The organism is Neptunomonas phycophila (assembly GCF_001922575.1).
Classification (GTDB): domain Bacteria; phylum Pseudomonadota; class Gammaproteobacteria; order Pseudomonadales; family Balneatricaceae; genus Neptunomonas; species Neptunomonas phycophila.
Genome location: NZ_MRCI01000001.1, coordinates 2,768,235 through 2,883,577, shown reverse-complemented (window position 1 = coordinate 2,883,577; position 115,343 = coordinate 2,768,235). Strand labels below are relative to the sequence as shown.

Annotated in this window: 107 protein-coding genes and 2 tRNA genes (2 of these 109 cut by a window edge); 62 read left to right on the top strand and 47 right to left on the bottom strand. The window is 46.6% G+C overall.

Features of this window, described 5'->3' with window-relative positions; translation table 11 throughout:
* From glnT (BS617_RS13170) to BS617_RS13150, 5 genes are all read right to left on the bottom strand, one after another.
* On the bottom strand, positions 1-897 hold the 5' portion of the coding sequence (gene glnT, locus BS617_RS13170; RefSeq protein WP_075173236.1) for a type III glutamate--ammonia ligase. Its footprint begins 474 nt before the window's first position; 897 of the gene's 1,371 nt are visible here — the first part of the coding sequence; its start codon is at positions 895-897; the stop codon falls past the left edge of the window.
* A 180-nt stretch (positions 898-1,077) separates the two neighbouring features.
* The gene (locus BS617_RS13165; RefSeq protein ID WP_170870355.1) at positions 1,078-1,851 is read right to left on the bottom strand and encodes a creatininase family protein; all 774 of its coding nucleotides are present in this window, start codon (positions 1,849-1,851) and stop codon (positions 1,078-1,080) included.
* The gene (locus BS617_RS13160) at positions 1,851-2,759 is read right to left on the bottom strand and encodes an ATP-binding cassette domain-containing protein (RefSeq protein WP_075173234.1); all 909 of its coding nucleotides are present in this window, start codon (positions 2,757-2,759) and stop codon (positions 1,851-1,853) included. The genes BS617_RS13165 and BS617_RS13160 overlap by 1 nt, the downstream gene beginning before the upstream one ends.
* A gap of 12 nt (positions 2,760-2,771) precedes the next feature.
* Complete coding sequence (locus BS617_RS13155; protein ID WP_075173233.1) at positions 2,772-3,719, bottom strand: ABC transporter permease; 948 nt, start codon at positions 3,717-3,719, stop codon at positions 2,772-2,774.
* Between the two features lie 126 nt (positions 3,720-3,845).
* Positions 3,846-4,814: an ABC transporter substrate-binding protein gene (locus tag BS617_RS13150; protein ID WP_075173232.1), complete on the bottom strand. Its 969-nt coding sequence runs from the start codon at positions 4,812-4,814 to the stop codon at positions 3,846-3,848.
* A gap of 556 nt (positions 4,815-5,370) precedes the next feature.
* Between BS617_RS13150 and BS617_RS13145 the strand changes: the two genes are divergently transcribed.
* From BS617_RS13145 to BS617_RS13110, 8 genes are all read left to right on the top strand, one after another.
* The gene (locus tag BS617_RS13145; RefSeq protein ID WP_075173231.1) at positions 5,371-5,682 is read left to right on the top strand and encodes a cupin domain-containing protein; all 312 of its coding nucleotides are present in this window, start codon (positions 5,371-5,373) and stop codon (positions 5,680-5,682) included.
* 58 nt (positions 5,683-5,740) lie between these two features.
* A complete protein-coding gene (locus BS617_RS13140; RefSeq protein ID WP_075173230.1) occupies positions 5,741-6,610 on the top strand; it encodes a carboxylate/amino acid/amine transporter in 870 nt (289 codons plus the stop codon).
* 35 nt (positions 6,611-6,645) lie between these two features.
* On the top strand, positions 6,646-7,731 hold the full coding sequence (locus BS617_RS13135) for an endonuclease/exonuclease/phosphatase family protein (RefSeq protein WP_212667431.1): 1,086 nt from the start codon (positions 6,646-6,648) through the stop codon (positions 7,729-7,731).
* Positions 7,732-7,895: 164 nt separating this feature from the next.
* Positions 7,896-9,434 carry an ABC transporter substrate-binding protein gene (locus BS617_RS13130; RefSeq protein WP_075173229.1) on the top strand — a complete coding sequence of 513 codons (1,539 nt, stop codon included), beginning with the start codon at positions 7,896-7,898 and terminating at the stop codon, positions 9,432-9,434.
* Positions 9,431-10,369: an ABC transporter permease gene (locus tag BS617_RS13125; protein ID WP_249263608.1), complete on the top strand. Its 939-nt coding sequence runs from the start codon at positions 9,431-9,433 to the stop codon at positions 10,367-10,369. Before BS617_RS13130 ends, BS617_RS13125 begins: the two co-directional genes overlap by 4 nt.
* Positions 10,366-11,244, top strand: coding sequence for an ABC transporter permease (locus BS617_RS13120; RefSeq protein ID WP_075173227.1), 879 nt, complete (start codon positions 10,366-10,368; stop codon positions 11,242-11,244). The genes BS617_RS13125 and BS617_RS13120 overlap by 4 nt, the downstream gene beginning before the upstream one ends.
* Positions 11,241-12,653, top strand: a complete 1,413-nt coding sequence (locus BS617_RS13115; RefSeq protein ID WP_075173226.1) for an ABC transporter ATP-binding protein — start codon at positions 11,241-11,243, stop codon at positions 12,651-12,653. The genes BS617_RS13120 and BS617_RS13115 overlap by 4 nt, the downstream gene beginning before the upstream one ends.
* 238 nt (positions 12,654-12,891) lie before the next feature.
* On the top strand, positions 12,892-13,098 hold the full coding sequence (locus BS617_RS13110) for a cold-shock protein (RefSeq protein WP_075173225.1): 207 nt from the start codon (positions 12,892-12,894) through the stop codon (positions 13,096-13,098).
* Between the two features lie 89 nt (positions 13,099-13,187).
* On the opposite strand, the gene BS617_RS13105 is transcribed toward BS617_RS13110, so the two are convergent.
* A complete protein-coding gene (locus BS617_RS13105; protein ID WP_075173224.1) occupies positions 13,188-13,427 on the bottom strand; it encodes an RNA recognition motif domain-containing protein in 240 nt (79 codons plus the stop codon).
* A 231-nt stretch (positions 13,428-13,658) separates the two neighbouring features.
* On the opposite strand from BS617_RS13105, the gene BS617_RS13100 reads away from it, so the two are divergent.
* Positions 13,659-13,904, top strand: coding sequence for a hypothetical protein (locus tag BS617_RS13100; RefSeq protein ID WP_075173223.1), 246 nt, complete (start codon positions 13,659-13,661; stop codon positions 13,902-13,904).
* Here the strand turns inward: BS617_RS13100 and BS617_RS13095 are convergent.
* Positions 13,901-15,313, bottom strand: a complete 1,413-nt coding sequence (locus BS617_RS13095) for an MFS transporter (protein ID WP_075173222.1) — start codon at positions 15,311-15,313, stop codon at positions 13,901-13,903. The genes BS617_RS13100 and BS617_RS13095 overlap by 4 nt on opposite strands.
* Positions 15,314-15,419: 106 nt before the next feature.
* Positions 15,420-16,268 carry a bifunctional transcriptional activator/DNA repair enzyme AdaA gene (locus BS617_RS13090; protein WP_075173221.1) on the bottom strand — a complete coding sequence of 283 codons (849 nt, stop codon included), beginning with the start codon at positions 16,266-16,268 and terminating at the stop codon, positions 15,420-15,422.
* Positions 16,269-16,486: 218 nt separating this feature from the next.
* On the opposite strand from BS617_RS13090, the gene BS617_RS13085 reads away from it, so the two are divergent.
* Positions 16,487-16,840 (top strand): hypothetical protein, encoded by a 354-nt coding sequence (locus BS617_RS13085; RefSeq protein WP_075173220.1) that lies wholly within the window; start codon positions 16,487-16,489, stop codon positions 16,838-16,840.
* Positions 16,841-16,968: 128 nt separating this feature from the next.
* On the opposite strand, the gene BS617_RS13080 is transcribed toward BS617_RS13085, so the two are convergent.
* From BS617_RS13080 to gbdR, 4 genes are all read right to left on the bottom strand, one after another.
* Positions 16,969-17,589: a response regulator transcription factor gene (locus tag BS617_RS13080; RefSeq protein WP_075173219.1), complete on the bottom strand. Its 621-nt coding sequence runs from the start codon at positions 17,587-17,589 to the stop codon at positions 16,969-16,971.
* A 113-nt stretch (positions 17,590-17,702) separates the two neighbouring features.
* On the bottom strand, positions 17,703-18,761 hold the full coding sequence (locus tag BS617_RS13075; RefSeq protein WP_075173218.1) for a beta/gamma crystallin-related protein: 1,059 nt from the start codon (positions 18,759-18,761) through the stop codon (positions 17,703-17,705).
* A gap of 141 nt (positions 18,762-18,902) precedes the next feature.
* A complete protein-coding gene (locus tag BS617_RS13070; protein WP_170870354.1) occupies positions 18,903-21,158 on the bottom strand; it encodes a sensor histidine kinase in 2,256 nt (751 codons plus the stop codon).
* A gap of 674 nt (positions 21,159-21,832) precedes the next feature.
* Positions 21,833-22,984 carry a choline metabolism transcriptional regulator GbdR gene (gene gbdR, locus BS617_RS13065; protein ID WP_075173582.1) on the bottom strand — a complete coding sequence of 384 codons (1,152 nt, stop codon included), beginning with the start codon at positions 22,982-22,984 and terminating at the stop codon, positions 21,833-21,835.
* 311 nt (positions 22,985-23,295) lie between these two features.
* Here gbdR and BS617_RS13060 point away from each other — a divergent pair, with 311 nt between their 5' ends.
* A complete protein-coding gene (locus BS617_RS13060) occupies positions 23,296-24,258 on the top strand; it encodes a cupin-like domain-containing protein (RefSeq protein WP_075173216.1) in 963 nt (320 codons plus the stop codon).
* Positions 24,259-24,369: 111 nt separating this feature from the next.
* Positions 24,370-25,155 carry a helix-turn-helix domain-containing protein gene (locus BS617_RS13055; protein WP_075173215.1) on the top strand — a complete coding sequence of 262 codons (786 nt, stop codon included), beginning with the start codon at positions 24,370-24,372 and terminating at the stop codon, positions 25,153-25,155.
* 4 nt (positions 25,156-25,159) lie between these two features.
* Here BS617_RS13055 and BS617_RS13050 read toward each other — a convergent pair whose 3' ends face one another.
* Positions 25,160-26,536 (bottom strand): L-serine ammonia-lyase, encoded by a 1,377-nt coding sequence (locus BS617_RS13050; RefSeq protein WP_075173214.1) that lies wholly within the window; start codon positions 26,534-26,536, stop codon positions 25,160-25,162.
* 264 nt (positions 26,537-26,800) lie between these two features.
* On the opposite strand from BS617_RS13050, the gene BS617_RS13045 reads away from it, so the two are divergent.
* The gene (locus tag BS617_RS13045; RefSeq protein WP_075173213.1) at positions 26,801-27,784 is read left to right on the top strand and encodes an ADP-ribosylglycohydrolase family protein; all 984 of its coding nucleotides are present in this window, start codon (positions 26,801-26,803) and stop codon (positions 27,782-27,784) included.
* 58 nt (positions 27,785-27,842) lie between these two features.
* Here the strand turns inward: BS617_RS13045 and BS617_RS13040 are convergent, their stop codons facing one another.
* The 11 genes from BS617_RS13040 to BS617_RS12990 all read right to left on the bottom strand — a co-directional run bounded on the left by BS617_RS13040 (position 27,843) and on the right by BS617_RS12990 (position 39,965).
* Positions 27,843-28,031 carry a hypothetical protein gene (locus BS617_RS13040; RefSeq protein WP_075173212.1) on the bottom strand — a complete coding sequence of 63 codons (189 nt, stop codon included), beginning with the start codon at positions 28,029-28,031 and terminating at the stop codon, positions 27,843-27,845.
* A gap of 19 nt (positions 28,032-28,050) precedes the next feature.
* A complete protein-coding gene (locus BS617_RS13035) occupies positions 28,051-29,406 on the bottom strand; it encodes an ammonium transporter (RefSeq protein ID WP_075173211.1) in 1,356 nt (451 codons plus the stop codon).
* Entirely contained in the window at positions 29,403-30,158 is a 756-nt protein-coding gene (locus tag BS617_RS13030) for a type 1 glutamine amidotransferase (RefSeq protein WP_075173210.1), read from the bottom strand. Before BS617_RS13030 ends, BS617_RS13035 begins: the two co-directional genes overlap by 4 nt.
* Positions 30,158-31,021: a phytanoyl-CoA dioxygenase family protein gene (locus BS617_RS13025; protein WP_075173209.1), complete on the bottom strand. Its 864-nt coding sequence runs from the start codon at positions 31,019-31,021 to the stop codon at positions 30,158-30,160. The genes BS617_RS13030 and BS617_RS13025 overlap by 1 nt, the downstream gene beginning before the upstream one ends.
* A 15-nt stretch (positions 31,022-31,036) precedes the next feature.
* Entirely contained in the window at positions 31,037-32,470 is a 1,434-nt protein-coding gene (gene glnT, locus BS617_RS13020) for a type III glutamate--ammonia ligase (RefSeq protein WP_083610034.1), read from the bottom strand.
* A 59-nt stretch (positions 32,471-32,529) separates the two neighbouring features.
* Complete coding sequence (qhpR, locus tag BS617_RS13015) at positions 32,530-33,597, bottom strand: AraC-like transcriptional regulator QhpR (RefSeq protein WP_075173208.1); 1,068 nt, start codon at positions 33,595-33,597, stop codon at positions 32,530-32,532.
* Between the two features lie 217 nt (positions 33,598-33,814).
* On the bottom strand, positions 33,815-34,681 hold the full coding sequence (purU, locus tag BS617_RS13010; protein ID WP_075173207.1) for a formyltetrahydrofolate deformylase: 867 nt from the start codon (positions 34,679-34,681) through the stop codon (positions 33,815-33,817).
* Positions 34,682-34,705: 24 nt separating this feature from the next.
* Positions 34,706-35,374 (bottom strand): sarcosine oxidase subunit gamma, encoded by a 669-nt coding sequence (locus tag BS617_RS13005; RefSeq protein ID WP_075173206.1) that lies wholly within the window; start codon positions 35,372-35,374, stop codon positions 34,706-34,708.
* Complete coding sequence (locus BS617_RS13000) at positions 35,367-38,387, bottom strand: sarcosine oxidase subunit alpha (protein ID WP_075173205.1); 3,021 nt, start codon at positions 38,385-38,387, stop codon at positions 35,367-35,369. The genes BS617_RS13005 and BS617_RS13000 overlap by 8 nt, the downstream gene beginning before the upstream one ends.
* 12 nt (positions 38,388-38,399) lie before the next feature.
* Entirely contained in the window at positions 38,400-38,690 is a 291-nt protein-coding gene (locus tag BS617_RS12995) for a sarcosine oxidase subunit delta (protein ID WP_075173204.1), read from the bottom strand.
* Between the two features lie 21 nt (positions 38,691-38,711).
* A complete protein-coding gene (locus BS617_RS12990) occupies positions 38,712-39,965 on the bottom strand; it encodes a sarcosine oxidase subunit beta family protein (RefSeq protein WP_075173203.1) in 1,254 nt (417 codons plus the stop codon).
* A 373-nt stretch (positions 39,966-40,338) separates the two neighbouring features.
* Between BS617_RS12990 and BS617_RS12985 the strand changes: the two genes are divergently transcribed.
* The 6 genes from BS617_RS12985 to BS617_RS12960 all read left to right on the top strand — a co-directional run bounded on the left by BS617_RS12985 (position 40,339) and on the right by BS617_RS12960 (position 47,412).
* Positions 40,339-41,265: an ABC transporter substrate-binding protein gene (locus BS617_RS12985; protein ID WP_075173202.1), complete on the top strand. Its 927-nt coding sequence runs from the start codon at positions 40,339-40,341 to the stop codon at positions 41,263-41,265.
* A gap of 156 nt (positions 41,266-41,421) precedes the next feature.
* Complete coding sequence (locus BS617_RS12980; RefSeq protein ID WP_075173201.1) at positions 41,422-42,420, top strand: FecCD family ABC transporter permease; 999 nt, start codon at positions 41,422-41,424, stop codon at positions 42,418-42,420.
* A complete protein-coding gene (locus tag BS617_RS12975; protein ID WP_083610033.1) occupies positions 42,417-43,484 on the top strand; it encodes a FecCD family ABC transporter permease in 1,068 nt (355 codons plus the stop codon). The genes BS617_RS12980 and BS617_RS12975 overlap by 4 nt, the downstream gene beginning before the upstream one ends.
* Positions 43,485-43,551: 67 nt before the next feature.
* On the top strand, positions 43,552-44,388 hold the full coding sequence (locus tag BS617_RS12970) for an ABC transporter ATP-binding protein (RefSeq protein ID WP_075173200.1): 837 nt from the start codon (positions 43,552-43,554) through the stop codon (positions 44,386-44,388).
* Between the two features lie 214 nt (positions 44,389-44,602).
* Positions 44,603-45,463, top strand: coding sequence for a hypothetical protein (locus BS617_RS12965; protein ID WP_139303167.1), 861 nt, complete (start codon positions 44,603-44,605; stop codon positions 45,461-45,463).
* Positions 45,460-47,412 carry a methyl-accepting chemotaxis protein gene (locus tag BS617_RS12960; RefSeq protein WP_075173198.1) on the top strand — a complete coding sequence of 651 codons (1,953 nt, stop codon included), beginning with the start codon at positions 45,460-45,462 and terminating at the stop codon, positions 47,410-47,412. Before BS617_RS12965 ends, BS617_RS12960 begins: the two co-directional genes overlap by 4 nt.
* A gap of 72 nt (positions 47,413-47,484) precedes the next feature.
* On the opposite strand, the gene BS617_RS12955 is transcribed toward BS617_RS12960, so the two are convergent.
* A complete protein-coding gene (locus BS617_RS12955) occupies positions 47,485-49,725 on the bottom strand; it encodes a TonB-dependent siderophore receptor (RefSeq protein WP_249263607.1) in 2,241 nt (746 codons plus the stop codon).
* Between the two features lie 181 nt (positions 49,726-49,906).
* On the opposite strand from BS617_RS12955, the gene BS617_RS12950 reads away from it, so the two are divergent.
* On the top strand, positions 49,907-50,887 hold the full coding sequence (locus BS617_RS12950) for a helix-turn-helix domain-containing protein (RefSeq protein ID WP_075173197.1): 981 nt from the start codon (positions 49,907-49,909) through the stop codon (positions 50,885-50,887).
* 25 nt (positions 50,888-50,912) lie between these two features.
* Positions 50,913-51,860, top strand: a complete 948-nt coding sequence (locus BS617_RS12945; RefSeq protein WP_075173196.1) for an alpha/beta hydrolase — start codon at positions 50,913-50,915, stop codon at positions 51,858-51,860.
* A gap of 67 nt (positions 51,861-51,927) precedes the next feature.
* On the opposite strand, the gene BS617_RS12940 is transcribed toward BS617_RS12945, so the two are convergent.
* Complete coding sequence (locus tag BS617_RS12940; RefSeq protein WP_075173195.1) at positions 51,928-52,872, bottom strand: choline ABC transporter substrate-binding protein; 945 nt, start codon at positions 52,870-52,872, stop codon at positions 51,928-51,930.
* Positions 52,873-53,181: 309 nt separating this feature from the next.
* Here BS617_RS12940 and BS617_RS12935 point away from each other — a divergent pair, with 309 nt between their 5' ends.
* Positions 53,182-54,372: a sigma-70 family RNA polymerase sigma factor gene (locus tag BS617_RS12935; RefSeq protein ID WP_075173194.1), complete on the top strand. Its 1,191-nt coding sequence runs from the start codon at positions 53,182-53,184 to the stop codon at positions 54,370-54,372.
* Positions 54,373-54,386: 14 nt separating this feature from the next.
* Here the strand turns inward: BS617_RS12935 and BS617_RS12930 are convergent, their stop codons facing one another.
* Positions 54,387-54,929, bottom strand: coding sequence for a gamma carbonic anhydrase family protein (locus tag BS617_RS12930; RefSeq protein ID WP_075173193.1), 543 nt, complete (start codon positions 54,927-54,929; stop codon positions 54,387-54,389).
* Positions 54,930-55,079: 150 nt separating this feature from the next.
* Between BS617_RS12930 and prlC the strand changes: the two genes are divergently transcribed.
* The 5 genes from prlC to BS617_RS12905 all read left to right on the top strand — a co-directional run bounded on the left by prlC (position 55,080) and on the right by BS617_RS12905 (position 60,760).
* Positions 55,080-57,107 (top strand): oligopeptidase A, encoded by a 2,028-nt coding sequence (prlC, locus tag BS617_RS12925; protein ID WP_075173192.1) that lies wholly within the window; start codon positions 55,080-55,082, stop codon positions 57,105-57,107.
* A gap of 83 nt (positions 57,108-57,190) precedes the next feature.
* Positions 57,191-57,466, top strand: coding sequence for a YheV family putative zinc ribbon protein (locus BS617_RS12920; RefSeq protein ID WP_075173191.1), 276 nt, complete (start codon positions 57,191-57,193; stop codon positions 57,464-57,466).
* Between the two features lie 45 nt (positions 57,467-57,511).
* Positions 57,512-58,105, top strand: a complete 594-nt coding sequence (locus BS617_RS12915; protein ID WP_075173190.1) for a DNA-3-methyladenine glycosylase I — start codon at positions 57,512-57,514, stop codon at positions 58,103-58,105.
* A 63-nt stretch (positions 58,106-58,168) separates the two neighbouring features.
* Positions 58,169-58,759, top strand: a complete 591-nt coding sequence (locus tag BS617_RS12910) for a HupE/UreJ family protein (RefSeq protein ID WP_075173189.1) — start codon at positions 58,169-58,171, stop codon at positions 58,757-58,759.
* 105 nt (positions 58,760-58,864) lie between these two features.
* The gene (locus BS617_RS12905) at positions 58,865-60,760 is read left to right on the top strand and encodes a methyl-accepting chemotaxis protein (protein WP_075173188.1); all 1,896 of its coding nucleotides are present in this window, start codon (positions 58,865-58,867) and stop codon (positions 60,758-60,760) included.
* Between the two features lie 56 nt (positions 60,761-60,816).
* Here the strand turns inward: BS617_RS12905 and BS617_RS12900 are convergent, their stop codons facing one another.
* The 4 genes from BS617_RS12900 to BS617_RS12885 form a co-directional block, all read right to left on the bottom strand.
* The gene (locus tag BS617_RS12900) at positions 60,817-62,100 is read right to left on the bottom strand and encodes an MATE family efflux transporter (protein WP_249263606.1); all 1,284 of its coding nucleotides are present in this window, start codon (positions 62,098-62,100) and stop codon (positions 60,817-60,819) included.
* Between the two features lie 68 nt (positions 62,101-62,168).
* A complete protein-coding gene (gene znuB / locus BS617_RS12895) occupies positions 62,169-62,960 on the bottom strand; it encodes a zinc ABC transporter permease subunit ZnuB (RefSeq protein ID WP_075173186.1) in 792 nt (263 codons plus the stop codon).
* Positions 62,961-62,995: 35 nt separating this feature from the next.
* Positions 62,996-63,769, bottom strand: coding sequence for a zinc ABC transporter ATP-binding protein ZnuC (gene znuC, locus BS617_RS12890; RefSeq protein ID WP_075173185.1), 774 nt, complete (start codon positions 63,767-63,769; stop codon positions 62,996-62,998).
* Positions 63,766-64,260, bottom strand: coding sequence for a Fur family transcriptional regulator (locus BS617_RS12885; protein ID WP_075173184.1), 495 nt, complete (start codon positions 64,258-64,260; stop codon positions 63,766-63,768). Before BS617_RS12885 ends, znuC begins: the two co-directional genes overlap by 4 nt.
* Before the next feature lie 202 nt (positions 64,261-64,462).
* Between BS617_RS12885 and znuA the strand changes: the two genes are divergently transcribed.
* The 9 genes from znuA (at position 64,463) to BS617_RS12840 (ending at position 71,327) form a co-directional block, all read left to right on the top strand.
* Entirely contained in the window at positions 64,463-65,425 is a 963-nt protein-coding gene (znuA, locus tag BS617_RS12880) for a zinc ABC transporter substrate-binding protein ZnuA (RefSeq protein ID WP_170870353.1), read from the top strand.
* 119 nt (positions 65,426-65,544) lie between these two features.
* A tRNA-Leu gene (locus BS617_RS12875) sits at positions 65,545-65,631 on the top strand.
* Between the two features lie 75 nt (positions 65,632-65,706).
* A tRNA-Leu gene (locus BS617_RS12870) sits at positions 65,707-65,793 on the top strand.
* A gap of 317 nt (positions 65,794-66,110) precedes the next feature.
* On the top strand, positions 66,111-66,182 hold the full coding sequence (gene pqqA, locus BS617_RS12865; protein ID WP_075173578.1) for a pyrroloquinoline quinone precursor peptide PqqA: 72 nt from the start codon (positions 66,111-66,113) through the stop codon (positions 66,180-66,182).
* Between the two features lie 119 nt (positions 66,183-66,301).
* Positions 66,302-67,222 (top strand): pyrroloquinoline quinone biosynthesis protein PqqB, encoded by a 921-nt coding sequence (pqqB, locus tag BS617_RS12860; protein WP_075173182.1) that lies wholly within the window; start codon positions 66,302-66,304, stop codon positions 67,220-67,222.
* 9 nt (positions 67,223-67,231) lie between these two features.
* The gene (gene pqqC, locus BS617_RS12855; RefSeq protein ID WP_075173181.1) at positions 67,232-67,993 is read left to right on the top strand and encodes a pyrroloquinoline-quinone synthase PqqC; all 762 of its coding nucleotides are present in this window, start codon (positions 67,232-67,234) and stop codon (positions 67,991-67,993) included.
* Positions 67,990-68,277 (top strand): pyrroloquinoline quinone biosynthesis peptide chaperone PqqD, encoded by a 288-nt coding sequence (pqqD, locus tag BS617_RS12850; RefSeq protein ID WP_075173180.1) that lies wholly within the window; start codon positions 67,990-67,992, stop codon positions 68,275-68,277. The genes pqqC and pqqD overlap by 4 nt, the downstream gene beginning before the upstream one ends.
* Complete coding sequence (gene pqqE / locus BS617_RS12845; protein ID WP_075173179.1) at positions 68,274-69,431, top strand: pyrroloquinoline quinone biosynthesis protein PqqE; 1,158 nt, start codon at positions 68,274-68,276, stop codon at positions 69,429-69,431. Before pqqD ends, pqqE begins: the two co-directional genes overlap by 4 nt.
* 21 nt (positions 69,432-69,452) lie before the next feature.
* Positions 69,453-71,327 carry a S9 family peptidase gene (locus tag BS617_RS12840; protein ID WP_075173178.1) on the top strand — a complete coding sequence of 625 codons (1,875 nt, stop codon included), beginning with the start codon at positions 69,453-69,455 and terminating at the stop codon, positions 71,325-71,327.
* On the opposite strand, the gene BS617_RS12835 is transcribed toward BS617_RS12840, so the two are convergent.
* Complete coding sequence (locus tag BS617_RS12835; protein WP_075173177.1) at positions 71,285-72,601, bottom strand: peptidoglycan DD-metalloendopeptidase family protein; 1,317 nt, start codon at positions 72,599-72,601, stop codon at positions 71,285-71,287. The two genes, BS617_RS12840 and BS617_RS12835, sit on opposite strands and share 43 nt — an antisense overlap.
* A 233-nt stretch (positions 72,602-72,834) precedes the next feature.
* Here BS617_RS12835 and BS617_RS12830 point away from each other — a divergent pair, with 233 nt between their 5' ends.
* From BS617_RS12830 to BS617_RS12820, 3 genes are all read left to right on the top strand, one after another.
* A complete protein-coding gene (locus BS617_RS12830) occupies positions 72,835-73,431 on the top strand; it encodes a gamma-glutamylcyclotransferase family protein (RefSeq protein ID WP_075173176.1) in 597 nt (198 codons plus the stop codon).
* 3 nt (positions 73,432-73,434) lie between these two features.
* On the top strand, positions 73,435-73,920 hold the full coding sequence (locus BS617_RS12825; protein ID WP_075173175.1) for a GNAT family N-acetyltransferase: 486 nt from the start codon (positions 73,435-73,437) through the stop codon (positions 73,918-73,920).
* 408 nt (positions 73,921-74,328) lie between these two features.
* Positions 74,329-75,285 carry a DUF808 domain-containing protein gene (locus tag BS617_RS12820; RefSeq protein WP_075173174.1) on the top strand — a complete coding sequence of 319 codons (957 nt, stop codon included), beginning with the start codon at positions 74,329-74,331 and terminating at the stop codon, positions 75,283-75,285.
* 79 nt (positions 75,286-75,364) lie between these two features.
* Here the strand turns inward: BS617_RS12820 and BS617_RS12815 are convergent, their stop codons facing one another.
* Positions 75,365-76,492, bottom strand: a complete 1,128-nt coding sequence (locus BS617_RS12815) for a porin (protein WP_083610030.1) — start codon at positions 76,490-76,492, stop codon at positions 75,365-75,367.
* A 374-nt stretch (positions 76,493-76,866) separates the two neighbouring features.
* Between BS617_RS12815 and ercA the strand changes: the two genes are divergently transcribed.
* The 4 genes from ercA to BS617_RS12795 all read left to right on the top strand — a co-directional run bounded on the left by ercA (position 76,867) and on the right by BS617_RS12795 (position 83,594).
* Complete coding sequence (gene ercA / locus BS617_RS12810; protein WP_075173172.1) at positions 76,867-78,030, top strand: alcohol dehydrogenase-like regulatory protein ErcA; 1,164 nt, start codon at positions 76,867-76,869, stop codon at positions 78,028-78,030.
* A complete protein-coding gene (locus tag BS617_RS12805) occupies positions 77,999-79,759 on the top strand; it encodes a PAS domain-containing hybrid sensor histidine kinase/response regulator (RefSeq protein WP_249263605.1) in 1,761 nt (586 codons plus the stop codon). Before ercA ends, BS617_RS12805 begins: the two co-directional genes overlap by 32 nt.
* 108 nt (positions 79,760-79,867) lie before the next feature.
* Positions 79,868-81,013, top strand: a complete 1,146-nt coding sequence (gene nosP / locus BS617_RS12800) for a nitric oxide-sensing protein NosP (protein WP_075173170.1) — start codon at positions 79,868-79,870, stop codon at positions 81,011-81,013.
* Positions 81,006-83,594, top strand: a complete 2,589-nt coding sequence (locus BS617_RS12795) for a NahK/ErcS family hybrid sensor histidine kinase/response regulator (protein ID WP_075173169.1) — start codon at positions 81,006-81,008, stop codon at positions 83,592-83,594. The genes nosP and BS617_RS12795 overlap by 8 nt, the downstream gene beginning before the upstream one ends.
* A gap of 30 nt (positions 83,595-83,624) precedes the next feature.
* On the opposite strand, the gene BS617_RS12790 is transcribed toward BS617_RS12795, so the two are convergent.
* Together BS617_RS12790 and BS617_RS12785 are read right to left on the bottom strand one after the other, a co-directional pair.
* A complete protein-coding gene (locus BS617_RS12790) occupies positions 83,625-84,293 on the bottom strand; it encodes a response regulator (RefSeq protein WP_075173168.1) in 669 nt (222 codons plus the stop codon).
* 62 nt (positions 84,294-84,355) lie between these two features.
* Entirely contained in the window at positions 84,356-84,937 is a 582-nt protein-coding gene (locus tag BS617_RS12785; protein ID WP_170870352.1) for a rhodanese-like domain-containing protein, read from the bottom strand.
* Between the two features lie 232 nt (positions 84,938-85,169).
* Here BS617_RS12785 and BS617_RS12780 point away from each other — a divergent pair, with 232 nt between their 5' ends.
* From BS617_RS12780 to BS617_RS12770, 3 genes are read left to right on the top strand one after another with little or no spacing between them, the layout of a single operon-like run.
* The gene (locus tag BS617_RS12780) at positions 85,170-85,484 is read left to right on the top strand and encodes an antibiotic biosynthesis monooxygenase family protein (RefSeq protein ID WP_075173167.1); all 315 of its coding nucleotides are present in this window, start codon (positions 85,170-85,172) and stop codon (positions 85,482-85,484) included.
* A gap of 37 nt (positions 85,485-85,521) precedes the next feature.
* On the top strand, positions 85,522-86,229 hold the full coding sequence (locus BS617_RS12775; RefSeq protein WP_075173166.1) for a helix-turn-helix transcriptional regulator: 708 nt from the start codon (positions 85,522-85,524) through the stop codon (positions 86,227-86,229).
* A gap of 42 nt (positions 86,230-86,271) precedes the next feature.
* Entirely contained in the window at positions 86,272-86,445 is a 174-nt protein-coding gene (locus tag BS617_RS12770; protein WP_083610028.1) for an oxidoreductase-like domain-containing protein, read from the top strand.
* Here the strand turns inward: BS617_RS12770 and BS617_RS12765 are convergent.
* The 4 genes from BS617_RS12765 to BS617_RS12750 are packed head-to-tail and all read right to left on the bottom strand — an operon-like array spanning position 86,442 to position 90,257.
* Complete coding sequence (locus BS617_RS12765; RefSeq protein ID WP_170870351.1) at positions 86,442-87,269, bottom strand: ABC transporter permease; 828 nt, start codon at positions 87,267-87,269, stop codon at positions 86,442-86,444. The genes BS617_RS12770 and BS617_RS12765 overlap by 4 nt on opposite strands.
* On the bottom strand, positions 87,266-88,009 hold the full coding sequence (locus BS617_RS12760; protein WP_075173164.1) for an ABC transporter ATP-binding protein: 744 nt from the start codon (positions 88,007-88,009) through the stop codon (positions 87,266-87,268). The genes BS617_RS12765 and BS617_RS12760 overlap by 4 nt, the downstream gene beginning before the upstream one ends.
* Positions 88,006-88,995 carry a YVTN family beta-propeller repeat protein gene (locus BS617_RS12755; protein WP_075173163.1) on the bottom strand — a complete coding sequence of 330 codons (990 nt, stop codon included), beginning with the start codon at positions 88,993-88,995 and terminating at the stop codon, positions 88,006-88,008. Before BS617_RS12755 ends, BS617_RS12760 begins: the two co-directional genes overlap by 4 nt.
* A 38-nt stretch (positions 88,996-89,033) precedes the next feature.
* Positions 89,034-90,257: an ABC transporter substrate-binding protein gene (locus BS617_RS12750; RefSeq protein ID WP_249263604.1), complete on the bottom strand. Its 1,224-nt coding sequence runs from the start codon at positions 90,255-90,257 to the stop codon at positions 89,034-89,036.
* Between the two features lie 181 nt (positions 90,258-90,438).
* On the opposite strand from BS617_RS12750, the gene BS617_RS12745 reads away from it, so the two are divergent.
* From BS617_RS12745 to BS617_RS12735, 3 genes are read left to right on the top strand one after another with little or no spacing between them, the layout of a single operon-like run.
* On the top strand, positions 90,439-90,876 hold the full coding sequence (locus BS617_RS12745) for a cupredoxin domain-containing protein (RefSeq protein ID WP_075173162.1): 438 nt from the start codon (positions 90,439-90,441) through the stop codon (positions 90,874-90,876).
* Between the two features lie 25 nt (positions 90,877-90,901).
* On the top strand, positions 90,902-92,224 hold the full coding sequence (locus tag BS617_RS12740) for a sensor histidine kinase (protein WP_075173161.1): 1,323 nt from the start codon (positions 90,902-90,904) through the stop codon (positions 92,222-92,224).
* Entirely contained in the window at positions 92,221-92,856 is a 636-nt protein-coding gene (locus tag BS617_RS12735) for a response regulator (protein ID WP_075173160.1), read from the top strand. Before BS617_RS12740 ends, BS617_RS12735 begins: the two co-directional genes overlap by 4 nt.
* Before the next feature lie 13 nt (positions 92,857-92,869).
* Here BS617_RS12735 and BS617_RS12730 read toward each other — a convergent pair whose 3' ends face one another.
* The 6 genes from BS617_RS12730 to BS617_RS12705 form a co-directional block, all read right to left on the bottom strand.
* Positions 92,870-93,175, bottom strand: coding sequence for a hypothetical protein (locus BS617_RS12730; RefSeq protein WP_075173159.1), 306 nt, complete (start codon positions 93,173-93,175; stop codon positions 92,870-92,872).
* A gap of 83 nt (positions 93,176-93,258) precedes the next feature.
* On the bottom strand, positions 93,259-93,690 hold the full coding sequence (locus BS617_RS12725) for an MmcQ/YjbR family DNA-binding protein (protein ID WP_075173158.1): 432 nt from the start codon (positions 93,688-93,690) through the stop codon (positions 93,259-93,261).
* Entirely contained in the window at positions 93,644-95,089 is a 1,446-nt protein-coding gene (locus BS617_RS12720; RefSeq protein ID WP_075173157.1) for an amidase, read from the bottom strand. The genes BS617_RS12725 and BS617_RS12720 overlap by 47 nt, the downstream gene beginning before the upstream one ends.
* A gap of 11 nt (positions 95,090-95,100) precedes the next feature.
* A complete protein-coding gene (locus BS617_RS12715; protein WP_075173156.1) occupies positions 95,101-96,405 on the bottom strand; it encodes a TRAP transporter large permease in 1,305 nt (434 codons plus the stop codon).
* Entirely contained in the window at positions 96,405-96,998 is a 594-nt protein-coding gene (locus tag BS617_RS12710) for a TRAP transporter small permease subunit (protein ID WP_075173155.1), read from the bottom strand. Before BS617_RS12710 ends, BS617_RS12715 begins: the two co-directional genes overlap by 1 nt.
* 24 nt (positions 96,999-97,022) lie before the next feature.
* Positions 97,023-98,072 carry a TRAP transporter substrate-binding protein gene (locus tag BS617_RS12705; protein ID WP_075173154.1) on the bottom strand — a complete coding sequence of 350 codons (1,050 nt, stop codon included), beginning with the start codon at positions 98,070-98,072 and terminating at the stop codon, positions 97,023-97,025.
* Positions 98,073-98,369: 297 nt separating this feature from the next.
* Between BS617_RS12705 and BS617_RS12700 the strand changes: the two genes are divergently transcribed.
* From BS617_RS12700 to pgm, 8 genes are all read left to right on the top strand, one after another.
* Positions 98,370-99,050: a GntR family transcriptional regulator gene (locus BS617_RS12700; RefSeq protein ID WP_075173153.1), complete on the top strand. Its 681-nt coding sequence runs from the start codon at positions 98,370-98,372 to the stop codon at positions 99,048-99,050.
* Positions 99,051-99,244: 194 nt separating this feature from the next.
* Complete coding sequence (locus tag BS617_RS12695) at positions 99,245-99,991, top strand: maleate cis-trans isomerase family protein (protein ID WP_075173152.1); 747 nt, start codon at positions 99,245-99,247, stop codon at positions 99,989-99,991.
* Positions 99,984-101,423: a dihydropyrimidinase gene (gene hydA / locus BS617_RS12690; protein ID WP_075173151.1), complete on the top strand. Its 1,440-nt coding sequence runs from the start codon at positions 99,984-99,986 to the stop codon at positions 101,421-101,423. The genes BS617_RS12695 and hydA overlap by 8 nt, the downstream gene beginning before the upstream one ends.
* Positions 101,424-101,466: 43 nt before the next feature.
* Positions 101,467-102,261 carry a fumarylacetoacetate hydrolase family protein gene (locus BS617_RS12685; protein WP_075173150.1) on the top strand — a complete coding sequence of 265 codons (795 nt, stop codon included), beginning with the start codon at positions 101,467-101,469 and terminating at the stop codon, positions 102,259-102,261.
* A 106-nt stretch (positions 102,262-102,367) separates the two neighbouring features.
* Positions 102,368-103,048 (top strand): response regulator transcription factor, encoded by a 681-nt coding sequence (locus BS617_RS12680; RefSeq protein WP_075173149.1) that lies wholly within the window; start codon positions 102,368-102,370, stop codon positions 103,046-103,048.
* Positions 103,045-104,424 (top strand): HAMP domain-containing histidine kinase, encoded by a 1,380-nt coding sequence (locus tag BS617_RS12675; protein ID WP_075173148.1) that lies wholly within the window; start codon positions 103,045-103,047, stop codon positions 104,422-104,424. Before BS617_RS12680 ends, BS617_RS12675 begins: the two co-directional genes overlap by 4 nt.
* Before the next feature lie 201 nt (positions 104,425-104,625).
* On the top strand, positions 104,626-106,530 hold the full coding sequence (locus tag BS617_RS12670) for a TonB-dependent receptor domain-containing protein (RefSeq protein WP_083610083.1): 1,905 nt from the start codon (positions 104,626-104,628) through the stop codon (positions 106,528-106,530).
* A 140-nt stretch (positions 106,531-106,670) separates the two neighbouring features.
* Positions 106,671-108,311, top strand: coding sequence for a phosphoglucomutase (alpha-D-glucose-1,6-bisphosphate-dependent) (pgm, locus tag BS617_RS12665; protein WP_075173146.1), 1,641 nt, complete (start codon positions 106,671-106,673; stop codon positions 108,309-108,311).
* Between the two features lie 90 nt (positions 108,312-108,401).
* On the opposite strand, the gene BS617_RS12660 is transcribed toward pgm, so the two are convergent.
* Positions 108,402-109,067: a pentapeptide repeat-containing protein gene (locus tag BS617_RS12660; protein WP_075173145.1), complete on the bottom strand. Its 666-nt coding sequence runs from the start codon at positions 109,065-109,067 to the stop codon at positions 108,402-108,404.
* Between the two features lie 139 nt (positions 109,068-109,206).
* Positions 109,207-111,048, bottom strand: coding sequence for a methanol/ethanol family PQQ-dependent dehydrogenase (locus BS617_RS12655; RefSeq protein WP_075173144.1), 1,842 nt, complete (start codon positions 111,046-111,048; stop codon positions 109,207-109,209).
* 428 nt (positions 111,049-111,476) lie between these two features.
* Here BS617_RS12655 and pedF point away from each other — a divergent pair, with 428 nt between their 5' ends.
* The 5 genes from pedF to BS617_RS12630 form a co-directional block, all read left to right on the top strand.
* A complete protein-coding gene (pedF, locus tag BS617_RS12650) occupies positions 111,477-111,920 on the top strand; it encodes a cytochrome c-550 PedF (RefSeq protein WP_075173143.1) in 444 nt (147 codons plus the stop codon).
* A complete protein-coding gene (locus BS617_RS12645; RefSeq protein WP_075173142.1) occupies positions 111,913-112,821 on the top strand; it encodes a substrate-binding periplasmic protein in 909 nt (302 codons plus the stop codon). Before pedF ends, BS617_RS12645 begins: the two co-directional genes overlap by 8 nt.
* Before the next feature lie 151 nt (positions 112,822-112,972).
* Positions 112,973-113,809, top strand: a complete 837-nt coding sequence (locus BS617_RS12640) for a quinoprotein dehydrogenase-associated SoxYZ-like carrier (protein ID WP_249263603.1) — start codon at positions 112,973-112,975, stop codon at positions 113,807-113,809.
* On the top strand, positions 113,809-114,750 hold the full coding sequence (locus BS617_RS12635) for a quinoprotein relay system zinc metallohydrolase 1 (RefSeq protein WP_083610027.1): 942 nt from the start codon (positions 113,809-113,811) through the stop codon (positions 114,748-114,750). Before BS617_RS12640 ends, BS617_RS12635 begins: the two co-directional genes overlap by 1 nt.
* 222 nt (positions 114,751-114,972) lie before the next feature.
* A protein-coding gene (locus BS617_RS12630; RefSeq protein ID WP_075173141.1) for a PQQ-dependent methanol/ethanol family dehydrogenase crosses the window boundary here: on the top strand, positions 114,973-115,343 show its start. Its footprint extends 1,396 nt past the window's final position; 371 of the gene's 1,767 nt are visible here — the first part of the coding sequence; the start codon lies at positions 114,973-114,975; its stop codon lies beyond the right edge, outside the window.

Here is a 115,343-nt window from a genome sequence, read left to right as displayed (position 1 = left end):
GGCGAAGACAGCACACAGCGCCGGTCCGTGCTTGAGAATACCGCCGATGAACTGGTAACCCAGTTGGGTTAAGCCTAAACCGTTTGGATCTTCCTCTTTAGTGCATTGAAACAGATTACTGCCGGTGTCTAGGTCGTAAAGCGACATGTTAAAATGCGCACCGTTGCCTGTTTTATCTGCAAATGGTTTTGGCATAAAGGTAGCCAGCAGACCTTCCTGCTTGGCGTATTCTTTGGCCATTAATTTAAGGAAAGTGAAGCGGTCGCATGTTGTGAGGGCATCCGCATAGTCAAAATCAAACTCAAACTGCCCGTTAGCGTCTTCATGGTCAAAAGAGTATAAGCCCCACCCTAAATCATTGATGCTGGTCGCCATGCGATCGACCCAGTTGAAGTTGCTGAGGAAAGCACGGGTGTCGTAACAGGGTTTTTTAAGCTTGTCGTCTGGATCAGGCGCTACAAGGCTACCGTCTTCATTTTTTTTGAGTAAGAATACTTCGGCTTCAATACCAAGGTTCATGCCAAAGCCCATTTCTTGGGCTTGTTTAAGCACTTTTTTTAATAAAACGCGTGTGTTTAATTCGTATGGCTTGCCATATAAGGTGTTGTCGGCAGGCATCCAAGCGATTTCAGGCTGCCAAGGCAGTTGGATGATATGGTCTAGGTCAGGAACCGATGCAATTTCATCGTCATTGGGTGCCTGGCCAAGGCCATCTAACGCATAACCTGTGTACAGCTCTGATCCGTGTGCCATGTGGTGAAGGTGGTTGATGGGCACAATCTTGCCTTTGGGAATGCCGTGGATATCCACATAGGTCCCCATACAATACTTAACACCTTTATCGCCAAGGTTGGATTGGATAGCTGTGATTTCTGCGTCTGTTTTGGTCTCAATCATGTTAATACCTATTTCTCAATGATAGTGACCCGGCTGAGCCGTTAGGGCGGCTAGCCGAAAAATCATCAAGCAGAGCCTGTCTGGGTTACACAGGCGCTGCCCATATTTTCGCCGGGAAGGTTGGGATAGATTATTATCTAGCCGTTATGTCGTGCTTTTTTTAAGGTAGCCCTGATGGGCTTACTCACCAGATAGCACGCTCTGGTGGTAACTTTGGTTAAGGGGCGCTTCTTCTTTTGCTGCGGTGAGCAGCAGCTCGGTTAAATCGGCCAGCATCCATTCGTATAGCTGGGCGCCTTTCGCTTTAGTGGCGGCGGATGGCTGACCTGTCACACCATTGGTGCTAGTGCGATTGACTGGATGGCTAAAGATACAACCGTCGGTGCGGTCTGGATCATCCGCTGCAGCTAGTTTGTCGTCTCTGACCATGTCAGGGTGCAGAGCCATCATGAGCGCCGTTTCTGCATCATTGGCGTGCCAATCTTCGGCATCATTAAAATGCGCCTTTTGAACGCGTTCTGACACTCTAGCGGTATGAACGATGGCCACCATAAAGCCATCATGCTTTGCGCGTAGCATTTCGAGAGCACAACGTAATGGCGCTTCATTAGTAACATGGCCATTAACAAAAATTAGGCGGCGAATACCCGCTGACTGTACCCAGTCTCCTAAATCGCATAACACATCAATTAAGGTCTTAGGGCTAAGTGCCATGGTGCCCGGCCAACGTTTCGAGTGACCAATGGAGCAACCGTACGGCAATGTTGGTAGCAAAATGATCGGCGACTGAGCGGCGGCATCACTGCACAAGGTATGAGCAATGGAGGTATCCATCCCGCAACCCATATGAGGGCCATGTTGCTCGGTTGCTCCAATGGGGAGCACGGCGGTGTCGATGCCAGACTGAACAGCATTGGCGACCTCTTCCCAAGTCATTTGGTGCAAGTTATACATCAGAATACGCTCCCGACATCAGATTTCACGTTGACCATACGCACTAGGTTCATATGGTCTTCATCATCGTTTTTCGTTGGCGGGTGGATAAGGTGCTCGATGTGTTGCTTGGTTGCTAAAAACTCGGGCGATAAAAATTGATTGGGATTTCGAGGCTGCGGTACGGGGACTTCGATTAACTCTTCAATTTCGCCCGGGTTCGCTTTGAGCACCAAAATACGGTCGGCTAGATAAACCGCTTCGTCTAAATCGTGGGTGATGAAGAACACCGTGATATCAATGTTCTTCCAGATTTCCATTAAATAGGCCTGCATTTTGGCGCGTGTTTGCGCATCCAAAGCGCCAAAAGGTTCATCCATCAGTAAAATTTTAGGTTGGTTGGCAAGTGCCCGTGCGATAGCGACGCGTTGTTTCATGCCGCCGGAAAGCTGATTCGGGTAATGGTTTTCAAACTTCGATAAACCAATTAAGTCGGCCCATTGGCGTGCATCAGCCTCAGCGCTTCCTTTATCTTGGCCGCTTTCTATTAAACCGAACATGATGTTTTCTTTAACGGTTAGCCATGGAAACAAGGTATATCCCTGAAATACCATGCCGCGTTCGGGACCGGGCTTTGTTACCTCTTTACCGTCCAGCAAAACCTGACCGGAAGTGGCTGTCTCTAAGCCTGCTAAAATCCGAATGAGTGTTGATTTTCCGCAACCGGATGGACCTATGACGCAAACAAACTCACGTTTGTGGATGCGCAGATTAATATCTTTTAGCGCCGTCACCTTACCATTGCGCGTTGAGAACTCTTTAGTCAGTCCTTTGACTTCCATGGTCACAGGGCGCTGCTTTAAGCGATCAAAACGGTCTTTAACGGTATCGCTCTGTTGTTGGTAGCTAGGCAATTGTAGATCAGACATGTTGTTCGGCTCCTATTGTGTTTTTTGCCAGCGGAACAAGCGGCGACCAATCCATGCCAAGAGCAAATCAATAGTCAGGCCGAGGATGCCAATCATAATAATGGCGGCAAATACGTTATCGAAGTTTTTATATCGGGCTTGCTGGGTGATAAACCACGTAATACCAGAGCTTGTACCAATGAGTTCGGCCACGATTAAATACGTCCATGCCCAGCCCAGAAGAATGCGGGTATCCTTGTAAAGGTCGGGTAAAATGCCGGGAATAACTATTCTAAAGAGCATAGAACGGTTGCTCGCCCCTAAGGTTTGGCCTGCCTCTAGCAGTGAGGCGTCAAGCTTTCGCGTGGTATTGGCTACAATGAGCACTTGCTGAAAAAAGGTGCCGATGAAAATAATCGCAATCTTAGGTGCTTGGTAAATACCCAAAATAGCGACCGCTAATGCTCCGAAAGCAGGGGCAGGTAAGTAGCGAAAAAATTCTATAAAAGGCTCAAATAACCGCGAGAAGAAATCGTAGGTGCCAGCTAATACTCCCAGCGGAATACCGATAATGGATGAGAGTACAAAGCCCCAGAAGATGACCTGAATACTGCTCCAAAGGCTTTCATGTAACCATTCTTCACTGCGTCGCTGAGGTTCTGTTGTGAAGGCCGTATAAAACGCTGTTGCGACTTCATGCGGTGCTGGTAAATACACAGGGTTAGCCGGTATTCCTTGAGGCAGCGCGGTGCCGGCTTGTGTCGCTTTGGCTGTTTCTGTTTCAAATACGGCATTATCAACGAGCATATCGGCTCGAAAATAAGACACTGATCCCGGCTCTGTAATTTCGGTTTGAGGATGCCAGAAAAAAGGTAAATAACTGACTGCACACCAAAGCAAGATGGGAAGCAAAAAGCTGAACAAGGCCACTGTAGAGCGTGAACGCGGCGGCAATTGTTTATTTACGGTAAAAAGCGACATGAGTCATTCCTGAGCCAAATTTCGGATTCAACTAACATCAAATGGGGTGTTACATGCATGCGTGTTTGTCGGTTAGGTAGCAAAGACTTATCGGCTACCTAACCCTAGGCAACTAATCGGCAAAGGTTAGTTAGCCGCTTTCATCAAAGACATATCAATGTACGAATCAATCGGTTGGGCGTCTTTGTACACATCATTGGCGACGTTAAAATCGTCAGCGATTTTGCTTGAGCCGTAGATTGATGTGAAACCGTCCGCTTTTTCAGCAAAGGCCATCGCTTCTTTGGTGCTCATGATCTTAGTACCATCGATAAAGCCTTTGTATTCATCGGGAGATAGTCCTACACGTGCTGCCATAATTGATATGGCTTCATCACGCGTGCTCTCATCATTTAGGTAAGCAACAGCCATATCCCACGCTTTAATGACTTTGGCCCATTCTTCTTGGTGTTGAGCCAAGCTGGAAGGCGTAACTGCTAGCACATCGTAAATTAACCCCGGCTCATCTTTAGATGAGTAGATACGGGTTGATCCTGGAACTAAGGTGAGTGCTTGTCCTGAATTTGGCTGCCAAGCAACAATCGCATCCACTTGGCTAGAAGCCAGCACTTGAGGGGTTTCGTTCGTAGGAACGTTGACCAGCTCAACATCTTTTTCTGTCATACCGTTCTTTTCTAAAGCATTCAGTAACAGTAGGTGCCCTACAAAGCCAATTTCCACTCCTACCTTTTTACCTTTTAGTTCTTTAATCGATGAGATCCCCGGCGCCGCTACAATCATGTCGTTACCGTTGGAGTAATCGTTGATCAAAATCATCACGTTTTGCGCACCGGTAGCGCCAGTGACTAATGCATCACCATTCGTCATAGTTACGGCGTCAAGCTGACCTGCCGCAAAAGCATCCATGCTGGCGACGTAGTCGAACCATTCGAATTCGACGTCGACCCCCACCTCTTCAAACATATTTTTTTCAATTGCGATTTCCCAAGTGACCCAGCCAGGCCAGTCGCTGTAGCCAATCTTGAGAGGTTCGGCCATAGCCGAGGAAGCCAGTGCGAGGCCTGCGAATACAGTAGCGATCAGTCGTTTAACCATTGGAGACTCCAGAGTTATGCTCAATTACAGGATTTTGGTATTACGATTTTCAATTTCTGTAATACTGAAAAGCATTTAATGTGCCAGTTATAGATGTAAGTGGTTAAGTTTTGTGCAGTAGACGACGCTTGCGAGAGGCGCTCTATCTAGATATGGATAAGGTGCATACCCTTGGTGATACCGGTTTTACGGGGCTGACGGTGTATTTTTGCATTCGATTTGTTGGTTGTTATTCATACAAAAAGTGATTGAGTGATTTTATTCAATCAGTGTGTAAGGGGAGGGCAACGCATCGTATATGCGATGTTTTAGATGTCGGGTTTGTTCACTAGCAGTGCACTCTTACCGTTAACGTGACTCAGTATGAGGCGCTGAGTTATCTTACAACGCAAACGAGTTTGACCTATAAAGGAGCAGAGTATTAGTCTGTCATTCTTGAATAGACCTTCTCTACAGACGCGATAATTGCCATGAAATTAAGATTGCTTATTCTTTCTATGTTTTTTTTGTTAACGGCTTGCTCTAATAATGGAGACACAGATCACGTGCTAACTCTATGCAAATAACCCGCAGTAAAACCTTCACCGCTGATCGCGCCTGGGGTGCGAAAGACATTGCCAACATGAATGGCATCACAACGCGCCTGCATTGGACGGACCAACCGTATCAGTGGCATATCAACGACGGTGAAGAGGTGTTTGTTGTATTAGATGGTACTGTCGAGATGCGTTACCGACTAGACGGGAAAGAGCACTCGGTTTTACTCGAGGTTGGCGATATTTTTTATGCCTCGGTTGGCACAGAGCATGTAGCGCACCCGCAGGGTGAGGTGCGCGTTTTAGTGATCGAAACAGAAGGTAGTGTGTAGCAGATCAGGAGCGCTGTATAATCAATGTTCACTACTGATCGCATTGAGCCAACCTTCCATGACTTATCTGTTTGTTATTACTATTCTATGGGCGTTTTCATTTAGCCTAATCGGTGTTTATTTAGCTGGCCAAGTGGATGCTTGGTTTTCCGTTTTTATGCGTGTTGCGTTAGCAATGTGTGTGTTTTTACCGTTTTTGAAATTCCGTGCGGTACCCGGTGGCTTAGCGCTTAAGTTAATGGCTATAGGTGCGATTCAGTTGGGGTTGATGTACAGCTTCTATTACCATTCATTTCTTTATTTGACGGTGCCTGAAGTTCTGTTGTTTACGGTAATGACGCCTATTTTTGTCACCTTGCTTAACGATGCCTTGGATCGGCGTTTTAATGCTCGGTTTTTTATTGTGTCGGTTATCGCGATCCTAGGTGCGGTAGCAATCCGTTATGATGGAATTAATAGTGGATTTTTGACCGGGTTCTTCATCGTGCAGGGTGCGAATGTATGTTTTGCGTCAGGGCAGGTATTGTACAAACGATTAATGGCGCACCATGCTGATATTCCACAGCATACGGTTTTTGGTTACTTTTTTATCGGTGCGTTTATGGTAGCCGCCATTTGCTTTGTAGCCTTTGGCGATATGAGCAAGCTACCGACTACGCCCATTCAGTGGGGAATCCTCACTTATTTAGGCGTCGTAGCCTCGGGTATTGGCTATTTTGCTTGGGATAAAGGAGCAACACAGGTGAACGTGGGGAGTTTAGCTGTGATGAATAACCTGCTGATCCCCGCTGGGATTATAGTTAACGTGGTCATTTGGAATCGGGATGCCGATATTTTAAGGTTGAGTATTGGTGCGGGAATTATTTTGTTGGCATTGATTATCAACGAGCGCTTTGCAGACCAATCGCGTAAAGCGATACAAAGTTAGGCCGCTTGCCGGCTTATGCATGTTATAAGGATATTATGTTCGCTATATTGACGACGCTGACGCTTGTTACCGTTTGTTTAGTCGTGGTTACCGTTTTACCAATGACACGTATCACGCATTGGTTTGTTCGTGATATGGACTTTCCACGCTTCCAAATTGCAGTTGTGGCTATTGTGCTTATGGTGGCGCAAAGCGTGGTTCTTGATGCGCACCATCCTTTACGTTGGCTATTAGCGGGTGTGACATTGATCTGTTTGGCTGTGCAGCTATGGTGGATCTTGCCTTACACCCGGTTATGGAAAAAAGAAGTTAAGACCGCGTCAGAAAGCGATCCTAGTCAGCAATTAACGATTCTGACCTCTAACGTGCTCACGCCTAATCGAAATGCAGAGGCTTTAATTGACCTCGTTCATACTCATAAGCCTGATATAGTTGTAACGCTGGAGTCGGATCAATGGTGGCAAGACCAATTAGCGGTGCTGGAAACAGAGCTTACGTACAGCGTGAAATGCCCGTTAGATAATTTGTATGGGATGCACCTTTACTCGCGGTTACCCTTTGATGAAGAAGAAGTCGCCTTTTTGGTCGAAGACGATGTCCCCTCTATTCATTTGCGCCTGCAGCTTCGCACGGGCGATAACGTTCGTATGCATTTTATCCATCCAGCGCCGCCCAGCCCTACCGAAAATACATCATCCTCAGAGCGTGATTCCGAGTTGGTTATCGTGGCTAAAAGTGTGGCAGAAACCACAGAACCCGTTGTGGTAACAGGGGATCTAAATGATGTTGCTTGGTCGGCTACCACACGCTTATTTCGTAAAATTAGTGGGTTGCTCGATCCGCGTATAGGGCGCGGTATGTTTAATACCTTCCATGCGGATTATTTCTTTCTGCGCTGGCCGCTTGATCACCTTTTTCACAGTGACCACTTTACGTTAAAGTCCATTCAGCGCTTGTCATCGATAGGCTCAGATCATTTTCCATTGCTGACGACACTTGTTTTCACCCCTATTAACGGTGCAAACCAGGTTGGCTTAGCATGCGAAGCCGACGATAAAGCGTTAGCGCAAGCTATCGCTGACGATCAGCAAGTGGAAAAACATGATGTTCCTTTGCATTAAGCATTCTTTATTTAGACAGTAAGGTCGTTTCTAGCTTTAGAGTATTAAGCAACAGCATAGTGTGTAATATTGTTATGATATAACATATTGGTGTTTGTTTTCTTATACTATCAGCCTTTAACTTAAATTAACTCGGACATTATGTCTCAAAAATAGGACGGACGATGGATCGCTTGTTATTACAAACTCTTTTCATATTTACAATGCTTTGGAGTTTCTCAGCACAGGCCGTTTCGGATACGGCTAATAAATCAAATACAGTCAGGATAACTAGTCCATTTGAGTTCACTAGTTTAGACCCCAGTCAGCAAGGTTATCTGTTTACAAGGATGCAGGTGATCGAAACGTTGCTCAATGTAAACGAGCAAGGCAGCTTGGTAGCGGGGCTGGCAACACAGTGGAGTATTAATGATCAGGGAAGGGTATGGCGTTTTGAGTTACGCCCAGATGTACGTTTTCATAACGGTACCGCATTAACAGCTGAGGGCGTTGTTAATAGTTTGCGTCGTGCTCAGGAGCGTCAAGGCCCTTTTAATAAAGTGCCTGTGAAAGATATTCGCGTTGACGAACAAAACCAAGTCATCATTGAGCTTGAGAGGCCGTATCGAACGCTGGGGGCCGTTGTGGCTCACTACAGCACAGCCATTATTGCGCCAGCAGGCTTGGATGATAAAGGTCAAGTGACACAGCTCGTAGGAACTGGACCTTATCAGATGGTTTCGTTTGAGCCGCCCCATGCTTTTCAAGTTCAGCGTTTCGACAGTTATTGGGGGCAAGTTGCCAGTATTGAATATGCCACCTATTTAACCAGCCATCGTGCCGAGAGCCGGGTATTGCAAGCGCGGACAGGGCAAGCCGATGTCGTTTTTAACCTTGATCCTGCCAGTGTAATGCAGTTAAAGCGCCTGCCTTCTGTTCAGTTAGAATCGCTGAATTTACCACGCACATTAATGGTTAAGGTAAATAGCCAGCATCCGTTTCTAAATGAGCCGAATGCGCGCCGTGCTCTTAGCTTGGCCATAAATCGAGTGGGTATTGCCCAAGCTATTTTGCGCACGCCGGGTGCTGAAACCGATCAGTTATTACCGGCTTCTATGCCTTTGTGGCACCTCGATCGCGAAATGGAGCCTAGTGATCTTACCCACGCAAAGGCGTTGCTCGGTCAGCTGGGTTGGGTCGCTGACGATGAGGGGATGCTGGTTAGGGATGGTAAACCCTTTAGCTTACGTTTAATCACTTATGCTGATCGCCCTGAGCTTACAACGGTGGCCACGGCGCTGCAGGACCAATGGAAACAGCTGGGCATTCAAGTGAGCGTTGATATCACGAATTCGAGCTCTATACCGGCGGGTCACCAAGATGGGACCCTCGAAATGGCGTTAATTGCCCGCAATTATGGCTTTATCGCCGATCCTCTAGAGGTTATCCGGTTAGATTTTGGTTCCGAGCAAGGAGGTGATTGGGGGGCCATGGGTTGGGATAGCGAAACGCAAAAAGATATTGAGCAAATGTCTGATGTGAATGACCCTCAGCGCTATAAAGCCTTAGCGCAAAAAGTAGCATCCGCGATCTATGATGAGCGCCCTGTGATCCCGGTAGCGGCTTATACTCAGCATGTGGCGGTTCAGAAGCGGGTTAAAGGGTTTAAGCTGGACCCTTACGAGCGCACTTTTTATATCAATGAATGGGAGTGGGCCAAGTGATTCGCCAGATCATAATGAGACGCTTGGTCCAGCTGGTAGCGGTGTGTTGGGGTGTCGGAACCCTAACCTACTTACTGGTAAAAGCGTTGCCCGGTGACATGGCTTATCGCATTGCCGCTAGTCGTTATGGAGCGGATGGTGTGGATGCGACAGCAGCGGAGCTAGTAAGGCAGGAGCTTGACTTAGACGCTGGTGGTTTTAGTGCCTATGCTGATTGGTTACTTGCCTTGGTGAAAGGTGATTTTGGCAACTCGCTAGTCAGTGGGCTACCTGTGATCGACTCATTGGCCTCCATGTTAGGGCATTCAGTATTACTTGCAGTGGTCGGCTTAGTCGTGTCTGCTGCTATTGCGTTTCCCGTTGGTTTGATGTGTGCCGCGTGGGGCGGTCTTTGGGATAAATGCTCTTTGGTTATTTCGACCTTGGTTCGGGCAACCCCCATTTTTGTCCTAGGTGTTATTAGCCTCATCATATTTGCTCTAGAGCTACCGTGGTTTCCGGTGGCAGGTGCTGAGTCGGCGCAATATTTAGTATTGCCTGCGTTAACGCTCGGTGTGAGTTTGGCGGCGGTTTCGAACCGTATTGTTTGTAGTAGTGCGCGAACGGTTTTTGCTTCGCCGTATTATCAATTTGCTCGGACTAAAGGCTTATCGGCATGGCGGACTTTTTTTCGCCATGGTGTTCGCAACTTGGCGGTTCCTGTGGTTGCTTTCATGGGGATTCAATTAGTCACGGTGGTTGAGGGAATGGTGATGATCGAGTCCTTATTCTCGTGGCCTGGTATTGGGCACGGGTTAGCACATGCGGTGTTTGCGCGTGATATTCCAATTATCCAAGGGGCGGCGTTATTAATGGGCGCCTTGTTTGTCGTGCTAAATCTAGTGGTCGATGTTCTTTGTTATCTGCTAGATCCTCGTGGGGAGGTGGTCGCATGATTAGCACTTCTCTAGTGGGATCGGTGTTACATCGCCTTGCTCGGTTAAGTCTTTCCCAAAAGCTAGGCATGAGTTTGTTGGTTCTGTTGGTGGTTTTTGCAATCTTTGCCCCTTGGATGACTCAGGTGAGCAGTGATCAACAAAACCTATCGGCTATTCTAATCCCCCCTAATGCGGAAGCTTGGTTAGGCACCGATCATTATGGTCGTTCTATGTGGGTGCGTTTAGCAGAAGCGTTACGTTTGTCGTTATTAATGGCCGCGTTAAGTGTTATTACAGCCGCGTCATTGGGGATTGTTCTTGGAACACTTGCCGCGGTTGGGCCTCGTTGGGTCGATCGGATCCTGGATGGGGTGATGACCATTCTGTTAGCACTACCCGGGCTAGTGTTAGTGCTGATTCTATCGGCGATGCTTCCGGGATCGTTTGGCATGCTCTATTTAGCGATAGCGCTTGTGCAATGGGTTGAGTACTTTCGCGTAGTAAGAGCGATGGCAAAACAGGTTGTACAAGGGCCAGCAATGGTCTCTTCTCGACAATTAGGCTTCGGCTTTGTGTACTGCTTTAAACGTCATATTTGGCCTGCTATAGCGCCACAAATTATGACGATAGCGGCATTCGGGGCAGCATCATCGGTATTGATGATGGCATCACTGGGCTTTGTTTATGTTGGAATCCAACCGCCAACAGCAGAATTAGGATTAATGATTGTTGAGTTGTTTCCTTACTACAGTGACGCGCCTTGGTTGCTGGCTGAGCCACTAATGGCGTTGGGGCTGTTTATTTTGAGCTGCCATTTACTGGCTCAAAAAGCCCCTGATACCCTCAATATGCAATCGCTCAAAGCGGACGTACGCAAGGAGGCTATGGTATGAAAGAGCTATTAAGGGTCGAGAATTTATGTGTCTTCGCCGGCGATACTCCTTTAGTTGAGCCTGTTTCATTTTCGCTTAAGGCCGGAGAGCGCTTAACACTCTTAGGGCAAACCGGATCGGGTAAAAGCCTCTTAATGCAGGCGATTATGGGGACCCTACCTAAGGAACTTCGTAGCCAAGGGGTAATGGAAGTAGCAGGGCAGGTTTTTAACCTTGGGGCGATGACGGCGTCTATGCATAAAGCGCGTGTCAAACTATGGGGGGTTCAAGTCAGCGCGCTACCTCAGGAGCCGTGGACTGCGTTAGATCCACTGATGCCTGCTCAGACGCAATTGAGCGAGACATTACGATGGGTAGGAGGTTACGGCGGGAAAGATGCTCACAGCGAAGCAGCAGCCCGGTTGACACGTTTAGGCTTAAAAGGAGCAGAAGGTAAGCGAGTTGATCAGCTGTCTGGTGGTATGGCTCAGCGGGTCGCTATCGCTTGCGCTATGGCGGGAGGCGCTTCTATTTTGTTAGCTGATGAGCCAACAAAAGGGTTGGATGTATCGCGCCGGGATCAGGTGATCAGCGACTTACGTGAACAAACACAAGATGGCGTGCTGATTACCATTACGCATGATGTTGATGTAGCCCGCCAGTTACCGGGGCGTATGATGGTTATTCAGCAAGGTTGCGTTTTAGAAACGGGGGATGTGGAGTCTATTATCAATGCTCCTCAGCACCCATTTACGCAAGCACTAATTGATGCCTCGCCTGCTAGTTGGATTAAGGAAGCGCGTGATACCGTGGATACCTCGCCCGTATTAAGTATGAAAGATTTAACGATTGCGCGTGCTGGTAAGCCGCTACAACGTGATCTTAATTTCGAGGTTCATGCTGGAGAGGTGCTGGGTGTTGTAGGTGATAGTGGGTGCGGGAAAAGCACCCTAGGAGATACCTTGCTGGGCATGCTCACGCCGGAATCAGGCCGTATAGAACGCCATGTAACAGCGGCCAGTCACCAATGGCTAAAGTTATATCAAGACCCGGTCGCTTCAGTGCCTTCTTCTGTTTCATTACGCACCTTACTGGATGATGTGCTTCGCCGACATGCGATAGCCCCTGATGATGTTCCACCGCTAATGCAGCAGTTGGAATTAACAGAAGAGGTGCTAACTCGAACAGCGGATGGTGTGTCGGGCGGGGAGCTACAACGGTTTTGCATGCTACGTGCGTTGCTTATGAAGCCAGTATGCTTATTTGCGGATGAGCCAACGTCACGTTTAGATCCGATTACCGCCAAAAAAGTCAGTGCAATGCTGGTGAGTGCTGCTCAAAAGCAACGATGCGCCGTGATTCTAGTGAGCCATGATCCTGACTTAATTGATCATCGGTGCGACCGAGTTATACGTTTATCAGCACTTTAGTCGAGAAATATCGCCTTTAAAGTAGTTAAATCAGACTATAAAGGCGGTTTTACTAGACAATTGCACAAAGGCATTCATAATCGATCACATATTTTGTCGTGTAGAGCATTAAAGCTTCGGCTATCAATGTTCAAATACAGACAAAGAAGTTATATGCACCATCTCATTTAAAATCTGCTTTCGTCATGGTGATACCGAGAGCAGAACCAAAAGACTCACCAAAAGGTAATGAGTACAGATGAGTAAAGGTACAGTTAAGTGGTTCAACGCCGATAAAGGTTTCGGTTTTATTACTCCAGAAGATGGCGGCAAAGACTTGTTCGTACATCACTCTGAAATTCAATCTGGCGGTGGTTTCGCTACATTGAACGATGGTCAGGCTGTTGAGTTTGAAGTTGGCCAAGGCCAAAAAGGTCCATGTGCTAACAACGTACGTGCGATCTAATTTTTAGATCTTTGATCTAAGTAAGAGGGGCTCCCGATAAGGCGGCCCCTTTTTTGTGCCTGGTCTATCGAAAAAAGACTGGCAGCCAGTTAATTCTGGGCTACTTTTACACGGATACGATTTTTTGCCACGCGCTTTTCATGTAGCTCCCCCAACGCCGCATAGGCTTCTTTAAGGTTTGGCATAACCACAAACGCAAAGCCTTTCGACTTTCCTGTTTCCTGATCTAAAACCAGTGTGCATTCTTCAACGCTACCGTAGGCAGTAAAGAGTTCACGAATTTCGTCTTCGGTGGTGGTGCGAGACAGGTTACGTACTAAAAGTTTCATAATGAGCCATCTGTTATAAGTTCTGTGTGCCAGTATCGCAATATCCGTTGAGCAGACCAAGCGATATCGTGAACTTACTTATCCACATTTGTATTGTGAGTAATGGCTATAGTATGGTGCGATTCATTTAACTGCGAAAAGGATTTTCGATATGGACTGCACTTTTGAGCTCAACGACCAAGATATGAGCGAATTAAAATGGGGTGTTCGGCGTTATAAAGCAACGGTTAAATGAAACGGATTACAGCGCCTATTATCATCCTGCTGATTGTGGTTGTCAGTTTATTCATAACTCGATGGTTTATTAAAAACCCAGATGCTTACCCATTAACGTTAGAAGGTTATTGGGTCTCGTTATCTGAATGGCTGGGTATTAGTTCACAAGAGTCGATTGCTGATTTAGAAGCGGCCGTCGTTTTTGGTAGCGTCTTCTTACCATTGCTCGTGCTATACATGCTCGTTAAGCGATTTATTTAAACGGCTCGACGTTTCAAATAGCTGCGATAGATCAGAGCCAAAATGACCACGGCGATCATGATGCCGATTTCGGTGACAAGAGCCCCAGTGATTGCCGCTAAATAGTTATCAGTGGTTTTGAGCACTTCGTACATCACTGTGCCTAGCAAGGCGGCGCCGAGTCCGAATGCAGATTGTTGCACAGTGGTTAGCATTGCGCTGCCACTGCCTGCATCTTCGGCTGGTACTTCTGACAATGAAATTCTGAAAAAGCTACTGACAATAAATGACTGGCCAAAACCAATGAGCATAGTGGCGGCTAGTAAGTGTATAGGTTGAACCGTTGGCCAAAACCAGTGGAAACTGATGATCAAACCTAACAAGCCCGGTATTTGAATGCCGCAGCCGAGTAGCAAGGTATTCATTTGTCCAAAAACAGCGGTTACCCGTGCGCTAATCAATGACCCTACAAAATAGCATAAGCCCATTCCAATAAACGTGTTACCTGATTGAAGTGGTGTAAGTCCTAGCCCGCTTTGTAAAGTGAGAGCGACCGAAAACATATAGCCGCTCCAACATGACACAAACAAAACGCATAAGACTAAACCGAATTGGATAGAGCGTAAGCGCAATAAGCGCGGCGGTATTAAGGGGGCGCTTCCTTTTAGCTCAATACGCTGCTCGGCTTTCCAGAGCAAAATGAATAACGGAATGACCATCATCAGGACAGCAATAAGTGGCCAAGACCACTCAAAGAGAGGGCCTAACGACACAGGGATGAGCAAGCATAAAATAGCGGCAGCTAATAGCGTGGTGCCCAGTTTATCAACGCTGGAGGCTTTTTCCGAAAAGGTATTTGGAATAAGTGAGCCTGATAATGACAAAATGAGTAGGCATACAGGGATGTTCACTAAGAATACATTGCGCCAGCCTAATCCAAACAGATCGGCAGATACTAACCAGCCGCCTAGTACTTGGCCGGTGACGAAGGATAAGCCGCCAATGGCACTGTAATAACCGAGTGCGCGTGAGTGCGATCGGCCGGTTAAGCAAACATGAATAGTCGACAAGATTTGCGGAACCATCATGGCGGCACCAACCCCCTGAACAGCGCGGGCAATCAGTAGGGTTAACATGTTAGGAGCGAGCCCGCAGGCTAGGGATGAAACGCCAAAGATGAGCACACCTATGCTCATTAAGGTGCGGCGACCATAGCGATCTCCTAAACGCCCACCCATGGCTAAGCAGACCGCAAAAAATACACCGTACACGGCCACCATTAATTCTAACTCTACATGGTTGGCATCTAATGAAGCGGCGATGGATTCCAGCGCAACATTAACGATAGAAAAGTCGATTACGGGTAAAATCTGACCACCTAACAACAGGGCTAGCCCAGCGGATGTTAGAGAATTTTTGGGTGTGCTCATGTATATCCTAGAACGCGAAATCAACGCGGAATGACGAGTCAAAAAGATTCAGTGTATGCGCAGGATAATCATGAGGCTACCGACAAAGCTGCAATAGTGAGTTTCGTTATTTCGCGGCTTCTGAAAGTCCCTTCTCAGCATTCAATAATGCTTGCTTGCGAGTTAGCCCCCAACGGAATCCGCCTAGGTTACCGTCACCGCGTAACACCCGATGGCAAGGAATAAGTACGCCAATCCGATTAGCCCCACACGCCGATGCGGCGGCCCTGAAGGCTTTGGGGTTACCAATGTGAGTCGCTAGTTCTGAATAACTGATAGAAACGCCAGCCGGGATACGAGTGAGATACTTCCACACTTTGATCTGAAATGCTGTGCCTCTCATGTCCAGAGGGATGGAGGGCAAGGGGGCTTGGCTTGCTAAATGTTGATTCAGAGCGTCTATCCAATCATCAAGCTCGCGAGAAGCATAGGCTGTTGATGGGATGAAGCTCGCCTGGGGAAATTCGTTAACCAGCTCATCGAATAAGGTAGACTCGCTCTCTCCAAAAGCCGTATAACAGACGCCCTTTTGCGTTGCAGCCATCAACAGCAAACCTAACGAAGAGTCGCGAAAAGCATAGCTGATTACTTCGCCTGTTCCGCCGTCTTTATACGAGCTGGGAGTCATACCCATTTGGCGAGAGGCTTCACCGTAGAGTCGGCTTACAGAGCTAAAGCCTGCTGCAAATATAGCATCCGTCACCGTTGGCTCAGTTTTCAGCAACGACTTAAACAACTCCATGCGAATGGCATCTTGATATTCTTTAGGTGAAACACCCAGGGTCGCGGTAAATAGCCGCTGGAAATGTGACGGCGATAAGTGCGCCAGTTGAGCGAGTCGTGTTAGCGGTAGTTTTTCGTTAGCGTGAGCTTCGATGTGTCGAGCTACGGTAATGATACTCTCGGTAGTGGGCATAAGTGATCACATAGCTTAGTCAGTAATAAGCTTAATGAAACGCTATGGAGGAGAAAATTGCTATCCGTTTCTTGTGAATAAGCAATATTATTATTTTAAATAATAAGGTCTATTTATTGGCGAGCTAAATCATACGGTTCTTGTAATACATATTAGATACTAATAAATTAACCCCGTTGTTTTTTACTTACTATAACTATGAATGTACAAGGCTTGATATGTTAGTAAAACAAGGACTCATGGCTTTTTTTCTCAGTTTCGTTATTACTCAGTTGAGTGCAGATGATATGAATCATGAAAACCCGATGGATGTCGCTACCGCTTTTTGGCAAGCATTAGCCCAACAGGATTACAAACTGGCTAATCAATATGTTGTCGCTAAGGATCAAGAAAATTTTCTAAAAGAAATGAGAAGTGTTTTAAAAGAATTGAAACCACTGCCAGAAAAGCCGGATGTCACTATACACATTGAAGAAGGCCAATTAGCAGGCCGCTCAGTACTGTCAAACTGGGTGCCAAACGCTCACGTTGGCATGGTTTATCAAGACGGTCGTTGGTGGATTAAAAAGTAGTAAATCGCATATTGCATTGAGATCCGTTGAATGAGCATTAGAAAGGATAGGGCACAAAACGCAGGCTTGACTGAGGCTGGAGATAGAAAGCAGACCATTCCGCTGAGTTATTTTGGATTTTTAATAGGTTACATAAGATGATCCAATAAAAAGCCTCTTTTTTGGGCAATCAAGACGGCTTCAGTACGATTTTTTGCCATGAGTCGCTCCAATATCACAGAGACATACTCTTTTACAGTTAAGGGGGAGACTCCCAGTTGTCTTGCGATCTCTTTATTAGAAAGTCCCTGAGCCATGCCTTGCAGGGTGGCCATCTGTTGGGCCGTGAAATAGACACAATCACTGCCTTGTGTGTCTGACAGAATGACGATCTCGCCCTCTAAAATATCTATAATGGCCTTTTTCATCGCTTCTTTAGATGTTGATTTGGTGATGAAACCGTTAGCCCCTAAATCAATCATCTGACGAATACTGACTTCAAAATCTAGTGTCGAAATCACAGCAATAACTAACGTAGGGTAGCGCTTGCGGATAAGATCGAGGCCATCTAGGTTTTTAATATCAGGCATACGAATATCGAGCATGAGTAGCGTCCAGTCAGAATAACCAGCTAAGGTATCCAATGCTGCCGAGAAATTACCCGCCGTGTGAATATGTGCTTGTGGATACAGTTCGTTTATTAACTGTTTTAAGCCATCACGATACATTTCGTGATCTTCGGCTATGAGAAATCGCTTATATAACTGCATACCAAGTCATCCATTAAAGCGGTATCGGGCGCTAAATAAGTTATATACTTGTTGGCGCTCTTAGGAGTATCAGTGCCAACCTGCGGTGAGCAGATCCACACTGATAACCTACATCAAAAGACTTCGCCGGTCTCGATGGGGCGAGTGGTTATTGTCGCTTCCCCTTGTTGAAAATCATCTATTAAAATGGTTGCGGCCTGCTCTACTAAGCGATCGGTACCAACAACACGAAATGTATAGGTGGCATCTATTTTTTTTCGTTGAGGCGTTAATATGATCAAACCCTCACCCACATGAAAAGGCGCTAACGATACAGTCAGAACCTGTCCAAAAGTAGATACCTCCGAATGGGTTTCTTCTTCGCCTATGGTGAATGACTGCTCTAGTTTTGTGCTGATCGTTGTGGATGCAGATGTTGTAATCAAACCAACTTCGGCTTCTACCCCAGTGGTTACACTGACTTCTAGACCAACAAGGGTTGTTTCACTCCAAGACCGTGTTATTGAAGATTCAATCTCTTTAGTTAGGTTTAACGCATAGCTTTGTTCTTGGCTGGAGTCTGAAACTACACGCCCTTCGATACCAATAGGCTCGCCTGCAGGCGTCGTAACCTCGTTGTCATATTTAATGTTTACCAGCTCTAAGTCAGACCGGATTAATTTCACGCTCGATGCAATATCATTGAATCCATACACTTTAAGACTGGGGTGATCGCCAGGACCTAATTCTAAAGATTTACCGCCAAATTTGCTGTGTTCATACAAAACCACACGTACCCCTTCAGGAATTTTTAACGAGGAAATAGCATCATGTTTTAAAAATGGGCTCGGGTAGCTTGTTTCCTGTCCTATGCCCGCTAAGCTTTGTTTGTATCCTTTGAAATGATTGTTTTCGTAAAATGTAACTAAAGGGTCAATGTTTGAATTTTGCTTAAGTACTTTAATAGAGCTGATTTTATCGTTCCAACCGGGCAAGGAAGAGTAATCACCTTCAAACAAAACCATTTTAGGCCCACGAAATCCAGAATCTTTATAGAACATAGCATAAAAGCCCTCTGGGATTTTTACCGAACTTATTTGGTCGTTTCCTATTTGACTGGTTGGATATTCATCTTCAGCTAATACTGCTTTTTTTCCTTTGAAATCTACATGTTGATAAATAGTAATACTCATTTTTAAATCTCTCTTAAGCATGCGCTCATAGATTCTGCCGAGCTATTGATATAAATAATGAGATTTCATAGTAAGAATTCAAATCCACTAAAGGTACCCGCCAGATGGGGGGGATGTTATCCATCGCTTTATCTGTAGTGATCAGCTGTGTTTGGCATATTCTTTCATAATGAACCGTGCCAACGAGCGTAGTTGTGCTGCTTGATAGTGGGCAGGCAGAAGATAGATATTGTTTTTTATGGGCCGGTTTATCAGCTCTAAACAATTTTGATTGAGAAAGCCAATAACAATATGCAAGTTGGGCTTATCCTTGTAATGCATGAGCGCTGAAAGATCGGAGAAGCAGGTAATATCAATTAAATGGACGATTACATCTGCATTGTCATCTTTTGGGCTGTGCGTCTCTACCTTATAGCCCCAGCGGCTCATCTGCTCAGTTACTTGATCACAAAGCGTATGACCTGAAAACTCAGCTATCCAACGCAGTGATTTTTCCATGTCATTATTACCAGAGTGTTCTGCAGCATGTTCCGCTTTCACGGGTAACGATATGCTGAAAACCGAACCCTTACACGGCTTAGAGCGCACGATAATCTCTGCCCCTAAAACGTCTACCAGTTGCTTGACTATAGCTAAACCTATGCCCATGCCGGATTGGTTGCTTTTCGTTTCTTGTCCACGTTGATAGAGATCAAAAATACGACTTTGATCCTCTATCCTGATTCCGCGACCGGTATCCCAAACCTGTATTAACAAGCCAGTTCGGTGAGCACGAAAGGCAATTAATACACCTCCGCGTTCGGTATATTTAATGGCATTTGAAATTAAATTACGAAGTATTCTTTCAAGGTGTTGAATATCAGTACATATCGCTTGCTTAGTAACATGAAAGCGCAGTGATAGCCCCTTAAGGCTAGCTTGATGGGAAAATTCTTGTCGTAGTTTGTCTGTAAAGAGGTGTAAATCAATCCATTCATTGTCCGATTTAACGAGCCCAGATTCTAGCTTACTAATATCCATCAGTTGATTAAAAGATTTACTCATTAAAAATTGTAAACCTGAAACTTTTGCTAAAATCACTTTACCATTTTCACTTTTTATATGTTCATCCAACAAGGATACGAACAAACTCATGCTGTGCAGAGGCTGTCTTAGATCGTGGCTAACAGTCGCTAGAAACTGAGACTTGGCTTCACTTTTCATCTCTGCCTGATATTTTTTCTTTTTCAAATCAACGATTCGCATCAGCAAAGCCATGAAATGAATAATCATATGAATAATTTGTAGAAAGGGCTCAAAAATAACACTGTAGGAGAGGGTGTTATCATATAGACCGGGCTCGGAGGTTAAGATAAAAGCAATACTTGCAAAGGAATAAAAAAGTGGAAGCCATCCAAGAATAAATAAAAGGTAATATCCTTTTAATTTGTGGCCGTTCGAAAATCCTGCATAAAAAATGACTAAAGACATGATAATTGAACATACTAAATAAAGAATAATATTATCATGTCGATCTAAGAAAAAGCTTAGACCGAAAACCATCATGTAACTAAATACTACAGTCTTAATTATAAGGTCGGCTACGTATTTATTCTCTTTTTTTATAGAAAGAAAGGACCGTACAAAAAGAAGAATGCTCATGGAGGTTAGTGAAGCCCAACCCCATATCCACGATGGTAGCTCTTCAGTGCCTTGTAAAAGATAAACACCGATGTGACTGCGTATGGTAAAAAATACTAACATCAATAAAGATGAAAAGCCGAACCAAAAAAAAGTTATATCTTTCATTACGCTCGCGCTAAGAAAAGCCATTAAAATAAAACCTAGCACAACGCCAACGGCTAGATTAAATGTTAGCCCAATGGTATAGGACCATTGGTGATATGAAGGCTCGGTCATGATTGAAAAATAGGGCGGTGAAACCAAAGAATTGCTTTTTAGTTCAAATATAAAGGTGTAATCCTCATTAGGATTAAGATCAATATAAAAAGCCCTTCCAAATACATTTAAAGCTTCGTCAGTGACTCCTTTACTAAGATTAGAGTGATATTTTTTTTCACCATTAATAGAATATATAAGAACGGAAATATCATTGATGAACAAATTGCTGAAATGCAGTACCCAATTTTTCTCGTGGGTTTTATTGACAAGCTTTGCAACAAAACAGTACCGGTTATCATGTCTGAAATCTGGGAGTGTTGTCGTTGATAATGTGTTAGTCAGGGCTCTTTGCGTGTCTTGAAAAAGCGCATAATCTAACGTCTCAGGACATACAAAAAGGCCGGAGCTGCGACGATCCGAATTTAAATCGTAATGCTGAACAAGTGAATCGAGAGGTATGGTTTTAATTGCAGCGTGGCTTTTTTCAGCAGCGGCAAAAAAAACAATAGTTAGCAATAGACACGTCACGGATCTCAAATAACACTGAGAAACCGAACAGAGCACCTGTAAGATTAAATCTTGCTTTATGTTAATTAATGCACAGTGTGCATTGTTGTTAAATAACCGATACATATATCTAAACGTCTTGGTTCGACTTTAGTTTAATTGATAGTGCTTCGATGACCCTAAAGTATCAAGGGCTTAAGGTTTTAATAAATATAAGAACTTATTTCTCTTTCGTGTATTCAAAGCAATACGTGGATCAATAAACACTGTTCGGAAAGACGGATGTACAAGACGTCTTGTGAGCCACTGATCATAACTAAAAGATTTACTGAATGCGCAAAAAACATGGAAAACTTTTTGTCTCAATCATTAAAGGAGCTATACATTAACGTGTATGGCGTTAATAAAGATGATCTGTATGGTTGAGCACGGCACATTACACTGATCAGGCGCCACAAAGGGCTCTCATGGCTTACCGCGTATACATTATCATACTACCTCAATAGTATGAGTCTTATTTACGGCCTTAAAAAACAATGGATACCAAGTTTAGAAAAGAGGGGGGGTGAGTGCTCTCAGTGGTTAAAAGCGATAATAAGTCTAAAAGTTAGGCGATAAAGAGCCCATACAACATCAACATAGTGTACTTGTCTGGGCTGAAGGGGGAGGCCTCCGAGGAGTCTTTACTGCAAGGCCACTGATCCATAAGAAGGTTCGTAACGTGCCTCGTTTAAGGCATGTAATGAATGCGAGCTCGCCTTTGGGGCTAGCTCAAATTGTCGTGCTTCGCGTGCCGCTTCAATATGAGTAATTGAGCCTGTTAAGCTCACTTCACTAGTATCGGTTTTCTTAGCTCCGGTTCTTTCTTCGCGCGGTGGTAGACCAATATGCTCGCGGTAGCATTTGCTGAAATGCGGTGTAGAAACAAAACCGCAAGCTGAAGCAATTTCAATAATTGACATTGATGTTTGCTTGAGTAATTGGCGAGCACGTAATAGGCGTAATTTTAGATAATATTTAGATGGTGAACATTGCAGATGTTTCTGGAATAAGCGTTCAAGCTGGCGACGTGATAAATCGACGTACCCTGCTAACTCATCTAACTCGATTGTTTCTTCTAAATTGGCTTCCATCAATGATACGGCTTCAACCAGCTTCGGTTGAGTGGTGCCCAGAACGTAACGAAGTGGTATGCGCTGGTAGTCTGCGTGGTTACGCACGCGGTCACAGATAAACATTTCGGAGATACCTGCCGTAAGCTGATACCCATAATCACGTTGGATCATGTTAAGCATCATATCCAGTGGGACTGTGCCGCCACTCGATGTCATACGGTTGCGGTCTAAAACAAAGAGGTGGTTTGTGCAGCGCACTTTTTGGAATTTTTCTTGTAAGGAAGCAATACATTCCCAATGAGCGCTGCAGTCATACCCATCTAGCAAACCTGCATCAGCCAAAACATAAGCCCCTGTGCAAATTGCACCCACATTGCAAGCGCGACGGCCCATTTTTTGTAACCAAGACACCTGACGTCGAGAGTAGCTACGGGTGATATTAACTCCACCCACGACAATAATAGTATCGAGGTTAAGCGGGTCGGTCATCGAGCCATCAGGGGTTATGCTAATGCCATCACTTGCCGTGACGGCCTTACCGTCTTCAGTGAGTGTATGCCATGTATACAGCTCTTTACCGCTAAGCTGATTTGCCATGCGTAATGGTTCTACTGCTGATGCCAGAGCAATCATCGTAAAATTTTCTAATAACAAAAAGCCGATTTTATTCATTTTTACGGCCTGCACTTCTGCGGGCTGGCGGTTATGGATATCAAACATGGCATCTGCTCCTAATGAACCATTTTCATAAGTTAGCATGAGCAATTAGCATGCCTAAAGTGCCATTGGGCGCAATTAACCCTGCTTTTATTGAATAAGCGTTTAATAAAAAAGGGCTTATGAGTCAGTAGGTCTATAAGTGATAACAGAATTGCTGTGTAGTGACATGTTACTTAATGACACAAAGTCGCACACAGATTAACCAAGTGTGTCGAAACTGCACTGTGTTGTGGCGTAATTAGGCCTATAGCGGGTATGGCTGAAAGGAATGACGTATAGTAAATCGCCTATATTCTTGCTGTTGTAGAATCATGAATAATAAATCTAAATCTGAAGCTGGTTATTTTGCTATAGCGCGGGAAAGCGCGGATTTTTCATTTGAAGACTTTGTAAGCCGTTATTACAACACAGAGCAACCCGTTATTATCGAGGGTGTAGGAGAAAGCTGGCCGGCTAAACAGCGCTGGACAGAAACTTATATACGTCAAGCACTCGCAAAAGAAACAAAAGCAGAGGCTGCTTCACTTTGGTATTGGATGGAAAGGGACATGTTGTCCGGTGACTATCAAACACCCGAGTTAGTCCAGCGGTTACTTGATGCTTCTAATACGTTTACACGTAGCAAAAGCATGCGTATTTGGGTTCATAACCAAGATAATGTTTCTAGTTGGCACTTTGATGGCAACATGGTGAGTGTGTTCAATACTCAAGTCACAGGGCAAAAAGAGTGGTTTCTCGTATCTCCCGACACGCCTCTGCATTGCTATCCGTTTGTGAATTTCGCCATTATGAATGGCAATGATGCCAAATCCCTTATACACAAGCGCTATACCCACTTTATGCTGAATGAAGGCGATATGTTGTATATCCCACCGCTGTGGTTTCATAAAGTGATATCTAAAGCCCCCGAAAATATAAGCCTGAATTGGATAATGACCAAAAAAGAAACGACTGTTTGCAGTAAAACGCTCAATCGGGAATTAGAAAAATACCGCCTTCAAGAGTACCTTTTCAAACATCGTTTCGCGTGGGTTAAACGAACTTCTAAGATGATTGATGCAAAACTGCCAGGTTTTCTGCGATCCAATTGGCGCTATCAGAGTATGATTATTACGCAACAGCCCCAGCGACGATTTGGGCTGGCTCGATATGTATTGGAAGAGCTATCGGCGCTGGGGCGAACGCTGTGGCATGCTAGAAAAGCGCGTTCGTATTACCAGCAATTAAAACCCGTTAAACAATTAGATAAGGCTGATATGAATCAGCCTGATTAATTTCTTCGGCTTCTCGCTATACCGATTTAATTTTTTTATTCTGTATTGCAAAGAAGTGTCTTAAAATCGATAATAATTCAATATTTATTGATTTAAGGCTAAGTGGTGAAAATGAGTTTTGAATGGATTGATCAACCACTAACAGAGCAAGATACATCACGTTCGCCGGTGCGTATTCGTTCCCAGGTGGTTGAGCCTCGGCGCCGCTGCCCTTCTATATCGTATCCGTGGCATCAATGGGTTTGCGCGACTCATGGCACGTTGACGGTTATGGTCGATAGCACCTGGTATGTGGTTCCGCCACGTCAGGCGTTGTGGATCCCCAGCGGAACGCAATACTCATTGGCAACCATGGATGGGGCAGAGTTTATGTGCGTATCCATAGAGGCGACGGTTGAAGTGAACCTGACGGATCACTGCACAATGTTTCGTGTGTCCTCTTTATTGATTGAGCTGTTGGAGGAAGCTGACCATATTCGGCAAACGAAAGAAGTCTCTTCTTATGTGGGTTTATTGCAGCGGATTATTGTTGAGCAACTACACCGGCAAAAAGAGCAGGATTTCAGATTACCGTGGCCATCGAATGAGCGTTTAATCACGATCTGTCAGCAGGTTTATCTGCACCCAGATGATACGCGTACCCTTGAGCAATGGGCGGTACTGTTAGGTATATCGAGCCGAACCTTAACACGGTTGTTTACAGAGGATATGGGGATCTCATTCCGTGCATGGCGTTATCGGTTACGGCTATGTAGGGCTTTGGAGTGGCTATGTCACGCCCGCCCAGTTACCGAAATAGCGCAAGAGTTAGGCTATGCTAACCCATCGGCGTTTGCTTACATGTTCAAAGAATCAATGGGCTGTACGCCCTCGGAATGGCGCAGCCCAGCTCGGTGAACCGTTAGCACTCAATGGTGTTAACGGCTAAACCTCCTTTAGAGGTCTCTTTGTATTTATCCTGCATATCGCGCCCTGTATCTCGCATGGTGCGTATCACTTTATCTAACGAGATGAAGTGATCGCCATCGCCGCGCAGTGCCATTTGTGCCGCATTGATCGCTTTTACTCCAGCAATGGCATTACGTTCGATGCAAGGTACTTGGACCAAGCCTCCAACAGGGTCGCAGGTTAAGCCTAAATTATGCTCCAAGCCAATTTCAGCGGCATTTTCCACTTGCTTAGGCGTACCTCCCAGCACTTCTGCTAAACCGGCTGCTGCCATAGCGCATGCACTACCAACTTCCCCTTGGCAGCCCACTTCGGCACCGGAGATTGACGCGTTCTTTTTGCACAAAGCGCCAATAGCCGCGGCGGCTAGAAGAAAGTTAACCACATCATCATCCGTTGCTTTGGGATTAAAGTGCATGTAGTACATGAGGACAGCGGGGATAATACCGGCAGCACCGTTGGTTGGGGCTGTCACCATTCGCCCGCCTGCCGCGTTCTCTTCATTAACGGCCAGCGCGAAGAGGTTAACCCAATCCATGCCAGACAGCGTAGAGCTGATAACATTTGTGTCGCAAGCTTGTAGCAATGACTGGTGTAGCGAATGCGCGCGGCGTCGCACATTTAGTCCACCGGGTAAAATCCCTTGATGGCTCAGTCCACTGTTAACACACGCTTCCATGGCGTGCCAAATAGTTAAGATGCCTTGTCGGATATCCGCTTCTTTACGCCAAACTTTTTCATTTTCCATCATTAACTCACTAATGCGCAGGTCGTGGGTTTTGCATAATGTGAGTAGTTCATTGGCTGTTTCAAACGGGTAAGGTAGCTCTACCTGTGGCACGAGGTGTGCGTCTTTTGTTGCCTCACTCTGATCTAAAAAGAAGCCACCGCCAATTGAGTAATAGGTATTCTCATAAAGAATACAGTCATCACCGTACGCGGTTAAACACATAGCATTTGGGTGGTAAGGCAAGGCCTCATCATTAAATCGCAAGTCCTGTTTGCGGATAAAAGGCACGGCATGCTTGCCTGCTAAAAAGAGCCGCTCAGTGGTGTCAACTTGCGCGATTTTGTCAGGTAGCGTGACTGGGTCAACAATATCAGGCAGCTCACCCATTAAGCCGGCAATAACAGCGTCATCGGTGCCGTGGCCTTTACCGGTAGAGCTAAGAGATCCAAAAAGTGTAATGTTGATAGCAGATACATGCTGTAGAAGATCGTTTTCGGCCAAGTAGGATGAAAATGTAGCAGCTGCCCGCATTGGCCCGACGGTGTGGGAGCTAGATGGGCCTATACCAATCTTAAAAAGATCAAAAACACTAATACTCATGAGGTTCTCCACTCGTTTTTAACGGTTCTTATTATGATGGGTATATTAACTGTTTAGATTATCGTTGATAACGAGAATTTCCGCATACCATAAAGCGACCTTACCTTCACTAACATCGACTTGATAAAGGTGGGAGGGTCGACTAACGCTAAAAGTCTCAATATACGGTAATTTTATTGTGCGCTGCAAAAAGTGTTTGATAACTAGGTAGGCTTTGTCTTATAACTGTTATGTGTAGTGTAGTGGTGACAGGAGACATGCATCATGGAATACGTGCATGAAGAAAGGCTCGATAGGTTACGTGGGATGCTTGTAGGCTTGTCGGTTGGAGATGCCATGGGAGCGCCTGTGGAGTTTTTGTCGCCAGCTATGTTTGAGCCAGTTCATGGATTTCGTGAAGGGGGACCTCACTATCTGCCAGCTGGCTATTGGACTGATGATACTTCATTAGCTTTGTGCACTGCAGTAAGCCTAATACAGAAAAATGGACATGATTCACTTGATCAAATGATCCGATATAGCCGTTGGTATCGAGAGGGGTTTGCCTCATCGACGGGGATGGCCTTTGGGATAGACGAGCAAACGCGCCGTGCCATTGAGCTGTTTGAAGATCATGGTCTTATTTACGGCGAATTATGGCAAACCATGCTGCAAAACCCCTATGGTGCTGGCAATGGCGCCATTATGCGGTTAGCCCCAGTATTAATTCACTACCACCATGATAATGAGCTAGCCGTTCGATATGCTAGTGATAACGCCTTTTTAACCCACCCTGACTCACGGTGTGTAGAAACAAATCAGGTATTTGCGCAGCTAATTCTTAATGTGCTTAATTCGCCACCAGGTTTTGATAAATCCTCTTTGTTGTCATTTGATGCGTTGATCACGCTCTCTATCGAATTGGGTGATGAGCTGATGGCTGTATTGAATGGCAGCTTTCGCTACAAAAATGCCGAGCAACTGAATACTGGCGGACAAGTGGTTAACACGTTAGAGGCGGTCTTATGGGCTTTTTATCATGCCTCTTCTTTTGAAGAGGGGCTGTTGGCATTGGTGAACTTAGGAGGCGACTCCGACACGTTGGGTGCCGTCTATGGACAACTGGCAGGCGCTTATTGGGGGTATAACGCCATTCCTTATGAATGGCGAGCAGGCCTTTTTGCTGAGCCCGTCATTCGGCATTTAGCCGATTGTTTATGTGGCTACTCATCACCCCAGAACGTACAGCTCCCAGATTGGTTATGTTGATCGGGTCTATCGTTTTTCTGTATGAAAGGAGCCTTATTAGGCTCCTTTTTTCGTTCTCCTACTCTTTACGGTGATCCAGTGGTTTGAGGTGTTGCTTAAATGCTTTGTCTTCGTGTTTCTTGATTGACGTAATTAAACTGATGCAAATTAATCCAACCACTATTGCAAATAGCATGAGGAGAGTGGGGCTGTCTGCAAACATAAAGTAGGCCGTAACGTTATCCCATGATAAAAATGATGTTCCCATGATATATCTCCTGCTTGGATTAAATATTCGCCAGTTTATTAGGTACTTCGCTTTGGACTGTTGCGGGTACATTGGCTTCAGGGTAAGGCTTAGCAAGCAGCTCTACCTCGTCTATACCAAGGTCTTCTACGCCTTCAGGGACTCGAAGAATGTTGGCTTTCTTGAGTAGTAAGGAAACGCCATAACCAGGAATAAAGCCGAGTGCGATCATGACGATGGCCGCTATTAATTGCCCGGTAAAGGTTATGTCTGGTAGACCTTGGGCATTAGGAGTGCCATGGGAAAAAATACCGACACATAACAAAGCACTAACCCCTGCAAACCCGTGTACGGCGACGGCACCGACTGCATCATCTAAACCCAAACGCTCTAGCATTTGCGCAAATTTCACAGCACCCACACCGGTGACTGTTGCGATAATAAAGGCGAGTGCAGGGTCATATAAATCCAACCCGGCCGCAACTGATATGATTCCGACCAAGCCACCGGACATCGTCCAAAAGGGATCTCGGGTGGCAAAGTAACAACCGATGATGCCGCCTGAGAAGCCCATTAGAGTGTTGAAGGCAAAAGCAGACAAGTTGGTGGGTGTGTTATATATGGTTGTCCAGCCAGTTTCGCCAGTATTAAAGATGATGCAGCCACCTAAGAAGCCAAAAAAGCCAAAGATGATCATCATTAAACCAATGAGCGTCATTGGAAGGCTATGCGGGGCAATCGTTTGTGCAATCCCTTTAATGAACTTACCTTTGCGAGGCCCTAAGTTGATCAATACACCTAAAGTGAAGAAGCCCGCGATTGCATGTACAACTCCTGATGCGCCTACGTCATGATAGCCCCATTTGGTGAGCAGCCATCCTTCTGGGTGCCATCCCCAAGAGGCGCCTAGTATCCAGACAACGCCTCCCACTAATACCGTCAGTATTAGGAAGGCGCTTACTCTTATTCGTTCAATCACCGCTCCAGATAGTATAGAGCCTGTGGTGGCACCAAAGAGAGCGAAAGCAGCCCAAAAAATACCGGTACCCATTTCATCGAGCTTAGGCCCCATACTCGTAGACCATGGTAAGGCTTCGCTAACTGATGTAGGTATAAAACCAGTGGTGAATGATAGATAGATCCACCACCCCACTAGATAAAACACCGGAATGATCATGGCAAGTGCGAGAATATTTTTAATACCTGCGGCTAAGGCGTTTTTCCCGCGTGAAGCTCCCATTTCATAGGCGAGAAAGCCCGCGTGGATCATTAGCATTAATGCAGTACACCACCAATAAAACACTTCCATATTCATTGATTGGTGCATATCAAGAACAGCTTGCTGAGACTGGACAATAGCGCTTAGGCTTTCCAGTGTGAGTGTTTCAGTGCTCATTGTCTTGTTTCCTCTACTATTGAAATAGGTACTTCAACTAGGTCTAACCATCGGTTAACCACCGTTGTTGCAAAGTTGTCTTGTTGATCCTTATGTTGAGCAAAGCCCTCTTTTACCGTTTTGAAGAGCTCGGCAACACGTGTCTGATCTTGGCTTGGGTTATCGATAAGCTCTCGGTGCGTCCATGTACTGACGATTTCGGGGCTCACCTCGAAGTGACATTGGAAACCGTACGTGTTATCGCCAATACGATACGCTTGGTTAGCCACGTCGGTGCCACTCATTAACCGTATGGCGCCGATCGGCAAATCAAAGGTGTCGGAGTGCATCTCGAATAGGTGTTGATGGCAGGCTAGATCGTGTAGGAGTGGGTCCGTTTGGCAATCGTCTTCAAGTGTTAATTGCGTGAATCCGTATTCTAAAAAGCCTTGGGGTTTCACTTTAGCACCAAAGGCATAGGCTATCGCTTGGCAACCAAGACACGATCCTAAAATGGGTTTCTTGGCTGCATAGAAGCGATGTATCAAAGCAGATAAGTCATCGAAGTAGGGTTTGAGTGCGGGATCATGGACGCTGACTTCGCCACCGAACACGATAAGCGCATCATAGGCTTGTATATCGAAAGGGAAGCCATCGTCCGATCGACGGTAAAACCAGTGCAGAGTACCACCACGTTGTTCGATGACGCGACCTATCGTGCCTGACTCTACAGGGCCATCCATTCCTCCGGCCATAATTGCAATAATATTCATCAGAAAATACCTTTTTCTAAGTAGTCGTCTAGCCCAGGGGTGCGATATCCATCTTCACGCCAAATGATTGGGAAGTAGCTTTCATCAACTTCGTTTGAACCAAATTTCTTATAGCGCCCGTAAATAGGCCCGTTACCTACGGTCATTAAATCAGGGTTAAATTGGATATCTGATTGGAAGCAGTGCATTGCTATAGCGCGCCGCGCGACGTCGGCTTGGTTAATTCGGGATCCATGCCATAACCAACCATCATGGAAGGCGCCTCCCCCGGGTGGAACCACCACAGGAACAAGCTCTAGTTCAAAACCATAGGTTTGTGCCCATTCTCTGACTTCTTTAAGGTCGTCTTCAGGGCCGTGGAATTGCATGATAGGTTTGGCTTCGCCCCATTTATGTGAGCCTTTGATGTATACCAAGGTACCGCCTTCAGCCGTGGTCTGATCCAGAGCTATCCAGCAACTCACTAATGCGGGCTTGTCAATCCAGAGCGAGTACATGCTGTCTTGATGAAAGCCAATAGATCGGCCTTGTGGGGGCTTCCACAGCAAATTGTCGATCATCAAACGCGTGCCCGACCAGCCTCCAAGTTGTGCACAAGCTTGTCCCATATACTCAGATAAAACTTGGCGGGCAACGCCAAGGTCAGACTTCCATGCGTTACAAATTTGCATGGTATAAGGCGGGTTGCCTTGCGGTAAATTAACTTCGTCAGGCTTTATACCCGTCTGGTATTTCCCTTGTTCAAAAATTTCAGTGAAGCGTTCCCGTATTTCAATAGCGTGCTCAGGCTCGATGATTTTATCCACAATAAGGAATCCATCATGTTTAAATTGAGCAACCTGAGCGTCAGTTAATGTGAGCATGTGCGAGTTTCCCCATTAATAAAAAGATAAGTATTCTTTAATTTCCCAATCACTAACTTGCAGGTGGTAACGCTGCCACTCCTCACGCTTTATGCGTATAAAGTTATCGATAAACTCTTCGCCTAGGGCTTCTGCAAAAAAGGGATCTTTTTCTAATTCGTTGATAGCTTCGCTGAGGTTTTCTGGTAGACGATCAACTTGCAGAGTGTTGATTTGCTCGTTAGTTAACGAAAAAAAGTTAATATTGATGGGGTCGGGAGGTGTTAGTTTACGTTCGATACCGTCCAGGCCAGCGGCGATAATGGCTGCTGTCGCTAAGTAGGTGTTCATACTGCTATCGCCAATGCGAATTTCGATACGCCCATAAGGAATTCGAAGCATAGCTGAGCGATTATTGTCCCCGTAGGCGATGTATACGGGGGCCCAACTAGGTCGATCAGGTGTGCCAGATATGAGGCGCTTGTATGAATTAACGCTTGGACACAAAAGTGCAGTCAGCCCTTTTGCATGGGCCATAATGCCCGCAATAAACTGATAGGCTAGTGCAGATAAGCCCATCTGATGGGGGTCGTTGTCATCATTAAAAAGATTTGAGCCTTCACTATCAACCAGTGAGCAATGCACATGCATCCCATTGCCTGTGGTTGTGGCACTGAGTTTAGGTAAAAAGCTGCACAAGGCGCCGTGTTTATTGGCTATTTCCTTAGCGCTCATTTTGAAAAACTGTATGTGGTCAGAGGTTTTTAAGGCTTCGTCATACTTAAAATTTAGTTCGTACTGGCCGTTCGCGTCTTCATGGTCAATTTGGTAAACATCTAAACCGACTTTTGTAAGGGCTGAGTAGAGAGGCTCAATGATGTGAGCGTTGCGAGTGATGCCTTGATAATTGTAGGTGGGCTTTTCTTGATTGTCGGTATCATCATAGGTCGAAACATTCCCTTCGCTATCTTGTTTTAGTAGATAGAATTCAGGTTCGAGCCCGGTCATTAAACGCCAGTTTTTTTGCTGTAATCGTTCACATTGTTCGATGAGTAAATTGCGAGAATCAAGTGCATAGGCGCTATCTCCAACCATGCCAGTACCACGTATTAGTGCGTAACCAGGTAACCAAGGGAGTAAGGTTAGCGTTGTTAGGTCGGCTACTAACATGTATTCGGGGTCTTGAGGCGACATGGTAAAGCCTTGGACGGCGGCACCAGCAAACCCAGCTCCATCGGATACTAAAGAGGCTAAGCAATGAACAGGAACGGATTTGCTTTTGATACTGCCGTGAATATCGACAAATTGTGCCAAAATAAAAGAAACATTGTGCGCACTAAGAAAAGCCTGTGCGGCCTCTAATGCGTTGTGTTCTGGGCAGTTCCAAATACATGAAGCAGAGAGCTCTGGATTAACCGGATTAGAGTGTGTTGTGCAAAGAGGAGGGAAAAGACTACTAATCTGAGACATTGTTTTCATCCTGCGAGTTAGAATGAAAGCAGTATCTCAAAGCTAAAAGGAATAACGTTTTACCCTAGAAGCTGGTTACTTGACATTAGGCGCCATTCTGAGGGGCTGGTATTTTTCCAGCGAAAAAAAGCACGAGTGAAAGCACTGAGTTCTGAGTACCCCAGCCGATAAGCAATTTCAGAAATATTGACGTTGTGATAGCTCAAATAGTAGATGGCCAGTTCTTCGCGCACTTCATCGAGGACACTTTTAAAGGATTGCTGCTCTTGAGCTAACCGTCGTTGCAATGAGCGGGCCGACATATTTAAACGGCAGCAGACAAGATCAAGGCATGCCTCTCCCTGAGGCAAGAGCTCTATGATTTCACTTTTTACCCGTTGGCTAACGGAAAGCTCAGGTAGGTTAACGTTCGCCAACTGCAGCATACTGCCTATGCTGACATTGTTAAGCATAGGATCAGCGTTAGGCATCGTTTGCTCTAACACATCTGCTTTAAACCGGATAAGGTTTCGCTCACGTTGGAATGAAACGTCGCATTTAAAGGCATCGCGATGAGGTTTGGCGTCAACTAGGGCGGGGTGCTGAAAATCAATCGCAAGAGGTGCCCAGTTGGGCCCCATGGCGCGTTTAATCACATTATTGATCATACCTATCGTTAACTCAGCGTCTTGGCGTCGATCCATAATTTCGCCGTCGAGTAAGCGGTACTCAACTTCGCAAATATCTTTCTCAACATAAACATTGAGTAAGCTATTACGCTGGAATACAGGAAAATGGTCACGCATTCCCAGCAATGCCGAGCGTAAATCTGCAGAGGTAATTGCATATAAACCAAACAGCCCTAGCCCCTCTGGTTGAAACTGCTCGCCAAACCATAGCCCAAAGTGTTCATTTCCAGTTGATCGTGCGGCTTCATGCATAGAATTACAGTAGTGTTTCAAGGGGATGTGCTGATTCGGTTGCTCATAGGATCGGCTGTGCAATCCGGAGCGGGACAATACATCGCGGCTTTCACCGCCTTGTGCTGTAATAAACTCTTCCAATCCGACGGTAACCGCGCCAAGTACACTAGACACGCAAGGCTGTTTAGCTAGAGATGCTTTATGTGGGTAGGTTGATTTGACCATGATTGCTTTGCCCGCCTTTGTTACATGGGAGAGTGCAACAAAGATGTAGCAATTTAGATACCAATATATTTAATGGCTAAGTTGCTGTTTTATATATGATGCGGAGGCGAGTATGCTGTTGTGTGCACTGAGTTGGCACACAGCGAGCAACGGGGTGCCCGCTGTGTGTTACCTATTACATAGCTCAGAATATGCTCAGTTTGGCCGAGTTAGACGCTTAATTACTAAACACAACTGTGCGTTTGCCATTTAAGAAGACACGCTTTTCAACATGGTATCTTACGGCGTTAAAGAGCGTGATCCGTTCTATATCTTGTCCCTTAGAGACGAGGTCTTCAGCGTAATGGGCGTGATCAACCGTTTGTATACCCTGTGTGATGATGGGGCCTTCGTCCAAATCGTTGTTCACATAGTGTGCCGTGGCACCTACCATTTTTACGCCTTTTTCCCATGCTTGATGATACGGTTTTGCGCCTTTAAAACCGGGCAGTAATGAGTGATGGATGTTGATAGCTTTGCCGTCAAGCGCGTTGCACATGTCAGGAGACAGCACTTGCATGTAACGGGCTAATACTACAAGGTCGGCGTTGTACTTATCGATCAATTTGAGGATTTCTGCTTCTTGCTGTGGCTTAGTATCTGGTGTGATGGGTAGATGGTAATACGGAATGCCGTGCCACTCGGCCAGCGGCTTTAGATCAGGGTGGTTGGAAATAATCACCGGAATGTCGATTTGTAGTTGCCCCGTGCGGTGACGGTACAAGAGATCATTGAGGCAGTGATCAAACTTAGATACTAAAATAGCAACCTTTGCTCGGTAACCTGGCGGAGTTAGTGACCATGTCATGCCGAATGGTTTGGCTCGCTCAGCGAAGGCGTCATTGAAGCCTGTTTCAGTAAAGGTTTCGTCCTGTGGGTGAAATTCGATGCGTATAAAAAATTGCCCTGAGACGCGATCATCAAAAGAATGAATTTCATCAATGTAATTTCCGCTGTCTGCCATAAAGCGCGTCACAACATCTACGGTTCCAATAAGGCTTGGGCAGTGGGCAGTAAAAATCCAATCATTCGTCAGTTTAGGCATGCTGTGTCCTCATTGGGGTGCGGATTACGTCCGCACCACTAAGCCGTATTCTTGGCTGGCGGCTTGAATCCAGAGCCAGATGTAGTCTGAAAAGCTGCGGCGTATTACGAGCTGATAACAGTTGTCCTCGGTATGGCTGAGGATGGCCGTCGTTTTTGCAAATAACGAACTCGCCACCTTGCCGACAGGGAAAACGCTCGGGTGTACGTCCAGCGACATACTCTTTTTTAGCACATTAACAGCGTCAGGACCGCTTAGTTCGATCAGTGTTTGACCTCCGCTCACGTTAACAATGCTGTAATGGCCCGTAATACAAGCGCGTAATGACTGTTCAACGGCAAAGGCTTGGCTGTTTGGTAAAATAACAAGCCACTCATCAGGGCTGATCCATCGAATAGAGACATCGTGGTGAGTGACCATACTTAACGGCGTAATGGGCAGTGGGATACCTAACACTGACGCACAGCCCTGCATAAAGCTCGTGTTACTTTGGCTCCCTCTGAGTGTGAGATGCCCCAGCAAAGGGAGTTCACGAAAGATGACATTCCCCTGAGCAGGTCCCTGTGACGCATGGGTGGCTAGATCCGCGTGATGTAAGGGGGATTGCCCAGCAACTTCGGGAGGTTGTTGGTTCAAGCTTGCGCAGTGGTGTTCATAAGAAGCGGGTGCTTGCGGTGTATTCAGATCAGACATGCTGGCGTTCCCCTTTAGGATCGAGAAAAATTGGACTGCAAATTTCAGCTTCTATTACGGAACCGTCGCGCTGAGGGTAGTAAACGGTATCGCCTATTTTGTTGAGGCCATCACGAATAAAGCCCATAGCGATGCTATGACCTAAATTTGCGCTGTAGTAGCTGGAGCTAACATGGCCTAGCATTTCCATCGGTACTGCTACCTCTGGCGTGGCAACGGCTTGTGCGCCTTCAGGAATGACTTGGTGTGGATCTTTAGTTTTTAAACCGACCAGCTGTTTACGGTCTTTGCGTAAGTTGTCCTCACGGTGCATACCGCGTTTACCAATATAGCTAAATGGTTTGCCGTCAGACACGCACCAGCTCATACCTAAGTCGTGAGGTGTCACGGATCCATCTGTATCTTGGCCGACAATCACAAAGCCTTTCTCAGCACGCAGAACATGCATGGTTTCAGTGCCGTAAGGTGTTAGGTTGTATTTAGCACCCTGTGCAAACAGTTTTTCCCATACGTGTAGTCCGAAGTTGGCCTGGACGTTAATTTCGTAAGACAGCTCCCCCGTAAACGAGATTCGGAACACTCTGGCAGGAACGCCCGCTACCGTGCCGGCTCGCCAATCCATAAATTTGAACGCTTCTTTATCGAGATCGATATCGTCACATAGTTCAGACAATAACGCGCGTGAGTTTGGCCCTGATATGGTCATCGTTGCCCAATGATCGGTTACTGATGTGAAGTACACTTCAAGCTCAGGCCACTCGGTTTGGTGATAAAGCTCGAGCCATTCGAGGACTCCCGCCGCTCCGCCTGTTGTGGTGGTCATCAAAAAATGGTTCTCACCTAGGCATGATGTCACGCCGTCATCAAAGACCATGCCGTCTTCGTGACACATGAGTCCGTACCGGCATTTTCCAACGGCTAGTTTTGCCCAAGCATTACTATATACGCGCCCTAAGAACTCACGAGCGTCTTTGCCTTGGATATCTATTTTGCCCAAAGTTGATGCATCTAAAATGCCGACGCTGTTACGCGTTGCTTGGCATTCGCGGTTCAGCGCTTCTTGCATGGATTCACCTGCTTTGGGGTAATACCACGGGCGTTTCCAGTTACCTACATCCTCAAATTTAGCCCCGTGTTCTAGGTGCCAGCTATGCATGGCAGTGTAGCGTTCCGGGTCGAATAGAGACTTACAGTGCATACCGGCAATGGCACCAAACGTAACGGGCGTATAGTTTGGGCGGAAGACCGTAGTACCGGTTTCAGGGATGGTTTTTCCGAGTGTTTGGGCGGTGATGGCCATACCGTTAATATTGCCTAGCTTGCCTTGGTCTGTGCCAAACCCTAGCGCCGTGTAACGCTTAACATGCTCGATGGACTCGAAACCTTCGCGTGCAGCTAGTTGGATACCTGCTGCTGTCACGTCATTTTGATAATCAACAAATTGTTTTGGTGCACGAGAAGGCTTTGCTGTATGAGGCACGAGGAATAGCGCCATTGATGCCGCCTCTACCACCGAATCAATCGACACAACCGGACGGTCGGCTGGTGTTTTCTGGCATGCCAAGATCGCTTCTTGTGCGGCGTTGAAGCCTTCATTGATGACATCATTGAGTGCGTAGGTTGCGTTTATGCCCCCAGCGGTGAGTTGTGAGCGGTCTGGTTTTCCCGGTACAAACGCAATTAAGTCATCACGCCATTGCGGGCGGCTACCTGTATGGCAGGATAGGTGGATAACAGGGCTCCAACCACCGGAAGACGCCACTGTGTCGCAGCTCAGCTGTGTAGGTTTACCCGTGACACTATCGCCCATCGCATTAATGGGCGCTACTGATACGCCGGTTACGCGCTTTTTGCCTTGGGTATCAATCACCGCTGATCCGGTAATAACCTTGATGCCTAGCGACTTCGCACGAGAGATCCGGTCTCCTTCGGGGTTTGCGCGAGTATCGACAATAGCAACAACCTCGCGACCGGACTCGTGCCAATCAATAGCCGCTTGATAGGCGTAATCATTGGTTGTCATTAGCACTAGCGATTCACCCGGCACTACGCCAAAGCGATTAATATAGGTTGAAACGGCAGAAGCAATCATCGACCCCGGTAAGTCATTGTTGCCATATACTAGAGGCCGCTCATGCGCACCGGTGGCTAAAATTACTTGATGCGCACGGACCTTATGCATGCGCTGACGTACCTGACCATTTGGCGCTTTATCGCTTATGTGGTCTGTGAGGCGCTGGTGGATGGTTAAGAAGTTATGGTCGTGATAGCCATTCACCGTCGCATGCGTCAGCACGCTCACGTTCGGGTGAGCTGACAAGTTGGCGGCTATATCGCGCACCCAGTCTAACGCGGGTTTACCGTTTATTTGCTCTTTGCTGCTGAGTAACGATCCACCTAATTCGCTTTGCTCATCCGCAATAATGACGCGCAAACCGCTATTTGCCGAAAACAAGGCGGCTGCCAAACCAGCAGGGCCTGCACCTGCGATCATGACATCGCAATGCTGGTTGATATGGTCGTAAGTGTCGGGGTCGGTTTCTAATGGTGATCGTCCAAAACCGGCTGCTTTACGAATGACTTTCTCATACGTTGACCACATAGACTGCGGGAACATAAAGGTTTTGTAATAAAAGCCTGGGGGCATCATCTTCCCGCCGACTTTGCCAATCGCGCCCATCAAATCAAAATTAGCGTTTGGCCAGCCGTTGGTGGACTCGCACACTAAACCATCAAACAGCATTTGTTGGGTGGCACGTACGTTAGGGACTTGAGTTGCTTCGCTGGCTCCTACTTGTAGAATGCCATTGGGCTCTTCAGCGCCAGCCGCTATTAAGCCGCGAGGGCGGCTGTATTTGAAGCTACGGCCTACAATATCAACACCATTAGCCAGCAATGCCGAGGCAATGGTATCGCCTTCAAAGCCTGGGTAGCTTTTGCCGTTGTAGGTAAACGTAACCGGTTTAGCGCGGTTGATTAGGCCACCGGACGGGATGCGGTTTTTCTGAGTCATCGGGGCTGCTCCTTAAAGGGCATCAGCGGTGAACTGAGGCTGTTGGCCTATCAAGTACACCTCTTTAATCTCGTAGGTTACGGTGTCGCGTGTCATGTTAAAAAATTTGCGACATCCCGCGCTGTGGTACCAAATTTCGTGGCGTAACCCTTTAGGGTTAGGGCGAAAATACATATAGTTTCCCCACTCGGCATCGCTGCAGGTGTCTGGGTCGAGTGGACGTACAATATGCGCTTGGCCCTTGGCGTGAAACTCATCTTCTTCGCGGTATTCCGCACAATGAGGGCAATAGATATGGAACATATGTTGTCTCCTAACCGCTCGTTAGTGCGCCACGCCAGCGGCGCCGTGCTCATCAATTAATTTGCCGCTGTGGAAGCGGAACATAGAAAATGGTTCGGCCAGTGGATGAGCTTTGCCTTCGGCCAACGTGGCTGCAAACACATGACCAGAGCCAGGAGTTGCTTTAAAGCCGCCTGTGCCCCAGCCGCAGTTAAAGAACAAACCACCTACCGGTGTTTCTGAGATAATAGGACAAGCGTCTGCCGTGGTATCTACAATGCCACCCCATTGTCGGTTCATGCGTACCCGGCTGAAAATAGGAAACATCTCAATAATGGCTTGGATGGTATGTTCAATAGTGGGATATGACCCGCGTTGGCCATAACCTGTGTAGCCGTCAATACCGGCACCAATGACCAAATCGCCTTTGTCTGATTGCGACACATAGCCGTGCACATGATTGGACATAACCACGCAATCGATAATCGGTTTGATAGGTTCAGATACCAGTGCTTGTAGGGGGTGGGATTCCAACGGTAAATCAAAGCCTGCCATTTTTGCTAGCGTGCTTGAGTTGCCGGCGGTGACACAACCTACACGATCAGCCATGATGACGCCGTGTTGCTTAGTCTTAACGCCTTTCACAATGTTGTTCTCGATCACCATATCGATCACTTCGCACTGTTGTATTAAGTCGACACCCAGTGCATCCGCGCCACGGGCATAACCCCAAGCCACGGCATCATGGCGGGCGTTGCCGCCTCGGCGTTGTACAGATGCACCTAAAATGGGATAGCGCGCACTCGGTGAGCAATCAATCGCAGGGATCTCTTTTTGCACTTGTTCAGCGTCTAGCATCTCGTTATCAATACCTTGTAAGGCGTTGGCGTAAACGAGTCGCTCGTTGCTGCGCATGTCTTGCAACGTATGGCACGTATGGTAAACGCCGCGCTGAGAGAACATCACGTTGTAGTTAAGATCCTGAGACAGGCCTTCCCATAGTTTCATGGCGTGTTCATATAAACGTGCTGACTCATCCCACAAGTAGTTGGAGCGGACAATGGTGGTATTACGTGCCGTGTTGCCGCCACCTAACCAGCCTTTTTCGAGCACGGCAATGTTAGTAATACCGTGCACTTTCGCTAGGTAATAAGCTGTGGCTAGCCCATGGCCGCCGCCACCCACGATGATGATGTCGTATTTTTTCTTGGGCGTAGGGTTACGCCACTGGCGTTGCCAGTTTTCGTGGTGGGTTAGGCTGTGTTTTAACAGTCCAAAGCCTGAATAATGCTGCATTGTGTCAGCTCCCTAACGGCCCGCTCGGCGGGTATGTAAAGACGGTCGATAGCGAAAGAGTTAGCAGTACCTATCGCATTAGAGCGATGGTAGCCGTGGGGTGGGTTAGGCTAATGTGTCGCAGCGCCTTAAGAATGTCCGAAAACGACAGAGGGAGAAGAACGATTAGTATGTATTTACCCGAACCTTAGATACGTCCCGCTTCATTCGTTTGCATTGGAGCGATAGACATTCACTAAACCGAAACGCTTTGTTGCGCGTTTTAAAGCACCTGCACATAGCAGTTTTTCGTGGAACTAAGTAACATAATGCGAATCATTATCTTTATCGTTGTTTTGTTGGGCCTTATTTCTTATCAAAAGGATTGATCGCTATGTTACCGGTGTCACGTTTAATACGTTCTGTTTCTATTGTTGCCTTAACGGCTAGCGCTTTGTTGTCTGTATCGCTTGTGCACGCCGATGATGAGCGAACCTTGTCCACAAAGTTTGGTGACGTAACTCTATCTGGCGATCCGCAACGCGTTGTTGTACTGGAAGATGAAGCATTGGATACGGCGTTGGCGCTAGGTCTTAAGCCTGTGGCTACTTTAGCTACTCGAGGAGGCAGCGGTGTACCAGCGTATCTACAAGAGCGTGTAGGTGATATTAAAATTGTAGGTAGCATCCGAGAGCCCAATTTGGAGGCTGTTTTTGCGGTGAAGCCTGATTTAATTATTGCTTCGAGCAATTTAGATAAAAGCCTTTATGAAAAGCTTAGTATGATGGCGCCGACCGTTGTCCCAGAGATTGCTGTTGGCACTCCGTGGAAGGAATCTGTCGCGTTTTTTGGTAAAGCGCTTAACCGTGAAGAGCAAACCCAGCAACGGTTAGACGCCATCACTCAAAGAATGGCTGAACTCAAGGGTAAGCTACCTGAGAATACAGTGTTATCAGTAGTGCGTTGGAATCCACAAGGCCCTATCGTAATGTCCGATAAACTATTTGCTGGCCAGATTTTAGCCGAGGTGGGTTTGAAATCTCCTGCGATAGCGGGTGAGCTTGAAGGGCGACCTCACAGTGACATTTTAAGCTTAGAAAACCTATCCCAAGTGGATGGGGATTGGTTGTTTTTGGCAACGCTCAACAGCGATGGTCAAGCCGCACTTGAAACGGCTAAAGAACAACCCGCGTTTAAGCGTCTCCAAGCCGTCGTTAATGGTAAGGCTGTTGCGGTTGATGGGCAAATCTGGTCGAGTGGGTCGGGTATGATCGCGGCGGACTCTGTTCTCGATACGCTTGCTGAGCATTTAGTGCCTTAGGTCGATGCACTTCGGGTGCGCCGGTCAGCCGGCGCGGTTGATAATTCCTGTTAGTAGTATGTCATGCCTTTTGCTTCAAAAGATCCTGAACCGGGATCAGCTTCCAAACATCCTGATATAGGGACTGTCGCAACACCAATACGGCCAGGCTTTGTTATGGAGTCTGGCCGATGCTTGTTAGTCCCAATCCTAATCGCACTGATCATTTTATGTTTGGCGACACTGTCTAGCTTTTTGGTAGGGGCGGGTGACGTAACACCAAGTCGTGCGTTAGCGGCGCTGTTTGGGGCTGCTGATGAGGAGGCTCATTTTGTAGTGTTTGAGCTGCGCATGGTAAGAACGCTCTTGGGCGTTACCGTGGGTATTGCTTTGGGGGCTGCTGGATCTTTACTGCAAGCGGCTACGCGTAACCCTTTAGCTGAACCCGGTTTGTTGGGTGTGAGTGCGGGTGCCTCATTTGCTGTGGTAGTGGCTATTAGCTTAGGTTCTAGTGCCGCCGGGTTGCATATTTGGGTGGCCGTCGCAGGTGCCTTGGGAGGGTGCCTATTAGTACTGTTGGTATCTCAGGTACGCGGGGTAGGTGATGACCCTGTACGTTTAGTGTTGGCTGGGGCTGCTTTTTCGTCGATGTTAATGGCTATGACGACCCTGTTACTATTATTTGATCAGCGCACGGCTGATGAGATCCGCTTTTGGATTATCGGTGCATTGGGGGGACGCTCGGCAGAGATTCTCTCTTGGACCGCGCCGATGATTTTATGCTCTTTGATTGTGATGTTGGTGTTGGTTAGGCCGCTAGCGTCATTGGCTTTGGGCGAAAAAATAGCAACAGGATTGGGTCACAATCCGCGGTTAACACGGTTGCTGACGTTAATAGTGGTCGCTTTCCTAGTCGGCGCTGCAACCGCTGCCGCAGGGCCCATTGCATTTATTGGTTTGATTGTCCCGTTTGCAGCGCGTGCTTTGGTTGGTACTGATATCCGCCGCGTATTGTGGATGGCTGTGTTGCTTGGCCCCTCGTTAGTGTTGGTGGCTGATGTGTTATCTCGGCTCGCTGTAAGGCCTTATGAGCTGCCAATCGGTGTGATCACCGCCATTATTGGCGCGCCGGTTCTTGTCGCGGTTGTGCGCAGCCAGAGGATGCCCAGCTTATGAGCTTTAATCTAGGTTCTAAGGCCTCATGCTCACCGTCAGTACTGCATGATTTTTATCGTTGGCACTGGCGCGATTACAGCTTTTTAATACTCAAGCGCGGCTTGTGGAGTGCTGTCGGCTTATGGCTTTGTTTGTTAATGCTCACCGGACTAAGCCTGTCTTCGGGTAGTCAATCGCTTACGCCATTGCAGGCGCTCTTAGCTGCATTTGGGGTAGGGGAGCCGATGAACGTATTTTTAGTGCAGGAGCTACGTTTACAAAGGCTGGTTGCCGGACTTTTAACAGGTTTTGCGTTTGGTATATCCGGATGTTTGTTGCAAACCTTGGCGCACAACCGTCTAGCCACGCCAGGTATTATCGGCATAGATGATGGCGCTACGGCATTTGCGGTGGCCTCTATTGTGGCCGTTCCCACCTCTTTGGCTCCGCCGATGTTAGCGCTGGGCGGCGCGGCTACGGCCGCTGCCCTGTCGTTTGGTTTAAGTGGAGGGAGCGGCGCACGTGGCTATCGTTTTATTGTTGTGGGGATTGGTGTCGGTGCATTATTTGGTGCGTTAACTAACTTAATGTTGGCTCGAACGGATATCGATAGCGCTAATGCGGCTTATCCGTGGACGGTCGGTAGCTTGAATGCGAGGACGGACGGTCCCATTTGGGCTCTAGCCGTGGGCATCATGGTGTGTTTGCCTCTTATGGGCTACCTCGCAAGGCAGTTAAATACCCTTCGGTTTAGTGAAGCGGTGGCTTGCGGGTTAGGTGTTCATTTAAAGCGCTCTCGTATGCTAACGCTGATAGTCGCCGTGCTACTGACCGCCTTGGCTGTCGCTGTGGCTGGGCCTGTGGGTTTAATCGCACTCGTCGCCCCTGAACTAGCACGCTATTTAAATAGTTATAAGTCGGTACCGCTAATCAATGCCGGTTTAGTCGGTGCGATCACTATGGTGGCGACAGACTTGGTAGGCCGCACGGCGTTATCGCCTATCGAAATCCCCGTTGGGGTGATAACTGCCGTAGTAGGAGGGCCTTACCTGTTATGGATTTTATTGAGGCCCGACCGTCGTTAGCGGTTGATGCTTGGTTGTATCACCTATCGCTCATTAATAGTTATCACAAATAAAGCAGTACTTGATTATGCACAGAAAAATATCCCCGAGTGATGGCAAGCATGTTGCTCCTTCTAAAGACCAAGTGGCTTTACGTGCTGACAATATCCGTGTGGGTTATCGTCATCATGTCATCATCGAGCAGTTGTCACTTACGTTACCGCCAGGAAAAGTAACTGCCATTGTTGGGCCTAATGGCTGTGGCAAGTCTACGCTGCTGTCTGCTCTGGCTCGCTTACGCGAACCCGATAAAGGTCAGGTGTTGCTCGATGGTCATGACATTAATCGTCTACCCAGTAGAGAGGTCGCTAAAAAGTTAGCTTTATTGCCGCAAGAAGCCAGTGCACCGGAAGGGATGACGGCTTTTGAGCTGATCCGCTTTGGTCGCCAGCCGCACCAAGGCATGCTGCGCCAATGGTCAGATGCCGATCAACGCATTGTTGAAGCCGCTCTTGCCGCTGCTGATATCAGTGATTTAGCGCACCGCCCGTTAGATCAGATGTCAGGCGGGCAGCGGCAGCGAGCATGGATAGCGATGTCTATTGCACAAGCCACACCGCTGTTATTGCTTGATGAGCCAACGTCAGCACTAGATCTAGGACATCAAATAGAAGTTTTTGAGTTGATACGTTCTCTTAGCCGAGATGAGAACAAAACAGTGGTGATGGTGGTGCATGATTTGTCATCGGCCTGCCGTTACGCTGATCACCTTATCGCGATGAAGTCGGGTGAGATTGTTGCTCAAGGGTGTCCCTCGGACGTCGTGACGCAAGCATTAGTTGAGACCTTATATGGCGTTAAATGCACATTAATTGAAGACCCCGTCAGCGGTACGCCTATTATTGCTGGTGTATACGCTAGGTAATGTCCCTAATTAAATACAGTTAAATGTTCTAAAAGCGACATTGATGCATTGGTAGCAGTACTAAAGGCTAATTTTTTTTGCAGTTTAGTGATCTGAATCTAATCTTAATTAAAAATAAGCCGATAAGTACATTATGCTAATACATCAGATGCTCAATAGGTGTGCAAAGGAATTGCGCCAACCTTATTTCCTGCTAGGAATGTGCTTGATAGGGATGATGGCACTCAAAGTGGCGCCGGCTTCGGCGGCGATCGTCAATAATAATCATCTTTTTCAGATGAGCAACACGCTTAACCAGAAGGTACTGGCGTTAGCGAACGCTAAAAAGATAACGATAACGGATATAGATGCGCCCATTTTCTCGGGTAAGTTGCCTATCCATTTATATGCTAAATCGCTGGATATTTACGATCAAACCCGTCGTTTAAGTGATGATAACTCGCTTCCAGATAAAGGGCTGCCTAACTCCATTTTGCGGCCTACTAATGTATTAAATTTGTTGTCAGATATTAATGACGTGATGGACAGCGCTTTGCGTAATGCGCAAATCAATCCGCAGGGCTTTGAACAAGAACGACCGCTAGGCAAAAATGCAAATGAAGCATTCAGGGATTTATGGCTACTGTCCTATCGGTTAGCCGCCCTTGTGCCGCCACCAAACGCAATAGAAACGCTTCATCAATTGAATATGATAGAGGCACAAGTGCGCTTAATTGCTACTCAAACGCAATTAACAATACCGAGCGTTTCGTTAGGAGAGGCTAGCGCTAAAACACCGCGGGATGTGATGTTAACCCTATATCAAGATATGCACCTGTTGGGCCGGCTTCAGCGCCAGCTGGGTACAGAAGCCATTGCACCGGGCGCCTTGCGAAGTGGGGAGTTGGGTATGGCTGATATTTATGACACCGCCAGAACCTTGCTAGCCGATTTACATCGGATGAAAACATCGCTGTCTATTGATAACGCTGCAAAGAATATCCCAATGCCTAAAACCGCGTCGCTCAACGATTTATACAGCCGGGCACAATTGGTCCATGATTTACTTTTGTCACTGACGGGGTCGTCGTTATGATTCGCTTATCGAACTTACCCTTGGCTGTAAAACTGAGCCTTGTGCCGGGAATTATTCTGATTTTGGTACTTATCCACAGTGCTTTTGTTACGTGGACTTTACAGGGGATCAATGCGAAAGCTCAGCACTTTTCAACGGTGATAGAGCCGAACGCTCGGTTATCCAGCGCCTTAACTACCAATGTTTTGACGCGTGCTAACGTAATCGAGCGCTACCTTAAACAGCCTTCAGATGATTTGCTCATGGAATATTCCGAGCAAAGCGAACAGGCTAAGCGGTTATTTGCGGACACCAGTTATGATTTATTGCGCGAGCACGAGACCATTGAGATGGTCAGCAACAAGCTGGATACCTTATTTTTAGATACGCTTGTCAGTAATGATACTCAACTGCGTCAAAGCTTGCGTACTATACTGGAGCAAACAGCCCCAGCGACGTTAGAGCTAAGTAATAATATCCGCGCCACGTTAGATCCATCGATTGATCAAGTATTAATCCAATGGACAATACAAGTCAGTAACCATTTGCAAGCCGCCATTATTAATTTAAATGCATTTGTGAACAGCCCATCAGGGACTGATTTTGATGCTTATAAAATGGAGTTGTACGGTGCACAAAACGCCGTGATGGATCTGCGAGAACGCTTGCGTCGTGCGGAGCAAGTCGGGTGGATTAAAGCGATGGATACGAACTTAACTACCTTGGCTAAAAGCGCTGCAATGATTGTGAGTTTGGTTGAGCAGCAAGAGCGTATCCTTAACGATCAAATAGCGCCGCTGACGGAACAAGCCATCAGTGCTGTATCCAGAGAACAAGATCACATTTGGCAAGATTTAGGGAAAGCCAGTACGCAGATTAGTGAATCCCTTACTAATGAAGTGATCACGTTGTTGATCTTCTCCGCCATTATTGTCTTGGTTGCTGGGGTGTTTACTTGGATTATTTCTCGATTAATTACACGTCCGATTCAGGCCATTGTTGAAACCATGGAAGATATTGCGCAAGGAGAAGGGGATTTAACCAAGCGTCTGCATTATTCAGGCACAGATGAGCTGGGGCGTTTGTCGGAGGCCTTCAATAGCTTTGTCGAAATGATCAGGAACATTTGCACAGGCATTAATGCGACTACCAATAACTTAAGCGTCTCTTCTACTCAATTGCAAACCGCCGCGGTACAGGGGGAAGAAAGCCTAACCCGTCAACAAACCGAATTTGAAGCAGTTATGGGCGCAACCGAAATGCTATCAGATAGCTTTCGTGCTATCGCTGAGCAGACCTCTCAGTTGCAGAATATTGCTAATACTATTGCCAGTGAAGCAAGTGAAGGTCAGCATTTATTGCATGACAATACAGACATGCTAAACCGTTTGGCGGAGCAAATGAAAAGTTCAGCATCAACCATGGGTGAGCTAACCGAAAGTAGCGATAAAATTGCTGAAGTCTTGCAAGTGATTAACGGTATTGCCGAACAAACAAACTTGTTAGCGTTAAATGCAGCCATTGAAGCGGCACGAGCAGGGGATCATGGTCGTGGTTTTGCTGTCGTGGCTGACGAGGTGCGTCAGCTTGCCATGAGAACACGTGATTCAACCGAAGAGATCAAAGTGATCATAGGCAAACTACAAAATGATGCGCAGAAAGCGGCAAGTATGATGACGCAAAGTAATGATATGACGCAAAATAGCTTGGGCCAAATTCAGCAATTAGGTGCATCGGTAACTAATACAAATGAGCAAGTGAAACATGCGACAAGTTTGATAGGTCAAGTCACACACACGACGGATGAGCAAGCGACGCAGGCTAGTGGGATTGCGAAAAGTATGCAAACACTTGAGCAACTATTGACTAAGAGCCGTCAACAGGTGAATACAACGTCAGAAAACAGTGCGAGTATCAACAGGTTGGCCGGTCAGTTAGAGACCAACGTGTCGCGGTTCAAAACCGGATAAATGGCGATGATCTTAAAAAAGCCGGGCTGGTTAAACCAGTGCCCGGCTTGCGTATTGAGGGGAGCTCAATAATTAAAATTGATAGGCTAGACCTGCCATAACATTTCTTGAGGGGCCGTAGAAGTTAAAAGTGGCCACAGAACCCACACGCGAGTAATACTTACGGTCAAACAGGTTGTTGATGTTGAGTGAAAGAGATAATTGGTCATTCACCTCGTAACCTACTTTTGCGTCTACCACGGCGTAGCCTGGAGCGGTCAGGCGTGTTCCCGCACGTTCTAAATAAAACTCACTCATTCCCGTTACTCCCGCGCCTAAACTTAGGCCGTTTAGTTGCCCGTGGGTCAGGTTATAGGTAGACCAGAGTGACAGTGTGTGTCGGGGCATCAGCATGAATAAACTGTTATCGTCACCGCTTAGGTTCTCGGTATCCATATAGCTATAACCTGCTAACAAATCCCAATTGTTGATGCTGCCACTGACTTCTGCCTCAAAGCCAGTTACCCGAGTTTTACCGGTCGCCTCTGAGTAATCAGTAATAGCGTTGCCATCACTGTCATAGGGGGTAGCAGAGCGGTTTTTATCTGTCAGCTGAAATACTGATAAGCGACTGTTAATATCGCCACCCAAATAGCTTCCTTTGATTCCGAGCTCGATTTGCTGTCCCTCACGAGGATCAATCATATCGCCATTTTCGTCGGTATCAGTTTGGGGTTTGAATACCTCTGAATAACTTGCATATAAAGAGTGTCCTTCGTTGATGTCAAAGACTACTCCGGCATAAGGCGTGAAGTGAGCGCTATCGTTGTAGTCGCTATGCGTCGTTGTCCCTGATGAGAGCGTGGTTGTGCTGTTATCTAAGTCATACCAACTGAAACGACCACCAGAGATTAAGGCTAAGCGCTCGGTTGGACGCAGGGTAACCTTTCCGTAAAGCCCTATTTCTTGCTCTTCACTTTCTACCCGTGTGCTGTAAGTGGGCGCGGTGTAGGCAACATCACTACTATCAAAGCTATTGATATTAATCGTACCCAAACTAGAAGCACCATTACGATAATCGGTATCATAATTTTTGTAGTCGGTGCCGACGACAAATTCGTTCACTTGACCCATAGCAGAGAATGGCTGACTGTAACTTGCATCGGCCGATAGCGTGGTTTGAGAGTAATCGCGTTGAGTTGAGCTAAGGCGGGTATTTCCGTCGCTGTCTATCGCGCTACCTGTGTATGTATAGTAGTACTCTGTGTCTCGTTTAGAGGAACGAACGGCCACCCGACCATAACCTCCGTTATCAAACTGATGAGTTAAATCAAAAAACAGATCCGTTGTTTCAGCATCAAAATCATTCCAATCAGAGCCTAAAAAGGTCGATCTATCCCAGTCAATCAAAGTGCCATCAGAGTAAGCTGGGAAGCCGTTAGCCGGTGTGATTGATTTGGTTTGATGCAAAGCGCCGATCGAAAGCAAGGTGCTTTCGTCCAAATCAATATCAAGCGTGCCATAAAAGCTCTGATCATCATTTGTATTTTGATCTATTTCGTTCTGGTTATCGGTTTGAGAGGCGACCAAGCGCCCGCGTACACTTTCAGAGGTGTTCAGTGCGCCCGCCACGTCTGCTTCTAGGTTGTACCTTCCCCAACTTCCGTAGCTAGCACTCAAACTGCCTTGGGTATCGTAAGTTGGGCGTTTGCGGACTAAGTTGATAATGCCGCCTAATTCGCTCGTGCTGTTAAATAAACCCGACGGTCCCCGCATGATTTCGACCCGGTCGAAAGCGGACAATGAAGGCAAAGTGCCGTTAATGCTTTGCATTGGCGCAGGCAGCCCGTCAATGTTGTACTCATCGTATTCGTAACCACGAGAGAAAATTGATGAGCGTCCGCTGTCATTGCTCAGCGTGCGTAACCCAGGTGTATATTTTGCGGCATCATCTAGGTTGATAAATCCACGGTCTTCTATGTAGTCGTTAGTCAACACGGTGATTGACTGGGGTATGTCGCGCAATGCCGCTGGCGTTTTTGTGCCGACAGTAGCGGAGTCTACGCTGTAGCCTTGGGTTGATTCGCTGGCAGGCATTTCATAAAGCGCATTACCTTCCACCGTTAGGGTTTGTAGCCGAATGGTGGGTGCCGTTTCAACGGCTTCTGCTAATGCATGACGGGAAAAAGGCGCAAAGCTCAATGCCGTGATCATGATGACGGAGTAAGCGGGTAAACGATGGGGTTTTGAATAGTGACCGAGCTTTAGAGGGGTGTTCTTCATTGTCATTGCACCAAGCATTGTTTTCTCATCTTTGTTGAAGTCATTGGACATCAATAGATCGTACATGATAATAAAAATGATAATCTATTGCATTTGGGTGTTAGTCTTCGCATTATTTCATACATGCATTGACGATGTGTTTGCGAAGCAATCAGCTTGCTTTGCGGGGCAATCAAGTTCGCTGCTGATGCTGTACTTCTATTCATAAATCCCGATAACGTAGGGGCTATCTATGCAACCGATTAACCAGACACTTGACCAACAGTACCTGATTAAACATGCGATCAATGTTCGCAATTACCGAATATTTACGCCTAAAAAGGCATCTCGGATAGAAGGCTCTTTACCTGTGGTGCAGGGGTCTTTGTTAACGCAAGAGTTACAACCCGGTTTGGTGCTTCATAAAGTAGATGCGCGTGCGGTGAACGATTTTAGTTTTACTGCCCAGATTGATCCCGGGCTGCGTGTGTCGTTGCTGTTCGCGGGAGAAACGCACCTCACGTATGGTAAGAAGTCGTTGCACATGCATGCCGATACTAGCAAAGCTCATGTTACCGCCTTGACGGAAGCTGATGGCTGCACGTTGGCGTCTCGTAAAGGGGAATATCGACAAGCCGTGAACATCGCTATGTCGGAGTCTTGGTTGGCTAAGCAGGGATTTGATTCGCAGGCAATGCGGCGTGCCACTCATCATCTGGCAGCACAACAAATTAAACTACCAGAGTTTGTAGTGCAGCAGGCCTCTCAACTGTTCAACCAGTTAGATGCTGGTGCGGCATCACGCTTAAGTAGGGAAGGGTTTGCGCTTACGTTAGCGGCGCACATTATCGAAAATTGGCAACAAGCTCCCCTTGCCCAGGGTACCGCCAAAGTCGTTTCTCGTCGGAGCCAGCAGTTTATGGACTTCCTATTAAGCGGCGAGGCCGATGCGCTAACGTTAGAGCAAATTAGCCAAGTTTTAGGGATGAGTGCGGCAACTTTACAGCGTTACGCCCATCAATGCTTGGGTTCTAGTCTCACCCACTTTTTGCGGCAGCGGCGACTCATCAATGCCTGCAAAGCGTTGCAGCAAGAAGGGGTATCGATTAGCGATGCCGCATTATTAGCTGGTTACAGCCATACGGCAAACTTTGCGACGGCATTTAAACGCCAGTTTGGTGTGTGTCCAACCGATGCGCATCGCTATGCATTAACTGATTTATTAATGAAATAACCAAGCCATTTTCAATAGGAATAGCATGCGTGCCATTTACTCAACTTTATGCGGTATAGGACTGCTAACCCATCTAACTTTGGCAATCTCTTCACCGATTTCAGCTGAGCAAGTATCAATGAAGCCTGACAACATCCATCATTTACAGCAAGCGACGCGTCAAGTGGGTGTCGTTGATCCCGTCGTATTACCTGGCACAAAGCAATTAGACTTTTATGATGCTAATACGGATCTAATGCGCCGGGTTTTTATCTATGAGCCTACTTCACCAGCGCCTGCACAAGGTTATCCGGTGATGTATTTATTAGATGGGAATGCTTTTTTTACGATAGCGACAGGATTGAACCGGTTGTTGGATAATCCGAATAAAGGGCGCTTTCCCGTTATCATTGTCGCTATTGGGTATCCGATTGATACGCCATTTAATATAGCGCAGCGCTGGTATGACCTAACGCCTCCAACGGATAAGCCACCGGCATCACCGCTTAAACACATGGATTCAAATTACCGTTATGGTGGCTCGGATGCATTAGGTGTATTTCTAGAGGAGACCATTAAACCTTGGGTTGCCTCTCACTACATTGTTGATAAAAAACGACAGGGTTTATTTGGGCACTCCTTAGGTGGGTTGTATACACTGAACACGCTGTTGAGCACGCCTAATCACTTTAGCCATTACTATGCCAGTAGCCCATCACTGTGGTGGAATGATCATTATGTATTACACCGTTTTCAAGAGACTATAAAGACCAACGCTAAAGCCGCGCAATCATGGAATAAGAAGACTCTGTACTTAAGTGTAGGCTCTGAAGAAAAGCCTTTTATGGAAGCGGATCTGTTAACGCTACAAGATGCATTGAGTCAGGTAGCGGTGCACCCGTCTATGACGGTGTTTACTGGCGCCGATCATGGGACGGCACCGATGTCGGCCTTGGGGGCCGCCTTTAAACAATTTATGGCGACAGATAACTAACCGTACGGGCAATCGTTAGGAATATTCGAGGCCAGCCGTCGACGGGCCCCGAATGTGAGCTAATCCATTACAGGTTGAAGTAACGTTTAGCCGCTGGTAAAGCCGCTTCTCCATCCAGTGTTGTTACGCCATTAAGCCAGTCGTTGAGGACTTCTGGGTTTGTTTGCAGCCATGCTTTGGCGGCTTCTTCAGGCTTTAGGCCGTCATCTAAAATGGCACCCATCACCTCGTTTTCCATAGGTAATGTGAAGGTGAGGTTGTTTAGCAGCTTGCCAACGTTTTTACATTCGTTGACGTAGCCTTTGCGTACGTTGGTGTAAACACTAGCACCGCCAAAGTTAGGGCCAAAGTAGTCGTCGCCTCCAGTGAGGTACTCTATTTCAAAATTAGCGTTCATTGGATGCGGTGCCCACCCTAGGAAGGCAACCCACTGATCGCGTTTAGTTGAGCGTTTCACTTGCGACAACATACCTGCTTCACTGGACTCGACCAGCGTGAAATCAGCTAGGCCAAAAGCATCAGTATCGATCATGTCTTGAATTAAACGGTTACCGTCATTGCCGGGTTCAATACCGTAGATACGGCTTCTAAATTGGTCTTTATAAGTGATCAGGTCGGCAAAGTCTTTCACACCACCATCGTAGGCGGCTTTTGAAACGGCTAACGTATATTTGGCGCCTTCTAAATTCACTTTTACTGTTTCAACGGTACCAGCTTCACGGTAAGCGGCAATATCCGCTTCCATGGTAGGCATCCAGTTACCAAGAAAAATATCGATATCACCATTAGCCAATGATTTGTAGGTGACCGGAACAGAGAGCATCTGCGTACTCGGTTTGTAACCTAGAGCGGTCAGCACTTCACTGGTTAGCGCCGTCGTTGCTGTAATGTCTGTCCAGCCAACATCTGAAAACCGCACTGATTCGCAGTCAGCAGCGACAGCCATGTGGCTCATTGATACAGCAGCACTTAAAACGAGGGAGGCGACTAGGCGTTGTTTTGTCGATGACATCTATGAATCCTTGTAATACGTTGTGTAAAAATGAGTGTTAGTACTTTTAGATAAAGACCGAAGAATCAGTTGCATACGCATCATGGCAGGATGTTTTGCAGTTGCCAACTGTGTGCTATTCGTAAATGTCCATTTAGTACAATAGCTCGATGTGTAAGCTTCAATTATTAGCATAAAAAGATAATACCTTCCCTCGTTGTCGGCCAGCTACTTAGCATGCAGGCATCCAAAAAATACCATTAGCCGTATACAAATCTATCAAAAGTACGAACAAATCTTGCCATGTTAGCAATGACTGAGGCGGTTAGTATGTTAGATACTCGTTTTATAGCAAATGACATTGATTTGGGAGCGCAGGCGGTTGATGCTACCCAGTCTATTGATATTTATCGCTTACAAGTGGGCCGCCACGGCCTGCTCAAAGCTGAAGATGAGCGTCAGTTAGGCCGAGAAATCAATGAAACTATATCCAATTTGGTATTCCATTTAATTAGTAGCGAGGCTGGATTAGATAAGCTTGAACAACTAATGACGGATTACCTTTTTGGTTATCAGAATAAGGACGGTAGTGTCTCTAAACGTTGGGCTATGTCACACGAGCCAGCGTTTATAGAAAATTTGATTAGTAGTGTTATTGATTTGATTCGCGTGACGCGATTTATGAATCAAGAGGACTCAGATGAAGCGACTAATGCAAAACACAACCTTGCCGCTTTACTCAATATGCTATCCATTAGCCGCTCTTATTTAGTGGACTTAATTGATGATGATATGCAAGCCAGCCCATCCCTGCGTAAGCAGCTACGCCGCTATGCACGGTTACGTAATCAATTGGTTGAATCAAACCTGCGCTTAGTGTTTTCTGTTGCGGCCAAATTCAATAGTGTGGGCGTTCCTTATAATGATCTGATTCAAGAGGGCAATATTGGTTTAATCAAAGCGTCGGATCGTTTTAACTTCACAAAAGGGTATCGCTTTTCTACGTATGCGTTGCTGACTATTCAGAATAATGTGAAAAGTGCGATTCAGCGGAAATATCCACTCATTTCACGTCCGGGTTATTTACAAGAAAAAATGAGCATTATCCGCGAAGTTCGCAATGCTTATATTCAAAAAGAAGGCCGTAAGCCAAATCTAGCTGTCCTGAGTGAGCTAACGGGTATCCCTCTATCGCAGCTGGAACGTATTGAGAGTTTCCCTAACTTCAGTGTGCCCATCAACACATCCGGGGCCAGCGATGAAGATCTAACCTTAGGTATTGAAATCCCTGATAAGTATCAAAACAGCGCTGCCTTATATGAAGAACAGCAACAAAAACAACAAATAGAAGCCGCTTTGGCCGAGCTTAATCCCCGTGAAAAACAAGTGATTCTTATGCGCTATGGGGTTGGTTATAAAAAGGAATTTACCTTAAAAGAGGTCGCCGAACAGCTATATTTGAGCATTGAGCGAGTTCGGCAAATAGAAAAGAAGGCCATGCGAAAAATTATGAACGAGTGATCGGTGTCCTGGCGCTATTCAGCCCAAAACTCCATCAGGTGCTGGTCCTTTAACTTCACATAGTTACCAGCTGTATAAGTAAAGAAGCTCATTTCTTTTTCAGTGAGGGGGCGTACTTTTTTAGCGGGGCGACCGACATATAAATAACCGCTCTCGAGTGTTTTTCCCGGCGGTACTAAACTGCCGCCGCCAATTACAACATCGGACTCAACTATAGCTCCGTCCATCACCATAGTCCCCATGCCAACTAGCACTCGGTCGCCTATTGTGCAGCCGTGCAATGTCGCCTGATGTCCTACGGTTACATGATTACCGATGGTGAGTGGATAACCGTCAGGGTTGAAAGGCCCTGCATGGGTAATGTGCAATACGGAGCCATCTTGAATACTGGTTGAGTGGCCGATACGAATACGATGCATGTCACCGCGGATAACAGTGAGCGGCCAAACAGAGCTATTATCCCCGATCTCCACATCGCCAATAACAATAGCGGAGGGGTCAATAAAAACCTTGTCGCCCAATTGAGGCGTTTTACCTTGGAAGGGACGAATTTTCATGCAGCACTCCTCTGTGTCGTTGTTCTACTAACTGCCATCAGTTGTATTAATCTTGCAATGCTCTGATACGTCCCCATTGTATACTAAAGATCATAAAACGCTGCTTAGACGTATAGCGAAAGGCTCTCACATATTTGAAGGAATTTTAGCATGAGCAATCCACTGTTAAACGAGGCGCTACTCCCACCATTCAGCCAGATTAAACCGGCCGATATTAAGCCTGCTATCGAGTCTTTGTTGAAGCAAAATAGAGAAACCGTTGCCCGCTTAACTGCTCACCCTGAATCGGCCGATTGGGATAGTGTTATCGCCCCTTTGGATGAGATGGGAGATCGCTTGAGCAAAGTGTGGTCGCCGATTTCGCATATGAACAGCGTGGTTAATAGTGATGAACTCCGTGAAGCTTATAATGCTTGTTTGCCAATTTTATCCGAGTACTGGACAGAGATGGGCCAGCATGAGGGTATGTTTAAAGCCTATGAGCAAGTGGCTAAACAAGCGGGGCAATTGAATGCTGTACAGCAAAAAGTAGTTGAGAATAATCTGCGTGATTTTGAGTTATCGGGTATAGCGTTGGCTGATGCCGATAAAAAACGCTACGCCGAGATACAAAACCGTTTGTCAGAGCTAACGACTAAGTTCTCTGAAAATGTGATGGATGCGACACAAGGCTGGGAAAAGCTGATTACGGACAAAGAGCAGTTGGCCGGTATGCCCGACATGGCATTGGCGGCAGCCAAGCAAGCCGCTGAAGCGAAAGGGTTAGATGGCTATTTGTTGACCTTGGAGTTCCCATCGTACTTTCCCGTCATAACACATTGTGATGATCGCGCTTTACGCGCAGAAGTGTATGAAGCTTATGCCACGCGTGCGTCCGAGGTAGGCCCAAATGCTGGTAAGTGGGATAACTCAGAGATCATGACTGAGATTTTGGCGCTACGTAAGGAAGTATCGCAGCTGCTAGGGTTTGAAAGCTACGCTCATTATTCGTTGGCCACCAAAATGGCAGAAACACCCGAGCAAGTGTTGCAATTTTTATATGACCTTGCCGATAAAAGTGTCGATGTGGCTCGTGAAGAATACAAAGCACTATGTGAATTTGCTCAGTCAGAGTACGGTGCTGATGAGGTTGAATCGTGGGATGTGTCTTATTATTCCGAAAAAATGAAGCAGGCACATTACGCTATCTCTCAGGAAATGCTCCGTCCTTATTTCCCGTTTCCTAAAGTCTTGGCGGGTATGTTCGACATTGCAGGCCGTTTATTCGACATCACCATTGACGAAGTGAGCGAGTTTGATACTTGGCATAAGGATGCGCGCTTATTCGAAGTGAAACGTAACGATGAGATTATCGCCCGTTTCTATTTGGATCCTTTTGCACGAGCTAACAAACGCGGCGGTGCTTGGATGGATGTATGCCGTACCCGTCGTCGTTTAGCGGATGGCGCATTGCAATTACCGACGGCGTACTTGGTTTGTAACTTCAATGGCCCTGTTGGAGATGACCCGGCGTTGCTGACGCATGGCGAAGTAACGACGCTATTCCACGAGTTTGGCCATGGATTACACCACATGCTAACGCAGGTTGAGTACGCTGATGTTTCTGGCATTAGTGGGGTGGCATGGGATGCCGTAGAATTGCCGAGCCAATTCATGGAGAACTGGTGTTGGGAACCTGAAGCGCTTGCCATCATTTCTGGTCATTATCAGACGGGCGAAACGTTACCCCAAGATTTGCTGGACAAAATGCTAAAAGCCAAGAATTTCCAGTCGGCACTTTTCATGGTGCGTCAGCTAGAATTTTCTATTTTTGATTTCCAACTACATCTTGAATACGAAGCAGGCAAAACAGACATCCAGCGCTTGCTAAATGATGTGCGTGAACGGGTATCAGCCATTACTCCTCCGGAATTTAACCGTTTCCAGCATAGCTTTTCGCACATATTTGCAGGCGGTTATGCGGCTGGTTACTACAGCTATAAGTGGGCAGAAGTGTTATCGGCTGATGCATTTTCTTTGTTTGAAGAAAAGGGTATTTTTGATAAAGCCTCAGGCGAAAAATTCCGTTCGACTATTCTGGAACAAGGCGGTTCTAAAGAGCCTATGGAGCTATTTGTAGGGTTTAGAGGACGAGAGCCTAAAGTGGACGCGCTATTGCGTCATTCAGGAATAAAGTAAACTGTGGGTTTAATAGCAGCACCAGAGTGTGACGTATATAAGTGGCATCTGGTGCTGGTCACTCGGACGGTATTGAGGTAGTCATGAGCGCTGAAAACGCGGGTAAAGTAGTTAAACGATTTGTTGCAGGTGCTGTATGCCCACGCTGTGGCGAAATGGACACCATTCGCGTGTATCGAAATGAGATTCGCGAGTATCGTGAGTGTGTTCGATGTGATTATGTCGATGGGCAAAACTTAGATGGTACACCTGAACCAGCTCAGGAACTGGCCACACGAGTTAACCAGCAAAAAGAAGATACGCCAGATACACAAGTTATACAGTTTGTGAATAACCCCAATCCGGGAACCAAACACTAGTTTTTGATGAGTGGCGACAGCTGCTTAGGCAATAAGGATATTGTGATGTGCCAGCGTTGTTTTTGGGCTACGGGTGTAACTGAGCTTGAGACGGTTTACCATGATCAAGAGTGGGGGCGACCTCAAAAGGATGACCGTGTTTTATTTGAGTTTCTTATACTCGAAGCGGCTCAAGCTGGCCTTAGCTGGCGCACTGTTTTAGAAAAACGCGAAGGTTATCGGCGTCACTACTTTGATTTTGATCCCGAAAAAGTAGCGCGTATTTCTACCGAAACAGCTGAGGCAATGCTGCTTGATCCCGCCATTATTCGAAATCGCCGAAAGGTAGAATCCTCCATCGAGAACGCCCGTATCTTTCTACAAATCCAACAAGAGCACGGGAGTTTTGCTCAGTTTATCTGGCAGTTTGTTGATTATCAGCCGCGTCAGAATCACGTTACCGATTACCGTGATATACCTGCTGAAACTGAGCAGTCTAAAGCCATGTCAAAAGCCCTCAAAAAGTTAGGTATGCGATTCGTCGGCCCAACAATTTGTTATGCCTTTATGCAGGCGGTCGGTATGGTGAATGATCATGAGACAAGCTGTACCGCCTTTTCTGCCTGCTCGGCTGCTGGCGCTCAATTCTCGCTGGACTAATGTGAAGTGGTTGGTTAATGTTGACTGATAATCGTTTACATTAATTGTTGGATGAAAATATTTATGTTCCCTCGCTTATCCTTAGCTCTAATGACATTACTCATTGCTTTTTTCACCCCAGCAATGGCGCTGGCTCATAGTGATATGGGAGGAACGGGCTTCTCGGCTGGTTTTAGCCATCCGGTTTTGGGGTTGGATCATCTTTTGGCAATGCTGAGTGTTGGTATGCTAAGTGCGCAAATGGGAGGCAGAGCATTATGGTCTGTACCCCTGACCTTTGTGGTTGTGATGTTAGTTGGCGGTGTTATGGGGATGATGGGAATACCATTATTTTCAATTGAGTTAGGTATATCTCTCTCAGTACTAGTCCTCGGTGTGGCAATTGCATTTGGACGACGATTACCCACTGTGCTGGTAATGGTGGGGGTTAGCTTTTTTGCGGTTTTCCATGGCTATGCCCATGGTCAAGAGATGCCATCAATTGCGCAACCTGTTTTATATGCACTAGGTTTTGCAGCAGGTACAGGCGTTATCCATTTGGTGGGCGTATTTATGGTGCAATTGTTTAAGCAGCTCAAGCAAGGCAGGGCGCTTGTTCGATATTGTGGAGCGGGTATCGCCGGTGTGGGTATTTACTTATTATCTGGTTTGTAAATAACTGTTTTTTCCTCATTTAGTTGTAGCCTCGGCCGATAGGTAAGGGAAGACCCTTGGAAACTTCTCCAAGTACTCCTTTATCTTTGCTGGCAGAGGTTACACATGTCGCTTTCTCTACGAACTCGATTATTAGGCGTTAGCCTAATATCCGCTGTGCTTATCGTTACCTTTCTGGTGCTGGAAACTAATAGTGTCCTGCGTGATCGCATGCTCGTTAATTTGCTGAGAGATGTTCAGCATTTTGCCGGTGCCTATGGAGAAGGTGTTGGCCAATGGATGACAGATCGCCAACGCGCTATGACGGCGCTTAAAGGTGCCATTGAGCGCAACCCATCTGTGGATAAGTACACACTTATTCGACAAGCACATGAGAGCGGCGGTTTTGCGCTGACTTACTATGGTAATGCCCAGGGTGAAATGTTCCGCCAAGACCCCGCACTGGACCAGAACAACGGTAGTTATGATCCTCGACAGCGTGGCTGGTACAAGCAAGCCCAAGCTGAAGATAGCGCAATTATTACAAAACCGTATGTCAGTAAAACGTTACAGGCCTTAGTGGTGACTCTAGCTGAACCCGTACGTGAGAACGGAAAGATGGTGGGTTCTGTTGGCGCGAATGTCACACTGAGTCAATTAACTAAGCAGGTTCAAGAGCTGGATGTACCGGGGAATGGTTATGCCATTTTAGTGGATTTAAGTGATCAAATTATCGCGCATCCTGAAGCAGAGCTACAAACCAAGTCGGTTGCTGAGCTTAGCCCTCGTTTTTCTAAAGACGGTTTGGCTGAAATGATTAATCAAGATCGTTTGTTTGATGCGACCCTAGACGAGGCCGAACGTTTTGTGTACGCCAAGGCGATTCCTAATACCAACTGGGCCTTAATTTTTGTAATGGACAAGAAGGCGTTACTAGCGCCTGTTAATGCGTTACTTATTAAGCAATCCGTTATTGGTATGCTGCTGATTATTGTATTGGCACTTGTTTTAGTCTTTTTCTTCAAAGTTATGTTCAAAAACTTAGAAAAGGTGAGCCGAGCCTTGGCAGATATTGCTGAAGGTGAGGGCGATTTAACGGTGCGCATCGCGGTTGATAGTCGAGATGAAATAGGAGTATTAGCTGATGGCTTCAATCGATTTGTTGAGCGCTTACACGGTATTGTTAGCCGGTTGAATAATACGTCTATCAGTTTGGCACAGTCGGCCGATCAGTTCGCCGCGTCAGCGCATAAGCGAAGCGAACGTATTCAGGAGCAGCAAGACGAAATTAATATGGTAGCCACGGCCATCACGCAAATGGCTATGGCAACACAAGAAATTGCCGGTAATGCTGAAATGGCAGCGGTGTCTGCTCAAGAGTCAGTTGCGCTGAGCTCGGGCGGCCAAAAGCAAGTTGAGACAAGTCAGCAGTCAATTGCTACGTTAGCATCTGAAGTTGAATCAGCTACCTCTGTTATTGGGGATTTAGAAAAGCATGCTGAGCATATAAGCGGTATCTTAAATACCATTAGTGGGATAGCAGAACAAACAAACTTACTAGCGCTGAATGCTGCGATTGAAGCGGCACGGGCGGGTGATCAAGGGCGTGGTTTTGCCGTAGTTGCCGATGAAGTACGTGTGTTATCACAACGCACGCATGCGTCTACCGGAGAAATCCAAACAATGATTGATACACTGCAAAAAACGACGCAGTTGGCGGTTAAAACGATGAGCCGCGGTCAAGAAATGGCTCAAAAAAGCGTGCATGATGCGGATGAAGCACATCAGAGCCTGGAACAAATCATTACGGCCATCTCGAATATATCTGATAAATCTACGCAAATAGCCTCGGCTGCGGAAGAGCAAACGTCAGTGACCGAAGAAATTAACCGCAATACATCGGCAATTAGCGATGTGGCGACGGATATGGCGCGTGAAGGTGAACAGGCAGCTAAACAGGCGTCTGAACTACGAGAATTAATTCGTCAGGTGGAGTCAGAGGTTAAGCGTTTTAGCTTATAAACAGCTTTTTACTTTTAAACGCCAGTCATTTTGACTGGCGTTTTTGTTGATGGTGGTTAATGTGACATGGCTGATAACCACGAACCGGTTCGGCTGAGGCGCCAAAATACAAAGCCACCAGTTAAGGCTCGTGCGACAAACAACGACAGGAAAGCGAACCAAAGGCCATGATTACCCCAAGGTTGGGATAGCCACCACACAGGTAAAAAAACTAAGAATACAGAAACCAGCATGGTGTTTTGCATCGCTTTTACTTGGGTTGCCCCGATAAAGAGACCATCTAACAAGAAGCTCCATACACCCAATAGCGGTAACGCAATTAACCATGGAAGATAAAGAGTCGCTTGCGTACGGACACTCTCAATTGATGTGAGCAAATGGATGATGTGTTGCCCAGCACTCCAAAAGAAAATAGTGAATAGCACCGCCGTGACTAGTGACCAGCAAGCAGCCGCTATTAAATTGCGGTAGAAGCCGGATAGGTCGCGTTGCCCAATGCGTTTGCCTGTAATCGCCTCGGTGGCATGAGCAAATCCATCAAGGCCATTGGAGATAATCAAAACAAAGTTGAGCAACACTGCATTGGCAGACAATATGTCTGTTCCTTGTCTGGCACCTTGTGCCGTAAAAAAGGCCAATGAGAAGAGTATGGCTAATGTGCGCACAAACAGGTAGCGGTTTACCTTAATCAGCTCGGTGTAGTGGCTTAAGTGCTTTAGGCTGCTCGTTAGTAATTCCCCACCCATACGCGCCAGCAACCGACGACAAAACCATAACCCGAGGGCTAAACTGCCGTATTCAGCGATAACGCTGGCCAAAGCCACACCTTGAGACGCTAGGCCAAAGTAATAGACGGCAATCACATCCATAATCATGTTGAGTAGATTGGTCGTGATTAACAAAATTAGAGGAATCCGCGTATTTTGGTTGCCAACAAACCAGCCTAGCAGCGCAAAATTACAAAGGACGGCAGGGGCACTGTAAATACGAGTTTGTGTATAGGTGCGCGCGGCGTCGGTGACGGCTGGTGTTGCTTCTATCCAATAGAGCGCGGCTTCTATCAATGGGTATTGAAAGAGTATAAGCGCACATCCAATCACACAGCCCATCACTAAGGACTGCGCGAGTAGTGTCCTATTTTGGTTAGGGCGTTGTGCACCTACGGCTTGCGCGGTTAGGCCGGATGTTCCCATGCGCAAAAAGCCAAATGCCCAATAGATAACAGAGAAAAACATACTGCCAACAGCTACTGCACCTAAGTGGCGACTATCCGATAGGTGGCCAATAACGGCGGTATCAACTAGGCCGACTAACGGAACAGTGATGTTCGAAAGGATCATCGGCCACGCCAGAGCCCAGATGGTTCGATGATCGTGCCGAGTTGGTTTGTAGTCTGCCAGCCCCATGCTTAAACCGTTAGCCGCTTCGGAAGTAAATACACACTGATAAAGGCGCACAAGGCGGCTACAACGACCGATGGACCTGCTGGCGTATCAAATGTCCATGAGGCCCAAATGCCTGCCAGAACGGCCATGCAGCCAATAACCGAAGCAAGGACAGCCATTTGTTCTGGGGTGGAGGCAAGACGGCGAGCGGTCGCCGCGGGTATAACCATGAGCGAGGTAATGAGTAAAATACCAACAATTTTCATGGCAACAGCAATAACAATGGCGATCAAAACCATCAAGATGAGTTTGGTTCTACCGACATTGACCCCCTCAACATGGGCTAACTCTTCATTAATAGTGATGGCGAGCAGTGATTCCCAGCAGCGCCATACTGTGACCAATATAAGTATGCCTCCAAATAAAATCCATCGCAGGTCCGCGGGTGAAATAGCTAACAGATCGCCAAATAGATACTCCATTAGATCGAGTCTAGCCCCGTCTATAAATGACACGGTAACTAGCCCTAACGATAATGTGCTGTGAGCCATAATACCGAGTAGGGTATCGGTAGCAATTTGACGCTGGCGTTGCAGTACAACCAGCACTAAAGCTAACACGAGGCAACAGGATATAACGGCCAAATTCAAATCTACTTTTAGCAAGATACCTAAAGCCACACCCAGAAGCGCCGAATGAGCTAAGCTGTCGCCAAAGTAGGCCATGCGCCGCCATACAACAAAGGCACCTAATGGGCCTGCTAAAATAGCCACGCCTAGACCACCTAAAATGGCATAGAGCAAAAAATCATACATGGTTTGTGTTTACCTTTTAGTCGCTAATCGCTGTCTTAGTGTTTGCAGTCGCCGGTGTGAGGGTGGTCAGCAATAACATCACCGTGCGTATCATGTTGATGATTATGATGGTGACTATACAAGGCCAAACTATCCGCCCCACGTTGACCAAACATCTCACGAAAAGAAGGGTCATTACTCACATGCTCGGGGTTGCCAGAGCAGCACACGTGTCGGTTTAGACAAATGACGTGATCGGTAGACGACATGACTAAGTGGAGGTCATGAGAAATCATCAAAACGCCACAGCCGCGTTGCTTACGAATGTGGCCTATTAGGTTGTATAGCTCGATTTGACCATTAATATCGACCCCTTGAACAGGCTCATCTAGCACTAACAACTCGGGATCTTGTAATAACGCCCGTGCCAACATAACACGTTGTGTTTCGCCACCGGAGAGGTCATGCATTGAGTGCTCAAGTAAGTGGCTTGCATTCACATCCTCTAAGGCTGTTTTTATAGGAGCTAGCGCTTTGGTGCGCGTGGTTTGTAAGAAACGCTTAACGGTTAAGGGGAAGGTACGGTCAATCAATAGTTTTTGTGGCATGTAGCCTATGCGTAGGCTCGGTTGTCGCCACACGTTGCCGCTTGATGGCTTAATTAGCCCTAATACCACTCTAACCAAGGTTGTTTTCCCTGCACCATTGGGGCCTATTAGGGTTGTGATGCAATCACGATGCAAGTGCAGGTTAACCTGTTGCAGCACATGGTTGTGGCCAAACTGTACATTGACATCTTTTAGTCGAATGATATCTAAAGGGGCACTCATTCGGGTTGGCCTTTAGTCAGACAAGCAGGGCATGTTCCGGCTATTTCGATAGTTTCTGATTCCACGGCAAAACCAATCTCGGATGCTGTCTTTTTTACGGCTTTACTAATAGCTGGGGATTCAAGCTCTACGGCACTGTGGCACTGCCTGCATATAAGAAAGCTGTTATGGCAGTGGTTTTCAGGGTGATTACAGCCCATAAACGCATTTAACGAAGCAATTCTGTGAACTAGCCCTTGCTCTTGTAAAAAATCAAGAGCCCGATAAACGGTTGGTGGGGCCGAGTTGAACCCCGCATCTGCCAATGCCGGTAAAATATCATACGCACCTAATGGCTTATGGCTTTGCCATATAAGCTTGAGTACCAGCTCACGGATCGGTGTTAACCGTAACTGTCGGCTGCGACACAGTTCAGCTGCATCGTGCAGCGCCTGATTGATGCAGTGCCCGTGATCGTGCTCGGGCTGAAAGGCAATATCGACATTTGTCATGGTGGTTATCCGTGATCTCGGTTAGCGGGAGATGAGTATGTTATATAATAACGCTTTTGGTGCTCGACTATGAAGCCTAGCGGGCTAAAAGATCTGGAGTACAACTAACGAGCCTTAAAGCAACGACAAAATAGCAGAGAACGCATAGCTAGTTAAATAATGTTTTGTTATATTATAACAGTAACTAATTATGGATTTGAACATGCGCGCTATATCTCGATTCTCTTCTCTTTTAATGCCTTTAGCATTAGCTTTTTCAATTAGCTTTCCTGCTGCTCATGCTAATCAGGAAAAGCCACCTTCAGTAGTGGCCAGTATCATTCCAGTACAACTGATCGCCAGTGATTTGCTCGATGGTATTGTTGAACCGGAGGTTTTATTGCCTGCAGGTGCTTCACCACATCAATACTCGCTTAAGCCTTCGGATGCTCGCATGCTGACTAATGCTGATGTTGTGATCTGGATAGGCCCTGAATTAGAGCGATTTTTAGTAAAGCCGTTGTCGCAAACGAGTGCTCTAACCATTAAGTTATTAACAGAAGAAATGATTCATTCAGGTGAGGAAGATGTTGACGAGCATGAGCATGAGCATGAGCACCACCATGAGGAAGATCATTATGATGAAGAGGGAGATGGTCATGACCATGGAGGAGTAGATCCTCACATTTGGTTAGATCCTCATCACGCACTGGCAATAGCCGATGCCATCCATGCTGCGCTTGTACAGCACTTCCCACACTTAAAGGCATTGCTGGATCAGAACCTTGACCGGTTTACGGCATCATTAATTCAACAAGATAGAGCCTTGATGTCAGTATTCGCACCGTTGTCTGACCGAGGCTTCCTCGTATTTCATGATGCGTACGGACGCTTTATCGAACATTACAACCTCATGCAACTGGGTTCTGTAACGATTAATCCATCGCGCAAGCCCGGTGCAAAACATCTAGGCGAGCTGCGAGACACAGTTGAGTCCAGCCAAGCGGTATGCGTGTTTAGTGAGCCTCAGTTCAGTAGTGCCGTTGTCGCCTCTATTGTGGCAGGCACGGATGCTAAGGTGTCTGAAGTTGATCCGTTGGGGCAGAATGTGGTTTTGGGTGCAGGGGCTTATCAGCGCTTTCTGGCTGATTTTGCGCAACCATTTTATACCTGTTTAGCCCCTTAACATTGCTCGTTTATTAGACAAAAAGCCGCTGTATTTTGTGACTTTTTATGGCTGGCTAAATCTTATTGAAATCGCTTCCCAATTAAAAAAGCTGTCTATATAATGCTGCCCTCTTTCGAGCAGATGTGGTGGAATTGGTAGACACGCCAGCTTCAGGTGCTGGTGCCTTCACGGGCGTGGGAGTTCGAGTCTCCCCATCTGCACCATACTTAAAACTTTCTCCAACGAGTTAAGTAGGGTGCGAAAAGAATAGAGCGGTGGCTCTTTAAACACACACCGATGCAGATGTGGTGGAATTGGTAGACACGCCAGCTTCAGGTGCTGGTGCCCTCACGGGCGTGGGAGTTCGAGTCTCCCCATCTGCACCAATCGGTTTTTAATGCCCCTCTGGTAACGTTTTTTTGTTGCCGCCTAGTTAGCATTCCCTTAATACCCAATGCCGCCTTTGTAACCTATTGTTTTTATTTGTTAATTGGTTTTCTGATATCAGGTTAATGAACTTTGTTGTGCTATCTATAGTCTCTTTTATGAGGTCGGAAACACATTTTTGGGTGCTATCTTATCCACTGGTACAGGGTTAAAAAGCCATTTTTCGTTCCAAAGTACCATATTTGTGCTGCTAGACCTTTCCTATGATGTGAGAAGTCTTAGGACAATCCCAATAACAACAAATGAGGTAGTTATCATGTGGACTAAACCCGCTTATCAAGATATGCGTATTGGTTTTGAAGTAACAATGTACTTCGCAAACCGTTAAGTTTTACAGCACCTACAAGGTGCTTAAACAGGCGTCGGGTTCATGCTCCTCGGCGCTTGTTCTGATTATGTATCTATAATAATAACGAATTCACCACTCTTCCGAGCACTGAGTCTTATATGAAAATACAGGTTTTAGGGTCAGCCGCAGGTGGCGGTTTTCCGCAGTGGAATTGTAATTGCCGTAATTGTAAAGGTTTTCGCGACGGTACGTTGAATGCCAAGGCGCGCACTCAATCATCAATCGCCGCGAGTATGAATGGGACTGATTGGATTTTGTTTAATACGTCCCCTGATATCTTGGCACAATTTGCAGCGTTTCCCGAAATGCAGCCCGCTCGCGCTATTCGAGATACCGGTGTGGCGGGCATCGTATATATGGATAGCCAAATTGATCACACGACGGGCTTGTTGATGCTGCGTGAAGGCTGTCCGCATGATATTTGGTGCACCGATATGGTTTACCAAGACTTAACAACCGGCTTCCCCGTGTTTACTATGCTTAAGCACTGGAACGGCGGTATTAATCGCCACGAGATCACAGTTGATCAACCTGATAACAGCTTTACAGTGCCTAAAGTACCTGAAATTAAGCTAACGCCAATCCCATTACGCAGCAGTGCGCCGCCGTATTCTCCACACCGTAACGACCCTCATCCCGGCGACAATATCGGTATTTTGTTAGAAGATACGACGACAGGTAAGACACTATTTTACGCGCCAGGGCTAGGTAAGATTGAGCCGCACCTGCATCCGCTGATGTCTAATGCTGACTGTTTGTTAGTTGATGGTACGCTATGGCAGGAAGACGAAATGATTGTGGCAGGCGTCGGCGATAAGCTAGGCGTGACTATGGGGCACTTACCTCAAACAGGCGAGAACGGTATGTTGGCGTATTTGGATACGCTGGATAAACCACGCAAGGTACTGATTCATATCAACAACACAAACCCAATCTTGGATGAAGATTCTGTTGAACGACAAACCGTCGTTGAGCATGGTATTGAAGTAGCATACGACGGGATGCGTATCGAGCTGTAGGAGTGGTTTATGAGCACTGATGCACAAGCACCAATGACACGTGATGAGTTTGAGCAGGCGTTACGCGCCAAAGGTCGCTTTTATCACACCCAGCATCCCTATCACATTGCTATGTATGATGGTCTTTGCACGCCAGAGCAAATCCGTGGGTGGGTTGCAAATCGCTACTATTATCAAGTGAGCATTCCGGTAAAAGACGCAGCTATTCTAGCGAATTGTACTGATCGAGATACTCGCCGTCAGTGGATCCAACGCATTCTGGATCATGATGGCTATGACGGTGCTATTGGTGGTATTGAGGCTTGGCTGCGTTTAGGAGAGGCGGTCGGGTTAACCCGAGAAGAAATGATCTCACAAGAACATGTGCTGCCCGGGGTGCGTTTTGCGGTGGATGCTTATGTGAATTTTGCGCGCAGGGCAACGTGGCAAGAAGCGGCTAGCTCGTCGTTAACTGAGTTGTTTGCTCCTACGATTCATCAAAACCGCTTGGATACTTGGCCTACCCACTACCCTTGGGTTAAGCCTGAAGGTTATCAATATTTCCGTCAGCGCTTGTCTGAAGCGCGTCGGGATGTAGAGCATGGCCTGCACATTACATTAGATCATTATACAACGCGTCCGGAACAGGACCGGATGTTAGAGATCTTGCAATTTAAGCTGGATGTTTTGTGGAGTATGCTGGATGCGATGACCATGGCGTATGAGCTAAATCGACCACCTTACCATACGGTGACGGATGAGCGTGTCTACCACAAGGGGTTAGTACTATGAGTGAGCTGATAGATGTCGATGCGATTCCGGAACTTGAAGCGATGTTTCGTTTTCAGTGGGAAGAAGCTCAGCAAGCGCATGTGTTGTTATACCCTGAGGGTATGGTTAAGTTGAATGGCCCTGCCGGTGAAATTTTATCCGTAGTGGATGCCAAGCGATCTGTCGGCGATATTATTAACCTACTCAATGCTAAATACCCTGATGCGGGTGGTGTTGATGATGATGTGAAAGCGTTTATGCTGGATGCATTAGCACAGCATTGGATTCGTTGGGTGGCGTCATGAGTGGCGGTGCCTGCCAAGGCCTACCCACAAGCTTACCTAAAACTCATGGGCAGCCGCTCTGGTTGTTAGCCGAGTTAACGTACAAATGTCCCTTGCAGTGCCCTTATTGCTCTAACCCCAAAGACTTTGCAGGCTTTAATGATAACGAGTTATCCACACAGGAGTGGGTCCGCGTCTTTGAAGAAGGCCGTAAGCTGGGAGCGGTGCAGTTAGGATTTTCGGGCGGAGAGCCGCTTGTTCGTCAGGATTTAGACGTCCTAATCCGCGAAGCTCGTCAAATGGGATACTACACAAACCTCATTACCTCGGGTGTTGGTTTAAACGAGCGCAAGGTTGAGTCTTTTCGCGAAGCCGGTCTGGATCATATTCAAGTTAGTTTTCAAGCCAGCGACGAGACTGTCAATAATATGCTGGCAGGTTCGGCCAAGGCTTTTCAGCAAAAGCTAAAAATGGCTCGTGAGGTTAAAGCTCAAGGTTATCCTATGGTGCTTAACTTTGTAACGCATCGCCATAACATTGACCAAATAGACCGGATTATTGAGCTGTGTATTGAGCTTGAGGCGGACTATGTAGAGCTCGCTACGTGTCAGTATTACGGTTGGGCGTTTGAGAATCGTCAGCAGTTGATGCCCACACGAGCACAATTAGAGCGCGCAGAGCGTATTACTAATGAATATCGAGCTAAGCTGGCGGCTCAAGGTCATCCTATTAAGCTGATCTTTGTAACACCGGATTACTATGAAGAGCGTCCTAAAGCCTGCATGAATGGTTGGGGGCAGGTCTTTTTAACAGTGACGCCTGATGGACAAGCGCTGCCTTGTCATAGTGCGCGAATGCTGCCGATAGAGTTCCCAAATGTGCGTGATATGTCTCTTCAACAAATTTGGGATGAGTCACCGGGGTTTAACCATTTTCGGGGTGACGATTGGATGCAAGAGCCTTGTCGTTCGTGTGACGAAAAGGATAAGGACTTTGGTGGCTGTCACTGTCAGGCATACATGCTAACGGGCGACGCAACGAATGCTGATCCTGTGTGCAGTAAGTCTGAACATCACGGGCTTATTTTGAATGCCCGTGCCGAAGCCGAGCTGCCGGCCACTGAGCCTCTGCTGTTTAGAAACGAGCGTAATTCTCGTGTCTTCTATAAAGGCTAGTTCAACCCGCTTGGGTGATTTATGAACCAAGACGTTAATCAGCCCATATCCGCTGATAAAGCGGTGGCTGGTTTGAAAGCTTACGGGCAACTGGCTTGTAATCGCCGAAATGATGTTTTTTGGGTTGAGTATTGTCCTGAGCTAGGAGGTCGCAATTGTCTTGTTTGCTGGTCTAACGGGCGGTCTGAGAATTTAACTCCCGAGAATTTTGACGTACGCTCACGAGTCCATGAATATGGCGGGCTGAGTTGGTGTCTAATCAGTGATGATGAATGGGTCTTTGTTAATCAAAAAGACCAACAACTATATGTTCAGAGCTTTGGCGACAGGCACCCCGACCGTCTTACCGATGCCCCTGAGATACGCTATGGCAATCCTGTTTATGATTCGCATCACCACCGGATTATTGCCATTGAAGAAGACCATATCCGGCCCGATGATGTGATTAATCGCCTTGTGGCTATCTCATTAGAAGATGGGTCACGGGCGTTGCTGCATGAAGGTCATGATTTTTATGTAGATCCAGCACTCTCGCACGATGGGAATCAATTATCCTTTATAACGTGGGATCATCCTGAACAGCCTTGGACGGCGTCCCAGTGGCATTTAGCCGCGCTGAATGCTCAAGGCCAAATAGCTGAGCACCGTATAATTGCAGGGCAGGGTAATGATCAGTCTGTTCATCAACCTCAGTTTGATAGTGCAGGACAAGTGTTTGCTGTATCTGATCAGGATGGCTGGTGGAATGTTTGCCAGCCTGTTAGTCACTTGGGGGCATCATCCAAGGTAAGTGTTGTTTGCTCGATGGAAGCCGAGTGCATGACGGCTCCTTGGCAGTTTGGTGCACGTCATTATGTGATGGCGGATACCGAGTGTTTCATCATTGCGTTTAGCCAAGCGCGAGCCTCATTATTAGCATATGAAGCAGGCCAACAAAAACGAGAATTAGCGTCTGAGTATAGTCATTTTCAGTCGTTAACGGCGAGTGAGACGCATCTGTATTGTGTGGCTGCTTCGCCTGCTCAATTGCCTGTGGTTATCCAAGTTGATCGTCTGTCAGGTCAAGTCGAAGAGCTAACCACTAGCACGTGGCCGCAACCGGCTTCGAGCGTTGTAACGCCTGAATCCATCGTGTTCGCTGTCGGTAACGATCATATTCAAGGCTTTTTTTATTCTCCTGCTGAGTCCGGTTGTAACGCCGAGCCGCCTCCTTTGGTTGTTTTTTTGCACGGAGGCCCTTCGGCCTCTACATACCCGACCTTGCAGCCCAAGATTCAGTATTGGGCGCAGCGAGGGTTTGCGGTTTTGGATCTGAATTATCGAGGAAGTACCGGATTTGGTCGCTCGTTCCGGTTGTCCCTTCATCAGCAGTGGGGGATTAGTGATGTTGAGGATGCGATTAAGGCCGTGCAGGCGCTTGTCGATGGTAATCGTGTTAATGCCGATGCTGTTTTTATACGAGGCAGTAGTGCAGGAGGGTTTACCGCATTATCAGCCTTAGTGGCGAGTGATTGTTTTGCTGGAGGGGCAAGTTTATACGGTGTAACCGATCCGCTCGCCCTTACAAAAGCAACGCATAAGTTTGAGTCGCATTATCTCGATTGGCTGATTGGAGACCCCTATCGAGATATAGGTCGTTATCAAGCCCGTGCGCCTTTTACTCACAGCAAAGATATCACCGTGCCAGTCATCTTCTTTCAAGGAGAGCTAGATAAGGTTGTGGTGCCTGAACAAACTCGCGAAATGGCTCGTTTGTTGGCGCAGCATACTCGGGTTAAGGTGCATTATTACGCGGAAGAAGGGCACGGCCTTCGCCAGCACGTCAACCAAGTTGACGCGCTGGAAAAGGAGTATCAGTTTTTCTTAGAGCTGGTTAGCAATGCTAATTTTAAATGACTCATTTTGTCCATTTGCTGAGCCACCTGTGCTTTAAAGGCTTTGCGCTCGTTGCCTTCTATTTCGGTCATAATCGGCACATTATCACCCATTGCATTAACCGGACGGTTATTAACATGCAGTTCGTAATGAAGGTGAGCACCGGTAGAGCGGCCACTGTTACCCGATAGTGCTATCTTCTGGCCACGTGTTACCGCTTGGCCTTTGTGAACAAGGGATTTGCTCAGGTGTAAGTAGCGGGTTTTGTATTTTTGACCGTGTTTTATCTTGATGTATAAGCCGGCATAAGGGTTTTTAACGACTTCCTCAACGACACCATCACCCGTCGAGTACACTGGCGTACCCACACCTACCGCGAAATCGGTACCATTATGAGGGCGTATTAAGCGGGTAATCGGATGGCGACGTGTTGGGTTAAAGTTGGAAGAAATACGCGCTTTGGTTTTAAGAGGGATACGCGAGAAAGCACGCTCCATACCGGTACCGTTTTTGTCGTAATAACTGTCTTTGTATAAAAAGGCGGTTAGTTCGCGTTTTTGGCTGTTAATGCGGATGGCTTCGATACGCGAATCGCCCGTTTCATAGCCATCAATGGTTTGGCGTGAGCGGATTACTTCAAAGGTGTCGCCACGGCGAAAGCCTTTGTTAAAATTCATTTTGTCTTTGAATAAGGCTGAAATCGACATGATTTCATTGGCGTTGAGTCCTACCTTTTGGGCAGATTGGTAGAAGCTGCCTTTAACTGAACCGGCAACAACCTCTTGTTGCCAAACGCCAGGCAGAATGGTTTCACTGTATTCAAAACCGCCCGCTGCACGTTGATAGGTAACGATGTGTGCTCGGCTAAATTCAAGTTCGAGTTTGCTTAGTTCGTGAGTATCTGGATTCATCCAAAAGCGTAAGTTATCCCCAGGCTTTATCGTATCCAGAGCCAAGACGGCTAAATCGGACTCGAGTATTTCGTACATGGTTGCTTGTGGAATACGTAGCATGTCAAAAATCTGACTTAACGTATCGCCTTTGCCAATCGTGTAGTAATAATCTTCTGGCACAAACAGTTCGTTATTAGATTCTTGCCAGTCATCGCTTTCGTGTGTATCAATATTTTCTAATTGAGTGGCTGCGATTTTAGGCAGTTCAAGCTGTTTGCTATTATTGTGGCCGCCAATAAAGATGAAACCTAAAACGGCGAGTGTCAGGATGATCGTAATAAGTTTATGGGCGGATGGCAGCTGAGCCCAAAAACGATCTGCATAGGATAAAACTTGGCGCATATATGGAAAACCACGCAGTGTGTGTGCTAAATATTGTAAAGGTAGCGTATTGACCCTATAAAGCCAAGTTTGATCCCTTAAACACCCGTAAAATTATCGGTTTATAGGTATTTATTCATGTAATTTGGCTGAAAACTTATAGTTATATGACACATTCTTCCTGGAACGGGTAAACACACTCCCGCCAGTTGTTTTTAGCCTCCTTAGAAATTGTCTGACGGAACCTACTTTTTATGCAGCACTATATTTTTGGCTACGGTAGTTTGATTAATGCCGATAGCCGTGCAAAAACGGGCCAAACGGGCCGCTCTTGGCCTGCTAAAGTTATCGGGTTTCAGCGTCATTGGTCGGTGATGTCGCCCGAATTCGGAATGAGTTCAGTCGCAGTGGTTCAGCGCTCTAATAGTTTTTGCAACGGGGTGTTGGTTGAAATTGATGAAACTGAATTGCCTTTGTTTGACGAGCGCGAGGCCGGTTATTTACGAGCGCAAGTCCCCATGACGCAGATTCAAGGGTATGAAACTACATTGCCTGAAGGGGTGGTTTGGATCTACCACACAGAGACAGTCACCCCGCCTAATGATCAAGCTCCAATCGCATTAAGTTATGCTGATGTTATTTTAGCTGGATGTTTATCGATCAATGAAAGCTTTGCATCAGAATTTATATCGAGCACGGGTGGATGGGAGCATGCAATACTCAATGATCGACAACAGCCAAGGTATCCACGTGTACAAACATCATTAGATACGGACTTGTTAAAGCCTCATTTAGAAGTCGTCTCTGCAGGGCGTATTTGTACGATAACCAGTTACCACCAAGCTGGTTAAGTGATGACTAACGCGCCGTATTGTTGGGAAGTTAGGCCTTTTCAGCCTGATGATGCAAGCCAATTAGTGGATATATTTAGGCGTGCAGTTTTAGCTATCGACGATTGTTTTTACACGGCATTAGAACGAGAAACGTGGGCCAGTAGTGCAGATGATCATGAGGTTTTTCAACAGCGGTTTTTATCCACAAAGCCGCTTGTGGTGCGGTCGCCAAATAATTGTCCTATTGGCTTTGCCGAGTGGAGAGAGGATGGCTACATAGATTGCTTTTATATTGACCCTCAATGGCAAGGTAAAAAAGTAGCGTCTGCTTTGTTGTTGGCTGTTGAAGCCGCTGTTCGTGAGTTAGGCGCTACTCGCCTTTATGCCAATGTTGCACTTAATGCACAGGGCTTTTTTTCATCGCATGGGTTTATAAAAGGCAGTACCAACTCCATCAAAAGAAACGCTAGTGTGTTGATAAATAATACGATGTATAAACCCCTCTAATCTGTTGGCTGTTTTTTAACCACTAAAGTTCACAAACTAAAGTAGTACTAATTTTCCTGCTTTTGCAGCAGAGTAATTTATATTGCATTGCATCATAATATCCTCGTTGTTTTGAAATAAGCGCATAACAGTTTCGCTTTTTTCTTTGCTTTACTCTGTTGCCATCCCTGGTGATTTTTTTCTTGTTGGTAAGTTAGTAGCTTACGTACTCTTTCAGGCCCGCACACTGTGTGGGTCTTTTTTTATCTGCTCTTTCTAGGGCGAATTCTTCCGTTTTATTCACTACATCTACGCGATGAGTCTTTAATCAATTTAATCCCATAGATAGGTGCAAGAAATAAGACAAGGTTCATACAGATCCGTTATGCTGCGTGTAGCTGATGTCAGTAAAAAGGAAGAGAGTTCAATATGGCAGGTTCAAGTTTGTTCGCGTTAATTGATGATATCGCGACTCTGTTAGATGATGTAGCCGCAATGACTAAAGTGGCTGCCCGAAAAACAGCGGGTGTGCTTGGTGATGATTTGGCGCTCAATGCTGAGCAAGTATCAGGGGTACGTGCTGATCGAGAGCTGCCAGTAGTATGGGCTGTGGCTAAAGGCTCAATGCTAAATAAGCTTATTTTGGTGCCCGCCGCACTCGCGATAAGCTACTTTATACCTTGGTTAATAACGCCCTTGCTGATGATGGGAGGCTTATTTTTGTGCTTTGAGGGGTTTGAGAAAATTGCTCATAAGTTTTTGCATAGTCCAGAAGAAGATCAAGCCCACAAAGAAAAATTGAAAGCGGCTGTTGAAGACACTGAAGTTGATTTGGTGGCTTTTGAAAAGAACAAAATCAAAGGTGCTATTCGTACAGATTTTATTTTATCCGCTGAAATTATAGTGATTACTTTAGGCACTGTTGCGGGGGCGGCGTTAACAACCCAGCTGGCGGTGTTGATCGGTATAGCGATTATTATCACGGTTGGGGTATATGGGTTGGTGGCCGGTATTGTCAAACTAGATGATCTAGGTCTGTATTTAATGCGTGATCATGTGGAAGGAGAGTCGAAGACTATCGGACAAGCATTTGGTCATTTTCTTTTGCTGGCGGCCCCTAAGCTAATGAAAACGTTATCCATTGTCGGGACTGCCGCTATGTTTATGGTGGGTGGTGGTATTTTAGCTCATGGTATTCCTGCCGTGCATCACTGGATTGCGCATGTTGCGGATATAGTGGCTACATGGCCCGTTATCGGCTTTTTATCTGTATTAACACCGACTTTCCTAGATGCGTTGTTAGGTATCGCTGCGGGTGCGGTTGTGTTGTTGATTATTACCTTAGGTAAAAAAGTATTGGGTGTTTCGGGCGCGGCCCATGAATAACCTGCAAGCCTAGATAATAAAAAGCCACGTTATGCATTGAAGGGGGATGCGTAACGTGGCTAGTTATTTAATGATTAGCTTACCAAGTAAGCACAGCACCCAGCGCTAACGAATCAGTGTCACGGGTGTCTGTTTGGGAACGATCGTATTCAGCGACCAATGTGAGGTTACTGTTGATCGAATGGAACCAAGCCACGGTTGAGTTTTCTAAATCGAGGTTGTCAGCTCCGTCAGTAGTCCCGCCGCTGTTTTCGCCGTGAGATAGTACTAAGCGTTCATTGCCAAAGCTGTAAGAAGCTTGTACTAACCAGCCGTCTACATCCGCATCTTTATCCGTTACTAAGTTGGATAGTCCTGCGGCTCCTACTCCTTCGGCTGTAAAGCCAGAAGCGGTCAATGATAAACCAGAGAATTTAATGTTTGCGCCGTATGCGAAGCCATTCGAGTCAATGTCGTTGGATCCGTTATCAGAACTTTGGGTCATACCGCTTACCCAAAATTTTACGGGTACGTCTGGCGTTAAGTTTGCGCCGTAGGTTAATTCGGCTTCAAGTCGTGGAGAGCTTTCTTCAGATCCCGAATCTGATTTCGATGGGTCCATCAAACCCACCGCTAATTTTAAGCCGTTCATGTCCGGAGTGCGGTAGGTGATTTGAGCATTTGGGAATGGGTAAAGGTAGCCCGCGCCTATATTACCGAAAGATACTCCTTGTCCGTCGACTAAACCGTCGCTTGCCACTTGACCATAACCTAGCAGAATCTCATCACTCATTATGTTGCTGCGGTTAAACAGTGAAAAGTCCTTACCAATTAATACTTGTCCCCAGTCGCTATCGACAGTGCCGTAAAACTGACGAACATCGATGCCTGTAGACGTTAAATTGCTGTTGGCATCATTAATTGATACCCAAAAAGATGAGCGAGCGCCTAGTTTAAGGTCACCCATTTGTTTGCCAGCATTAAAGCCTATGTAGTTGGGTAGGAAGCCCATTTTAACGCGCGATTGTGTGCGATCTAGGCTGTTATCTTGGTCATCTACTTTTGAGTGTACGTAAAATGTATTGATTAAACCGTCCGCAGCAAACGTAGTGCCGTCTTGGTTATAAAGCTCAATACCAGCCGATGCATATGTAGCACCGCTGATGGCGACTGCTAGCGTCGTCATTTTTACGCAAGAGTGGAACGATAGAGGAGTATTCTTTTTCATGGTTGCCCCGAAATTATTATTGTTAGATGCCCTTTTATCTTCCGGTGAAGACTCGGGTTACAGAATGCCTCTTTGGTGCTTAGCTTGCGGGTGTTTAGTGGAGGTAGACTGTGCAACCTAGGTTTAGGGGTGAAGAGAAGGTACAGGAAGTACGCGCTAAGGTGTGGTCTGGGCTTAACACCGGGCTTACTACCTCAGTGTATGTTTATGGCGCACATGCAGCATTTGCTCCTAACGGCAGGGTCTATAACTAATGGCGCAATGTTTGTGCATTGAAAATGAGCGGTAAACTTCTTATCCTCGATTAGGTTATGCTCAATATACTTATTATAACTAAAGCAGCGACATAAAGCGGCTGGGTCTAAAAGGCAGTTATGGCTTCTGATATCTCAAACCTACGAAAGTTTGTTTCGCCCGAAATTATTTTTGGTGCCGGAGCTCGTCACACGGTTGCAAATTACGCGTCTACATTTGGTGCGCGCAAAGTGCTTATTGTTTCAGATCCCGGGGTAGTTGCCGCAGGCTGGGTAGCCGATGTTATCGCTAGCTTAGAAGCGCAAGATATCGACTATGCCGTGTTCACAAATGTATCGCCTAATCCACGATGCGAAGAAGTGATGGCCGGTGCAGAGTTTTATATTGAGCAAGGTTGTAACGTTATAGTAGGAGTAGGCGGCGGCAGCCCAATGGATTGTGCTAAGGGAATTGGCATAGTGAGTACCCATGGCCGTCATATACTTGAGTTTGTTGGTGTGGATATGATCGACCGTCCTATTCCGCCGCTTATTTTTGTGCCCACGACGGCCGGTACCTCCGCGGATGTTTCGCAATTTGCGATTATTTCTGATCAGGCCGAGATGATTAAAGTATCTATTGTGAGTAAATCTGTTGTACCGGATGTATCGCTGATAGATCCGGAAACGACAGTCACTGTAGATCCTTTTTTAAGTGCGTGTACAGGGGTTGATGCGCTGGTGCATGCCATCGAGGCATTTGTGTCTACAGGAGCCGGCCCTTTAACCGACATGCATGCATTAGATGCTATTCGCATTATAAATACGCATCTTGTTGATTTAGTGAATAACCCTAAGGATATCTTCCTGAGGGAGCAGATTATGCTGGGCTCTATGAAGGCCGGCTTAGCATTTTCTAATGCCATTCTTGGTGCTGTGCATGCTATGTCGCATAGCTTAGGAGGCTTTTTAGATTTACCGCATGGCTTGTGTAATGCCATGCTGTTAGAACATGTTATTAATTTTAATTACCCCGAAGCAGAAAGCCGTTTTAAGGTGATCGCGCAGACCTTAGGTATTGATGTTCGAGGGCTAACCACTTTGCAAGTGAAGCAGCGCTTGATTCAACACTTAGTCGCACTGAAAGCGAATGTAGGACTCACTCAGAAGTTAGGCATTAATGGGGTTACGCCTTCGGATATCCCCATACTATCGGCTAAGGCGATGACAGATCCGTGTATTTTGACCAACCCAAGAAGATCCAATCAGCGTGATGTCGAAGTGGTCTATGAAGAAGCGTTATGACGAGCACAAACCAGCAACTGTAGAAGAGTTGATGGGGCTGGGAAACCATTCAGCGCGAAAAAACTATTATTCTGAACTATCTCAAAAACTGGATGAGCTTGAAGCTGAGCGTAACCGTTACAAATGGATTTTTGATAACGCGTTACATGGTATTTTTCAGGCGGATATGAAAGGTCGTATCCGTATTGCAAATCCAGCTATGGCCCGTATTTGCGGTTATGCGTCCGACTCAGAGCTGACGCAGCGCGTAGAATTTTTAGGTAATGACCTATTTTTCCAGTCTCTCGATTTTCATATTTTACTAGAACGACTTAAACGAGATGGAAAAGTATTTCGCTACGAGACGCGCTTAGTTCGGGCGGATGGAGAGACTATCTACGTCTCGATGAACGTTCTACTTAAAGAAGAGGTTAGTGATACCACCTTTGAGGCGTTTGTTCAGGATATCACTGAGCGTGTAAATGATCAGATGCGTTTGCGTAAGCTTAATGAAGAGCTTGAAGCGCGCGTTTTAGCGCGAACCGAGGCATTGGAGAGTGTAAATGCTCAGCTAAGGGATGAAATAGCAGAGCGCTCCCTTGTTCAGCATGCGCTGCAAGAGGCGAAAGAACAGGCTGTTGCAGCAAACCAGAGTAAAGATAAGTACTTGGCTGCGGCTAGTCACGACCTATTGCAGCCGATGAATGCGGCGCGTTTGTTGGTATCTACACTGCGTGAGCGGTCCCTGGCAACCGATGACCAGCACTTAGTGGAACGGATTCATGTGGCGCTCGACAGTGCCGAAGAGCTATTAACAGACCTGTTGGATATTTCTAAATTAGACCAAAACGCGGTGCAGGCTGATTGTTGCGATTTTCATATCGCGCAGTTATTCAACACGCTATCTACTGAGTTTCAGGCTGTTGCCGAGCAAAGTAACTTACAGCTGCGGGTGAAAGATAGTGATGTCATGGTTTACAGTGACGCGCGCTTGTTGATGCGTATTTTGCGCAATTTTGTGAGTAATGCACTGCGTTATACCGACACCGGGGGTGTACTTGTAGCCGCACGCAAACGTAGTGGAGAATTGTCGATTGAAGTGTGGGATACCGGCGATGGTATTCCTAGCGACGCAATGAGTGATATTTTTCGTGAATTTAATCAACTATCTCAACATCGAAACGGCGAGCGTAAAGGCGTTGGTTTGGGGTTGGCGATAGTCGAGCGCATTTCGCGGGTTTTAAACCACAAAGTAAGTGTGCAATCTGTGCCAGGTCGAGGATCCGTGTTCCGTGTGTCGGTCCCTTTGAGTGATGCAAAGCCCGCTGCAATGAAAGCTCGCCCAGCGCCAGTGGCGGCTGGGCACTTCTCAGGTGAAGCTGTGCTGGTGGTTGATAATGAGCCTGAAATTCTCATGAGCATGGCAGCCCTGCTAACACAGTGGGGGCTAACGGCATACACAGCGGAAAGTGCACAAGCCGCTATCGAACTGTTAGATGATGAAGGGGTCGTTCCGCGTGCCACTTTATTAGATTTCCACTTGAACGATAACGCGACGGCGCTGGATGCGCTGGCCGACTTAGATGAGTCTTTTGGTCGATTGCCAACCGCTTTGATTACGGCAGAGCGGCATGATCCCGATCTCAAGATACTGCGTTCAGGTGGGGTCCAAGTGCTAAACAAACCGGTAAAACCGGGCAAACTACGCGCACTGTTAGCCCATATGCTAACGGTAAGCACCGCAGGCTAAACGCAACTACGTGATATAACGTTAATAAATGGTTCTCAAGTAGTATTTGAACCTACGTAAGCGCTGCCTAGACTGGAACTATGCATACATTCTGACAGGACAAGTCTTATGCCAACTTCAGCTATAACTGCTTATTCAAATAGCAGCCATATAGTCACTGCTGTCAACGAGTTAAAAGAGCAGCTGTGTAGCCCTAAGCTAGGCTTTGTGCTGTTTTTCTGCTCAGCCGAGTATGACCTCGATAAATTGGCTACAGCACTTAACTATGCCTTTTATGACGTCAATATCGCCGGTTGTACGACAGCAGGGGAAATCACTGCTCAGGGGTATGCGCAAGGCGCAATCAGTGCCATCGGTTTTTACCGCGAGCACTTTTCTGTAGAAGTCGGTTTGGTTGAGGCGATGGAACAATTTTCATTGCCCCAAGCGCAAAACGTAGTTGATAAGCTGATTCGTAAAAGCCGCGAGCGCCAAGTGGCGCCTATTGTGGGCAATAGCTTTGTCCTTACCTTGCTTGATGGCCTATCAGTCCAAGAAGAACATGTCTTAGTGAGCTTAAATGCGGCGTTGGGTAACATTCCTAATTTTGGTGGCTCCGCAGGGGACGATATTCATCTTACCAATACCCATGTGTTCGCCAATGGGTCTTTCCATACAGGCGCTGCTGTTGTCCTACTTTTTAATACGGACTGCGAATTTCAAGTCTTCACAACCCATCATTTAAAGAGCCTGTCTGAAAAGCTGGTGGTGACAGCGGCCGATCGAGATAGTCGCCGAGTCTATGAGTTAAATGCGGAGCCAGCGGCTCAAGAGTATGCGCGGATGATAGGCATCGCGGTTGAAGAGCTTAATCCTGAGGTTTTTGCGCTAAACCCTGTAGCGGTCAAAATAGGAGAAGAGTTCTACGTTCGCTCGATACAAAAAGTAAACGATGACCTCAGTCTTACGTTTTACTGCGCGGTTGAGAACGGAATTGTTTTAACGCGAATGGAGCGGGGAGATATGTTGGCTGACCTGACGCAACAGCTAAGCCGCATAGAAGAAAAAATAGGAGAGCCACAACTAACGATTGGCTGTGATTGCTTTTTAAGGCGCTTAGAAGCCCAGCACATCCCTGGGCGCTACCAAGAAACGTCGGCTCTGCTGAAAAAACATCGAGTGATTGGTTTTAATACATACGGTGAGCATCTGGAGGGTATGCATATCAACCAAACATTCACAGGTGTGGTAATCGGACAAGTAACTGATGACTGATAATGTAACGCCAGAAATGGATCTGCGTTTGCAAATCGCGGTGCTTGAAAAAGAAAACGCCAAGCTGCGTAAAATAAACGGCGCTTTGATTGAGCGTGTTGAATCAAGTAATGCGCAAGGAGCTAACCCTTACGCTGCCTTTGAGCATTCAGTGGTACTTGCTGAGCAGGTTCGTGAGCGTACAGAAGCCTTAAATGAAGCGTTATTTGAACTGAAGACCAGCCATCGGGCTTTAAAACGAGCTAATCGAGATGCTGACCTTGCGAATCAGCATCTGATCGATGCAATAGAAAGCATATCTGATGCCTTTGTATTGTTTGATTCTGAGCGCCGGATTGTCCTTTTTAACAGTAAATTCCAAACAGTTTGGGAAGGAACCGGCGTTTCCATAACCACAGGGACAAGTATCCAAGATATACGACGCCTAGCGAATGAAAGCGGGCTTATTGTAGAAGTAGATGCTGACACCGGTAGTGGAAGTAAGGTGTTTCGTTTGATGTCTGGCCAGTGGGTTCAGATGAGTGAGCGCGAAACATCCGATGGCGGATTGGTTATTTTATACACTGACATCAGTAACTTGAAAGCGGCCGAAACAGAGCGAAGGGAAGAGGCTCTCGCTGAAAAAACGCGGTTATTACAGAATACGGTTGATAATTTGTCGCAGGGCATCGCCTTGATTAATACCAGTGATCAACTTGAAATTTGGAATGATCGTTTTTTAACGCTGACCGGCATTTCACGCTCAGTCGCGGCCTCTTTACCTCCGTTTCGTGCACTGAATTTGAAACACTTTCATATGCCAAAAGACCGCAATGGTGGTTCCAGTAGTGCCGGTGTAATGGAATACGGTGGGCGTATTATTGAAGTTAAAACTCATGCCCTGCCAGACGGCGGTTATGTGAATACCTACACAGACATCACCGAACGCCATCAATATGCTGAAACGCTCAAGGAAAGTGAGCGTTGGATTCGTTTGATTACGGACCATGTACCGGCGTTAATTGCGTATGTTGGTGATGATTTGCAGTATCGTTTTACCAACAAGGTTTACGAGGACTGGTATGGCTGGGAGCAGGGCAGTTTATTAGGGATGACGATAGCGGACGTGCATGGTCAAGCCCACTTTAATGAGTTGGTTCCATACTTACAGCGCGCGCTCTCGGGCGAAAACGTTACCTTTGATATTGCTGAAAAGAACGGTGCGGGTGATCTTCGCTTCTTGTTAAAGTCTTATGTGCCCAATATGGATGCTAACGGTAAGCCCATTGGTATTTTTGTCATGATCCGTGACATCACTGAGCGTCGTAAAGTGGCTATGGAGCTTGAGTCGGCTTACCAGAACTTGGAGCTGCGTGTCCGCGAACGAACGTCAGAATTAACCGAGGTTAATGAGCAATTGCGCTCAGAAATCGAGGAGCGCTCGCAAGTAGAAGCTAGGCTGCGTGAAGCGAAAAAAGATGCCGAACAAGCCAATTTATCAAAAACCAAATTTTTAGCCGCTGTTAGCCATGATTTATTACAACCCTTAAATGCGGCTCGCTTATTTACAGGCGCGCTGTTTGATAAGCCATTGCCAGACGAGACTGAGCCACTAGTCAGTGCCGTATCGAATGCACTCAGTGATGTAGAGTCGCTGCTTGGAACCTTGGTTGATATATCGAAATTAGATGCCGGTGTTGTTAAATCGGACCCTACGACTTTTCGCATCAGTGACTTAATTGAAAATATCGCGAATGAATATCAACAATTTGCTCAAAAAGAAGGCCTGCGACTTAGCTATGTATCTTCTTCAGCGGTCGTACGAACAGATTCCCAGTTGTTAGCGCGGATACTGCGTAACTTTTTATCGAACGCTATCCGTTACACTGAAACAGGGCGCATTATTTTAGGGTGCCGTCGTCGGGCTAACAGTATAGTCATTGAGGTTTGGGATACGGGGCTTGGAATACCCGAAGAAAAGCTGCAAGAAATTTTCCAAGAGTTTCGTCGCTTACGGCCACAGGACCCATCCCGAGACAAGGGCTTAGGTTTGGGGCTTGCTATTGTGGATAAAATATCCCGAGTCTTGGAGCACCCTATCCGAGTGCGCTCGACAGAAGGTAAAGGATCGGTGTTCTCTGTTGAGGTGCCGTTAGGAGAATTGGCGCTCTTTAGTGAAATACAAGGGCCCCGGATGCAAGAAGCCCCCAATGGCTTAAATGGTGCCGATATTTGGGTTATCGATAATGAGCGAGCCATATGCCAAGGCATGCATACCTTGTTATCGGGTTGGGGGTGCAATGTAGTTACGGCTTTATCCCTAGAGGATTTATTGAGCAAGGTAGACCCGCGTCACGACCCTGTGGATATGTTGATAGCCGATTACCATTTAGACGATGATCAGAACGGCGTGGATGCCGCTCGCGGCGTTGCTAAATTAATGGATACGCCGCTTAACGTTCTTATGATTACCGCAAACTACAATAAAGAGTTGAAGCAGGACATCCGAGAGTTAGGATACTTTTTGATGAATAAGCCTGTTAAACCGCTAAAGCTTAAAACAACGCTTTTACACTTGCTTAAAGACAGAAACGCCCAGTAATACTGGGCGTTAAGATCAAGCAAACAGGGACTAGCGTTTTAGATATTCGCTAAAATCAATGTTGCCTGCGGACAGTACCGCTTGGATGCGGTTGTGAACATTAAGCTTGCGCAGGATGGCAGAAACATGAGCTTTGACTGTCGTTTCCGCAATATTGAGATGATAAGCAATTTGCTTATTAGACTCGCCTTTAGACATTCGCTCTAGTACCAATAACTGACGACGTGTTAATGATGACAGCATTTCGGGAGGAATTTGGTTCTCGTCTTTCCTGTGCACACGACGCGTATCGGGTGCATTGGTGCGAATGATGTCAGAGGGTAGGTAAACATTGCCTGCTAAAATCTGTTTTAAGGCTTCGGTCATTTGTTCGCGAGGTGATGACTTAGTAATGAAGCCTACTGCTCCATAGGTGATAGCCTGTAGAACAATTTGCTTATCTTCTTCTGCTGAGACTATAACCACGGGAATGGTGGGTGACTCGTTGCGCAATGTAATGAGTCCGTTTAGTCCGTTCATACCCGGCATGTTGAGATCTAGCAAAATTAAGTCTAGGTCATCTTGCTCTTGTGTGAGCTCTAGAGCCGCTTCGAGTGTTTCTGTTTCCAAAAGCTCGCAATCAGGAAAGCTGGTATGGATAACATTGATGATCGCCTCGCGAAATAAAGGGTGATCATCTGCAATTAGAATCTTATACACGCGTTTCTCCTGTTTATACTTATTATCGTTCAGGTAATGCTGACTGCGGTATGCAGTTCATACTATTCCTGGCCTAGCAATGTTGGGGTAACACTGACCAATGTTTTATCTGCTTCTTCCCAGCCATCAATACCATCACGGTACCAATAGAGCTGAGTATAACCCCAATTTGCTGCGCGTTTAGCAGCGTTCCACGACATCCAGCAATCGGCACGGCAAAAAAGCACAACGGGATTGTTTTTATCTCCCTCAGTTAGCCGTGTTAGATGCTTACGATAATAATCAGTAGTGTCGTTATCCAGCACGCCTTTTCCTACATTGGGTAACCATACGCTGTCTGGCAGACTCAGGTGTGGTGCTGAATAGATAAATATTCCATTGGTAATATCAGCCGGGCGAACATCTATTAACGGTAAGTCAGGTTGTTTGGCGAGCATCCTGAGTAACGTTTGCGTATCTATTACAGTCGCTTGCTCATGAGTGGGAGGTGTAGGACTGCGAAATCGCTTAATCCGGTATCCCGCGTTTGAGAATAACGATGCCTCCGTCAGCTCAACACCTGGCCATTGTGTTGCTGGTGGCTCGGGCGCTGCAAAAACGGTGCAAGACATAAGTAGGCAAAGCCAAATGGCGTTATTTTTCATATTGTTCACCCTTTTGACACAGCTTATTACACCGTGACACTGCACAGGTATGAATCCTTCCATAGGTTCAAAAAACCAATACTAAAGTACTGTTTTTGGGGAAAGTGCCTGTTTTAAGTGACGGTTGATAAGTTTTGACTGCTTTATTAGACAGCAAAGTCTACTGACATTAACTGTCAGTTTATCTGGTTAAGCTGCAGGCTCATTGAATATACACGAAAGGAGAGTTCAAATGACGACCGTCGTAGAAATCGTTAAGTTTACAACACACGCAGATGTTTCTGATGAGCAGGTGCTAGCCAGTTGTGAAAAAGTGGATGCTTTTTTAGCCGCGCAGCCTGGTTTTTTATACCGCTCTTTAGCGAAGGATAATGGGCGAGCATGGGTTGATATTGCCTATTGGGAAAACATGTCGTTGGCTCAGAAAGCCTCATCCGACTTTATGGACAGCGAAGCCGGTAAAGAAATGATAGCGTTGATTGATATGGATACATGCGATATGAATCATCTTGAAACGCGCAATATTTTGGTCGGCTATGATGGCTAGCCTAACGAAAAAACGCGAATAATGGATAGGGGGTAACGTGAATAAAGCGGAGCGCTTGCTGCAAATAGTTAATCTGCTACGCAGTCGTCGTACAGCGATGACTGCAGCTCAGCTGTCGGATCGTTTAGGTGTTTCGCAGCGGACTATCTATCGCGATGTGCAAGCGCTCACGTTGAGCGGTATTTCAGTTGAAGGCGAAGCTGGAGTGGGCTATCAGATCCGCGCAGGCGGTTCTATACCGCCTTTGATGTTTACTCCTGATGAGCTTGAAGCACTAATGCTTGGCGCGCGCATGGTGAAAGCGTGGGGTGGTAGTGAGCTGGGTTCCAGTGTTGATAGTGCGCTGACAAAAATACATGCGGTATTGCCAGATGAGGTTCATCAAACACAAAACTTAAATAGCCCATGGCTTATTGTGCCCGACTTTTATCAGCAAGAAAGCGCGCCTTTCAGCGATGACTTACGTAAGCTGATTAAGGCCTCTTGCAAAGCTAAGCTGAGTTATCAGCGAGCCGATGGGCATTATTCTGAGCGGGTTATTTGGCCGTTAGGTTTAGTTTATTGGGGGCGAACATGGACACTTGTCGCGTGGTGTGAGTTGCGCCAGAGCTATCGTAGTTTTCGGTTAGATAGAATGCATCATCTTGAGCCGCTAGCGCAGCGGTTTGTTTCAACTGGCTCAATTAACTTACAAGGTTTTCTTGCGCAAGTCTGTTCGCCAGAAGATCAATTGGACTCTCTGTAAATCCAGATTACACTGACCTTATTCAAGTGTTAGGTGATGTATATGAACCAAAAACCTACGCCTCCTGGCGAGTATGACTGTTGTGAGAGTGCCTGCGAACCCTGTGTTTGGGATGTGTATTATGAGGAACTGCGTGCTTGGAATGAGGCCGAAAAGCAGCGTAAGTTAGCGGAGGCTGCTAAGGATGAGGAGCCTTCTGACTCACCGTTGCGTTAGCCTCGTCCGCCGCCACTTTGAGGCCTAAAGCCCGTAACCGCGAGTACTGAAAATACCGTAGTGATAGCAAGCGTAGCTGCGAGAGCTTCTACGCTTAGTTTCATATAAAGCGCGTTTCTGACAAGTTCGACGGCGTGAGTGAATGGGTTGAAGGCACAGATCCAATAAAGCCATTCGCTGGATTCGCGCATTTTCCATAATGGGTAAAGCGCTGACGATAAAAAGAACATAGGGAAAATGACAAAGTTCATGACACCAGCAAAGTTCTCTAGCTGTTTGATACGTGATGAAATAAATAACCCGATCGCGCCTAGCATAACGGCAACCAGCAATAAGGCCGGTAGAACAGTCAGGTAACCCATGAGGGGCGGCTCGACATCTACTAGCAGGGCAATCATTAAAAATGCATACACTTGCAATAATGAGACAAGCGCTATGGATAGCAGTTTACTAAGCAGTAAGAACCAGCGAGGTAGGGGGCTCATTAGCAGTACGCGCATGCTGCCCATTTCGCGATCATAGACCATTGAAAGCGAGCTTTGCATGCCATTAAACAGCAATATCATGCAACACAGCCCAGGGGCGATATACACCTCATAGGTGATGTAGGTCTCGTAGGGTTCGATTATAGCGATGCCCAAGGCCGCTCTAAATCCGGCGGCGAAGACCACCAGCCATAACAAAGGGCGAATCAGTGCGCTCAAAAAACGAGTACGTTGCTGAATAAAGCGTAAGTATTCCCGCGTGAGTACACCACAGAAACAGTGCCAATAGGCCGAAGGCGGCAGCGTTTTTAGTGGCATATTATTCGCGGGGGACGTCATAGGGGCGTGGTTCCTTTTTGAGTGAGTTTTTTGAAGGCTGCCGCTAAGCTAGTTTCCCCGCTAAGATCGCATAAATCTTGCCCGTTTCCACTAGAAATGAGTTTCCCTTGATGCAAAAGCAAGACACGGTCGTCGGTCTGCACTTCCTCAATCAAGTGAGTGGCCCATAAAACGGTTAGCTTGCCATCGTTGCATAGCGATCGAACATGCTGGTTTAGCGCAAAGCGAGCTTCGGGGTCGAGTCCGGTTGTGGGTTCATCCAGCAATAAAACATCAGGCGTATGGAGTAAGGCTCGGGCTATTTCAACGCGACGGCGGTGGCCGCCATTGAGCGCTCGTACTTTATCATTGGCGCGGTCTGTTAGTGACATTCTGGCCAATTCTCGCTCAATAGGCGCTTTAGCGACTTTACGCGAAAAGCCATGCAATGATGCGTGGTAAAACAGGTTTTGTGACACCGTTAAATCGAGGTCGAGAGTGCTTTGTTGAAACACGACCCCAATACGTTGCATGACGGCTGTTGGGGCTTTGTTTAAATCGTCACCTTGTATCGTTATAACACCCTGGTCGAGTGAGAAAAGGCGGGTAAGCAGGGAAAATAGTGTGCTTTTCCCCGCGCCGTTCGGCCCTAAAAGTGCGCAGAAACGTGAATCTGGCAGTTCAAAGCTCACATTATCAAGGGCCGCTTTGCTTCCCGCGGCTCCATACCTAAAGCTAACCTGCTCGACGGATACACTCATTTGCTTTTTATCGCTACACCCCAAGGGTATCGCCCAACCTTAATCGTTTTTATGGCTTTCAGTTTGTCTACATCAACAACGGTCACATCCCCGCTGATACCGTTTGTGGTTAGCAGCAGTGATTGGTCAGCATTAAATTCCATATGCCATACGCGACGTCCAACTAAGATATATTCTAGCACTTCAAATGTTTTAGCATCGACTACAGCCACATGGTTAGAAGGGCCTAAAGCGACAAACGCGTAGCGGCCGTCGTCGCTTAAGCGTATACCCACCGGTTGGATTTTGTCTGGGTGTACGCCTTTAATTTCAAACGTAATTTTGTGTGTTATTTGGCGGGTGTCTACATCAATAACGGATACGGTAGCGCCGATTTCAGAGCTTACCCATAATGTTTTACTGTCTAAACTAAACTCAGCGTGGCGAGGGCGCTGGTCAACTAAGGTGTTATCAAATAACTCCATATCACCCGTATGAATCCAGTGGACCATGTTGGTTGTTTCGCTGGTGTTTACCGCAATTTTACCGTCGGGGCTAACTGCCATTCCTTCCGGTTCTACACCCACATCTATTTGGGCTAATACTTCGTTTGTTTCGGTATCTACAACCGTTGCGAGGGCATCATCCTCGTTTGCGATGTAGAGGTGGCGATCATTAGGGTGCAAGGCGAATTGTTCTGGATCTTCGCCTGACGGGAGTTCTTTAATAATGCTGTGAGTGGCTAGATCCATTACTTGGACGGTATCGGAATCGGAGGCGCAAATGTAGAGCTTAGTTTGGTCCTTAGACAAGATGATACCGCGAGGGCGCTCTCCTACCTCTATGGTATCGGTGACCTCGAAGGTATCTAAATCTATAACCGAAATAGTATCGTCTTTTTCATTTGATACATACGCCGTTTCAGCCCACGTTGCAGAGCTACCCAGTAACAGCGCAATGACCAGGGAAGAACTGATAAATTGAGGTGCAGAGAATAAACTAGTCATAGTGGTGTCCTTAAATCGTGAGTACCAAAGATTATCCATTAACGGAAATCAGCGAGTAGGTTGCACTGGCTTTCTGGTTTATCAAACCCTAGGGTGTCCAGCTCTGAAAGTGGGTGTAGAAAACCTTCTTGTGGTGATTGGGAGACAAGAGAGCGAGGATGAACTAAAGGAATGGGCTGCCTTAATTGGCCATTCCAAGCACGGAAGTCCAGCTTACGTCCCTTAAAGCCGGCAAGCTCAAAGGCATCTGATGCTATGTATTGTTTAAGGGTGTGGATGTCTTCGCTATTTGTGCGGGTAGCGGCTTCAGCTATGGTGCGGACTGCTGCCCATGCGGCGTAGTCTTTTTCAGTCATCCAGCGGTCCGAGAGTTTCTCGAATCGGCTCTGTAGTTGGGCGGCTCCCCATTGTTCAACCACGCGGTGCCAAGTAACAGGTGTTAGACCTTGTGTCCCTACAACAGGGCGGGGATACCATGTGTTAAAGAGTACGTATTCGCCAAAATCACCGCGCTCATCGGCTACGACGACGACATCGTACTCTTTAGTTTGCGTGAACAATGGCATCTCTCGTTGGGCGGTGCGCCGTAAATCGGTGTCAAAATCCCATGCTTTTTCTGCCACAATTTTTAAGCCGTACCGTTTAGCTGTGCGTTTAATCGCTTGCGTGTAGGCCTTGTCATCATCGGTTGGCCCGGTGATTAGCAGTAAGTCCGATAGCTGGCGGGCTTTTAACCATTGCCCAAGAGCGTCAGCAAGCATAGCGCGGCTGGGAATCGTATGGAGTGTATTTTTTAAGCAGACCGTTTGGCGCAAATTGTCATCTTTAGCGGCGGCGTTGAATATCAACACATCATCTGGGAGCTGCTGACTCAGTGTGCGAAGGGTGTCGGCGGGAGCGTTTACCACAAATGAGTGGATGCCAGACGTGTATAGCTGTTGAGCGTGCTCAAGAAGAGAACTGCTATCGTCGCTTGTGTAAGCGCTTAGCTCAAAATGCTGTTTTAAAAACTTGCCTGTTGTGTTGCTGTCATTGATGGCTAGTTCTGTGCCTCGTAAACCTGCATCTTCAGGTTCCGGCAATATGTTGGACAGCACAGGGCCGGTATCAACGGTTTGGGCTAGGTAAGCAATGCGCGTTGTGATTTCGGCGTTTGCGTTAGTGCTAGTTACACCGAGTGTGGCTGCACATGTTATTAATGCCAAAATTATCGCTAAACGTTGGCTTTTTTTGGCGCTGCTTGTGTTTGGGTGGCTCATCATGGAGGAGTTACTCGTATGCATCTATTGTAATTTTTATGTGATGACTCCAGCTTAGGTGTGAATGGTTATCAGTTAAATATGTAGAAAGTAGAAAAGGATTAGTACTGAAGTAGCATTTTTAAAATTACGGGTGAGCATAGCATTGAGTCCTAACAATAAATCCAATAAGTAAGGAGCCCATATGTCACTTAAAAAAAACCTAGGATTGGCGATGATTGCTAGTGTACTAACATCGACTGCTATCACGGCTGTAGCAGAAGGTGATTTAACGATTCGTCCTAAAAAGTTGCCTGATTTGGTATTGGGAACTGAAGATAATCGTTATAGCTTGTCCGAAAAGCGCTATGAAATGGTGACGGGTCAATCCTATAAGTTAAAGATTATCTCGAGCGGTCAAACAGAATATGCTCTTGTCGCACCAGAGTTCTTTCCGACCATTTACCTGCGAAAAGTAGAGGCGGGTGATATGGAGATTAAGGCAGTGGCCTTAACGGAGCTTGAGTTTGAGCAAGAAGGTGAAGCGGAAATTTATTTTGTACCTGTAAAGCCGGGTGAGTATGAGTTTTACGCCGAAGGTCTTGAAGAAAAAGGTATGTTGGGCGTGTTTAGTGTTAAATAACAACGCCTCCAATCGTGGCTAGTGTGTGGGTGATGCGGACATGACGGCCGTATGGCTACTCAACTTACTGGTTTCAATTATTTTTATTAGCGTGTTGTTGGTTAGCCTGGCACTGCAAATTCAGCAAGCTAGTAAAGATATCCAGCGTGAGGTGGCTGCCAGTGTCAGCTTTACGCTGCGGATGTTACCTGTGGTTGAACATGACGAGTATCTGTTAGAGCCTTTTCTGAACGGAGAAACTCGTCATGTTCGTCTCACTGTAAATCAGGCATGGTCGCCAACGCATTTGTCTCAATCGGTTAATCATGACGAAGAAGGCCATGTGCCCTCTTGGTTTTTACGCTTTATACCTGCCGTGGATGAGCTTCAGGAGCAGTTTCAGCTACGTTTTTTGCCGGATGGTCGTGAATTACGAATTGAGGCGAACCCATTAGACGAGGCAGAAGAGGTATGGGAAACCACACAGCAAATAGTCTTGTTTTTTATGCTGGCAATCTTGCTTTCTAATGTGGCTATTTGGTGGGGGGTAACTCAGGGGTTAAAGCCCATAGCGCACTTTTTACAAGGATTAAAGGCGATTGAACAAGGACGGTTAGACGCTCGCCTGGAAACTTATCACCTGCCTGAACTTAATCAAGTTGGAGCACATTTTAACAAAATGGCTGAGGCACTAGAAAGCACTCAGCAAAGCAACAGCTTTCTTACGCGGGAGTTAATGACGCTTCAAGAAAAGGAGCGTGCGACGCTCGCACGTGAATTGCATGATGATCTTGGCCAGTATGCAACAGGCATCAAAGCACAGGCATATTTAATCAGTCAAACAGAGCACAATGTTGATCTTGTCAAAGCCACGGCTGATCAAATAATGGCCAATTGCAGTGCGATGCATGAGAGCTTTAGGCGCCTAGTGCAGGATTTGCATCCGGTGATTTTAGACCAGCTCGCCTTGCCTGATGCCGTGAACATCTTGGCTGAAACTTGGCAGCAGCAACATGGTATTCATTGTTATGTCAGTATCCCTAACGAGTTTCCGGTGCTGTCTGATGAGCAAAATAGTCATTTATTTCGCTTCATGCAGGAGGCGCTAAATAACGTTGCGCGCCATGCTGATGCCACGCAAGTTGATATCAGGCTATGTATAGCGGGTGATGAGATCACAGCGTGGGTGGGGGACAATGGCAAAGGGTTGCCCCCTATCTTAAAAAAAGGGTTGGGTCTGCGTTCGATGAAGGAAAGAGCGGCGGCTTTGGGAGGTTTTTTTGAGTATGCCAACCGGCCTTCGCAAGGTGTGTGGTTGGCGGTTACTGTGCCTTTATTAGAAGCGCATCCCGTAGGAGTGAGTAAATGAATATACTGATTGCCGATGATCATGCTGTTGTGCGTCAAGGGACGGTGGCATTGCTGTCGGCCATGGTAAAGCCCACTCAAGTGTGGGAGGCGGGTAATGGCGAGCAGGCATGTAAGCTTTGTTCTGAGCACCAGCCAGAGCTTGTTATAATGGATATTAACTTGCCAGGTATCAGCGGTATTGAGGCCGTTAGACGTATTTTACAGCGTTCGCCTCAAACGCGTATTTTAATGTTTAGTATGTATAGTGAAACCGCGCTGGTTAAGCAGGCTTTGGATGTGGGGGCGCTAGGGTATGTCACTAAAAATAGCCCACCTGACTTGTTGATAGAGGCGGTTAAGCGTGTAGGGCAAGGGCATATGTATGTAGAGCATGAGCTAGCGATGAAGTTGATGACCTTTCGTTCAGAGCAGGCAGCTCATCCGTTTCAAGATATGACTCAGCGAGAGTTTGAAGTGTTTTTGATGCTGGCGAGGGGCCTTAAGGTTAGTACGATTGCAGAAAGGCTGTGCATAAGTAATAAAACCGTTTCTAACTACACGGCTAATTTAAAAAGTAAGTTGGGTATTGGCTCAACGGCAGAGCTGGTGCATTTAGCAATCGAGTCGGGTGTTGTTAAAGTAGGCGGGTGAGTTTACCTCGGGCTCAAATAGGTGCCCCAAATAAGCCCAATGTAATGACTAACGTTATAATACGGCTGATTAACACCATCAAAATAGCGTCAGGCCAAATGTTAACGTCTGAAAATTGCTTGATGATAAAAAAGAGAACAGCAAACGACAGAATCCAGCCAACCCCAGGAATTAGACTCACTGCCGTTGTGGCGGCTGACGCGATAACCGCCTGTTGAAAAGTAAATTCTGCTTTTACTATTTTTGCAGCAATCCACAAAGCGGTACTGTTGAGTAAAAGTCCTAGCACCATGAAAAGCGCGATTAATGTGATATCCATATCATCCTCGGGGAGGTACAGCGCGTCCTCGTATTTAATCCGTTAAAGAGACGCTGTGAATGTTACTGTTGTTTGCCGTAACATTACTTTGGCTCGAGCAAGTTGTAAATAACGGCGCTACCATATCTGGCCTCTAAACCCTGCCTTATGCTCTTTTTTAGTCCTTTCACGACTAAAGAATAAGAGAGGTCGATCATGCGTTGAATCTCCCCTTGAGGCAGCGAGCCATCGAGAACAACGGTGTTCCAGTGCACCTTGTTCATGTGATAACCCGGCTTGACGGCATCAAACACATCACGAAGCATAATGGCCTCTTGAGGGGCGCACTTAAGGTTTATCTGGTACTCACCTTCGCGAAACGACAGTAAAGCGAACATCTTGTCCTGAACTTTAAAGACAGCTGTCTTGTTATCAAATGGGTAGGTTTCTAAGGCTTCTGGTTTGCCAAGTAAGTAGCATTTTATAGGCTCATAAATTACTCGCTGCTGATGCGTTGGGCTGTTGAGTGTTTTCATCGTTTTGCGCTGTCCATAAACCTAAAAGTCGTTCTTGCCAGTTTATGTGTTTTTCAAGTGTGCGGCCAATGGCTAATAGTGATAGCTCGCTTCCCATTGAGCCAATGAGTTGCATCCCGATAGCTTGCCCATTATTGGCTGGTTGTGTTGGCACGTTGAGAGCAGGGCAGCCGCAAGCATTGACCCAGCCCGTAAAGATGGCGTGGCCTCGGGGGCCGACGGCCTCATTATCTATTGTATTGGGAAAGCGCTCTTCGGCTTTCCAAGCAAGCGCCGCAATAGAGGGCATTAAAATGGCATCATATTGCTCAAAAAGTTGGTCAATTTGATTGCGTAGTTGCGCAATTTCATTGAGGCCGTTCCACAGGGTTGTAGAACTAAGAAATGCACCGCTTGTCGCCATTTCTTGATAGGGAGGAGACGCTTGAGAAACCCACACGGGATTCTTTTGGGCTAAAAAGGCCATGCCTTGTTGTCCTATTTGGCTCCACACCGCGTTGAGCGCTGTAAGGTCAATAGGTAAGGTGCCGTACTCAATGATAAGCCCTTGTTCTTCTAGAGTGTTAGCAGCCTGTTCAACTTGCATACATATATTTTTATCCACAGGCGCATTATCCATAGCGGTGACGCACAAAATGGATTTCACCGGAATAAGAGATGGGCGAGGAGTGGCAAGTGATAAGCGGTCGCGAGCATCTGGCCCAGACAATATCTTTAATGCCAGCTCGGCATCATCTATTGTTCGAGTAATGGGGCCGACAACTTCCATGTCTAATAGTAATGATGGAAATCCGTTGCCGCGAGCAATAGTACCTATAGACGGCTTAAGCCCTACTAGGCCGCAATGAGCGGCAGGACGCCGGATTGACCCTCCGCCATCGGTGCATAATGCGATCGGACCTATCCCTGCCGCAATGGATGCCGCTGCGCCGCCGCTTGAGCCGCCGGGGGTTGTGGATAAGTCCCATGGGTTGCGTGTAACGCCGTAAATGGGGTTGCCGGTATAACCTTCCAATGTGAATTCCGGCACATTTGTTTTAGCAAACAAAATGGCTCCGGCTTGTCGTAACCGTGCCACTGGCAGCTCCTCATGATCTGGGATGTAGTGTTTCAGCGCAGGTGTTCCCCAAGTAGAAGTACTGCCTTTTAAGAGTAAATTATCTTTAACGCTAATGGGAACGCCATCAATCTCGCTTAAGGGCTTTGCGTCAATGTAGCGTTGTGTTGACGCTTGGGCAGCGGCTTCTGCATCAGGGGCTAGTGTGACGATAGCGTTGATCAGAGGGTTGATAGCTGCCAGTCGCTGTTTGACGGATAAAAGCGCATCAACCGGCGTCCAGCGCTGTTCCTTGAAGCCTGCAACGAGCGCGGTTGCTGATAATTGCCATAATGGTTGCATCGCATTTTTCCTTATGCAGGCTTCATGAGGTTGGGTAGCCAAGTCACTATTTGAGGAATAGCAATGAGCGCTAGCGTAAAGACAAGCATGAGAGCAACAAACGGAACCGCGCCTTTCATAACATCGGAGATGCTACCGTTGTCAGGACGAATGCCTTGTACAACAAACAAATTCATACCAACGGGTGGTGTTATTAAACCGAGTTCGCACATCATGACGACAAAAATACCAAACCAGACAGGGTCAATACCTAGAGCTTGCGACATAGGGTAGGTGATAGGGATAGTCGCAACTTGCATTGAAAGTACATCCATAAACATCCCTAAAATGAGATAGAAAACGACGAGTGCTAATAGGAAGCCAACAGTGGACAAGCCCAGAGAGGTAACCCAGGCGGACATTGCTTCAGCGACCCCGGTTAAGCTAATGGTGAGGTTAAGAATAAAAGCGGCAGTAATAATTAATAAAATCATCCCAGAAACGCGCGCTGTTTGGATAAAGCACGCTTGTAAAATTGACCAAGTGCATCGTTTCTTTAATGCTGTAAAGAATAAGGCAGCGACCACTCCTAAGGCTGCTGATTCAGTAGCTGTCGCTAATCCAGAATAAATACTGCCCATCACAATCAGAAAAATAACGAGTGGCGGAATGAGATCGACTGAGCTTTTCCAGCGCTCAGCCCAGCTGGCTTTGGTTTCGTGCTTTACGTCGGTTTTATCAAAAATGCTACTCGCGGCAATGAACGCCATAAACAGTAGAGTCAACAGGATGCCAGGGACGACACCGCCGACAAATAGTTGACCTATCGATGTGTTAGTTAATGAGCCATATATAATTAGGTTAACGCTAGGTGGGATTAGTATACCGAGCGCGCCACCGGCGGCTAATGAGCCTAACGATTTGCTCATTTTATAGTTACGCTCATTGAGAGACGGTAAAGCGACTGTGCCGACGGTAGCTGCAGTGGCTACTGAAGAGCCTGATGTGGCAGCAAACAGTGCGCAGGTGCCTATATTGGAATGCAATAGCCCACCGGGAAGTCGGCCTAGCCAGACAGAGAGTGATTTGTACATGCCGTCGGCTATACCGGCTCTTAGCAGCAGCTCGCCTAATAAAACAAAGAGTGGGATAGAAGTGAGGAGTGAGTTGTTTTGCACACCCCAAATAACGGGTGAGATGGAATTCATAAAAGGAGCGCCATACACAGCAACTCCGCCAATAATGCCAACCGCGGCCATGGCCACAGCAATTGGAAGGCCCACTATCATCATGATAAGCATGGCAGCAAAAGCGGTGATTACGTATTCAACGGCCATTAGTTATGCTCCTGCGGTGTAGTGTTGGGTGTCGCTGTGCGTACTTTTAGGCTATCAAGTTCTTCTTCAAGCTCTTGTTTGATGCTTTTAGGTTGGTACATCTCGTTGAGTTCGCTCGTGCGTCCTTTTAATAGTAACCAGCAAGCTTTTAACGCTAGGTATATTGCCGCGATCATGAATATAGCTTGTCCGGCATACCATAGGCTTTGAGGGTAAATAAGCGGGGTTGCCCACGGTGTTTGTGACACCGCATGGTAGTCGAGAGTATCGGCAATAACGCTCCATGCTAAATAACCCATTAAGGCTGCAAAGCTTGCCAAGAGAATGGCCGATAATGTGTTAAGCACAGCTTTTGCTATGGCTGGAAGGCGCTCGTGAATAATGTCTATACGAATATGACTGCGGCCAAATAAAGCCAGCGTAAAGCTGAGTGTGGAGCCGATGGCGAGTGCATAGCCGCCCAGCTCGTAGGAGCCATCAAGCGATATGCCAAATAGCTTTCTTAATAATACTTCAACAGTAATAAATAAGGATAAACCAAGAAACATGACCCCGAAGGTCGTAGCTAATAAAGTCTCGATACGGTTTTGCATAAAAAATCCTCCGGGGCCTTAGGGTTACTCTAATCCAATAATTGGACCAACCGATGCTTTCCAGTTGGCAGAGCAATCATCGCTAGATGCATCACAAATAGCCGCCCAGCCAGGTAATGAAATATTTACAAGAGCATCGTTAACTAACTCAAAGTCTGATGCGGTAGGTTCAACATTTACTAGGTTGAATTTGTTACCCGTTGAGCATTCTCCACCTGAATTACAGCTGATGGCGTCATCGTAAAGTGATTCAGAGTAAGCCCAGATATCCGTGCTTAGCTTGTCGAAAGCAGCTTGCATCTTAGCTTGCTGTGCTTCGCTTAGAGAGTTCCATGCTTTAAGAGAAATGGCATAACCGTTTAACGCAATGCCCATGCCTAGAGGGAGTTGATGCGTAGCCACTTCTGGCCAGCCTGCGGAGTTAGCGGAAGCCGGCCCTGTGATTGCGCAGTCGATCACGCCCATTGAAAGAGACTGATGAACGTCGGGAAAGCTAATAGGTACGGGAGTCGCTCCCATGGATTCTACAAACTTAGCCAGGCTCTGGTCGTATACACGGACTTTGAGTCCTTTGATATCAGAGAAGCTTTTAATAGGCGCGTTACAGAATAAAATTTGAGGGCCAAAAGGCCAGACGGTTAATAGCTTAGTGTTAAAGCGCTTTTGAAGCTGTTTATCTAACACGGGTACATAGGCATCTGCTACTTTACGTGCAGTGGCGTAGTCAGGGTTTAACCCCACGAGATCAAGGCCAAGTAAAGCGGGCTCATCACGGGAGTTGGGAGAAACGCGTAAAGAGACAACATCAAAAAGGCCAGCTTTGAGCATGCGTAATTGCTCAGTATCTTTAATGCCCGTAGTGTCAACCGGTTTGAAGTCAACATCAATGGGTAGACCTGTGCGCTGCGCAAAGTTCTCGAAAAACGGCTTTTCTTGGTTTTGTAAAATAGGACCCGTTGCTAATGGTTGTCCTAATGCTTTCCATTGCATATTGTCGGCGAGGGCTGAAGTGGTCGCGCTAAGAGCAATGCTAGCCGCTAGGATACTTGAGGCCATTGTTTTAAGTGATTTCATAATTCTCTTCCATTTTATTGAAAACAATATTGCGAACAATAATTTTATCTATGCGTAAAATGTGCCAATAATTTAAAAGCTTTTTAATTCGGTAGTTTGCGTGGCTATTGGTGTGTGTGAAGAGTATTTGTGCGACCAATATTGCGTACAATCGCACGAAGTTAATGCGCTCTATCTGTTTTTTGCACAGTGTTAGGGCGCAATATTGTAGATACCGCGTTGTAGGTTCCTGTGTATAATCGCAGTAACTTCCAGGAGTTAACTTTCAATTGTATTCAATAGGGAAGACAGGGGCAGATGTCTGAAGTCGATAAACCTGATGTAGATAAAATAGCTGAATTGATTACCAACGCTGTAATGGAACACCGCTTAGCGCCGGGTAGTAAATTATCTGAATCCCGAATGTCGGATGCGTTTAAGGTCAGCAGAACTAAAATTCGGCAAGCGCTGATGGTGCTCGCTGAAAATGGTTTAGTTCAGTTGTTCCCTAATCGCGGGGCTTTTATTACAAGCCCTACAGTGCCTGAGGCTCTTGAAGTTTTTTCGGCGCGTCGCTTGCTTGAACCAGAGGTGGTTCGGGGAGTGATTGTTCATGCAAAAAAAGCGGATTTTAAGTTACTGCACAAACACTTAGAGCAAGAAAGCGAAGCGCGAAAATCCAATAACCGCCGTGCCATAATCAGGCTGTCTGGTGATTTTCATCTCTTGCTGGCTAGCATGTGTGGCAACCGGTACATCGAGAAAATGATGAGTGAGTTGTGTCCGTTAACTTGTCTTATTATTGCTTTATATGACATTCCTCAAGCACCGGCTTGTCCTGAAAACGACCATGCCAATATTGTTAAGGCTATTGAGCAAGGAGAGGAATCATTGGCTGTGGAGCTAATGTTGCACCATTTAGCTCATATCGAAAGCGCGCTGCATTTAGATGGCGCTAACGACGCTAATGAAGTTGATTGGGAGAAAATACTCGGTTAATTCGTCTTCTTAGAACCGTATAAATATCGTCTTTCTTTATTTTTATCTGCTCTAATATTCCTCTTATTGGTGTGCCCTTCTAACGATGGCATATCATTTGCTTTGTATTTTGTAATCATTATGTTCAACAATATTGTTTACAAAAATAGTACGGGTTAAACCCGCCTATTGCGTAAATGACGAATGGGTTATTTATGTCGATTACAACAAAGCGAACGCTATTGGGGGTGTTGACCCCGTCTTCTAATACCGCCTTAGAGCCGTTAACAAGCTCGATGCTAAACAATTTGCCATCAGTGACTAGTCACTTTTCACGTTTTCGTGTGACACGAATTTCGTTAGATGATCGTGATTTGGGCCAGTTCAACCATACGGCGCCACTTGAGGCTTCTGATCTTCTGGCTGATGCACGCATGGATGTGATTGGTTGGAGTGGAACAGCTGCTGGCTGGTTGGGTTTTGATCATGATGTTCAATTATGTCAGGCCATTGAGGCCCGAACTGGCATTCGAGCGACTTCATCAATCTTGGCGCTGAACGAAGTGCTAAACAGCATGGGGGTTAAGCGCTTTGGGTTGGTGTCACCTTATACGAGTGATGTGCAGGACTGCATTATCCGCAATTATCAAGACATCGGTATAGATTGTGTTGCTGAAAGCCATCTTGATTTGAGTGAGAACTTTAGTTTCTCCGAGGTTGACGAGATAGCGTTATCCCGTCAAGTAGCAGCGGTCGCGGCTAAAAAACCGGATGCGATTGTGCTCTATTGTACCAACTTACGCTCAGCGCATTTAGCCAGTCAGTGGGAGCAAGAGTTCGGTATACCGGTTATTGATACAACGTCCACTGTTGTTTGGAAAATGCTAAGCATGGCTGGTCATAACCCCGCAGCTGTTGTGGGCTGGGGGCGCTTTTTCCAAGAGGCTAGTGCTCATGTCTAAGTTATTCGATTGTGTTATTCGCAATGCTCGTTGTGCCACCGCCGCCGATATCTTTGATGCCGATATAGGTATCAAAGAGGGTGTCATTACCGCCTTGGGAAAAGGCTTGTCAGAAGGCGAAACGGAGATAGATGCTAAAGGCAGGTGGGTGTTGCCCGGTGGTATAGATGGCCACTGCCACTTTGATCAGCCAACGAATGATGGCACGGTCATGGCGGATGATTTTTTAAGTGGGACGCGTTCTGCGGCCTGTGGCGGCACAACCACGGTTATCCCCTTTGCGCTGCAGCAAAAAGGACAGAGCTTGAAAGCAGCTGTGGCTGATTATCATGAGCGTGCAGGGCAAAAAGCTGTGATTGATTACGCGTTTCATATGATTGTTTCTGATGCCACCGAAACAGTGCTCAGTGAAGAGCTGCCAGCATTAATCTCGCAAGGTTACACCTCTTTCAAAATTTATATGACTTACGATGATCTGAAGCTGGGTGATCGTGAAATTATCGATGTGTTATCCGTAGCCCGTGAAGAAGGGGCAATGGTGATGATTCATGCCGAAAATGCTGACTGTATTGCCTGGTTGACCGAGCGTTTACTAAAAGCGGGCAAAACCGCGCCAAAATACCATGCTGAATCTCGCCCTATGTTGGTGGAGCGTGAAGCGACCCATCGCGCTATCGCGTTTGCTGAGTTGGTGGACGTTCCTATTTTAATTGTTCATGTATCAGGGCGTGAAGCAGTAGAGCAGATTCGTTGGGCGCAAGGTCAAGGGCTACGTGTATATGGTGAAACATGCCCGCAATATCTTTTTCTAACGGCCGAAAATTTAGGGCTGGATGACGACATGGAAGGTGCTAAATGTATTTGTAGTCCGCCTCCGCGCGATAAAGGCAACCAGCAAGTGATCTGGAACGCACTAGAGTCAGGAACTTTTCAGGTGTTCTCTTCGGATCATGCGCCATTTCGCTTTGCTGGAAACGACGGCAAATTAGCAACCGGTGAAACCCCCAGCTTTGATCAAATCGCAAATGGTATTCCGGGTGTCGAAACTCGTCTGGCTTTATTGTTTTCGCATGGCGTTAACACAGGGCGTATGGATATTAATCAATTTGTCGGATTAACCTCTACCAATGTCGCTAAAATGTATGGTTTGTACCCACGTAAAGGCTCTATAGCTGTTGGGGCTGATGCCGATTTAGTGATCTGGGATACCGACACGGTTCGTTCCATTAGTAATGATCAATTACATCATAATGTTGATTACACACCCTATGAGGGCATTAAGGTGAATGCATGGCCGGCAACGACCATGAGTCGAGGGCGCATTGTGTGGCAAGACGGACGTTATTTAGGAACGCCAGGTATGGGGCAGTTTTTACCGTGCGATCGACCGACACCTGCTAAACCAAAAGTTACTGCGCCAGACCCGCTATAGTTTTGTGAGTGGATGGGTGTTGCAATAAATGTGAGGGAGTGTAATGAGTAAAAATGTTCAAAAGTTGGCTGATGCATTAGTCATGGCCCAACAAACGGGGCAGGTCGTTAACTATCAGCAGGCATGTGAGCTCACCCCCGCTAGTGATGAAGAGGCGTATCAGGTGCAAGCCTTGGTTGCAGAAAAGTTGGGATGGTTTGCTTCAGAAGAACGCTTTATTTGGAAAACCGGCGGTACTTTGCAAAACCCTTCAGCTGCCCGCGTTAGGCATGAGGCTTTAGTGTACGCTACAGAAAAAGAAGGGGAAGGTCATGTGAGGCATGTATTAGATGAGCGCAACGCTCATGACTTCACCTCTATTGAGATAGAAGTGGCCATTACTTTAGCAAGGTCTATCAAGAGTGACTCCTCAATAGAAGCACTAGAGGCAGCTATCGATAATGTCTATTTGTCAGTAGAAGTATGTGATCAGCGAGTTGAACGGTGGGCGGACCTTCCCGCCAGTATTCGCTTGGCAGACCAGCAGATGAACAGAGCGATTATTTTAGTGGGGAAACCTACCAAAGGATGGCGCGATAGTTTTGTTAATCCTTATATGTCCATCACGGTAAATCAGCAGGCAATAGCCTTGGGTGAGGGTACGCATCCATTGGGTCATCCATTAGCGTTACTGCCTTGGCTCAATGGTTTATCCGAAACACTTTATTCAAGAGGCTTAGAGGCGGGGGATACAGTAACCACTGGTACTTGGTTTGGTTTGCAAGTGCTTGCTGTCGGTGATGAAGTGGTTGCCAGTATTGATGGGCTGGGTGAGGTGCGTTTGTCATTGGAGCCTTAACTAATGCATGAGTAGGCATGATAGCTTTCGGGCAATGTTTATTAACGTAAGACAATGTTAATGATTTAGATTATCATTTGTGTCTGTGTAATGGCATGGTAATCTAATGACTAGAATATTGATTATTGAAGATGACAAAACCTTCGCTAATCAGGTAGCCGGTTTATTGTCTCAAAATGGTTTTTGCATTGAGCAGTGCCACGATGGAGAGCAGGGCCTTATAAAGGCGCTTGCTGAGTGCTTCGATCTGATCCTTTTGGATGTCCTATTACCTACGCTGAACGGTTTTTCTATCTTGACGCATATTCGTAGCGTGAAGCAGACCCCAATTATCATGATGACGGCATGTGGTGCTGAAGCCGAACGCATTGAGGGCTATCAAAAGGGGGCGGATGACTATTTGCCAAAGCCTTGTAATTTCACGGAAATGTTACTGCGTATCGATGCTTTGTTGCGTCGCTCTATAGGGGTGCAGGAACGAAATGACCAGCGAGAGCTGTCTATTGACGCTTTGGTGCTTAACCGGTCGGTATTAAGTGTTCACTATAATGGCCAATCGATAGAGTTAACTCCCATTCAGTTTCGCTTATTATGGTTGTTGGTTGAACATCAAAATGATGTGTTGAGTAAGCCGTTTCTGTATCAGATGGTGCTAGAACGCCCTTATAGCCGCTATGACCGCAGTATGGATATGCATTTAAGTCGTATTCGTAAAAAATTAGTGTCAGCTGGTATGGCTGCAGACCGTTTAGTGACTCAGCATGGTAAGGGGTACTGTTTTTCGTGAAAAAGCAGTTGCTGTGGGTTTTGTGTGTAGTGTTTGTAATTGGGGCGCTGATTTTATTTTGGAGCGTTAACCTCATTACTGAGCAAGCAGAACAGTCAATGAGTTATATATCAAAAAGTGACCAACAGACTCTCATCTCATATGGAAGAAAAGCTGAGACACTATACCAAGCGGGCCAAGAAAAAATCTTAGAAAGATGGTTGCAAGAATTACGTATTAAAGAAGACACATGGGCTGCTGTAGTGGAGTCTTCTATTGAAGTAAAAGCTGGTAGTGATTTGCCTCTACACTATACGCAGGGGTTTAGTTTGGGGCGCAGTGTTGAGTGGAAGGTTCATCTATATTTTAAAGCAAACCCTACCATGGACATTCCTTTCGCTGATGGTAAAACGCATTTTTTAATTCAACTGCCCGCACGTATGCGCCCAGGTAACCTTTACCCTTATGCACAAATTGTCTTGCAGGTAGGCCTACCGCTAATTTTATTGTCCGCGCTCGCTATATTTGTTTATGGGTACTTGATGTCGCCTTTACGGCAGCTGCATAGAGCAACACGGGCATTTAGCCAAGGTGAGCTTGATGCCCGCACTCAAGCCAGCTCAGGGTTTATCGGATGGCGAAATGATGAGATTACGCGTTTAGGTGTTACGTTCAACGATATGGCTTCGCGTACCGCGCGTCTAATAAGGCAGCAACGCGAATTACTATCTGATTTGTCGCATGAGCTAAGAACACCATTGGCACGTTTAGGGCTCGCGTTAACTTATATGGAGCAAGGTGCATGCGATGAGAAAACGCTGCGCCGTATTCGTTGGGAGTTACAGGGCATGGAAGCATTGGTTGAGGACTCTTTGACATTAGGGTGGTTAACTAATGAAGAGCCGTCGCTACGGGATGAGAGCGTTGAGCTAGATGCGCTGTTGGATGTTATTTGCCAAGATGCGGGGTTTGAATACCCGGGGCGTATTATTGAGCTTAGGTCGGAAGCAGAACATGTTTTGCATTTTAGTAATCAACGCGCGCTGAGTCAGGCTTTTGAAAATTTAGTGCGTAATGCTTTAAAACACACGTCACCTAAGAGCCGAGTAGAGATCGTCATCATTGATAGAGGCGAGTCGGTACAGGTTGATGTGCAAGACGAAGGCAATGGCGTACCTACAGAGTTGCTTGACGCTATCTTTCGGCCTTTTTTTCAAGTCAGTCAGTCGAGAAGTCAACCCGCAGAGCAAGAGCAAAAAGGCTACGGATTAGGCTTGGCGATAGCTAAGCGTCAGATTCAAGCTGTTGGTGGGCAGCTCGTTGCTAGGAATCGTTATGATGCTGAAGGTGTCTGTATAGGGTTAATAATGACAGCTACATTGCCTAAGTTTTGCTAGCGATCTATTACCAGATGTAACAAATGTAAAAATGCTGGGACTTCCCGTTAAAATGATAATAATTGAATGAAAACTATTATCATTTAAGTTGGTGGTTATATGTACCCTCAAGAATTTTGCTGCAATCTAACTAGGCCCTTTCTTTTCCGGAAAAAGTTGTTGGCCGTCGCTTGTTTAACAACGTTCACAGCTCCTACTGTCATGGCCGATTCTGCGGTTGTGGACATGGATGCGCTCATTATTATTGATCAGATCACAAGTGACGTAGATGGCCAAATTAATCAGGAACAAATTTCGTCGACTCAAGCCAATGATATGGCCGATATATTCAGTCAAGACGCGGCTGTTTCTGCGGGCGGTTCAGTGCAAATGTCACAGAAGATCTATGTTCGAAATATAGGTGAAGATAATCTTAATATAACGATAGACGGGGCAGAGCAGGCGGGTGCTGTTTTTCATCACGCAGGCCGTATCTCGATCGAGCCGGAATTACTAAAGCAAGTAGATATTGAAACCGGAGCAGGGGAAGCGACATCAGGTTTTGGTGCTTTAGGAGGCTCGGTGCATTTTGTTACCAAAGACCCTGCGGATTTATTAGAAGCCGGCAAACAGGTCGGTGCGCTGGTTAAAAGCACTTACTTTGATAATAGCCATGGTTTTAAAAACAGCGTAACTGTGTTTGGTGAGGATGCACAGGGGCGCTTGGGAGGGATGTTGAGTGTTGTTCGTTCAGACCTCGATAATGTTACCGATGGTGATGGCAATAAACTCGATGGTACAGAGGATCAAAAAACCTTGATGTACGGGAAGTTAGTGGGGTATTTAACGGATGAACAATATTTATCACTGAGTTATGAGTCCGTAGCAGAGGAGGGTGATGTGCTTTATAAGCCGGAGCTAGTCGCATCCGCTAGGAACGTACCTGAGCCAACGACGGCTGATCGGGATACGGCTATTTTTAACTATGAATATACGCCGTTTGATAACGATTTATTTGATATTAGCTTCAATCTTTATCATACAAAAACGTCTCAATCGCGTGAATACAGCTCGGTAGAATACAGTGGCCATGTGAAAACGTGGGGAGCGACACTAAAAAATACGAGTGCTTTTGCGGATCATGAGCTTACTTACGGTGTTAATTATCGAGATGATGAAAGTAAGCTTCATGATGTGGATGCAGAGCCCTCTTATTTTAGTGAAACAGGCCAAGTTTGGGGGATCTTTATACAGGATCATTACACCGTAAATGATCAATGGTCACTGACAGCCGGTGCTAGATTTGATGATTTCTCGATAACCGATGCAAGCGATCAAAAATTAAGTGATAACGGCTTCTCATTCAATGCCGGTGCTCGCTATCAGTTAACTCCTGCTTGGGCTATTAGTGCTGGATATGCAGAGGCGTTAAGAGGCCCGGAAGTAAAGGATGCATTTAAGCTAAGTAGCGGTTCAAATGCTTCTGACCTAGGTGCAGAAACATCTAAAAATATCGAGTTAGGGGTAGATTACCAAGTATCCGGTTTTAACATGGCAGCGGGTGTCTTTTATTCTCGGATCTACAACCCTGTTGGGGGATTGCTGCCTTGGTCTAGGGTATCTGAAAACTTAGATGACCCTATTAAATCGGCTGGTTTTTATGCGCGTTTGGGGATGCAGGTCGAAGCGCTTTCATTGTCTGCCAGCTTAATTAGTGCAGATACTGAAGTTGATGGGCAACCAGTCACACGTTATGTATACGGCTCTGGCGCAAATAGCATTGGCGATACGTTAGCGACAGATGTTCACTATCAGTTCTCACCTCGCTGGATGGCGGGCTGGAATGCTGAGTTTGTACGCGGTATTCATGATATTAAATTATATGTAGGTAGCGACCAGCTTAATGCTGATAAACCCGGTTATGGGATACATGACGTATACGTGCATTGGAAGCCTATGGGTAATGACCAACTTAAAGTGGCGTTATCGGTAAATAATCTTTTCGATAAACAGTATTTGAGCCACGCAAGCGTTGAAGACTTTACAGGGAATCCCGGGTGGGAGGGTATTGTCGGGTCTCCAGAAAGTGGACGCGATATCCGAGTGAGTGTTTCGGGCCGATTCTAATGCATATTCTGTCAGCATAAGTGGGTATGGATAAGCTTGGCGAGCAATTCGTTAGGTCGTTGGGCTTATCACCATTGCATCTCTGGCCAAGATAGCCGAGCATTAGGTTATTCATTCATGGAAAAGGACAGGCTTGTTATATGGCTATTCACCCCGATGCTGGAAAGATTGCTCCGCACGATTCTTTGGTTAATATCCCTGCGTTAGTGGCTGCTTATTATCGTCAGCAGCCAGATATCAAAGCGAGCCCTGATCAAAAGGTGAGTTTCGGAACTTCCGGTCACCGAGGGTCGGCGCTAAAAACGACCTTTAACGAGCATCACATCATGGCTATTTGCCAAGCCATTGCTGAGTACCGCAAGGCGCACGGTGTGACTGGGCCGCTATATTTGGGTAAGGACACGCATGCGTTATCTGAAGCCGCCTTTGGCACGGCATTGGAAGTGTTAGTCGCTAACGGGGTGCGTGTGCGTGTGCAAGCAGGTGATGGTTACACGCCAACGCCTGTTATCTCACATGCAATTTTAACGCACAACGCGTTGGGCGAAGATATTGCAGATGGCATTGTCATCACCCCTTCGCATAATCCGCCGGAAGATGGCGGGATTAAATATAACTCGCTTAAGGGTGGTCCAGCCGATCAAGATATTACCAATTGGATTGCTCAGCGAGCCAATGAGTTATTGGAATCTGAGCTAGAAGACGCTGAGTGGCTTCCTGCTGAAGAGCTGAATGCATCGCCGTTAATCGAACCTTTTGATTATATTGCACACTATGTCGATGATCTGGACTCTGTTATTGATATGGATGCCATTGCGAAAGCGGGCATTAAGATTGGCGTCGATCCAATGGGAGGCTCAGGGCTTCACTTTTGGAAGCCAATCGCTGAGAAATATAACCTTAATATCGAAGTAGTGAACGATAAAGTCGATTTTACCTTCGGATTTATGCCGTTGGATAAAGATGGGCGCATCCGTATGGATTGTTCTTCAAGCTATGCAATGCAGAACTTATTGGCGCTTAAAGATAAGTTTGATATCTCAATTGGCAATGATCCGGATTACGACCGTCATGGTATTGTCTGCGCCGGCTCCGGTTTAATGAATCCGAACGCGTATTTGGCGGTAGCGATTGAGTATTTAGCAACACACCGCCCACAGTGGTCAGATGATATTCAATTTGGTAAAACCTTGGTGTCCAGTGCCATGATTGATCGCGTGGTCGAAGGGCTTGGCAAAACCTTGTGTGAGGTGCCAGTAGGGTTTAAGTGGTACGTTGAAGGGCTGTTCAGTGGCGAGATGGCGTTTGGCGGTGAAGAGAGTGCTGGCGCTTCTTTCTTGCGTAAAGACGGTAGCGTCTGGACGACCGATAAAGATGGCATTATTTTGGGATTGTTAGCGGCTGAGATTTTGGCAATAACAGGTAAAGACCCGCATGAGTTATATGAAGCTCAAGTCTCACGTTATGGTCGTCCTATCTATAAGCGCATTGATGTGCCGTGTTCAGCTGAGCAAAAGTCTGTCTTGTCGTCATTAAGTGCTGATTCTGTAGCCGGTGATACCTTGGCGGGTGATGCGATCACCGGTATTTTGACCGAAGCACCTGGCAATGGCGCTTCTATTGGCGGTTTGAAAGTGCAAACTGCTAACGGCTGGTTTGCGGCGCGTCCTTCTGGTACTGAAAACATCTACAAGATTTATCTTGAAAGCTTTGTATCAGAGGATCATTTGGCACAGTTGGAAAGTGACGCGAAGGCGCTGGTGGATCGCGCGCTGGGCTAAGTGAATTAACGGTTGTTGAAAATCCCGACAGGCTTGCTGATCGGGATTTTTTGTGCCTGCTTGAACGCCAGAAATGACTACTGAGGGCCGCTATTTTTGCCAATCAAACGGGCAGTTAGTGCAGCCTTCCATATAGGTGCTTTGAAACGTGGCGTAATGGATTCGGGTGCCGGTTAAATTAGCCTCGGCTAGATTGGCATCATTAAGCTTTGCTTCTTGTAGTGTGGCGTTGGTGAGGTTGGCCTGGTATAGGTCGGCTTTGGAGAACCATACCATTTCTAAGTTAGCAGCGGTTAGGTTTGCACGGTGCAGGCTGGCCTTGCTGAACCGGGCAAAGTCGATATTCGCGCCTTGCAGGTTCGCATCATTGAAGTTAGCTCCTTGCGCGAACATAGCCCAACCTGTAATTGCCATTAAGTTAGCTTGCTGAAGATTAGCCCCGCGGATATCAGCATGTCTTAGGTCGACTCTGGCCAAATTGGCACCTTGAAAATTGGCACCTTTGGCATCGACATTGGTTAACACAGCATGTCTTAGGTCGGCTCCGGCCAAGTTGGCTCCGGTTAAAACAGCATTGCGTAAATCTGCATGACGTAAGTTAGTGTTGGATAAATCGACGTGTGGGCATACTGTTTCGGGCTTGATTTCGCAGCCATTAATCACAGGGTAGCTCTGGTCATTCTTCGGGCTTGGCGCGGCATAAGTGTTTGTTGCGCTAATGAATAGATACGTTGATAGCAGGACAAGCGCTTTCATAAAAATCACCTCATAAATGAAGGATGGGGGCGGGAGGGAGTATCCAGTTTCGGTTCATAAAAAGACCCACTATTCAGCAAATTATGTATGTAAATAGTGGGTAAATAGGGCCGACTCTGAAAATTAAGGCGTTATATGGTTATTTCGCCCACTTAGGTAGTTTGAAGGCCCAGAAGGACCCGCCTTGTGATACTGGCTTTGTTAAAACTGCCATGTCGCCACCCCACAGAGGCACCGCTCCGCCATAGCCGGATGCCACGCCTATATATTGTTCACCGTCCATTTCCCAAGTAATAGGGGATGAAATAATTCCTGAGCCTGTTTGGAATGACCAGAGCTCCTCGCCTGTTTCTGCGTGGAAGGCCTTGAGGTATCCGTCACCTGTACCGGTAAAGATCAGGTTGCCTTTAGTGGCTAGAACGCCAGCCCATAAAGGAAGCTTCTCTTTATGCTCCCAGCGTTTTTCTCCGGTAATGGGGTCGTAAGCGCGTAAAATACCAACGTGATCATCAAACATTCGCTTGATTCGGAAACCTTGCCCTAAGTATGCATTCCCTTTGCTGTAGGTGACATCTTCTGTCCAATAATCTTCTTTCCAGTGGTTACCTGGTACATAGAATAATCCCGTGTCTTGGCTGTAAGCCATTGGGTTCCAGTTTTTGCCCCCTAAGAAAGGCGGGGATACTTGAACGGCTTCACCACGCTCTTCACCTTCTTTTGGTAGGGGCGGGCGTTGGTTTTCGTTTTCGACAGGGCGCCCTGTTTTGGGATCGATATGAGAAGCCCACGTTATGTTATCCACAAACGGGAATGCTCTAATAAAGCCGCCGTCTTCGCGGTTAACGACATAGAAGAAGCCATTACGGTCGGCGTGTGCCGTCGCTTTAATAGTTTTTCCATTATCATCATATTCAAATAAGACCAGTTCGTTGTTGCCTGAAAAGTCCCATGCGTCGTTTGGCGTATGTTGGTAGAACCAATCTACCTCGCCAGTGGTTGGGTCGACGGCAACCTGCCCTGATGTGTATAGATTATCCCAGTTGCGAGGATCATCGCCTTTGGCGGTACGCTTCCATGTATTCCAAGGTGCCGGGTTTCCCGCGCCTACAATAATGCGGTTGTTTTCTATGTCGAAGCTTGCACTTTGCCAAGGAGCACCGCCCCCATGATGCCAAGCCTCTACCAGTTCTCCATTTTCATCGCGAGGCCATGTCGGTGCTTCAGGGTCACCTGTCGGGGTACTTTCTTTGCCGTTCAGACGACCAATGTGTCCCTCTACAAATGGGCGCATCCAAATTTCTTCGCCGGTGTCCGGGTCGCGCGCAAAAAGTTGACCTACTACACCAAATTCATCGCCTGATGAGCCATGTATTAACATGACTTTGCCTGTTTTTTGATCTTTGATAATGGTTGGGGCTCCCGTCATGGTGTAGCCCGCTTGATGGTCGGCGAATTTCTTTTTCCAAACGACTTTGCCTGTATTCTTATCGAGCGCAACAATGGCGGCATCCAATGTGCCGAAGAAAACCTTATCCCCGTAAATTGCTGCACCGCGGTTAACAACATCGCAACAAGGTCTAATGTCGTCAGGTAAACGGTGTGCATAAGACCAAATCTTTTTGCCTGTATGGGCGTCAACGGCAAAAATTCGAGAATAGGAGCCGGTTACATAAATAATACCTTCGTGTACTAAGGCTTGCGTCTCTTGACCACGCTGTTTCTCATCGCCAAACGAGAACGACCAAGCTGGTGTTAATCGTTCGACGTTGTCAGTGTTGATCGCTGTCATCGGGCTGTAGCGCTGTGCTTTAGGACCGATCCCATAACCTAAAATATTTTCGGGGGTGTTCGCATCGTTTGCTATGTCCTCCCATGTGACGTTAGCCGCAAAAGAAGTGCTCGCGCTGACGCTTAAAGCGCTGGCCAGGATGGCCGCATGTAATGGTCGATGAAGCCAGTGTTTTGTTTTTGTTGTTTTCATAAAGTCACCTTAATTAGTGCCTGCCTATACAGGGTCATTTATACGAGTAGGCATTCGGCTTTTGTGAAGAGAGAGCTAGGACCCTTGACGTGTGGATTTATTGTGCAGTGGTCTGAGATGAGCTACTACGGCATCTTTCCCGTTGAAATTGTTAGTTTTTCCTAATTTGTTTGGGAAGATGTCACGGGGGTCGTAGGGCGTTTTCCACTAAGGGAAAAAAGTATGAGGCTTTGGGATGAGGCAGGAAGTGTACGTAATAACTATGCATCCTGAGAATGAGTTTTTGTTACTACCAAGGAACTAAATTTTGCGCGCCAAAGTACAATTCTTTACGACTAACGGGTGCTTCATCATAGATGTAAGCCTCGAGCGATCTAGATTCGGGCACGGCGTTATACGTCGACATAACAATAATATGGGTGAATTCAATGTTTCTAAAAAACAAACTAGTTCCATCGGCTGCAGCTCTGCTTTTATGTGCAGGCTTGTCTGGCCAAGCGTTTGCTCATGGCGACGTAACTCCTCAAGGTGTTGACACTGAAGGTCTAGAGCAGTTGGGTGACGAATGGCGCGACGAAAATCCGTACCGTGCTCCGTACGAAAATAACGAGCTGGCCGTTAAAATTGGATCTTCTGCATATAACCAAAACTGCGCGCGTTGCCACGGCTTAGAAGGCATATCAGGTGGTATCGCTCCTGACTTGCGCATGCTAGACCCTGGCTATGATGGTGACGAATGGTATCAATACCGTGTAGTGAACGGCGCTGTGCGTGACGGTAAAGTGTACATGCCTAAAATGGCAGACTATATTAGCCAAGAAGGTTTATGGGCAATCCGTACCTATTTGGAATCGTTACCTGTTGATGAATAAATTTACAACACTAGTCATTTGCGCAAGCCTAGCTTTTGCTGGGCAAGCGCATTCACGCTCCTTTGATGACGTTGTCGACTCTGGTGAGTTGATTGTTGGCGTGTACCGTAATTTTCCTCCATTCTCCTATCAGCAAGACGGACAGCCAAAAGGTGTCGATATTGACGTTGGCCAAGCAATTGCTGATGAAATGGGTTTGAAAATGCAACTGCATTGGGTGATTCCGGATGAGAATCTGGATGACGACCTACGTAACAATGTTTGGAAAGGTCACTACCTCGACAAGGATGACGAAAATCCGTTGGCCTTAAAAAAGCTTGCAGATGTGATGATGCGGATTCCATATGACCGTGAATATGCTTATCGTCAAGACTCCCAGACTGGGGAAATGGTCAATGAACAAGTCGTGATGTTTGGGCCGTATCAGCGTGAATCTTGGCGTGTTGCTTTTGACACCGAGAAGCTGGAAGCGGTTAAAACAATGGCTGTTTTTCAGTACCACAGTATAGGGGTTGAGCTGGATAGTTTGCCTGACTTTTATTTGTCATCCGCTTTTGCTGGCCGTATGCTCAAAAATGTACACCATTATTCAACTCCGCTGATGGCATTTGAGGGTATGAAGTCCGGCGAGGTTAAGGCTGTAATGGCAATGCGCTCTGAAATTGACGCTATGTTATTCGCAGAGAATAACCCTCGCTATCAAGTGGCTGAAAATGGCTTTCCGTCCATCGGTAAGCAGAAGTGGGATGTTGGTATGGCTGTAAAGAGCACTTATCGACAACTAGGTTATGCTGTCGAGGAGGTTGTGGATAAGATGGTTCGTGACGGACGTATGGAAGCGATTTTCTCCCGTTATGGCATCACTTATGAACTGCCCGCTCTTTATCAGGACGTGCAATAGATCGCATTTCAGTCTGCAGCGAATATACCCACTCGAAAGGGTAGAAAGTACAGGGTAAAAAGTACAATAGACGCTTGCTCGTCTTTCTTTATATGATTTGGTAATACATTTAGATAACAGTAACGAACAATAATAATTAGGAGGGTCGCTGATGCGAACCTTTCCAGCGATACTGGTTCTACTATGCCTTTGTGTGCCCATGGCGGCATGGTCACAAGTTAACGATGAGTTGATAACTCAGGCCTCTCATAATGACACTGAGCGTGCTGAACAGGCTGACCCGCTTAACTCACCTGTGTGGCATTACTTGCGTGCTCGATTTTTAGGTGAGTCGCCATACCAATTTGACGATCGAGTGGTTGTTTCCGTTCCCCCTTTTGCAGAAGACCCAACGCAAGTTCCTTTGTTGGTCGATGTAAGCTCGATAGACGAGCCTTTGCTGCGTCTAGTGGTATGGGCCGATCTAAATCCAATCCAACATATCTATTCGGTTGAGTCGGCAGATCGTCACTTACCCCGTATCGCGATTCGCTTCAAAGTTCAGCAAGCAACGCCAGTTCGGGCGGCCGTGCTAACAGAGTCGGGTAAATGGCTTGTGGGTGGCCAATACTTAGAAGCCGCGGGCGGCGGATGCACGGCGCCAAGTATGGCTAATGCAAGCCCTTACTGGGAAAGTCATTTAGGCGAAATCGAAAGCCGCAGTTTTGAGCGCGCAATGAACAGTGGGCGCTCCTCACAGCGCTATAAAGTGAAAATCATTCACCCTATGGATACAGGGTTAGTGTCAGGGATTCCTGAATTTTACATCCAACAATTAGAAGTACGACGACCCGAACAAGCGGCTATCTTGTCGATGGAACTCTCTCAGCCTGTGAGTGAAAATCCTGTGTTTACGTTTGATATGAATTCAGCTTCTGCAACGGCTCAAGATCGTTACACATTGTGGATGCGTGATAATAACGGCAATGTATTTGAGCAGGCTTTGTGATGGGTATTTATCAGGCAGCAGGGCGTTTTCTGGGGTTAATTTGTTGTCTTTTTTGGGTGAGTACAGTGGCCACGGCCAGCTCACTTAGTTATGAGCTAACGCCTCGTTTAATCGCTAAGGACACTTGGCTTTTGCAGGGCAAATTGGAAGACTTTAGCCGTGACAACGGAGCAAATATTGTTAACACGGCGTTTATTGTTACATCAGAGGGGGTCGTTGTTATTGATTCGGGTCCCTCAAAGCGATACGCACAAGCATTCAGACGTGCTATTGCTTCTGTGACGGATCATCCGGTTACGGACGTATTCATTACACATCATCACCCCGACCACTTCCTTGGTAATCAGGCTTTTGCTGATGTGAATATCTGGGCGCTGCCAACCACGGGGCGGCTCATTGCCGAGCAAGGGAATGTGTTTGCAGAAAACATGTACCGTTTGGCCGGTGATTGGATGCGCGGAACTGAGGTTTTAATGCCCAATAAGCCGCTCGATCAAACGGCAATGACCATAGGTGATCATCGTTTTAGGTTTCTATCTTTAGAGGGGCATACTGGCGCTGATCTGGCTATTTTAGATGAAACGACAGGCACTTTGTTTGCGGGTGATTTGGTTTTTTATCAACGAGCCTTAACAACACCGCACACGCCGGGAATAGATCAGTGGCTGGCTGATCTCGATAAATTAGCTGCACTGGAAGTAGCCCTTATTGTTCCGGGGCACGGGCCGGTGGATGCTAAAGGCAAGTCAATTGAACAAATGCGGGCATATTTGGTTTGGCTAGACAAAACGCTGACCCAAGCGGCCTTTGAAGGCTTAAGTATGAACGAAGTCATGAAGATACCAACCGAACCTGAATTTGCTGATATTGCATTGACGCAGTATGAGTTTATTCGAACCGTGTTTCACCTGTACGCCGGCTACGAGGAAGCGGCTTTTTAATCTGCAACAACTGGCAGTTTAAGCGCTTTCGGGCGCTCTTTTTTTGTCTGGACCTCCGCTGCTTCGCAACAGAAGTAGTACTAAGTGAGTATGAAATTTGTCCTCGGGTTGAATTGTTGGAATTGCGCAAAACTTCACAATGAAGGCATTGATCTGGGAAGTGTTCCCGGTTCACTCCTTGAGCGCCCCACAATAATAAACGATTCCGTAAAGGAGCTAGTAATGAAACATACGACTCTGGGTAAAGGTTTTGCAGTAAGCTTGCTTGCAGCGGCCATTTCTTTTTCAACTGCTGTAACGGCAGGCGTGACAGACCAGGACATTCTAAACGATCAAGCAACCACTGATGATGTTATCTCAAACGGTATGGGCCTTCGTGGTCAGCGCTATAGCCCTTTAACGAAAGTTAACGGCGATACAGTAAAAGATTTGCGACCTGTTTGGGCATTTTCATTTGGCGGTGAAAAGCAGCGTGGGCAAGAATCCCAGCCCGTTGTTAAAGATGGCGTTATGTATGTGACGGCTTCTTATTCTCGTGTTTTTGCGATCGACGTAAAGACTGGTGATGAGCTATGGCAATACGATGCTCGCCT

Coding starts and splice junctions, on each gene's coding strand:
- BS617_RS12655 (WP_075173144.1), bottom strand. CDS start 111,048: ATGAAAACAACAAAAACAAAACACTGGCTTCATCGACCATTACATGCG.
- BS617_RS12955 (WP_249263607.1), bottom strand. CDS start 49,725: ATGTCCAATGACTTCAACAAAGATGAGAAAACAATGCTTGGTGCAATG.
- BS617_RS12670 (WP_083610083.1), top strand. CDS start 104,626: ATGGCCGATTCTGCGGTTGTGGACATGGATGCGCTCATTATTATTGAT.
- BS617_RS13035 (WP_075173211.1), bottom strand. CDS start 29,406: ATGAGCACTGAAACACTCACACTGGAAAGCCTAAGCGCTATTGTCCAG.
- BS617_RS12780 (WP_075173167.1), top strand. CDS start 85,170: ATGACGACCGTCGTAGAAATCGTTAAGTTTACAACACACGCAGATGTT.
- BS617_RS13090 (WP_075173221.1), bottom strand. CDS start 16,268: ATGCCCACTACCGAGAGTATCATTACCGTAGCTCGACACATCGAAGCT.
- BS617_RS12905 (WP_075173188.1), top strand. CDS start 58,865: ATGTCGCTTTCTCTACGAACTCGATTATTAGGCGTTAGCCTAATATCC.
- BS617_RS13110 (WP_075173225.1), top strand. CDS start 12,892: ATGAGTAAAGGTACAGTTAAGTGGTTCAACGCCGATAAAGGTTTCGGT.
- BS617_RS12770 (WP_083610028.1), top strand. CDS start 86,272: ATGAACCAAAAACCTACGCCTCCTGGCGAGTATGACTGTTGTGAGAGT.
- BS617_RS12985 (WP_075173202.1), top strand. CDS start 40,339: ATGTTACCGGTGTCACGTTTAATACGTTCTGTTTCTATTGTTGCCTTA.
- BS617_RS13140 (WP_075173230.1), top strand. CDS start 5,741: ATGACTTATCTGTTTGTTATTACTATTCTATGGGCGTTTTCATTTAGC.
- BS617_RS13005 (WP_075173206.1), bottom strand. CDS start 35,374: ATGTCTGATCTGAATACACCGCAAGCACCCGCTTCTTATGAACACCAC.
- BS617_RS12700 (WP_075173153.1), top strand. CDS start 98,370: ATGTCTGAAGTCGATAAACCTGATGTAGATAAAATAGCTGAATTGATT.
- BS617_RS12840 (WP_075173178.1), top strand. CDS start 69,453: ATGAACCAAGACGTTAATCAGCCCATATCCGCTGATAAAGCGGTGGCT.
- BS617_RS12680 (WP_075173149.1), top strand. CDS start 102,368: ATGACTAGAATATTGATTATTGAAGATGACAAAACCTTCGCTAATCAG.
- BS617_RS13050 (WP_075173214.1), bottom strand. CDS start 26,536: ATGAGTATTAGTGTTTTTGATCTTTTTAAGATTGGTATAGGCCCATCT.
- BS617_RS12785 (WP_170870352.1), bottom strand. CDS start 84,937: ATGAAAAATAACGCCATTTGGCTTTGCCTACTTATGTCTTGCACCGTT.
- BS617_RS13160 (WP_075173234.1), bottom strand. CDS start 2,759: ATGTCTGATCTACAATTGCCTAGCTACCAACAACAGAGCGATACCGTT.
- BS617_RS13085 (WP_075173220.1), top strand. CDS start 16,487: ATGTTAGTAAAACAAGGACTCATGGCTTTTTTTCTCAGTTTCGTTATT.
- BS617_RS13075 (WP_075173218.1), bottom strand. CDS start 18,761: ATGAGTATTACTATTTATCAACATGTAGATTTCAAAGGAAAAAAAGCA.
- pedF (WP_075173143.1), top strand. CDS start 111,477: ATGTTTCTAAAAAACAAACTAGTTCCATCGGCTGCAGCTCTGCTTTTA.
- BS617_RS13055 (WP_075173215.1), top strand. CDS start 24,370: ATGAGTTTTGAATGGATTGATCAACCACTAACAGAGCAAGATACATCA.
- pqqB (WP_075173182.1), top strand. CDS start 66,302: ATGAAAATACAGGTTTTAGGGTCAGCCGCAGGTGGCGGTTTTCCGCAG.
- BS617_RS13120 (WP_075173227.1), top strand. CDS start 10,366: ATGATTAGCACTTCTCTAGTGGGATCGGTGTTACATCGCCTTGCTCGG.
- BS617_RS12920 (WP_075173191.1), top strand. CDS start 57,191: ATGAGCGCTGAAAACGCGGGTAAAGTAGTTAAACGATTTGTTGCAGGT.
- hydA (WP_075173151.1), top strand. CDS start 99,984: ATGTCTAAGTTATTCGATTGTGTTATTCGCAATGCTCGTTGTGCCACC.
- BS617_RS12730 (WP_075173159.1), bottom strand. CDS start 93,175: ATGGATATCACATTAATCGCGCTTTTCATGGTGCTAGGACTTTTACTC.
- BS617_RS12755 (WP_075173163.1), bottom strand. CDS start 88,995: ATGACTAGTTTATTCTCTGCACCTCAATTTATCAGTTCTTCCCTGGTC.
- BS617_RS12825 (WP_075173175.1), top strand. CDS start 73,435: ATGACTAACGCGCCGTATTGTTGGGAAGTTAGGCCTTTTCAGCCTGAT.
- BS617_RS12705 (WP_075173154.1), bottom strand. CDS start 98,072: ATGAAATCACTTAAAACAATGGCCTCAAGTATCCTAGCGGCTAGCATT.
- BS617_RS13080 (WP_075173219.1), bottom strand. CDS start 17,589: ATGCAGTTATATAAGCGATTTCTCATAGCCGAAGATCACGAAATGTAT.
- BS617_RS13025 (WP_075173209.1), bottom strand. CDS start 31,021: ATGCTCACATTAACTGACGCTCAGGTTGCTCAATTTAAACATGATGGA.
- BS617_RS12990 (WP_075173203.1), bottom strand. CDS start 39,965: ATGCAGCATTATTCAGGCTTTGGACTGTTAAAACACAGCCTAACCCAC.
- BS617_RS12910 (WP_075173189.1), top strand. CDS start 58,169: ATGTTCCCTCGCTTATCCTTAGCTCTAATGACATTACTCATTGCTTTT.
- BS617_RS13060 (WP_075173216.1), top strand. CDS start 23,296: ATGAATAATAAATCTAAATCTGAAGCTGGTTATTTTGCTATAGCGCGG.
- BS617_RS13145 (WP_075173231.1), top strand. CDS start 5,371: ATGCAAATAACCCGCAGTAAAACCTTCACCGCTGATCGCGCCTGGGGT.
- qhpR (WP_075173208.1), bottom strand. CDS start 33,597: ATGGTCAAATCAACCTACCCACATAAAGCATCTCTAGCTAAACAGCCT.
- BS617_RS12980 (WP_075173201.1), top strand. CDS start 41,422: ATGGAGTCTGGCCGATGCTTGTTAGTCCCAATCCTAATCGCACTGATC.
- BS617_RS12945 (WP_075173196.1), top strand. CDS start 50,913: ATGCGTGCCATTTACTCAACTTTATGCGGTATAGGACTGCTAACCCAT.
- BS617_RS13045 (WP_075173213.1), top strand. CDS start 26,801: ATGGAATACGTGCATGAAGAAAGGCTCGATAGGTTACGTGGGATGCTT.
- BS617_RS12735 (WP_075173160.1), top strand. CDS start 92,221: ATGAATATACTGATTGCCGATGATCATGCTGTTGTGCGTCAAGGGACG.
- BS617_RS12830 (WP_075173176.1), top strand. CDS start 72,835: ATGCAGCACTATATTTTTGGCTACGGTAGTTTGATTAATGCCGATAGC.
- BS617_RS12765 (WP_170870351.1), bottom strand. CDS start 87,269: ATGACGTCCCCCGCGAATAATATGCCACTAAAAACGCTGCCGCCTTCG.
- BS617_RS12900 (WP_249263606.1), bottom strand. CDS start 62,100: ATGATCCTTTCGAACATCACTGTTCCGTTAGTCGGCCTAGTTGATACC.
- ercA (WP_075173172.1), top strand. CDS start 76,867: ATGGCTTCTGATATCTCAAACCTACGAAAGTTTGTTTCGCCCGAAATT.
- BS617_RS12795 (WP_075173169.1), top strand. CDS start 81,006: ATGACTGATAATGTAACGCCAGAAATGGATCTGCGTTTGCAAATCGCG.
- BS617_RS12760 (WP_075173164.1), bottom strand. CDS start 88,009: ATGAGTGTATCCGTCGAGCAGGTTAGCTTTAGGTATGGAGCCGCGGGA.
- BS617_RS13000 (WP_075173205.1), bottom strand. CDS start 38,387: ATGACTCAGAAAAACCGCATCCCGTCCGGTGGCCTAATCAACCGCGCT.
- BS617_RS13100 (WP_075173223.1), top strand. CDS start 13,659: ATGAAACGGATTACAGCGCCTATTATCATCCTGCTGATTGTGGTTGTC.
- gbdR (WP_075173582.1), bottom strand. CDS start 22,984: ATGTTTGATATCCATAACCGCCAGCCCGCAGAAGTGCAGGCCGTAAAA.
- BS617_RS12930 (WP_075173193.1), bottom strand. CDS start 54,929: ATGAAAATTCGTCCCTTCCAAGGTAAAACGCCTCAATTGGGCGACAAG.
- BS617_RS13095 (WP_075173222.1), bottom strand. CDS start 15,313: ATGAGCACACCCAAAAATTCTCTAACATCCGCTGGGCTAGCCCTGTTG.
- BS617_RS12820 (WP_075173174.1), top strand. CDS start 74,329: ATGGCAGGTTCAAGTTTGTTCGCGTTAATTGATGATATCGCGACTCTG.
- znuB (WP_075173186.1), bottom strand. CDS start 62,960: ATGTATGATTTTTTGCTCTATGCCATTTTAGGTGGTCTAGGCGTGGCT.
- BS617_RS13115 (WP_075173226.1), top strand. CDS start 11,241: ATGAAAGAGCTATTAAGGGTCGAGAATTTATGTGTCTTCGCCGGCGAT.
- BS617_RS13040 (WP_075173212.1), bottom strand. CDS start 28,031: ATGGGAACATCATTTTTATCATGGGATAACGTTACGGCCTACTTTATG.
- BS617_RS12750 (WP_249263604.1), bottom strand. CDS start 90,257: ATGATGAGCCACCCAAACACAAGCAGCGCCAAAAAAAGCCAACGTTTA.
- BS617_RS13165 (WP_170870355.1), bottom strand. CDS start 1,851: ATGTATAACTTGCACCAAATGACTTGGGAAGAGGTCGCCAATGCTGTT.
- BS617_RS12720 (WP_075173157.1), bottom strand. CDS start 95,089: ATGCAACCATTATGGCAATTATCAGCAACCGCGCTCGTTGCAGGCTTC.
- pgm (WP_075173146.1), top strand. CDS start 106,671: ATGGCTATTCACCCCGATGCTGGAAAGATTGCTCCGCACGATTCTTTG.
- BS617_RS12975 (WP_083610033.1), top strand. CDS start 42,417: ATGAGCTTTAATCTAGGTTCTAAGGCCTCATGCTCACCGTCAGTACTG.
- BS617_RS13030 (WP_075173210.1), bottom strand. CDS start 30,158: ATGAATATTATTGCAATTATGGCCGGAGGAATGGATGGCCCTGTAGAG.
- pqqD (WP_075173180.1), top strand. CDS start 67,990: ATGAGTGAGCTGATAGATGTCGATGCGATTCCGGAACTTGAAGCGATG.
- BS617_RS12805 (WP_249263605.1), top strand. CDS start 77,999: ATGTCGAAGTGGTCTATGAAGAAGCGTTATGACGAGCACAAACCAGCA.
- BS617_RS12685 (WP_075173150.1), top strand. CDS start 101,467: ATGAGTAAAAATGTTCAAAAGTTGGCTGATGCATTAGTCATGGCCCAA.
- BS617_RS12965 (WP_139303167.1), top strand. CDS start 44,603: ATGATGGCACTCAAAGTGGCGCCGGCTTCGGCGGCGATCGTCAATAAT.
- BS617_RS12940 (WP_075173195.1), bottom strand. CDS start 52,872: ATGTCATCGACAAAACAACGCCTAGTCGCCTCCCTCGTTTTAAGTGCT.
- pqqC (WP_075173181.1), top strand. CDS start 67,232: ATGAGCACTGATGCACAAGCACCAATGACACGTGATGAGTTTGAGCAG.
- BS617_RS13135 (WP_212667431.1), top strand. CDS start 6,646: ATGTTCGCTATATTGACGACGCTGACGCTTGTTACCGTTTGTTTAGTC.
- BS617_RS12835 (WP_075173177.1), bottom strand. CDS start 72,601: ATGCGCCAAGTTTTATCCTATGCAGATCGTTTTTGGGCTCAGCTGCCA.
- znuC (WP_075173185.1), bottom strand. CDS start 63,769: ATGAGTGCCCCTTTAGATATCATTCGACTAAAAGATGTCAATGTACAG.
- BS617_RS13130 (WP_075173229.1), top strand. CDS start 7,896: ATGGATCGCTTGTTATTACAAACTCTTTTCATATTTACAATGCTTTGG.
- BS617_RS12815 (WP_083610030.1), bottom strand. CDS start 76,492: ATGAAAAAGAATACTCCTCTATCGTTCCACTCTTGCGTAAAAATGACG.
- glnT (WP_083610034.1), bottom strand. CDS start 32,470: ATGTCTCAGATTAGTAGTCTTTTCCCTCCTCTTTGCACAACACACTCT.
- BS617_RS12635 (WP_083610027.1), top strand. CDS start 113,809: ATGGGTATTTATCAGGCAGCAGGGCGTTTTCTGGGGTTAATTTGTTGT.
- BS617_RS12725 (WP_075173158.1), bottom strand. CDS start 93,690: ATGAAAACACTCAACAGCCCAACGCATCAGCAGCGAGTAATTTATGAG.
- BS617_RS12995 (WP_075173204.1), bottom strand. CDS start 38,690: ATGTTCCATATCTATTGCCCTCATTGTGCGGAATACCGCGAAGAAGAT.
- BS617_RS12935 (WP_075173194.1), top strand. CDS start 53,182: ATGTTAGATACTCGTTTTATAGCAAATGACATTGATTTGGGAGCGCAG.
- BS617_RS12745 (WP_075173162.1), top strand. CDS start 90,439: ATGTCACTTAAAAAAAACCTAGGATTGGCGATGATTGCTAGTGTACTA.
- BS617_RS12885 (WP_075173184.1), bottom strand. CDS start 64,260: ATGACAAATGTCGATATTGCCTTTCAGCCCGAGCACGATCACGGGCAC.
- BS617_RS12950 (WP_075173197.1), top strand. CDS start 49,907: ATGCAACCGATTAACCAGACACTTGACCAACAGTACCTGATTAAACAT.
- BS617_RS13155 (WP_075173233.1), bottom strand. CDS start 3,719: ATGTCGCTTTTTACCGTAAATAAACAATTGCCGCCGCGTTCACGCTCT.
- BS617_RS12640 (WP_249263603.1), top strand. CDS start 112,973: ATGCGAACCTTTCCAGCGATACTGGTTCTACTATGCCTTTGTGTGCCC.
- BS617_RS12710 (WP_075173155.1), bottom strand. CDS start 96,998: ATGCAAAACCGTATCGAGACTTTATTAGCTACGACCTTCGGGGTCATG.
- BS617_RS13105 (WP_075173224.1), bottom strand. CDS start 13,427: ATGAAACTTTTAGTACGTAACCTGTCTCGCACCACCACCGAAGACGAA.
- BS617_RS12960 (WP_075173198.1), top strand. CDS start 45,460: ATGATTCGCTTATCGAACTTACCCTTGGCTGTAAAACTGAGCCTTGTG.
- pqqE (WP_075173179.1), top strand. CDS start 68,274: ATGAGTGGCGGTGCCTGCCAAGGCCTACCCACAAGCTTACCTAAAACT.
- nosP (WP_075173170.1), top strand. CDS start 79,868: ATGCCAACTTCAGCTATAACTGCTTATTCAAATAGCAGCCATATAGTC.
- prlC (WP_075173192.1), top strand. CDS start 55,080: ATGAGCAATCCACTGTTAAACGAGGCGCTACTCCCACCATTCAGCCAG.
- purU (WP_075173207.1), bottom strand. CDS start 34,681: ATGCCTAAACTGACGAATGATTGGATTTTTACTGCCCACTGCCCAAGC.
- BS617_RS12660 (WP_075173145.1), bottom strand. CDS start 109,067: ATGAAAGCGCTTGTCCTGCTATCAACGTATCTATTCATTAGCGCAACA.
- BS617_RS13150 (WP_075173232.1), bottom strand. CDS start 4,814: ATGGTTAAACGACTGATCGCTACTGTATTCGCAGGCCTCGCACTGGCT.
- BS617_RS12715 (WP_075173156.1), bottom strand. CDS start 96,405: ATGGCCGTTGAATACGTAATCACCGCTTTTGCTGCCATGCTTATCATG.
- BS617_RS12915 (WP_075173190.1), top strand. CDS start 57,512: ATGTGCCAGCGTTGTTTTTGGGCTACGGGTGTAACTGAGCTTGAGACG.
- BS617_RS12695 (WP_075173152.1), top strand. CDS start 99,245: ATGTCGATTACAACAAAGCGAACGCTATTGGGGGTGTTGACCCCGTCT.
- BS617_RS12645 (WP_075173142.1), top strand. CDS start 111,913: ATGAATAAATTTACAACACTAGTCATTTGCGCAAGCCTAGCTTTTGCT.
- BS617_RS12970 (WP_075173200.1), top strand. CDS start 43,552: ATGCACAGAAAAATATCCCCGAGTGATGGCAAGCATGTTGCTCCTTCT.
- znuA (WP_170870353.1), top strand. CDS start 64,463: ATGCGCGCTATATCTCGATTCTCTTCTCTTTTAATGCCTTTAGCATTA.